This is a genomic window from Niveispirillum fermenti (genome assembly GCF_048066175.1).
Lineage (GTDB): Bacteria > Pseudomonadota > Alphaproteobacteria > Azospirillales > Azospirillaceae > Niveispirillum > Niveispirillum fermenti.
In genome coordinates, this window is the sequence record NZ_JBLTXA010000006.1 from 113,322 (window position 1) to 225,388 (window position 112,067).

General features: G+C 67.2%; 107 protein-coding genes, 2 tRNA genes and 1 riboswitch (1 of these 110 only partly in view). Of the genes, 60 read left to right on the forward strand and 49 right to left on the reverse strand.

Translation table 11 applies throughout. The features are described 5' to 3' along the window. The 4 genes from ACM9LZ_RS08310 to ACM9LZ_RS08325 form a co-directional block, all read right to left on the reverse strand. Nucleotides 1-453, reverse strand: the beginning of a protein-coding gene (locus ACM9LZ_RS08310) for an ABC transporter permease (protein WP_416618920.1). The gene continues 1,251 nt to the left of window position 1, outside the view; only the first 453 of its 1,704 coding nucleotides appear in the window; the start codon lies at nt 451-453; its stop codon lies off the left edge, out of view. Between the two features lie 244 nt (nt 454-697). Further along, nucleotides 698-2,050, reverse strand: a complete 1,353-nt coding sequence (locus ACM9LZ_RS08315; protein WP_416618921.1) for an amidohydrolase — start codon at nt 2,048-2,050, stop codon at nt 698-700. A gap of 109 nt (nt 2,051-2,159) precedes the next feature. Next, nucleotides 2,160-3,584, reverse strand: coding sequence for a homospermidine synthase (locus tag ACM9LZ_RS08320; protein ID WP_416618922.1), 1,425 nt, complete (start codon nt 3,582-3,584; stop codon nt 2,160-2,162). A gap of 152 nt (nt 3,585-3,736) precedes the next feature. Next, complete coding sequence (locus tag ACM9LZ_RS08325; RefSeq protein WP_416618923.1) at nt 3,737-5,050, reverse strand: type III PLP-dependent enzyme; 1,314 nt, start codon at nt 5,048-5,050, stop codon at nt 3,737-3,739. Nucleotides 5,051-5,514: 464 nt separating this feature from the next. Here ACM9LZ_RS08325 and ACM9LZ_RS08330 point away from each other — a divergent pair, with 464 nt between their 5' ends. The 4 genes from ACM9LZ_RS08330 to ACM9LZ_RS08345 all read left to right on the forward strand — a co-directional run bounded on the left by ACM9LZ_RS08330 (nt 5,515) and on the right by ACM9LZ_RS08345 (nt 9,314). Then, complete coding sequence (locus tag ACM9LZ_RS08330; protein WP_416618924.1) at nt 5,515-6,039, forward strand: hypothetical protein; 525 nt, start codon at nt 5,515-5,517, stop codon at nt 6,037-6,039. A gap of 52 nt (nt 6,040-6,091) precedes the next feature. Beyond that, entirely contained in the window at nt 6,092-6,511 is a 420-nt protein-coding gene (gene arfB / locus ACM9LZ_RS08335) for an alternative ribosome rescue aminoacyl-tRNA hydrolase ArfB (protein ID WP_416618925.1), read from the forward strand. 150 nt (nt 6,512-6,661) lie between these two features. Beyond that, nucleotides 6,662-8,083, forward strand: a complete 1,422-nt coding sequence (locus ACM9LZ_RS08340) for a pentapeptide repeat-containing protein (RefSeq protein WP_416618926.1) — start codon at nt 6,662-6,664, stop codon at nt 8,081-8,083. A gap of 31 nt (nt 8,084-8,114) precedes the next feature. Next, a complete protein-coding gene (locus ACM9LZ_RS08345; RefSeq protein WP_416618927.1) occupies nt 8,115-9,314 on the forward strand; it encodes a BaiN/RdsA family NAD(P)/FAD-dependent oxidoreductase in 1,200 nt (399 codons plus the stop codon). Between the two features lie 109 nt (nt 9,315-9,423). Here the strand turns inward: ACM9LZ_RS08345 and ACM9LZ_RS08350 are convergent, their stop codons facing one another. The 4 genes from ACM9LZ_RS08350 to def (ACM9LZ_RS08365) form a co-directional block, all read right to left on the reverse strand. After that, entirely contained in the window at nt 9,424-10,485 is a 1,062-nt protein-coding gene (locus ACM9LZ_RS08350) for a COX15/CtaA family protein (RefSeq protein ID WP_416618928.1), read from the reverse strand. Nucleotides 10,486-10,548: 63 nt separating this feature from the next. Beyond that, nucleotides 10,549-11,169, reverse strand: a complete 621-nt coding sequence (locus tag ACM9LZ_RS08355; protein ID WP_416618929.1) for a thiamine phosphate synthase — start codon at nt 11,167-11,169, stop codon at nt 10,549-10,551. Between the two features lie 28 nt (nt 11,170-11,197). After that, the gene (fmt, locus tag ACM9LZ_RS08360; protein WP_416619058.1) at nt 11,198-12,118 is read right to left on the reverse strand and encodes a methionyl-tRNA formyltransferase; all 921 of its coding nucleotides are present in this window, start codon (nt 12,116-12,118) and stop codon (nt 11,198-11,200) included. A 78-nt stretch (nt 12,119-12,196) separates the two neighbouring features. Continuing rightward, complete coding sequence (gene def, locus ACM9LZ_RS08365; protein WP_416618930.1) at nt 12,197-12,703, reverse strand: peptide deformylase; 507 nt, start codon at nt 12,701-12,703, stop codon at nt 12,197-12,199. A gap of 179 nt (nt 12,704-12,882) precedes the next feature. Next, nucleotides 12,883-12,987: riboswitch (TPP riboswitch) on the forward strand. On the opposite strand from def (ACM9LZ_RS08365), the gene thiO reads away from it, so the two are divergent. The 3 genes from thiO (at nt 12,980) to thiG (ending at nt 15,159) form a co-directional block, all read left to right on the forward strand. Next, a complete protein-coding gene (thiO, locus tag ACM9LZ_RS08370; protein WP_416618931.1) occupies nt 12,980-14,143 on the forward strand; it encodes a glycine oxidase ThiO in 1,164 nt (387 codons plus the stop codon). It overlaps the preceding riboswitch by 8 nt. Nucleotides 14,144-14,180: 37 nt before the next feature. Then, on the forward strand, nt 14,181-14,381 hold the full coding sequence (gene thiS / locus ACM9LZ_RS08375; protein ID WP_416618932.1) for a sulfur carrier protein ThiS: 201 nt from the start codon (nt 14,181-14,183) through the stop codon (nt 14,379-14,381). Nucleotide 14,382: 1 nt separating this feature from the next. Next, a complete protein-coding gene (thiG, locus tag ACM9LZ_RS08380) occupies nt 14,383-15,159 on the forward strand; it encodes a thiazole synthase (RefSeq protein WP_416618933.1) in 777 nt (258 codons plus the stop codon). Nucleotides 15,160-15,392: 233 nt separating this feature from the next. Here thiG and rpsU read toward each other — a convergent pair whose 3' ends face one another. Continuing rightward, complete coding sequence (gene rpsU, locus ACM9LZ_RS08385; RefSeq protein WP_012567245.1) at nt 15,393-15,596, reverse strand: 30S ribosomal protein S21; 204 nt, start codon at nt 15,594-15,596, stop codon at nt 15,393-15,395. A 307-nt stretch (nt 15,597-15,903) separates the two neighbouring features. Here rpsU and def (ACM9LZ_RS08390) point away from each other — a divergent pair, with 307 nt between their 5' ends. Next, nucleotides 15,904-16,464: a peptide deformylase gene (gene def, locus ACM9LZ_RS08390; RefSeq protein ID WP_416618934.1), complete on the forward strand. Its 561-nt coding sequence runs from the start codon at nt 15,904-15,906 to the stop codon at nt 16,462-16,464. Between the two features lie 39 nt (nt 16,465-16,503). After that, a complete protein-coding gene (locus ACM9LZ_RS08395) occupies nt 16,504-17,325 on the forward strand; it encodes a COQ9 family protein (RefSeq protein ID WP_416618935.1) in 822 nt (273 codons plus the stop codon). A gap of 27 nt (nt 17,326-17,352) precedes the next feature. Here the strand turns inward: ACM9LZ_RS08395 and ACM9LZ_RS08400 are convergent, their stop codons facing one another. The 6 genes from ACM9LZ_RS08400 to ACM9LZ_RS08425 form a co-directional block, all read right to left on the reverse strand. Continuing rightward, on the reverse strand, nt 17,353-17,709 hold the full coding sequence (locus tag ACM9LZ_RS08400; RefSeq protein WP_416618936.1) for a hypothetical protein: 357 nt from the start codon (nt 17,707-17,709) through the stop codon (nt 17,353-17,355). A gap of 21 nt (nt 17,710-17,730) precedes the next feature. Beyond that, a complete protein-coding gene (locus tag ACM9LZ_RS08405) occupies nt 17,731-17,976 on the reverse strand; it encodes a hypothetical protein (RefSeq protein ID WP_416618937.1) in 246 nt (81 codons plus the stop codon). A 228-nt stretch (nt 17,977-18,204) separates the two neighbouring features. Beyond that, a complete protein-coding gene (locus tag ACM9LZ_RS08410; RefSeq protein ID WP_416618938.1) occupies nt 18,205-20,400 on the reverse strand; it encodes a winged helix-turn-helix domain-containing protein in 2,196 nt (731 codons plus the stop codon). A 488-nt stretch (nt 20,401-20,888) separates the two neighbouring features. Further along, nucleotides 20,889-20,964 (reverse strand) — tRNA-Ile (locus ACM9LZ_RS08415). A gap of 101 nt (nt 20,965-21,065) precedes the next feature. Beyond that, nucleotides 21,066-21,602: a hypothetical protein gene (locus ACM9LZ_RS08420; RefSeq protein ID WP_416618939.1), complete on the reverse strand. Its 537-nt coding sequence runs from the start codon at nt 21,600-21,602 to the stop codon at nt 21,066-21,068. A gap of 6 nt (nt 21,603-21,608) precedes the next feature. Further along, complete coding sequence (locus ACM9LZ_RS08425; RefSeq protein ID WP_416618940.1) at nt 21,609-22,178, reverse strand: hypothetical protein; 570 nt, start codon at nt 22,176-22,178, stop codon at nt 21,609-21,611. A 331-nt stretch (nt 22,179-22,509) separates the two neighbouring features. Here ACM9LZ_RS08425 and thrC point away from each other — a divergent pair, with 331 nt between their 5' ends. Genes thrC through ACM9LZ_RS08440 form a run of 3 tightly spaced genes read left to right on the forward strand, consistent with a single transcriptional unit; the run spans nt 22,510 to nt 25,885 of the window. Next, the gene (gene thrC / locus ACM9LZ_RS08430; RefSeq protein ID WP_416618941.1) at nt 22,510-23,919 is read left to right on the forward strand and encodes a threonine synthase; all 1,410 of its coding nucleotides are present in this window, start codon (nt 22,510-22,512) and stop codon (nt 23,917-23,919) included. A 17-nt stretch (nt 23,920-23,936) separates the two neighbouring features. Then, nucleotides 23,937-25,226, forward strand: coding sequence for a M16 family metallopeptidase (locus ACM9LZ_RS08435; RefSeq protein ID WP_416618942.1), 1,290 nt, complete (start codon nt 23,937-23,939; stop codon nt 25,224-25,226). Between the two features lie 56 nt (nt 25,227-25,282). After that, complete coding sequence (locus tag ACM9LZ_RS08440) at nt 25,283-25,885, forward strand: GNAT family N-acetyltransferase (protein WP_416618943.1); 603 nt, start codon at nt 25,283-25,285, stop codon at nt 25,883-25,885. Nucleotides 25,886-26,121: 236 nt separating this feature from the next. Here ACM9LZ_RS08440 and ACM9LZ_RS08445 read toward each other — a convergent pair whose 3' ends face one another. Both ACM9LZ_RS08445 and ACM9LZ_RS08450 read right to left on the reverse strand, forming a co-directional pair. Further along, the gene (locus ACM9LZ_RS08445; RefSeq protein WP_416618944.1) at nt 26,122-26,493 is read right to left on the reverse strand and encodes an HNH endonuclease signature motif containing protein; all 372 of its coding nucleotides are present in this window, start codon (nt 26,491-26,493) and stop codon (nt 26,122-26,124) included. Nucleotides 26,494-26,567: 74 nt separating this feature from the next. After that, entirely contained in the window at nt 26,568-27,350 is a 783-nt protein-coding gene (locus ACM9LZ_RS08450; RefSeq protein ID WP_416618945.1) for a superoxide dismutase, read from the reverse strand. Between the two features lie 108 nt (nt 27,351-27,458). Between ACM9LZ_RS08450 and ACM9LZ_RS08455 the strand changes: the two genes are divergently transcribed. From ACM9LZ_RS08455 to htpG, 3 genes are all read left to right on the forward strand, one after another. Continuing rightward, nucleotides 27,459-28,016 carry a pseudouridine synthase gene (locus ACM9LZ_RS08455; RefSeq protein WP_416618946.1) on the forward strand — a complete coding sequence of 186 codons (558 nt, stop codon included), beginning with the start codon at nt 27,459-27,461 and terminating at the stop codon, nt 28,014-28,016. Nucleotides 28,017-28,045: 29 nt separating this feature from the next. Continuing rightward, complete coding sequence (locus ACM9LZ_RS08460; RefSeq protein WP_416618947.1) at nt 28,046-28,813, forward strand: GntR family transcriptional regulator; 768 nt, start codon at nt 28,046-28,048, stop codon at nt 28,811-28,813. Between the two features lie 150 nt (nt 28,814-28,963). Next, the gene (gene htpG / locus ACM9LZ_RS08465) at nt 28,964-30,841 is read left to right on the forward strand and encodes a molecular chaperone HtpG (RefSeq protein ID WP_416619059.1); all 1,878 of its coding nucleotides are present in this window, start codon (nt 28,964-28,966) and stop codon (nt 30,839-30,841) included. 341 nt (nt 30,842-31,182) lie between these two features. Here the strand turns inward: htpG and ACM9LZ_RS08470 are convergent, their stop codons facing one another. The 4 genes from ACM9LZ_RS08470 to ACM9LZ_RS08485 all read right to left on the reverse strand — a co-directional run bounded on the left by ACM9LZ_RS08470 (nt 31,183) and on the right by ACM9LZ_RS08485 (nt 37,717). Then, nucleotides 31,183-33,024, reverse strand: a complete 1,842-nt coding sequence (locus ACM9LZ_RS08470) for an ABCB family ABC transporter ATP-binding protein/permease (RefSeq protein WP_416618948.1) — start codon at nt 33,022-33,024, stop codon at nt 31,183-31,185. A gap of 115 nt (nt 33,025-33,139) precedes the next feature. Next, nucleotides 33,140-35,791 carry a DNA translocase FtsK gene (locus ACM9LZ_RS08475; RefSeq protein WP_416618949.1) on the reverse strand — a complete coding sequence of 884 codons (2,652 nt, stop codon included), beginning with the start codon at nt 35,789-35,791 and terminating at the stop codon, nt 33,140-33,142. 32 nt (nt 35,792-35,823) lie between these two features. After that, entirely contained in the window at nt 35,824-37,074 is a 1,251-nt protein-coding gene (locus ACM9LZ_RS08480; protein ID WP_416618950.1) for an aminotransferase class I/II-fold pyridoxal phosphate-dependent enzyme, read from the reverse strand. A gap of 304 nt (nt 37,075-37,378) precedes the next feature. Beyond that, nucleotides 37,379-37,717: a P-II family nitrogen regulator gene (locus tag ACM9LZ_RS08485; protein ID WP_416618951.1), complete on the reverse strand. Its 339-nt coding sequence runs from the start codon at nt 37,715-37,717 to the stop codon at nt 37,379-37,381. A 296-nt stretch (nt 37,718-38,013) separates the two neighbouring features. On the opposite strand from ACM9LZ_RS08485, the gene ACM9LZ_RS08490 reads away from it, so the two are divergent. Continuing rightward, a complete protein-coding gene (locus ACM9LZ_RS08490; RefSeq protein ID WP_416618952.1) occupies nt 38,014-39,252 on the forward strand; it encodes a UbiH/UbiF/VisC/COQ6 family ubiquinone biosynthesis hydroxylase in 1,239 nt (412 codons plus the stop codon). Between the two features lie 630 nt (nt 39,253-39,882). Beyond that, nucleotides 39,883-41,256, forward strand: coding sequence for a M23 family metallopeptidase (locus tag ACM9LZ_RS08495; RefSeq protein WP_416618953.1), 1,374 nt, complete (start codon nt 39,883-39,885; stop codon nt 41,254-41,256). Between the two features lie 343 nt (nt 41,257-41,599). Here ACM9LZ_RS08495 and ACM9LZ_RS08500 read toward each other — a convergent pair whose 3' ends face one another. Then, nucleotides 41,600-42,538: an alpha/beta fold hydrolase gene (locus ACM9LZ_RS08500; RefSeq protein ID WP_416618954.1), complete on the reverse strand. Its 939-nt coding sequence runs from the start codon at nt 42,536-42,538 to the stop codon at nt 41,600-41,602. 209 nt (nt 42,539-42,747) lie between these two features. On the opposite strand from ACM9LZ_RS08500, the gene cmk reads away from it, so the two are divergent. Beyond that, entirely contained in the window at nt 42,748-43,413 is a 666-nt protein-coding gene (cmk, locus tag ACM9LZ_RS08505) for a (d)CMP kinase (RefSeq protein WP_416618955.1), read from the forward strand. A 452-nt stretch (nt 43,414-43,865) separates the two neighbouring features. Further along, nucleotides 43,866-45,560: a 30S ribosomal protein S1 gene (gene rpsA / locus ACM9LZ_RS08510; RefSeq protein WP_416619060.1), complete on the forward strand. Its 1,695-nt coding sequence runs from the start codon at nt 43,866-43,868 to the stop codon at nt 45,558-45,560. Nucleotides 45,561-45,826: 266 nt separating this feature from the next. Here rpsA and ACM9LZ_RS08515 read toward each other — a convergent pair whose 3' ends face one another. Beyond that, nucleotides 45,827-47,647, reverse strand: coding sequence for a DUF885 domain-containing protein (locus ACM9LZ_RS08515; protein ID WP_416618956.1), 1,821 nt, complete (start codon nt 47,645-47,647; stop codon nt 45,827-45,829). Nucleotides 47,648-47,870: 223 nt separating this feature from the next. Here ACM9LZ_RS08515 and ACM9LZ_RS08520 point away from each other — a divergent pair, with 223 nt between their 5' ends. The 3 genes from ACM9LZ_RS08520 to ACM9LZ_RS08530 all read left to right on the forward strand — a co-directional run bounded on the left by ACM9LZ_RS08520 (nt 47,871) and on the right by ACM9LZ_RS08530 (nt 52,908). Next, nucleotides 47,871-49,988, forward strand: a complete 2,118-nt coding sequence (locus tag ACM9LZ_RS08520) for a winged helix-turn-helix domain-containing protein (protein WP_416618957.1) — start codon at nt 47,871-47,873, stop codon at nt 49,986-49,988. Nucleotides 49,989-50,197: 209 nt separating this feature from the next. Next, nucleotides 50,198-50,656 carry a (2Fe-2S)-binding protein gene (locus tag ACM9LZ_RS08525; RefSeq protein ID WP_416618958.1) on the forward strand — a complete coding sequence of 153 codons (459 nt, stop codon included), beginning with the start codon at nt 50,198-50,200 and terminating at the stop codon, nt 50,654-50,656. Nucleotides 50,657-50,691: 35 nt separating this feature from the next. Then, the gene (locus ACM9LZ_RS08530; RefSeq protein WP_416618959.1) at nt 50,692-52,908 is read left to right on the forward strand and encodes a xanthine dehydrogenase family protein molybdopterin-binding subunit; all 2,217 of its coding nucleotides are present in this window, start codon (nt 50,692-50,694) and stop codon (nt 52,906-52,908) included. Nucleotides 52,909-52,965: 57 nt separating this feature from the next. Here ACM9LZ_RS08530 and ACM9LZ_RS08535 read toward each other — a convergent pair whose 3' ends face one another. Further along, complete coding sequence (locus ACM9LZ_RS08535; RefSeq protein WP_416618960.1) at nt 52,966-53,241, reverse strand: usg protein; 276 nt, start codon at nt 53,239-53,241, stop codon at nt 52,966-52,968. Nucleotides 53,242-53,479: 238 nt separating this feature from the next. Between ACM9LZ_RS08535 and ACM9LZ_RS08540 the strand changes: the two genes are divergently transcribed. The 4 genes from ACM9LZ_RS08540 (at nt 53,480) to truA (ending at nt 56,262) form a co-directional block, all read left to right on the forward strand. Next, the gene (locus tag ACM9LZ_RS08540; protein WP_416618961.1) at nt 53,480-54,259 is read left to right on the forward strand and encodes a double zinc ribbon domain-containing protein; all 780 of its coding nucleotides are present in this window, start codon (nt 53,480-53,482) and stop codon (nt 54,257-54,259) included. Between the two features lie 119 nt (nt 54,260-54,378). Beyond that, nucleotides 54,379-54,648, forward strand: coding sequence for a glutaredoxin 3 (grxC, locus tag ACM9LZ_RS08545; protein ID WP_416618962.1), 270 nt, complete (start codon nt 54,379-54,381; stop codon nt 54,646-54,648). Nucleotides 54,649-54,652: 4 nt separating this feature from the next. Further along, nucleotides 54,653-55,486, forward strand: coding sequence for a carbon-nitrogen hydrolase family protein (locus ACM9LZ_RS08550; RefSeq protein WP_416618963.1), 834 nt, complete (start codon nt 54,653-54,655; stop codon nt 55,484-55,486). A 5-nt stretch (nt 55,487-55,491) separates the two neighbouring features. Continuing rightward, on the forward strand, nt 55,492-56,262 hold the full coding sequence (gene truA, locus ACM9LZ_RS08555; RefSeq protein WP_416618964.1) for a tRNA pseudouridine(38-40) synthase TruA: 771 nt from the start codon (nt 55,492-55,494) through the stop codon (nt 56,260-56,262). Here truA and ddpX read toward each other — a convergent pair. Then, complete coding sequence (gene ddpX, locus ACM9LZ_RS08560; protein ID WP_416618965.1) at nt 56,255-56,806, reverse strand: D-alanyl-D-alanine dipeptidase; 552 nt, start codon at nt 56,804-56,806, stop codon at nt 56,255-56,257. The genes truA and ddpX overlap by 8 nt on opposite strands. A 68-nt stretch (nt 56,807-56,874) precedes the next feature. Here ddpX and tsaB point away from each other — a divergent pair, with 68 nt between their 5' ends. After that, nucleotides 56,875-57,567: a tRNA (adenosine(37)-N6)-threonylcarbamoyltransferase complex dimerization subunit type 1 TsaB gene (gene tsaB / locus ACM9LZ_RS08565; RefSeq protein ID WP_416618966.1), complete on the forward strand. Its 693-nt coding sequence runs from the start codon at nt 56,875-56,877 to the stop codon at nt 57,565-57,567. Between the two features lie 5 nt (nt 57,568-57,572). After that, nucleotides 57,573-58,067 (forward strand): GNAT family N-acetyltransferase, encoded by a 495-nt coding sequence (locus ACM9LZ_RS08570; RefSeq protein ID WP_416618967.1) that lies wholly within the window; start codon nt 57,573-57,575, stop codon nt 58,065-58,067. A gap of 4 nt (nt 58,068-58,071) precedes the next feature. On the opposite strand, the gene ACM9LZ_RS08575 is transcribed toward ACM9LZ_RS08570, so the two are convergent. Next, nucleotides 58,072-58,320 (reverse strand): sulfurtransferase TusA family protein, encoded by a 249-nt coding sequence (locus ACM9LZ_RS08575; protein WP_416618968.1) that lies wholly within the window; start codon nt 58,318-58,320, stop codon nt 58,072-58,074. Nucleotides 58,321-58,417: 97 nt separating this feature from the next. On the opposite strand from ACM9LZ_RS08575, the gene ACM9LZ_RS08580 reads away from it, so the two are divergent. From ACM9LZ_RS08580 to ACM9LZ_RS08590, 3 genes are all read left to right on the forward strand, one after another. Continuing rightward, complete coding sequence (locus ACM9LZ_RS08580; RefSeq protein ID WP_416618969.1) at nt 58,418-58,837, forward strand: Ros/MucR family transcriptional regulator; 420 nt, start codon at nt 58,418-58,420, stop codon at nt 58,835-58,837. A 322-nt stretch (nt 58,838-59,159) separates the two neighbouring features. After that, nucleotides 59,160-59,978, forward strand: coding sequence for a GNAT family N-acetyltransferase (locus ACM9LZ_RS08585; protein WP_416618970.1), 819 nt, complete (start codon nt 59,160-59,162; stop codon nt 59,976-59,978). Nucleotides 59,979-60,009: 31 nt separating this feature from the next. Further along, entirely contained in the window at nt 60,010-60,804 is a 795-nt protein-coding gene (locus ACM9LZ_RS08590) for a lysophospholipid acyltransferase family protein (RefSeq protein ID WP_416618971.1), read from the forward strand. A 126-nt stretch (nt 60,805-60,930) separates the two neighbouring features. Here the strand turns inward: ACM9LZ_RS08590 and ACM9LZ_RS08595 are convergent, their stop codons facing one another. Next, complete coding sequence (locus tag ACM9LZ_RS08595) at nt 60,931-61,554, reverse strand: Smr/MutS family protein (protein WP_416618972.1); 624 nt, start codon at nt 61,552-61,554, stop codon at nt 60,931-60,933. Nucleotides 61,555-61,753: 199 nt separating this feature from the next. Next, nucleotides 61,754-62,212: an Rrf2 family transcriptional regulator gene (locus ACM9LZ_RS08600; protein WP_416618973.1), complete on the reverse strand. Its 459-nt coding sequence runs from the start codon at nt 62,210-62,212 to the stop codon at nt 61,754-61,756. A gap of 103 nt (nt 62,213-62,315) precedes the next feature. Between ACM9LZ_RS08600 and ACM9LZ_RS08605 the strand changes: the two genes are divergently transcribed. Then, entirely contained in the window at nt 62,316-63,212 is an 897-nt protein-coding gene (locus ACM9LZ_RS08605) for an NAD(P)/FAD-dependent oxidoreductase (RefSeq protein WP_416618974.1), read from the forward strand. On the opposite strand, the gene ACM9LZ_RS08610 is transcribed toward ACM9LZ_RS08605, so the two are convergent. Together ACM9LZ_RS08610 and ahcY are read right to left on the reverse strand one after the other, a co-directional pair. Continuing rightward, nucleotides 63,213-65,651, reverse strand: coding sequence for a PAS domain-containing sensor histidine kinase (locus ACM9LZ_RS08610; RefSeq protein ID WP_416618975.1), 2,439 nt, complete (start codon nt 65,649-65,651; stop codon nt 63,213-63,215). Nucleotides 65,652-65,771: 120 nt separating this feature from the next. Beyond that, nucleotides 65,772-67,067 (reverse strand): adenosylhomocysteinase, encoded by a 1,296-nt coding sequence (gene ahcY / locus ACM9LZ_RS08615; protein WP_416618976.1) that lies wholly within the window; start codon nt 67,065-67,067, stop codon nt 65,772-65,774. 290 nt (nt 67,068-67,357) lie between these two features. On the opposite strand from ahcY, the gene ACM9LZ_RS08620 reads away from it, so the two are divergent. Then, complete coding sequence (locus tag ACM9LZ_RS08620; protein WP_416618977.1) at nt 67,358-67,519, forward strand: hypothetical protein; 162 nt, start codon at nt 67,358-67,360, stop codon at nt 67,517-67,519. A gap of 23 nt (nt 67,520-67,542) precedes the next feature. Here the strand turns inward: ACM9LZ_RS08620 and ACM9LZ_RS08625 are convergent, their stop codons facing one another. The 4 genes from ACM9LZ_RS08625 to pip all read right to left on the reverse strand — a co-directional run bounded on the left by ACM9LZ_RS08625 (nt 67,543) and on the right by pip (nt 74,628). Then, entirely contained in the window at nt 67,543-70,413 is a 2,871-nt protein-coding gene (locus ACM9LZ_RS08625) for an ATP-dependent DNA helicase (protein WP_416618978.1), read from the reverse strand. A 102-nt stretch (nt 70,414-70,515) separates the two neighbouring features. Then, entirely contained in the window at nt 70,516-71,388 is an 873-nt protein-coding gene (locus ACM9LZ_RS08630) for an SGNH/GDSL hydrolase family protein (protein WP_416618979.1), read from the reverse strand. Between the two features lie 142 nt (nt 71,389-71,530). Then, entirely contained in the window at nt 71,531-73,219 is a 1,689-nt protein-coding gene (locus ACM9LZ_RS08635) for a methyl-accepting chemotaxis protein (protein ID WP_416618980.1), read from the reverse strand. Nucleotides 73,220-73,677: 458 nt separating this feature from the next. Then, nucleotides 73,678-74,628, reverse strand: a complete 951-nt coding sequence (pip, locus tag ACM9LZ_RS08640; protein ID WP_416618981.1) for a prolyl aminopeptidase — start codon at nt 74,626-74,628, stop codon at nt 73,678-73,680. A gap of 99 nt (nt 74,629-74,727) precedes the next feature. Between pip and ACM9LZ_RS08645 the strand changes: the two genes are divergently transcribed. From ACM9LZ_RS08645 to ACM9LZ_RS08660, 4 genes are all read left to right on the forward strand, one after another. After that, a complete protein-coding gene (locus ACM9LZ_RS08645; RefSeq protein ID WP_416618982.1) occupies nt 74,728-75,147 on the forward strand; it encodes a group III truncated hemoglobin in 420 nt (139 codons plus the stop codon). A gap of 98 nt (nt 75,148-75,245) precedes the next feature. After that, nucleotides 75,246-75,704 (forward strand): hypothetical protein, encoded by a 459-nt coding sequence (locus ACM9LZ_RS08650; protein ID WP_416618983.1) that lies wholly within the window; start codon nt 75,246-75,248, stop codon nt 75,702-75,704. Between the two features lie 105 nt (nt 75,705-75,809). Beyond that, nucleotides 75,810-75,971, forward strand: coding sequence for a hypothetical protein (locus ACM9LZ_RS08655; RefSeq protein WP_416618984.1), 162 nt, complete (start codon nt 75,810-75,812; stop codon nt 75,969-75,971). Between the two features lie 180 nt (nt 75,972-76,151). Then, nucleotides 76,152-77,408: an MFS transporter gene (locus tag ACM9LZ_RS08660; RefSeq protein WP_416618985.1), complete on the forward strand. Its 1,257-nt coding sequence runs from the start codon at nt 76,152-76,154 to the stop codon at nt 77,406-77,408. Nucleotides 77,409-77,425: 17 nt separating this feature from the next. Here the strand turns inward: ACM9LZ_RS08660 and ACM9LZ_RS08665 are convergent, their stop codons facing one another. Then, a complete protein-coding gene (locus ACM9LZ_RS08665) occupies nt 77,426-78,427 on the reverse strand; it encodes a sensor histidine kinase (RefSeq protein ID WP_416618986.1) in 1,002 nt (333 codons plus the stop codon). 152 nt (nt 78,428-78,579) lie between these two features. On the opposite strand from ACM9LZ_RS08665, the gene addA reads away from it, so the two are divergent. Beyond that, nucleotides 78,580-82,131 (forward strand): double-strand break repair helicase AddA, encoded by a 3,552-nt coding sequence (addA, locus tag ACM9LZ_RS08670; RefSeq protein WP_416618987.1) that lies wholly within the window; start codon nt 78,580-78,582, stop codon nt 82,129-82,131. A 16-nt stretch (nt 82,132-82,147) separates the two neighbouring features. Here addA and ACM9LZ_RS08675 read toward each other — a convergent pair whose 3' ends face one another. The 3 genes from ACM9LZ_RS08675 to pspF all read right to left on the reverse strand — a co-directional run bounded on the left by ACM9LZ_RS08675 (nt 82,148) and on the right by pspF (nt 84,648). After that, nucleotides 82,148-82,984 carry a DUF2306 domain-containing protein gene (locus ACM9LZ_RS08675; RefSeq protein ID WP_416618988.1) on the reverse strand — a complete coding sequence of 279 codons (837 nt, stop codon included), beginning with the start codon at nt 82,982-82,984 and terminating at the stop codon, nt 82,148-82,150. 120 nt (nt 82,985-83,104) lie between these two features. Beyond that, nucleotides 83,105-83,497 carry a DUF1801 domain-containing protein gene (locus ACM9LZ_RS08680; RefSeq protein WP_416618989.1) on the reverse strand — a complete coding sequence of 131 codons (393 nt, stop codon included), beginning with the start codon at nt 83,495-83,497 and terminating at the stop codon, nt 83,105-83,107. Continuing rightward, nucleotides 83,497-84,648, reverse strand: a complete 1,152-nt coding sequence (gene pspF, locus ACM9LZ_RS08685) for a phage shock protein operon transcriptional activator (protein WP_416618990.1) — start codon at nt 84,646-84,648, stop codon at nt 83,497-83,499. The genes ACM9LZ_RS08680 and pspF overlap by 1 nt, the downstream gene beginning before the upstream one ends. Before the next feature lie 250 nt (nt 84,649-84,898). Here pspF and ACM9LZ_RS08690 point away from each other — a divergent pair, with 250 nt between their 5' ends. From ACM9LZ_RS08690 to ACM9LZ_RS08745, 12 genes are all read left to right on the forward strand, one after another. Beyond that, nucleotides 84,899-85,099, forward strand: a complete 201-nt coding sequence (locus ACM9LZ_RS08690; RefSeq protein WP_416618991.1) for a hypothetical protein — start codon at nt 84,899-84,901, stop codon at nt 85,097-85,099. A gap of 13 nt (nt 85,100-85,112) precedes the next feature. Continuing rightward, nucleotides 85,113-85,790: a phage shock protein PspA gene (gene pspA, locus ACM9LZ_RS08695; RefSeq protein ID WP_416618992.1), complete on the forward strand. Its 678-nt coding sequence runs from the start codon at nt 85,113-85,115 to the stop codon at nt 85,788-85,790. An 81-nt stretch (nt 85,791-85,871) separates the two neighbouring features. Beyond that, nucleotides 85,872-86,099, forward strand: coding sequence for an envelope stress response membrane protein PspB (gene pspB / locus ACM9LZ_RS08700; RefSeq protein WP_416618993.1), 228 nt, complete (start codon nt 85,872-85,874; stop codon nt 86,097-86,099). Continuing rightward, nucleotides 86,096-86,731 (forward strand): envelope stress response membrane protein PspC, encoded by a 636-nt coding sequence (pspC, locus tag ACM9LZ_RS08705; RefSeq protein WP_416618994.1) that lies wholly within the window; start codon nt 86,096-86,098, stop codon nt 86,729-86,731. The genes pspB and pspC overlap by 4 nt, the downstream gene beginning before the upstream one ends. 54 nt (nt 86,732-86,785) lie before the next feature. Then, nucleotides 86,786-87,028 carry a hypothetical protein gene (locus tag ACM9LZ_RS08710; protein ID WP_416618995.1) on the forward strand — a complete coding sequence of 81 codons (243 nt, stop codon included), beginning with the start codon at nt 86,786-86,788 and terminating at the stop codon, nt 87,026-87,028. Nucleotides 87,029-87,061: 33 nt separating this feature from the next. Next, on the forward strand, nt 87,062-87,283 hold the full coding sequence (locus tag ACM9LZ_RS08715) for an envelope stress response membrane protein PspB (protein WP_416618996.1): 222 nt from the start codon (nt 87,062-87,064) through the stop codon (nt 87,281-87,283). 381 nt (nt 87,284-87,664) lie between these two features. Beyond that, nucleotides 87,665-88,360 (forward strand): transglutaminase-like cysteine peptidase, encoded by a 696-nt coding sequence (locus tag ACM9LZ_RS08720; RefSeq protein ID WP_416618997.1) that lies wholly within the window; start codon nt 87,665-87,667, stop codon nt 88,358-88,360. Nucleotides 88,361-88,952: 592 nt separating this feature from the next. Next, on the forward strand, nt 88,953-89,450 hold the full coding sequence (locus tag ACM9LZ_RS08725; RefSeq protein WP_416618998.1) for a RidA family protein: 498 nt from the start codon (nt 88,953-88,955) through the stop codon (nt 89,448-89,450). 351 nt (nt 89,451-89,801) lie between these two features. Continuing rightward, a complete protein-coding gene (locus ACM9LZ_RS08730; RefSeq protein WP_416618999.1) occupies nt 89,802-92,252 on the forward strand; it encodes a TonB-dependent receptor plug domain-containing protein in 2,451 nt (816 codons plus the stop codon). 93 nt (nt 92,253-92,345) lie between these two features. Continuing rightward, nucleotides 92,346-93,941 (forward strand): flavin monoamine oxidase family protein, encoded by a 1,596-nt coding sequence (locus tag ACM9LZ_RS08735; protein WP_416619000.1) that lies wholly within the window; start codon nt 92,346-92,348, stop codon nt 93,939-93,941. A gap of 20 nt (nt 93,942-93,961) precedes the next feature. Further along, complete coding sequence (locus ACM9LZ_RS08740) at nt 93,962-94,384, forward strand: c-type cytochrome (RefSeq protein WP_416619001.1); 423 nt, start codon at nt 93,962-93,964, stop codon at nt 94,382-94,384. After that, a complete protein-coding gene (locus tag ACM9LZ_RS08745) occupies nt 94,377-94,949 on the forward strand; it encodes a GNAT family N-acetyltransferase (RefSeq protein ID WP_416619002.1) in 573 nt (190 codons plus the stop codon). Before ACM9LZ_RS08740 ends, ACM9LZ_RS08745 begins: the two co-directional genes overlap by 8 nt. A 94-nt stretch (nt 94,950-95,043) precedes the next feature. Here ACM9LZ_RS08745 and ACM9LZ_RS08750 read toward each other — a convergent pair whose 3' ends face one another. The 7 genes from ACM9LZ_RS08750 to hisB form a co-directional block, all read right to left on the reverse strand. Then, complete coding sequence (locus ACM9LZ_RS08750) at nt 95,044-95,400, reverse strand: histidine triad nucleotide-binding protein (RefSeq protein WP_416619003.1); 357 nt, start codon at nt 95,398-95,400, stop codon at nt 95,044-95,046. 38 nt (nt 95,401-95,438) lie between these two features. Then, on the reverse strand, nt 95,439-95,765 hold the full coding sequence (locus ACM9LZ_RS08755; RefSeq protein ID WP_416619004.1) for a phosphoribosyl-ATP diphosphatase: 327 nt from the start codon (nt 95,763-95,765) through the stop codon (nt 95,439-95,441). Nucleotides 95,766-95,833: 68 nt separating this feature from the next. After that, nucleotides 95,834-96,607: an imidazole glycerol phosphate synthase subunit HisF gene (gene hisF / locus ACM9LZ_RS08760; protein WP_416619005.1), complete on the reverse strand. Its 774-nt coding sequence runs from the start codon at nt 96,605-96,607 to the stop codon at nt 95,834-95,836. Beyond that, nucleotides 96,607-97,341, reverse strand: a complete 735-nt coding sequence (hisA, locus tag ACM9LZ_RS08765; RefSeq protein ID WP_416619006.1) for a 1-(5-phosphoribosyl)-5-[(5-phosphoribosylamino)methylideneamino]imidazole-4-carboxamide isomerase — start codon at nt 97,339-97,341, stop codon at nt 96,607-96,609. Before hisA ends, hisF begins: the two co-directional genes overlap by 1 nt. Continuing rightward, nucleotides 97,338-97,940 carry a GNAT family N-acetyltransferase gene (locus ACM9LZ_RS08770; RefSeq protein WP_416619007.1) on the reverse strand — a complete coding sequence of 201 codons (603 nt, stop codon included), beginning with the start codon at nt 97,938-97,940 and terminating at the stop codon, nt 97,338-97,340. Before ACM9LZ_RS08770 ends, hisA begins: the two co-directional genes overlap by 4 nt. Beyond that, complete coding sequence (hisH, locus tag ACM9LZ_RS08775; RefSeq protein ID WP_416619008.1) at nt 97,937-98,587, reverse strand: imidazole glycerol phosphate synthase subunit HisH; 651 nt, start codon at nt 98,585-98,587, stop codon at nt 97,937-97,939. Before hisH ends, ACM9LZ_RS08770 begins: the two co-directional genes overlap by 4 nt. Nucleotides 98,588-98,643: 56 nt before the next feature. Further along, nucleotides 98,644-99,276 (reverse strand): imidazoleglycerol-phosphate dehydratase HisB, encoded by a 633-nt coding sequence (gene hisB / locus ACM9LZ_RS08780; RefSeq protein WP_416619009.1) that lies wholly within the window; start codon nt 99,274-99,276, stop codon nt 98,644-98,646. A 142-nt stretch (nt 99,277-99,418) separates the two neighbouring features. Here hisB and ACM9LZ_RS08785 point away from each other — a divergent pair, with 142 nt between their 5' ends. The 4 genes from ACM9LZ_RS08785 (at nt 99,419) to maoP (ending at nt 103,321) form a co-directional block, all read left to right on the forward strand. After that, nucleotides 99,419-100,819: a hypothetical protein gene (locus ACM9LZ_RS08785; RefSeq protein WP_416619010.1), complete on the forward strand. Its 1,401-nt coding sequence runs from the start codon at nt 99,419-99,421 to the stop codon at nt 100,817-100,819. Between the two features lie 76 nt (nt 100,820-100,895). Beyond that, nucleotides 100,896-101,456, forward strand: coding sequence for an ATP-dependent protease subunit HslV (hslV, locus tag ACM9LZ_RS08790; protein WP_416619011.1), 561 nt, complete (start codon nt 100,896-100,898; stop codon nt 101,454-101,456). After that, nucleotides 101,456-102,784: an ATP-dependent protease ATPase subunit HslU gene (hslU, locus tag ACM9LZ_RS08795; RefSeq protein ID WP_416619012.1), complete on the forward strand. Its 1,329-nt coding sequence runs from the start codon at nt 101,456-101,458 to the stop codon at nt 102,782-102,784. The genes hslV and hslU overlap by 1 nt, the downstream gene beginning before the upstream one ends. Before the next feature lie 186 nt (nt 102,785-102,970). Beyond that, entirely contained in the window at nt 102,971-103,321 is a 351-nt protein-coding gene (maoP, locus tag ACM9LZ_RS08800) for a DUF413 domain-containing protein (protein ID WP_416619013.1), read from the forward strand. Between the two features lie 210 nt (nt 103,322-103,531). On the opposite strand, the gene ACM9LZ_RS08805 is transcribed toward maoP, so the two are convergent. Further along, nucleotides 103,532-103,605: transfer RNA gene (locus ACM9LZ_RS08805), tRNA-Gly, on the reverse strand. A gap of 73 nt (nt 103,606-103,678) precedes the next feature. Next, entirely contained in the window at nt 103,679-104,344 is a 666-nt protein-coding gene (locus ACM9LZ_RS08810; RefSeq protein WP_416619014.1) for a GNAT family N-acetyltransferase, read from the reverse strand. A 401-nt stretch (nt 104,345-104,745) separates the two neighbouring features. On the opposite strand from ACM9LZ_RS08810, the gene apaG reads away from it, so the two are divergent. The 4 genes from apaG to ACM9LZ_RS08830 all read left to right on the forward strand — a co-directional run bounded on the left by apaG (nt 104,746) and on the right by ACM9LZ_RS08830 (nt 108,551). Beyond that, on the forward strand, nt 104,746-105,138 hold the full coding sequence (gene apaG, locus ACM9LZ_RS08815; protein WP_416619015.1) for a Co2+/Mg2+ efflux protein ApaG: 393 nt from the start codon (nt 104,746-104,748) through the stop codon (nt 105,136-105,138). A 255-nt stretch (nt 105,139-105,393) separates the two neighbouring features. After that, a complete protein-coding gene (folE, locus tag ACM9LZ_RS08820; RefSeq protein WP_416619061.1) occupies nt 105,394-105,984 on the forward strand; it encodes a GTP cyclohydrolase I FolE in 591 nt (196 codons plus the stop codon). A gap of 474 nt (nt 105,985-106,458) precedes the next feature. Next, a complete protein-coding gene (locus tag ACM9LZ_RS08825) occupies nt 106,459-107,442 on the forward strand; it encodes a glycoside hydrolase family 43 protein (RefSeq protein WP_416619016.1) in 984 nt (327 codons plus the stop codon). 140 nt (nt 107,443-107,582) lie between these two features. Further along, the gene (locus ACM9LZ_RS08830) at nt 107,583-108,551 is read left to right on the forward strand and encodes an alpha/beta hydrolase (protein WP_416619017.1); all 969 of its coding nucleotides are present in this window, start codon (nt 107,583-107,585) and stop codon (nt 108,549-108,551) included. A gap of 17 nt (nt 108,552-108,568) precedes the next feature. Here ACM9LZ_RS08830 and ACM9LZ_RS08835 read toward each other — a convergent pair whose 3' ends face one another. Continuing rightward, a complete protein-coding gene (locus tag ACM9LZ_RS08835; protein WP_416619018.1) occupies nt 108,569-109,156 on the reverse strand; it encodes a class I SAM-dependent methyltransferase in 588 nt (195 codons plus the stop codon). Between the two features lie 63 nt (nt 109,157-109,219). Then, nucleotides 109,220-110,347, reverse strand: a complete 1,128-nt coding sequence (locus ACM9LZ_RS08840) for a hypothetical protein (protein WP_416619019.1) — start codon at nt 110,345-110,347, stop codon at nt 109,220-109,222. Nucleotides 110,348-110,601: 254 nt separating this feature from the next. Here ACM9LZ_RS08840 and ACM9LZ_RS08845 point away from each other — a divergent pair, with 254 nt between their 5' ends. Together ACM9LZ_RS08845 and rpsO are read left to right on the forward strand one after the other, a co-directional pair. Next, nucleotides 110,602-111,093, forward strand: a complete 492-nt coding sequence (locus ACM9LZ_RS08845; RefSeq protein ID WP_416619020.1) for a DUF1178 family protein — start codon at nt 110,602-110,604, stop codon at nt 111,091-111,093. A 367-nt stretch (nt 111,094-111,460) separates the two neighbouring features. Next, the gene (rpsO, locus tag ACM9LZ_RS08850; protein WP_102112206.1) at nt 111,461-111,730 is read left to right on the forward strand and encodes a 30S ribosomal protein S15; all 270 of its coding nucleotides are present in this window, start codon (nt 111,461-111,463) and stop codon (nt 111,728-111,730) included. Nucleotides 111,731-112,067 lie beyond the last annotated feature (337 nt).

Here is a 112,067-nt window from a genome sequence, read left to right on the forward strand (position 1 = left end):
GTAATCGGCGCGGCGCCAGCCGAACATCTCGCGCAGGCCCGTCTGCACGGGTCCCACGAACTGCAAAAGGTCGGTATAGGTATAGGCCATGACATAGGCGGGCACAGCCATGGGCAGCAGCAGCGCCCATTCCAGCCAGCGCTGGCCCGGAAAGCGGCACATGGTGACCAGCCAGGCCGTGCCCACGCCGATCACGCTCACCCCCAACGCAACCCCGCCGGCCAGCATCAGCGTGTTGGCGATGTAGGTGCCCAGCACGGTGGAGGCCAGATGGCTCCACACCCCGTTGCTGGACACGAAGACGCGGCTGCCCACGATCAGCAACGGCAGCGCCACGAACAGCGCGATCAGCAGTACCGACAGCGTCCAGCCGCCGGGCACGAACCGGAACCAGGCGGGGCGCAGACGCGCTGCAGCGGAAACGGGGGGGGCGGAAAGGACGTGATCGCTCATGCCGGGCACTTTCCCACCCATGCGAACGGTTCGCAATGACGAAGACGCCGCAGGCCCGCCATCGGTGCCATGTGCGGGGCGCGGAAGCGGGTGGGATGGCGGGGCACCACACCTGCCACGTACCCGAGCCCACGGACGTGGGCGCCGGCGATTGAAGGGCCATGATTGATTGGCCAAAGGTCAATCAGTCAGGCCGGCGGTATCAAGCCCGGTGATGGGCCGCGATCTGCCGGACTACAGGGTATCAGTGGCTGTCCAGCCAGGCCACGGTCAGGGATGCCAGCGCCTCGGCCCCCAGTGCCAGACTGGATTCGTCCATATGGAACAGGGGGGAATGGTTGGACGGCGCCTTGTCCAGCGGCACGGCCGGCGCCGTGGACCCGACCCAGAAATAAAAGCCGGGTATCTTCTGCTGGAAGAAGGAGAAATCCTCCGCACCACCGGCCTTGGGCCGGATGGAGAGCTTGTCCTTGCCGGCCACCTGTTCCAGCACGGGGGCGGCCCATGCCGACAGGGCCTCGTCATTGTCGGTGACCGGATACCCGATCTCGATTTCCACCTCGGCCGTGGCGCCGGCGCTTTCGGCGATGCCGTTGGCGATGCGCCTGATCTCCGCATGGACCTGGGCCTGCATCGCAGCATCGAAGGTGCGGATGGTGCCCACCATCTCCACCTGATCGGGGATGATGTTGTTGCGAACGCCGCCATGGATGGAACCGACGCTGACGATGACCGGCTCCTTCACCAGTTCCACCCGCCGGCTGACGATGGTCTGCAGGGCCGTGACGATCTGCGAGGCGGTGACGATGGGATCCACCCCCGCCCAGGGATAGGCACCATGGCTCTGCCGTCCCTTCACAAGGATGCGGAACCGGTCGGACGCGGCCATGGCGGGGCCGGGACGATAGCTGATCTCCCCCGCGTGCCCGCCGGAAAACAGGTGCAGGCCGAAGATGGCCTGCGGCTTGGGGTCGGTGGACAGGACCCCTTCGCGGATCATCAGTTCGGCCCCGCCCTCCTCGCCCGCCGGGGCGCCTTCCTCGGCCGGCTGGAAGATGAATTTCACAGTGCCCCGCAACTGGCCGCGCCGCTTGGCCAGCAACTCGGCCACGCCCATCAGGATGGCGGTGTGCCCGTCATGCCCGCAGGCATGCATGACGCCCACCTCCTGCCCGTTATAGGTGGTGCGCACCTTGGACGCGAAGGGCAGGTCGACCTGCTCGGTGACCGGCAGGGCGTCCATGTCGGCGCGAAGGGCCACGACGGGACCGGGTTCCGCCCCCTTGAGGACCCCGACGACGCCGGTATGGGCCACGCCGGTCTGTACCTCCATCCCCAGCTTGCGCAGATGGTCGGCCACCAGCGCCGCCGTGCGGACCTCCCGGTTGCCCAGTTCGGGATGCTGGTGGATGTCGCGCCGCCAGGCGACGATCCGGGGCTCCAGCGCCTTCACGTCGGACCGGATATAGGCGGGGATGGCGGCCGGGGCGGCTGCGGAAACGGCGGGCGCCGCCTCCTGCGCGCCGGCCACACCGCCCGACAGGGACAGGCAGAATGCCGCCGCCATGACGACCCAGGCCACCCGGTTACGCTTCATGACCCCATACCCCCATCATAAAGCCGTCACCCGGTGTGACAGGTGGCCGGGTCGGCAACAGGCAGGCGGGTGGGGGACGGGCACGCGCCACCCCCCGCCCGCCCCAGGCTTACAGCACGCGGATATTCTTGAACTGCCACGGGTCGGACGTATCGACATCCTCCGGGAACAGCTTGTTCCGCCCTTCCAGGGGGGTCCAGTCGGTATAGGCGCCGACGACGGGCCCCAGATAGGGCGTGCAGATATCCAGGCAGCGCTGGAAATCCATGTCCTCGGCCTCCACGATGCCGCGGTCGGGATTCTCGATGGCCCAGATCATGCCGGCCAGGGCCGCCACGGTCACCTGCAGGCTGGTGGCGCTGTTGAATTCCACCAACTGGCGCGCCTCCGCGCAGGAAAGCTGGGAACCGTACCAGTAGGCCCCCTTCTCATGCCCGGCCAGCAGCACGCCCAGTTCATCCACCCCCTCGATGATCTCGTTCATCAGCAGGCGCTGCGTTTCCTGCTGCACATAGTTCTTGCCGGCGAATTCGTGGATCGATTTCACCGCATCGTCGCAGGGATGGTAGGCGTAGTGCGTGGTCGGACGGTAGACGGCATTGCCGTCCGCGTCCTTCACACTCAGGAAATCGGGGATCGACAGCGATTCGCTGTGCGTGATCAGGAAGCCGTGGAAGGGGCCTTCCATGGGGGTCCAGGTGCGCACGCGCTGGGTCACGCCCGGACGGTTCAGGATGATGCCGGCTTGGCAGCCGAAATCATGGCGGATGCCGTCGGGCGGGAAGGTGGCCTCATGCGTGCCCCAGCCCATTTCGGCCGGCTGGCAGCCTTCGGAGATGAAACCGTCGATCGACCAGGTATTGACGAACTCCCCCCGCTTCTTGGGGATGGAGGAGACCTGGGTATCGCGCTCGGCGATGTGAATGACCTTGACGCCCAGTTCCTGCGCCAGGGCGGCCCAGCCGGCGCGGTCGGACGGGGCCGCCGCGTCGCGGCCCGTATCCTCCGCGATGTTCAGCAGCGCCTGCTTCACGAAATGCGAGACCAGGCCCGGATTGGCGCCATGGGTCAGCACGGCCGTGGGGGCATCCCGGCCCAGTTTCGCCCGCAGGGCCAGCGCCTGCTCGCGCAGGGCATAGTTGGACCGCAGCGAGGGCGGGACGCTGGCATCGGTATAGCCGCCGGGCCAGGGCTCGATACAGGTGTCCAGATAAAGCGCGCCCTTTTCGGCGCACAGTTCGACCAGCGCCATCGACGACACGTCGACGGACAGGTTCAGCAGGAAATCGCCCTTGGCGAGCAGGGGTTCCAGCACGGCCCGGTAATTATCCCGGGTCAGCGGCTCCTTGACGAACTTGATGCCGTAATAGTCAGCCTCACCGTGTCCGCGCTCGTCCGCCGTAACGATGGTGATGTTCTGAGGTTTGATGTCGACATGCCTCAGAATCAGCGGCAGCACACCTTGGCCGATGCTGCCGAAACCTACCATCACAAGACGCCCGGGAAGGGCACAATGCTTCTGATATTGGGTCATTTTCGCTTTTGCTCCGGGGCTATTACCCGCCTATGGGTGCCTCATGGACGTGGGGTTGACTGGGGCTCAATGATGAACGCAGACAACAGGAAAGCATGGCCCCGTCCACCGGAAGGGACCATGCAGGGTTAATGCGGTCCGGACAGAGTGACCTAAGCCGCCATTCCTGGCAACTCCCGCGCGGGGTCCGATGATTGATCCGGTACCTGGGCGTGTCCCGGCGTGGCCAGAAGCGGGCCGTCGCGGACCTCCACCAGACGGGCCTGGTCGAAGCCGTTGAAGGCCGTGCGCAGCGTGGCGCCATAGGCACCCAACTGCCCGATCTCGATCCAGTCGCCCTCCCGCACGTCGGCCGGCAGCAGGAACGGACCCTTCATGTGGTCCGCACTGTCGCAGGTCGGGCCCCAGAAGCTGAACGGGGCCAGCGGGGCCGTGGAGGCCCTCATCAGCCGGCAGGGGAAGCGGAAACCGGGCACGCCGGCATCCGACAGGCTGCCATAGACGCCGTCATTCACGAACAGCTCGTCCGTGCCGCGGCGGCGCTCCACCTGCACCACGATGGAACCGCCCGCCGCCACCAGGGCACGCCCCGGCTCGCACCAGATGCGGGCGTGGGCCGGCAGGCGCAGGGCCGCCAGGCCCGTGGCGATGGCGTCCATGTAGTCCCGCAGGTCGGGCGGGTCCATGTCCGGATAAGCGACGGGGAAGCCGCCCCCCACATCCAGCACATCGATGACGACACCGGCGGCATCGATCACCCGCCCGGCCAGGGCCAGGGCCCGGCCATAGGCGGCGGGTTCCATCATCTGGCTGCCGACATGGAAGCACAGGCCGACGCGGGCCGCCACGGCACGGGCCCGGCGCAGCAGGGTGACGGCATCGTCGAACGCCGCGCCGAACTTGCCCGACAGGTCATAGGCGGCCTTGCCCTTGGGCATGGCCAGCCGCACGAACAGGCCGAGGTCGGCCGCATTGTCCGTGACGGCCAGGATCTTTTCCAACTCCTCCACGCTGTCCAGCGAGAAGTCGCGCACGCCATGGTCGCGATAAGCGCTGGCAATGGCGGCACGGTTCTTCACCGGATGCATGTAATGGATATGCGCATCGTCGAACATCTGCCGCACCACGCGGATCTCGGCCGGGGAGGCACAGTCGAAATGCCGGATGCCGCCCTGGTAGAGCGCGCGCAGGAAGGCCGGGTCCGGATTGCACTTGACGGCATAAAGCACGTCTCCCACCCCGCCCGTGGCCCGGCCAAACAGGTCAAGGAAACGGCCGGCCGTAGCGCGCAGCGTGTCGGGACGAATGCAATGCATCGGCTCCGCCGGGGCCAGACGCGCCACCATCTGACCGACATCGGGCAGACAAGAGCCCGCCAGACGGTGGCCGGCCGGACGGGGGCCGGGGTTGCGGGCAAGGCCGCGGCGCAAGGGTGCGACGGCAGAACGGAAACGGATATGGGCCATGGCGACGATCCCCCGGGGGCGGAAACCCCATGCCGCCATATGGCACCCGTTCGCGCGGGCGCGGCATCATGGCGGAATTGAAATGATGGCGGCGGGCGGCGAAGCAGCCCGGCCGGTTTCAGATGCGGGAAGGTTCCTGGCGCCGCGTCGTGATTGCCGGGCCGATATCCTGCGGGATGCAGGGGGCCGCAAAGCGTCAACGGACGAGGGAGCCAGGGTCGCGCTTACGCGAACATGGCCTTTTCAGGCATAACGGCGTTCATGTCGACTTCCCTCTCGGGGTACCGGCCCACTGTCGACCGGTGCTGCCAAAAAGGACGCCTGACGTCGTTGCGTAAACACCAGGGGCATCGCCGGGGACCGGCGGTGGCGCCACAAGGGCCAGGGGCACGTGCGGGTGCGTCTATCCCTGCTTATCCATGCAATGCGCCATCGTTGCAAGGGTTTGTTCGGACAGGATGTGCATGGCTGGCCTGTACCCGGCGGCAGCCGGCACCGTTTCCCGCCCCCCCTGCCTGCCCCTGTGCGGGGCGGGCAGGGGGACCCATATGATGATCATGCGCCCGATCGCTCCCCTTCTGCCGGTCCTTGCGGCCTTGCTGGTCCTGTCCCCCGCGGGGGCGCAGGAAAACCCGCTGCTGACCCCGCCGCCCGGCCTGACGGGCGCGCCGCGCCCATCCGACCCGGCCGCCGCCGAACAGGGACGCCTGCAATCCGACCTGCTGCGCCCGCCAGCGGGCCTGGACGCCCGCCCCGACCCCGATCCGATGTACGACCGGGAGATGCGCGAACGCCGGCTGGATGCGGAACGCATGCTGCGTGCCCAGCAGGAACCGCAGCCCCCCGCCGTCACCGTGGACGGGCCGGCCCCGCCACGCAACGACCCGCCGGCCACGCGCATCACCCATGGCCGCGCAGCGGACAAGCCGACGCCGGTGCAGTCCTCCCCCGTTCCCGGCCGCAAGCCGCTGCCGCCGTCCGGGCCTTGACGGCGGGCCGGCTTTGCTGTTGTTGGCATCCAGCCCCAACGGAACCGGACCCATGATCCCCATCACCCCCCATATCGCCATCGACGAGGACGAGCTGCAGGAAAGCTTCCTGCGGGCCGGGGGGCCGGGGGGGCAGAATGTCAACAAGGTGGAAACGGCGGTGCAACTGCGCTTCGACGTCGCCAATTCCCCTTCCCTGCCCGACTGGCTGAAACAGCGGGTGCGCGGCGTGGCGGGGCGCAAGCTGACGGCCGACGGCGTGCTGGTCCTGGTCGCCCAGGCCCATCGCAGCCAGGAGCGCAACCGGGAGGATGCGAAGGCGCGGCTGGTGGAAATCCTGGCCAAGGCCGCCGAGCGCCAGGCACCGCGCCGGCCCACACGGCCCACCCTGGCATCCAAGACCCGCCGGCTGGAGGCGAAATCAACCCGCAGCGGGGTGAAGAAGATGCGCGGACGGGTGGACCCGGACTGACACCCTCGTGCCGCCGGCACATCCGTGGTCCCACCAGACCGGGACATCCGTGGCCCCGGCAGAATGGTGCTTTGCGGCACGGGGATGCCTGGCTTAATGTGGTAACCCGACCGGGTTGGTCCCGGTCGGGCTGTGCAGGTCCCGCCGTTCATGACGAAATTCACCCGTTCGGGCAGCGAGCGCCCGGTCGATCTTTCCCGTGTGGCGATCCAGAAATCGCCCTCGCTGCTGGATGAGCGGCTGGGCGTCTACCGCAGCAAGATCGCGCAGACCGACCTGGATGTGATGCTGAAACAGCATCAGGCCTTCGTGGAGCAACGCATCACCGGGGTGCGGGCGCATTTCAAGCTGTGCGAACTGTCCAGCCTGGACCTGTCGGGGGCGGTGCTGGCATCGGCCGATTTCACGGGCGCCAAGCTGCACAACACGCTGCTGCGCGGGGCGGACCTGCGCATGACCAACTTCTACGCGGCCGACCTGTCGGAAGCGGACCTGATGCATGCCGATCTGACGGCGGCCGACATGCGCGGGGCCATCCTGCGCGGGGCGGTGATGATCAGCTGCAACCTGACCTCTGCCGATTTCCGCAACGGCACCCTGGCGCTGGCCCGCAATGGCGAACTGGTCTCCGTCCACAACAGCGCGGAAGCGGACCTGTCCAAGGCCGTAATCATGCGCGCCACCCTGTCCAAGGCGCGCCTGTCGGACAGCTTCGTCATGCAGACCGACCTGCGTGACGCCGACCTGCGCGGGTCCATCCTGTGCAAGGCCAACCTGTCGGACAGCAACCTGACGGGCTGCGACCTCACCTCCTGCGACCTGACGGAGGCCAACCTGGAAGGCGCGAACCTGGAGGGCGCGATCCTGACGGGGGCCGTGCTGCGCCATGCCAACCTGAAAAGCGCCAACCTGATCGGCGCCATCCTGGACGGGGTCGACCTGTCGCTGGCCAATATCGAGGATGCCAGGACCGTCGAGCAGTTGGACGACATGGAAGGGGGCCTGGCGGAATTGCTGAAGGCCCATGTCAAATGGATCGAGACGGGCGGCAACCAGGGCCGGCAACTGGACCTGTCGGGCAAGGACCTGACGGGGGCCGATCTGTCGCGCATGACGCTGTCGGCCGGCATCTTCCGCGGCACGGTGCTGCGCAATGCCAACCTGTCGCGCTCGGCCCTGCTGATGGCGGATCTGTCGTCGGCGGACCTGCGGGGGGCGAACCTGCGCAATTCCAACATCCGCGGCGCCCGCATGATCCGGTCGATGATGGTGGGAGCCGACCTGACGGGGGTGCTGGCCGCCCCCATCAACATCCAGGGCTATGACTGGCAGACCAACATGGAGCGGGCCCGCCTGGGCAAGGCCGTCCTGGTGGGGGCCGACCTGACGGGCGCCATCCTGTCGGGGGCCGACCTGCGGCAGGCCCAGGTGCGCAATGTCAGCATCAAGGGCGCCGACCTGACCGACGCCAACCTGACGAATGCCGACCTGCGCGGCGTCGATTTCAGCAAATGCAAGCTGGCCAACGCCAAGGGGCTGCCCGAACCGGACGATCTGCAGGGCCGGGATTGATCGCGGCCGCGTTCCCTGCTACCGACCGGGCATGGGAACGCATTACGACATCATCATCGCCGGGGGCGGGGCCGCCGGCCTCTATGCCGCCATCTTCGCCGGCCGCCGCGGCCGGCGCGTGCTGGTCATCGACCATGCGGAAAAGGTGGGCAAGAAGATCCTGATCTCCGGCGGCGGGCGCTGCAACTTCACCAACCTGGATGCGCGGCCCGACCGTTACCTGTCGGCCAACCCGCATTTCTGCATTTCCGCGCTGAAGCGGCACACCCAGCATGATTTCATCGCCCTGGTCGACCGGCACGCCATCAAATGGCACGAAAAGAAGCTGGGCCAGCTTTTCTGCGACGAGAGCGCGCGCGACATCGTCGCCATGCTGCTGGCCGAATGCGCCGATGCCGGGGTGGATATCCGCACCGCCTGCCGCATCGCCGACGTGGCGTCCAACACCCCCGGCTTCACGCTGGACACCAGCCACGGCGCCTTCACGTCCGACAGTTTCATCCTGGCCACGGGCGGCCCGTCGATCCCGAAGATGGGGGCCAGCGACTTCGCCTTCCGGCTGGCCCGCGCCTGGGGTCTGCCGGTGGTGGAACCACGCCCGGCGCTGGTGCCGCTGACCTTCGCGCCGCCGGATCTGAAGAAGCTGGACGGCCTGTCGGGCGTGCCGCTGGAAGCCACCGTCGCCTGCGGCGGCGGCCGGTTCCGCGAGGCGCTGCTGATCACCCATCGCGGGCTGTCCGGCCCGTCGATCCTGCAGATATCCTCCTACTGGCGTGAAGGGCGGCCGGTGGTCATCGACCTGTCGCCGGATCTGGCGCTGGCCGACCATCTGAAGGGGCTGAAACGGTCGCGCCCGAAGGCAGAGCTGAAGACGGTGCTGGGCGATCTGCTGCCCCGCCGCTTTGCCGAGCGGCTGTTCGAAGTGGGGTTGCTGGGCACGGCCCCCCTGACCAGCCGCCCCCTGGCCGACCTGAAGGATGCCGATCTGGCCGGCGTGGCGGCGGCCCTGCATGGCTGGACCGTCCATCCCGACGGGACGGAGGGATATCGCACGGCAGAGGTGACGCTGGGCGGCATCGATACTGGCGCGCTTTCCTCCAAGACCATGGAGGCGAAGAATATCCCCGGCCTGTTCGTGATCGGGGAGGCGGTGGATGTCACCGGCTGGCTGGGCGGGTATAATTTCCAATGGGCCTGGTCCTCCGGCCACGCGGCCGGCATGGCGGCCTGAAAAGCGGACCGTCAGTCACTTTTTCAGGCCCTTCGGCCGCCGGCGCCAACAGGCCAACGGCTCATGCGCGCATGGGCGCGCGACGGCAGCCGCCGCCCTGTACCGACGGTCAGACATGTCGATCGTCGGCATGACGCCGCAGCGTGTGCAGCGAGCGGATCAGCAGCGTGATGACGATCAGCGCCCCACCCTGATGCGCCGCGCCCAGCGCGACGGGCACGGCGTGCAGCAGCGTCGTGATCCCCAGCACCACCTGCCCACCGATGCCCAGCATCAGCCACAGGGCGGCGCGCTTGGCCACGGCCGGCACATCCGTGCGCTGACCGATGCGCCAGCAATAGGCGACGGTGACGCCGGCCGTCAGGATGGCCAGCCAGCGATGGATGAACTGCACCATGGCCGTATTCTCGAAGATATTCAGCCAGACAGGCCGCAGGTTCCAGATTTCCGGCGGGGCGAAGGCATCGTTCATCAGGGGCCAGCTGTTGTAGGCGAGGCCGGCATCCAGCCCCGCCACGAAGGCCCCCCAGATGACCGTCACGGCCACCAGCGCCAGCGACACCCGCCCCAGCCGGACCAGCCCCGCCCTTTCCGGATGCCGGCGGGCCTGGGGGTGGCGCAGGTCAAGCCCGGCCTGGACCAGCAATGCATAGAGGAACAGCGCCATGCCCAGATGCAGGGCCAGCCGGTAATGGCTGACATCGGTGCGCTCCGACAGGCCCGATTGCACCATGAACCAGCCGATGAAACCCTGCAGCCCACCCAGCAGGAACAGGCCCACAAGGCGGGGCAGCATCTGCCGCGTCACCATGCCCTTCACGGCGAACCAGACCAGCGGCACGGCGAAGACGACCCCGATCAGCCGCCCCCACAGCCGATGGAACCATTCCCAGAAGAATATCTGCTTGAATTCATCCAGGCTCATGCCCCGCTTCAGAACCTGATATTCGGGGATTTGCTTGTACTTTTCGAACTCGGCCAGCCATTGCGCCTCGTTCAGGGGCGGGATGGTGCCCGTGATGGGCTTCCATTCGGTGATCGACAGGCCACTTTCCGTCAGGCGCGTGATGGCGCCGATGATGGCCATGGCGAAGACCATGCCGGCGCAGAACAGCAGCCAGTTGGCAACGGCGCGATGGCCGGGGACAGAAGGGGTCTGGGCGACGGACATGGGGCGGGCCGTTCGATCGGTGGGAAAACGATGCCGTGATATGGGCGCGACAGGGGCCGATGGTCAAATGCCGGCCTTGCGGCCCCGCGTCGCAGCCAGGGCTGTGACCAGTGCCGCCATACCGGCCGGATCGCGCATCGGGCCGCCCATGACGGCTGCCCCCGCCGCACCCGCCGCCAGGCAATCCGGCAGGTTCCCCGCCGTCACCCCGCCCAGCGCCAGGGTGGGCAGGGGCAGCCCGGCCAGCACCCCCGCCCCCAGGGCGGGACCGTATCCGGGTTTCGACGCGCTGGGGAAGATGGGGCTCAGCGTGGCGTAATCCGCGCCGGCCCGCGCCGCGGCCGCCACCGCCGCCCGGCCGTGGCAGGAGGCGCCGATCAGCGCGCCCGGCCCCAGGCGCCGGCGCACGGCCGCGATGTCGGCACCGTCGGGCAGATGCACCCCGTCGCACAGCAGGCCCAGCGCCGGGTCGCCATGGACGGTCAGCACGCCGCCCACGGGCGCCAGCAAGGGTCGCAGCACCGCCAGCAGCCCGGCCTGTCCATCGGCCGGCAGGTCCTTTTCACGCAGGCTGACCCAGCGGCAGCCGGCGGCGACGCAGGCCGCGACAATGTCGGGCAGGCCGCCCGCGGCCTGCGCCCGGTCGGTGATCAGCAGCAGCGGTGGGAACGGCAGCAGCGGCACGGCGTCATCTCCCCTTCCCCGCCCCCTGTCAGGCGGTCAGCCTGTCCCCGATCCGGTGGGGAAAGCCGCGCAGGAAGGCAGCGCCATCCACAGGCCCCTTGCCGGGCCGCTGTACCCGGAGCAGACGCAACGCGCCATCGCCGCAGGCCACTGTCGGCCCGGCATCGATCAGGGTCCCCGGCGGGGCGTCGCCCGCCACCGGTTCGGCCGCCAGCACCTTCAGCTTCTCTCCGCCGGCAAGATCGATCCAGCAGCCGGGCCAGGGGGTCAGGCCACGGACCTGCCGATCCAGTTCCACGGCCGGACGGGACAGGTCCAGGCGCCCTTCCTCCTTGGCCAGCTTGGCGGCATAGGTCACGCCCTCTTCCGGCTGCGGCACGGGGGTCAGCGAACCGTCTGCAATACCGGGCAGGGCCGCCACCATCAGCCGGGCACCCATGGCGGCCAGGGCGTCATGCAGTGTGGCGGCGTTCATGCCCGCCGTGATGGGCAGGCTGTCCTTCATCAGCATGGCGCCCGTGTCCAGGCCGGCATCCATCTGCATGATGGTCACGCCCGTTTCGGCATCGCCGGCCAGGATGGCACGCTGAATGGGGGCCGCCCCGCGCCAGCGCGGCAGCAGGCTGGCATGGACATTGACGCAGCCCAGGCGCGGTGCGTCCAGCACGGGTTGCGGCAGGATCAGGCCATAGGCGGCCACGATGGCGCAATCCAGGTCCAGGGCGGCGAAGGCCGCCTGCTCCTCCGGCTTGCGCAGGCTCTTGGGGGTGCGCACGGGGATGCCCAGCGCATCGGCCCGGCGATGCACGGGCGTGGCCTGCACCTGCTGGCCGCGGCCCGCGGGGCGGGGCGGCTGGCTGTAGACACAGACCAGTTCATGCCCGCCCTGGACCAGGGCATCCAGGATGCCCACGGAAAAGTCGGGCGTACCCATGAAGGCAAGACGCAGCGGCACGGGGAAAAGCCTCTCTTTCGGCCGGGATCAGGGAAACCGGGGCGTACCCCGGCATCATCCTTATTTGCGGGCTTACTTGCGCGACTTGTTGTATTTGCGCAGCAGCATGTTGCGCTTCAGCGACGACAGATGGTCGATGAACAGCACGCCGTTCAGGTGGTCGATCTCATGCTGGATGCAGGTGGCCAGCAGGCCGTCGGCATCCATCTCCCGCACCTCGCCCCCGCGATCGACATAACGCACCCGGATCATGCTGGGCCGTGTCACATCGGCATAGATTTCCGGGATGGACAGGCAGCCTTCCTGCGTCACGGTCACCTCGTCGGAGGTCCAGAGCAGTTCGGGGTTGACCATGGCCAGCGGCTGGGGCGTCTCGGTGCGGTGATCGGTCACGTCCACGACGATCAGCCGTTCCAGCAGACCGATCTGCGGCGCGGCCAGACCGATGCCGGGGGCCTTGTACATGGTTTCCAGCATGTCATCCATCAGGGCCGCGACGCGCCCGTCGACATTGTCCAGCGGCTTGCACGTGGCCTTCAGGCGGCTGTCGGGAATGGTCAGGATGGGCAGAAGCGACATGGGCGGCGTGTCCGGGTCCGGCGGGATTGACGGGGCGGGAGGCGACGCTGCTTGCACAAGGGTCCCTCTATTGCGGCAGATATGCCGCATGGGGCCGATGGTCAAGCGCGAACCGGACGGGTCGGGTCTGCCGGGCACCAGCCCCTTGCATTCCAACCGGGACAGGCCCATGACATAGGACATGGACCCTGGGGTGCCGCCATCCTGCCGGACGGCGGCTGAGATCACACCCATCGAACCTGATCCGGGTCATGCCGGCGAAGGGAGAAGGCGAGAATGACCATTATCCAATCCAAGGACGGGCAATCCAAGGACCGGCCCCGCGTGGCCATCATCGGCGGCGGCATCATCGGCATGGCGATCGGCTGGCGGCTGGCCGGGGCCGGGGCGTCGGTCGATATCTTCGAACGCGACCGGGCCGGCCAGGGCGCCACGCGCGCCGCCGCCGGCATGCTGGCCGCCGGGGTGGAGACGGAGCCGGGCGAACAGCCGCTGTTGCCGCTGTGCCTGGAAAGCCAGGCGCGCTGGCCCGGCTTCGCGCGGGAACTGGAGGCGGTCACGGGCCTGCCCGCCGGCCTGCGCAGCGAAGGCACGCTGGTGGTGGCCAGCACCCGCGACGAGGTGGAACTGCTGCGCTCCAACTACGCCTTCCAGCGCGGGCTGGGACTGGAACTGTCCTGGCTGACGGGGGCGGAAGCCAAGGAGAAGGAACCCTTCCTCAACCCGCGCACGGCCGCCGGCGTGTTCAGCCCGCGGGACGGGCAGGTGGACAACCGCCTGGCCGCCGCCGCGCTGCGCGCCGCCCTGGCCGCGACCGGGGCGCGCCTGCATGAGGGGACGGCGGTCACCGGCCTGGATGTGTCGGCCGGCCGCGTGACGGGCGTGGTGCTGGGGGACAGGGTGGCCGGCGCCGATATCGTCGTGCTGGCGGCCGGCGCCTGGTCGCGCCTGCTGCCGGGGCAGCCCGTCCCGCCGCCCGTCCGCCCCGTGAAGGGCCAGATGATGTCGCTGGCGATGGACCCTGCCCGGCCGCTTTTGACTCATGTCGTCTGGGCCCCCAAATGCTATCTGGTGCCGCGCCGTGACGGCACGCTGATCATCGGCGCCACGACGGAGGAAAAGGGATTCGACAGCCAGATGACCGCCGGCGGCGTGCTGGCCCTGCTGGATGCCGCCTGGCGAGCCCTGCCGGGGGTGGAGGAACTGCCCGTGCGCGAGATGTGGACGGGCTTGCGCCCCGGCAGCCGCGACGACGCCCCCATCCTGGGGCCCGCGCCGGGGCTGGAGGGGCTGGTGCTGGCCACCGGTCATCACCGCAACGGCATCCTGCTGGCCCCCGTCACGGCCGATGCCATCACCGACCTGATCCTGACGGGACGGGTCGACACGCATATCAGGCCCTTCGGGGCCGAACGTTTCGCCGCGGCGCAGGCGGCATAGGATTGGCCGCCACCCGGGCGGCTAAGGAAAGGTTGGCATGATCATCATCAATGGCAGGGAACAGGTGCCCGACGATTACGCCCTGACCGCGGTCATGGCCGCGGACGGCATCGATCCGGCGGCGCGCGGCATCGCCGTCGCCGTCAACGACATGGTGGTGCCGCGCGGCCGCTGGGCCGATACGAACCTGTCCCCCGGCGACCGGGTGGAAATCGTCAAGGTGCTGCAGGGTGGTTGAGATGGCTATCACCGATCCGCTGAAGATTGCGGGCAAGAATTTCGCGTCGCGCCTGTTCCTGGGCTCTGCCGGCTATCCAAACCAGCAGGTTTTCCTGGACAGCCTGGCGGCGTCCGGTGCGGAAATCCTGACCGTGTCGGTGCGCCGCGCCGACCTGACGGGCTATGGCGAGGGGCTTTTGGACCTGGTGGCCGGCAAGGTGTGGCTGCTGCCCAACACGGCCGGCTGTTCCACCGTGAAGGATGCCGTGCTGACCGCGCAACTGGCGCGCGAGGCGATGGACACCAGTTGGATCAAGCTGGAACTGATCGGCGACCGGGAAACGCTCTATCCCGACGTGGAACAGTTGCTGCGCGCCGCGGACGAGCTGGTGCGCGACGGATTCACCGTCCTGCCCTATTGCACCGACGATCCCATCGTCTGCCGGCGGCTGGCCGATGTCGGCTGTGCCGCCGTCATGCCGCTGGGCGCCCCCATCGGCACGGGGCTTGGCATCCTCAACCCCTACAATATCGAGACGATCTGCCGGAACAGCATCGTGCCCGTGGTCCTGGACGCGGGCATCGGCACGGCCAGCGACGCGGCACTGGCCATGGAGCTGGGTTGCGATGCCGTACTGCTGAACACGGCCGTGTCGAAAAGCATCGACCCCGTGAAGATGGCTGCCGCCATGCGGGCCGGGGTGGAAGGCGGGCGGCTGGCACGCCTGGCCGGCCGTATCCCCAAGCGGCTGCGGGCGGAGGCATCCAGCCCGGAACTGGGGCTGATCGGCACCTGATGGGAACGAACCGGCGGGATACCGGATCCCGCTGGTCGAGGGCGCGGCCCGTGCCCCCCCTACCGCCATAAACCTGTGTCCACGGGACGGCGGGCATAGGCCCCCACCCCCGCAAACACGAAATCCCCGGCACGAAAGATCAAAAGCCGCCCGCGGACAATCCGGGGGCGGCGTTCAATCCCGTTACCGGGGCCGTACTGGCGCCTGTCCGATGGACAGGGAGGGGGGAGGGCTTAGTAGCCCTCGCGCTCCAGACGCTTGCGCAGCAGCTTGCGGGCGCGGCGGATGGCCTCGGCCTTCTCGCGGGCGCGCTTCTCGGACGGCTTCTCGTAATTGCGGCGCAGCTTCATTTCGCGGAAGATGCCCTCACGCTGCATCTTCTTCTTCAGCGCGCGCAGGGCCTGATCGACGTTGTTATCACGAACCAGAACTTGCACGGGACATCCACTCCAATGGTGCGCTGACCGGGCGAACCGGCGCCACGCGATAAGGGTTGAGAACAAAGAAACGGCAACGCGAGACCCTTGCAGGTCGCGCCATCGCCCGATCCAGTCGCCGGGGTTATACACAGGTGCGGGGGGCTTGTGAAGGCCCGCATCATCATCAACCGCCGATTCATGCGGAATGGCGGGCATGCGGGCCGCTATGGACGGGTTTTCCTTGCCTTGCATCGCCGGGGCCGGGGTCGCAGAATGCCGTACCACCCCGAATCGTCCCTTCACATCCGCGCAGGAGGTGCCCGTCATGGCCGTTCTTCCCATCGTCCGCATGGGCAATCCCGTGCTGCGCCGGGTTGCCGACCCGCTACCTGTCCCGGCGGCGGGCGGTTTCGGGGATGATATCCGGCAGTTGGCGGATGATATGGTGGAGACGATGTTAGACGCGCCGGGCATCGGGCTGGCCGCACCGCAGGTCGATGTCGCCCGCCGCATCATCGTTTTCCGCGTGCCGCCGGAACGGGCCACCGATACGGCCGGCGACCGGCCCATGGGGCCGCAAGTCCTGGTCAATCCGGTCTTCGTTCCCCTATCGGCGGAGCGGGTACCGGGCTGGGAAGGGTGCCTGTCCATTCCGGGCCTGCGCGGCGTCGTGCCGCGCTATCGGCATATCCGCTACCGGGGCTATGATCTGGACGGCAATCTGGTGGAACGCGAGGCCGCGGGCACCCATGCCCGGGTGATCCAGCATGAGCTGGACCATCTGGACGCCGTCCTCTATCTGGACCGCATGGAATCCCTGGCCACGCTGACCTATATGGAAGAACAGAGGTTCTTCGGGCCGGACGTGCTGGCGGCGGCACGCTGACAGCCCATGGAACCGGCCGCTCTATTGAGGAACGATGCCATGACCGATGCCTGCGAAACATCCCTGCCGGACCCGGCCGCCGATACCGCCACGGCCGGAATGACGGATGCCGTCACAGCCGGCACGGCTGGCGCCGAGGGCAGCGGCGGGCCGGCGCCCGGGGAAAGCGATGCCTTCGCCGATGCCCAGGCGGCCCTGGCCGCGCGGCGGGATGGCATCCTGCTGGCCATGCTGCCCGACGTGGCCTTCGACGGCTGGAACCGCACCGTCATGCGCCGCGGCGCGGAAAGCGCCGGTTTCCACCCGCAGGAGGCCGACGCCGCCTTTCCCGGCGGCCCCGTCGAGGCGGCCTGCTGGCTGAGCGACTGGGCCGACCGGCAGATGCATGCTGCCCTGGCCCGCACCGACCTGACGGCCCTGAAGCTGCGCGAACGGGTGGCCCTGGCCGTGCGCAGCCGGCTGGAGGCGCTGGCCCCCTATCGGGAGGCCGTGCGCCGGTCCAGCAGCCTGCTGGCCATGCCGCTGAACGCGGCGCGCGGGCCACAGCTTCTGTACGCCACGGTCGATGCCGTCTGGCGTGGCATCGGGGATGCATCGACCGACTATAATTTCTATACCAAGCGCCTGTTGCTGTCCGGCGTCGTGGCGGCCACCACCCTTTACTGGCTGGACGACCAGTCGGAAGGGATGGCCGACACCTGGTCCTTCCTGGATCGCCGCATCAGCGATGTCCTGGCCTTGGGCAAGGGCATCGGCCGCATGACGGGCGGGGCGGACAGGGCGGCCACGATCCTTCAGCATGTCCCCTCGCGGGCCCGTTTCATGCGCCGCCTGCGCGAGGCGGCGGCCGGGGCCGGCTGACGACGGGGCCAATTGACGGAACCGGGATCAGGCGGCCGCGACGATGGGCCGGGCCGCTTCGATCTGGCTGTTCAGCAGATCGCGCATGGCGCGCCCGTGGTCGGTCAACTGGACCACACGCAGGCGCGCATCCTGGGTCCAGGGCCGGCGTTCGACCAGCGGACCCGGTGCGCCCTCCCCATTGTCCCAATCGCGTGACAATTCATCGATGGCGCGGCTGATGGCGCACGGCGCCTCCCCCATGAGATAGGCCAGTTCGGCCTGGCTGATGCCCTCATTTTCGCAAATGGTCAGCAAGGTGGTGGCCGTGCGCAGCGACATGCGCGGATTGATCTTCATCAGGGCCTGGGCGATCGACAGCGCCGTGCTGGGATAGCGTTGCATGATGCTTCTCCCTCCCCGGCGTCAGGCAACACTGGCATAGGGCCGCAGGCGGCCCGTGCGCGTGGCCGGCGGCTGCGGTGCCGAACTGCCGTTGGCGGCCGTCCTGGTGCGCAGCTCACGCAGATCCAGGCGGCTGTCGGGATAATGGCGCTGAACCTCTTCCAGCAATTGCATCAGGCGCTTCTGGTGTTCCCCGGCTTCCATGAAGCTGGTGGTCTGGAGTTCGATGGTGATGCATGCCTTGAGGCGGAGTTTTCCGTCCTTCATTTCCTGCTCCTGTTCAAGGCCCCCTTCACCGGCCGACATGGCCGGAACAGCAGGGTGCCCGCAGAGGCCGCAACCATTGCAGCGACGCATCGATCAGGCCATGACGGAAAGCTGATCATTGCATGATCGAACGCCGATCATTTCCGAATGGAAATCAGAGCACCACTCTAATTAATTGATATTTAATAGAAAACTCACATCCCTCAGGAAACCCGTGCCGCCGCCCCGTCAGTCCGCATCATCCGGCGTGATCAGGGCGAGGCCGGCTTCCTGGTCGATGATGCTGGCCATCAGAACGGACCCTTTTGCGCAATCAGCGGAAATCTGGCCCTGCAATTCCGTCCGGTTCAGGATGCCCAGCCGCCGCTCCCAGCCCGTCAGCCGATCGATGGCGATGACCTCGGCACTGAACCGGGTGACGCGGGCGGCATAGATCGTATCGGGGCAGACGGCGAGATTGCGGCGACGGAGCGTGAAGGGCAGGTCCAGCGTCCCGGCATCCGACCCATCCAGCATCCGCCAGTTCAACCGGGTGGTGCCGGTATCCCCCGTCAGCAGCATGGTCCGGTCCTGTGACAGGTCGATGAAGTCGTGACGCATATCCGTCTTCCGGGACAGGCCGCGATCGGGTTCCAGGGACCAGACGGCCCACCCCTCGGTGTCCAGCACGGGCAGGCCGATGCTGCCATCCGGCAGCCAGACGGGGGTGCCCTTCTGGCGGCCATCCTGGGTCAGGCGCGTCGTCTGTCCGCTTGCCGGTTCCACCTGGTAAAGGTCGTGCGACGGGCCGTCTTCCGCCACAAACAGCAACCTGGCGCCATCCGGCGACCAGCGCAGACCGGTCAGGATGGCCGCCCGCAGATCCGTCAGGGGACGGGGCTCCCCGTCCTCCACCGCCAGCCAGACCTGCGGCGGCCCCAGCCGGTCACTGACAAAGGCCATGGCCTTGCCATCCGGGGAAAGCTGGGGCTCGTACTCGTTGGCGGTGGAGCCCAGCAGTACATGCTGGTTGCCCGACGAACCGAATTCCACGATGTCGGAATGGCCGCGATAGGTTTCGACCAGCATGGTTCCGCGGGCCCGGTCCACCGATATCAGGCCCAGCCGGCCGATGGACGGCATGATCTGCTGCCAGCGTCCCGTGCTGATATCCACATGCCACAATCCACGCCGCCGCCGGGAAGCGTTTGTCAGGTAAAATCCCTGGCCATCGGCCGCCCAGCCGAAATGCGAAATGCCAGGGTCGAGCGGCAGTCGCCGCAGCGCGCGCCCCGTCCGGGCGTCGCTAACCATCAGCGCCGCCTGGCCGCCCGACAGGGCCCGGACGAAGGCGAGCCGGCCGCCATCGGGCGAATAGGCCGGCATCCAATCATCCGCGCCTGCGTCTGCCGGAACCGGCACGGGCGACGGCGTGCCGCCATCCAGGGGTATGGAGATCAGGCGTGACCGGCCCGGATCCCCTTCCGTCAGCGCCGTCAGCACCAGTGCCTTGCCATCGGGCCGCCATGCCAGATGCGGCATGTGATCGCCCAGACAGGGGGATACCAGCCTTTCCTTTCCCGCCGGGACACTGATGACGTAAAGCCGGCAGTTCCAGTCGGGACCGACGCGCACAAAGGCCAGCCGGTCGCCGCGCGGCGACCAGACGGGATAACGGTCGCTGTCCTCCGTCTGGGTCAGGATGGTGGCCCGCCCGCCCGGGGCCGCACTGCGCAGCATGAGATCCATGTCGCCGAAGGAATTGCGGTGGGCATAGGCCGCCATCTTTCCATCCGGTGAAAGGGCGGGATAGAGGTTCAATCCCGGTTCCAGCGTCAGGGCATGGATGTCGAAGGCGGGCAATGTCGCAAAGCCACCCTCCTTGCGATGATAGAGCAGCCCCAGCACCGCCAGCGCCACGAGCAGCAACAGCGCCACCAACAGCAGCAGGCGGGTCGCCAAACCCCGCGGCGCAAGGGTCGCGGCTTCCTCTTGCCCGGTCACGGGCCGGGCTGGCGGCACGGCGGCGGGCGGGGACGCGGGCGTCACCTCCGCCCCCCGCGCATCCTCCCCCGGCTCTGCGGAAATGGCCGGCCCGGAGGCAGATGGCATCACATCGATAACGAGGCTGTAGCCGATCTTCGGTATCGTCTCCACCCGCACGCACGCCGCCCCCACTTCCCGCAGGGCGCGGCGCAATTGGAAGATGGAGCGGTTCAGGCTGTCTTCGGCCACGAAGACACCGCCCCAGCATTGTTCCAGCAGTTCATCGCGCGTGACGGAACGCCCCTGGTGGCGGGCAAGCAAAAGCAGCACCTGCATCACACGGGGCTGCAGGCGGCACTGACGGGCGGCAATGGCGATACGGTTCAATGACGGAGAAATCGTGACATCGCCGATGGTCACGTCCTGGCCGCGGCCAGGTTCCGTGTCCGGCCGATTCATTTCCATTTCCCCTGCAACATGCGCTGCCCGTCGTCATATCCTTCGCCCGCCGGCCCTTCACGGCCGGTCGAAACGCCAAATCTACCTGAAATGATGACCGTGCAGCCAGCGATTTGCAGAACGCGGGGGTTGTATTTCCATCATTTCACGCCAAAAACCCTCGGAGACCTCCAATAAATCACTTAATAATTTTATTATAATGCCAACAATCTCCTTATAGGCGGGAGAAAGTCAGAGGAGCTGGCCCCGCCCGCTTCCTGCGCACGGCCTGGACCGCGTTGCGTGAGATTTTCGGGTCCTTATACCGCTCGTGCGGCGTCGCCAAGCCAACCAATGTTGGCGCCGGCGATCGATGGCGGTGATCAGAACCAATTGGTTCTGATCACCGCAAAATAGTATTAGCTGTCCGCCAACGCCCTTTGCACTTACAGCTCACTTGACAAGGCTGTTAGCGTCGCCAACGTGGCGACGCTAAACCCTTGATAAATTGGTGGGCCCGGAGGGACTTGAACCCCCAACCAGACCGTTATGAGCGGCCGGCTCTAACCATTGAGCTACAGGCCCGCAGAAGGCGGAGCCGCACAATGCCCCAAAGGGCTGCTTCCTGGCAATACGGGATTTATGGGCTGGCTTTTCCCTTACGGGCGGCGGGGGCTCCCGCAATGTCAGACCATGGCCGGGTCGCCATTGCGGTTGGCGACGGGGGGCGGAGCGGGGAAGATGGAGATGATGGCATAGCCCTGTTCGGCACCGTACCGCTTCTCGACCTTGGCGCGCGCCGCATGCTCGTCGGGCGCCCACACCCGGAAGCGGCGATGACCCTGCCAGGTCGGGCCGTTGCGGGTGCTGGCACCGACGATGGGGGCCTCCACGGTGACATGCCAGCCGCTGTCGGCCGCCCCGCGCCGTTCATCCAGCACGAAGGTGCGGTTGGCGGGATGGGCCAGCCGTTCCAGTTCGCCATCCACCTGCCCGATTTCTTCCAGCAGCAGGTCGGCGGTGCGCTGCTGGTTGCGCACCTCCCGGCCCAGGGTCAGGCTTTCCCGGCCGGCCGTGCGCAGGCGTTCAACCTGCTGCTGCTTCTTGGTCACCAGGGTGCTGACACGGCGGCGGGTGTTGCGCACGCGGCGCATGGCCTGTTCCAGGGCAAGCGCAAAGGCCGTGGCGACGATCAGCACCACCAGCAGGATCGGCCCGGTCATCGTCCGTCAGCCCGCCGCCGCTTCGGCAGCGGCCGGCGGGGCCGAGGTGCTTTCCAGCGTGATGTTCAGCAGGCTGTAGCCCAGCGGCATGGGGAACAGCCGCTGGGCCTCGCGCTTGGCATCGCCCAGGTTGTCGGCCCAGATCTCCACCACCTGCGGGTTGGCCCATTCCATGTCGAGCATCGGGTGGCGCTTGCGGTCGGTCAGGGCCTGCTGCACCTGGCGGTTGACCATCCAGGCGCGGAACTTGGCCAGTGTCTGGCCTTCCGGGCCGATGATGCGCACGGGCGAGTTGGCTTCCCGCCTGGCATCCACCAGGGCCTTTTCCTGCAGAAAGCGGCGGCGGCGCAGGTCCGTCAGTTCGGCCTGCAACTGCGTCACCCGTGCCTTGCGGTCGCTGCGGCGCAGGTCGAACTTTGCCTCCAGCAGGGAACGGCGGGGCAATATCTCCTCGATCCGTTTCAGGTCGAGGCCGGACTGGAGCGAGCTTTCGACATAGCGCCCCATGAGATAGGTGAAGAGATAGGCGCCAAGGCCCATCACCATCCCCATCATGAAGGCCTGTGTCCAATCCATCGCGCCGCCACCCCGCTTACCTGATCCCCCGGCAATCCGGGCAGCCACCGGAATTGCAACCCTTGGGACCAAAACCTGTGACCGAACATTTGATAGCATTTAAGATAAACCTTTGCGGCCGATAAGGAAACCCGGCTTGAAGTACCACCTAAGCCCAGGCGGGCCGGTGATTTTCCGGGGTCGCCCTACCGCTTTTGGTGGTACACCCCGCCATCGGGGCAGGCATGAGCCCAGGGCACGCCAGCGGCCTGCCGGTCCCCTTGCGGGGGCGGCTGGTGCTGGCTAGGGTACGCGCCTTGTTTTGCAGCCGCTTTCCGGGTCGAGGTATCAGGTGTCCTATATCAGCACGCGCGGCCAGGCGCCCGCCCTGGCGTTCGACGATGTTCTGCTGGCCGGCCTTGCCCGGGATGGCGGCCTTTACGTCCCCGCCGCCTGGCCCCGGCTGACCCCCGATGACCTGCGGCGGTTCCGTGGCCTTTCCTATGCCGAGCTGGCGGTTGAGGTCATGCTGCCGTTCCTGGGTGGCACCATCGGCCGCGATGATTTCGCCCGGCTGGTCACCGATGCCTATGGCAGCTTCGCCCATCAGGCCGTGGTGCCGCTGGTCCAGCTTGATGCCCGCACCTGGATGATGGAGCTGTTCCACGGCCCCACGCTGGCCTTCAAGGATGTGGCGCTGCAACTGCTGGGCCGGCTGTTCGACCATGTGCTGGCCGCCAGGGACAGCCGTGTCACCATCGTGGGGGCCACCAGCGGCGACACGGGCTCCGCCGCGATCGAGGCCTGCCGCGACCGCGACCGCGTGGATATCGTCATCCTGCATCCCAGGGGCCGCACGTCGGAGGTGCAGCGCCGGCAGATGACCAGCGTGCTGTCATCCAACGTCCACAATGTCGCCCTGGAAGGCACGTTCGACGATTGCCAGGACGCCGTGAAGGCCATGTTCAACGACGCGGCCTATCGCGATGCGCTGAACCTGTCGGCCGTGAATTCCATCAACTGGGCCCGCATCATGGCCCAGATCGTCTATTATGTGGCGGCGGCCGTGGCCTTGGGCGCCCCCGACCGGGAGGTGGCCTTCGCCGTGCCGACCGGCAATTTCGGCAATGTCTATGCCGCCTATGCGGCGCGCCAGATGGGTGTGCCCGTGGCGAAGCTGATCGTCGGCACGAACGAGAACGATATCCTGGCCCGGTTCTTCGCGTCCGGCGAGATGAAGGCCGACGGCGTGGTGCCGACCCTGTCGCCCTCCATGGACATCCAGGTCTCTTCGAATTTCGAGCGGCTGCTGTTCGACCTGATGGACCGTGACGGTGCGGCGGTGGCCACCTGCATGGCCGGTTTCCGGGAAACGGGACGGTTCGAGGTCAGCCAGGGCCAGTTGGCACGGGTGCGCGACCTGTTCGCCGGCCATCGCTGCGATACGGCCGGCACGCTGGCGGTCATGCAGGATGCCTATGCGCGGTCGGGCTATCTGGTCGACCCGCACAGCGCGGTGGGCGTGGCCGCGGCGCATGCCGCCGGCCTGGACCCGTCGGTGCCCGTCATCGTCATGGGCACGGCACACCCGGCCAAGTTCCCCGACGCGGTGGAAAAGGCGACGGGCCTGCGCCCCCCCCTGCCCCGGCATCTGGCCGATCTTTATGATCGACCCGAACGCATGGATATCCTTGCCAACGATATCCAGATATTGAAGGAGTATGTGCGTGCCCGCTCCCGCGTGGCGCGTATCAACGCCTGAACGGAACAGAGAAGACTTTGTCGAGCACCAGCGCCTTCCCCGCCGCCCCCGGCACCCGTGTCACCACCCTTCCCAACGGGCTGCGCGTCGCCACCGACGCCATGCCCCATGTCGAGACCGTGACGGTCGGCGTCTGGATCGGCGTCGGCAGCCGGCATGAGCCGCTGGCCGCCAACGGCGTGGCGCATCTGGTGGAACATATGCTGTTCAAGGGCACGCCGACGCGCGACGCCTTCGCCATTTCGGCGGAGATCGAGAATGTCGGCGGCCATCTGAACGCCTATACCAGCCGCGAGCAGACCTGCTACTACGCCAAGGTCCTGAAGGAGGATCTGGGCCTGGCGCTGTCGATCCTGTCGGACATGGTGCAGCATCCCCTGTTCGACGAGGGCGAACTGGAAAAGGAGCGCCAGGTCATCTTGCAGGAGATCGGCCAGGCGGAAGACACGCCCGACGACATCGTCTATGACCATTTCCTGGCCACGGCCTTTCCACGGCAGCGGCTGGGACGCCCCGTGCTGGGCACGGCCGACGTGGTGGAAAGCCTGCCCCGTGCCGCCATGGTCGATTACGTGGCCGGCCGCTACGTCCCCGCCAATATCGTCGTGGCCGCGGCCGGCAATCTCCGGCACGAGGATCTGGTGGAACAGGTGGCCCGCCTGTTCACCGACCTGCCCGATGGCAGCAGCCCCGTGGCGGAGACCGGCCTTTATCAGGGCGGGGAGTTCCGGGAGGAGCGGGACCTGGAGCAGGTGCATGTCCTGCTGGGCTTCGACGGCGTGTCGAACAACAGCGCCGACCTGCACACCGTCATGCTGCTGTCCACCCTGCTGGGCGGGGGCATGTCGTCCCGGCTGTTTCAGGAAGTGCGGGAGAAGCGCGGGCTGGTCTATTCCGTCCACAGCTTCAACTGGTCGATGAGCGACAGCGGCGTCTTCGGCATCTATGCCGGCACCGGCCCCGACCGCACGGCCGAACTGGTGCCCGTCATCTGCGACGAGGTGCGCAGGCTGGCCCGCACCCTGACGGCCGAGGAACTGGCCCGCGCCCGGGCACAGTTGAAGGCCAGCCAGTTGATGGGCCTGGAAAGCACGACGAACCGGGCCGAACAGCTTGGCTCCCAGCTTCTGGTCTATGGCCGGGCCATCCCGCCGGCCGAAACGGTGGCCCGGCTGGAAGCCGTCGACCTGGACGCCGTGGCGGCCTGCGCCGACCGCATCTTCGCCAGCAAGCCGACCCTGGCGGCCCTGGGGCCGCTGGAAGGGCTGGAAAGCCTGGAGCAGGTGACGGGCCGGCTGGCAGCCTGATATCCATCGGGGCCGGGGCTGGAACAACGGGACAAGAGGGGGAGGGGCAGCACAGAATGATCCGCTTGATCCCCGACGGGCTGTTGAGCCCCCCGCCCCTGCGCGTCGACGGCGCATCCGTCTTCATCCGCCCCGGCCAGCCGCGCGACTGGAAGCAATGGGCCGACCTGCGCGAAGCCAGCCGCGAATTCCTGGTCCCGTGGGAGCCGACCTGGCCCCCCGACGCCCTGACCAGAGAGGCGTTCGCCCGCCGTCTGCGCCGTCAGGCCGGGGAATGGCGGGAAGACGAGGCCTATAGTTTCCTGACCTTTGAGCAGGGCAGCGAGCAGGTGGTGGGCGGCATCGGCCTGACCAATGTCCGGCGCGGCGTCGCCCAGATGGCCAGCATGGGCTATTGGGTGGGGCGTCCCTTCGCCCGGCGTGGTTTCACGTCGGAAGCGGTGCGCCTGCTGCTGTCCTTCGCCTTCGGCCAGTTGGGTCTGCACCGGGTGGAGGCCGCCTGCCTGCCCACCAACCAGCCCAGCAGCGGCGTGCTGGAAAAGGTGGGCTTCACGCGCGAGGGCTATGCCCGCGCCTATCTGCGCATCAATGACAAATGGGCCGACCATGTGCTGTATGCCATCCTGCGGGATGACTGGGCGGCCGGGCGCGGGCAATAGGGCGTCATATACCCAAATACCCAGAGAATCCCCGAAATCTCTTGTTTAAACCTCTGAAAATAAAGGAAAACATGAGGTCGCTACCGGAATTTTCTGAGGGGAGCGGTATACCAAGTCCCGGTGATCGCAACCGATCACCGGGATCAGGCATCAGACAAAGCAGGCGCCCGCATCATACCGTTCATACCGTCAGCATGAATAGATTGACCTTGGGTCAATCATTTTGACCGCCAGCATCAGTCGCGGTACTTGCGCCCCGCCTTCGCATGGTCCTTCGCCCGGAAGGTGACGGCCGTGAATTCCGGCGGCTTGCGGGCGACCCAGGCGATGAAGGAGGCGATGTCGGGATGGGCCCGCAGCGCTTCCAGCGTGGTGTAGCCGCGGGCCAGTTCCTTTTCCGACAGTTCGGCATGGATCTTCCGGTGACAGACACGGTGCAGGGGCACCGTCTCCCGGCCGCCCTGGCTGCGCGGAACGAGATGATGTTCCTCCACGCTGGGCCCCGCGACCATCGGCCGGCCACACAGGCCGCAGGCACCCAGCATCCTGCCGGCCGCAGGGCGGGCCGGCAGGCAGGCATCAGGCGGCAGGGGCTTCAGCCGGTCCATCGATATCCCTGGCAATGGGTCACCCCGGCGATGCCGGATGATGGCCATTGGCCGTCATCCGGCATCGCACGGCATCAGATGCGCTCACCATTGCGCACACGGGCCAGACGGTCATTGACGGCGTGCCAGTTCACCAGGTTCCACCAGGCCGTCAGATAGTCGGCGCGGCGGTTCTGGTATTTCAGATAATAGGCATGTTCCCAGACGTCATTGCCCATTACCACGCCCTGGCCTTGCATCAGGGGCGTGTCCTGGTTGGGCTGCGCCTTGATGGCCAGCTTGCCGTCGGCCCCCACCGTCACGAACACCCAGCCGGACCCGAACTGTTTGGCGCCGGCATCGTTGAAGGCCTTCTTGAAGGCGTCGAAGCCGCCAAAACTGTCATCAATGGCTGTGGCGATATCGCCCTCGGGCGCACCACCGGCATTGGGCGCCATGATCGACCAGAACATGGCGTGGTTGGCATGGCCGCCGCCATTATTGCGCACGGCATTGCGAATGGCTTCGGGCAGGCGGGGCAATTCGGCCAACAGTTCGGCCAGGGTCAGGCGCTGCAACTGCCCATGGTCGGCCAGGGCATTGTTCAGGTTGGTGACATAGGCCTGATGATGCTTGCCATGGTGCAATTCCATGGTCTGCGCATCGATATGCGGTTCCAGCGCCGCGGTGGCATAGGGCAGGGATGGCAAGGTATAGGGCGCCTGCGTCGTCGCCTGGGCGGCCGCCGGGCGCAGATGGAACCCGCCCGCAGCGGCAATGGCGGCCCCGGCAGCGCCGGCCGCCAGGAAAAGCCGGCGGTCCAGTGCGTGGGCCTGGGCCTGCGTGGCGCCCTTGCGGACATTTGCATGCATGGTCATTTGTGCATTTCCTTTCAATCCAGCTTCTTGCCGATGGCGCCGGGGGAATGCCATCGCCTATAAAACGTCAACAGCCAGCCACTGCCATCGGTTCATATTGTCATTCCCATGTCCCGTGTCATCCTTCTGAACAAACCTTTCGATGTGCTGTGCCAGTTCACGGACGAAGGTACGGGCGCCCGTACCCTGGCCGAATGCGTGGACGTGCCCGGCGTCTATCCGGCCGGGCGGCTGGACCGCGACAGCGAGGGGCTGGTGGTTCTGACCGATGATGGCGGCCTGATCGCCCGCATCAGCCAGCCGCGGCACAAATGGCCCAAGACCTATTGCGTGCAGGTGGAAGGCGAACCGACGGCGCAAGTCCTGGACGCGCTGCGCCACGGCATCACGCTGAAGGACGGCCCGACCCTACCGGCCACCGTGCGGCCCATCGCCGAGCCTTCGTGGCTGTGGCCCCGCACGCCGCCGGTCCGCTTCCGGAAATCCATACCGACAAGCTGGCTGGAGATCGTGCTGCGCGAAGGCCGCAACCGCCAGGTGCGCCGCATGACGGCAGCCGTCGGGTTCCCCACGCTGCGCCTTGTCCGCCATGCCGTGGGGGACTGGACCCTGGATGGTCTGGCCCCCGGGCAATGGCGTGAAACCGTGTTTCCCAAAGGGCGCTGACAGGCTTTCACACGCCGCTTTATCCCTGTATGCTGATCTGGAGATTTCCCTTCGATCCCCATGAACATCAGCACCGGTCAGTGAATGTGAAGCAGAACCCCGTTGTTTCCAATTCGGCAACACCCCTTTATCAAAAAGTGAAGGAGCATGTGGCATCCCTGATCGGCAGCGGCGCTCTGTCCCCCGGCGACCGTGTGCCGTCCGAACATGAACTGGTGGCGCGGTTCCAGGTATCCAGGATGACGGCCAATCGCGCACTGCGGGAACTGACGGCCGAGGGCTGGGTGATCCGTGTGCCGGGCCTTGGCAGCTTCGTCGCTCCGGCCCGGCAAACGGCGACCATGCTGGAAATCCCCGACATGGTCGAAACGGCGCTGGGCCGCGGAGCCCGGCACCGGGTGGAGACCATCACCAGCGCGACGAAGCCGGCTTCGTCCGCCATCGCCCTGGCATTTGGCATGCGGGCGGGCATCAGCCTGTTCCACGGCCGCTGGCGGCACTTGGCCGACCGGCTTCCCCTGCAGGTGGAGGACCGCTGGACATTGCCGCATCTGGCCCCGGACCGGCCGGCCCCCGGCACGCCGGAACCCGTGGCCCCTTATGAGCAGATGGATCACAGCCTGCGCGCCGCCCTGCCCCCGCCCGACATTGCCGGCCTGCTGGCCCTGCCACCGCAAAGCCCCTGCCTGCATCTGACCCGCCGGACCCGGCTGGGCGGCCAGGTGTCCACGGTGGCGGAATTCTGGATGCCCGGCGACCAGATCATCCTGACAGGCATTTCCCGCCCGAAGGCATGATGACACGCTGCATTGCCGGTTCCGTCCCCCGCCCCCCGGCGACCATCGCCGGCCGGTGGGCCGGACCGCTTGCGCAACCTGCCGCCTTGCCCCATATCCAGGATCGGCTTCAGGCCAGACTAGATGACGACAAGCAAAATGGTGAGAGAGATGAGCGAGGAACGGCTCAGTTTCCAGGCCGAGGTCAGCCGCCTGCTGGATATCGTGGCGCACAGCCTCTACTCGGAGAAGGAAGTCTTCCTGCGGGAACTGATCTCCAACGCATCGGATGCCTGCGACCGGCTGCGCTATGCCGCGCTGACCGACGGTTCGCTGCTGGGCGATGATCCGGATTTCAAGATCCGCCTGGTCGCCGACAAGGAAGCCGGGACGCTGACCTTGAGCGACAACGGCATCGGCATGAGCCGCGACGATCTGGTGGAGAATCTGGGGACCATCGCGCGGTCGGGGACCTCGGCCTTCGTGAAGAACCTGTCGGGCGATGCCAAGAAGGATGTCAGCCTGATCGGCCAGTTCGGCGTCGGCTTCTATTCCGCCTTCATGGTCGCGGAAAAGGTCGAGGTGTTCAGCCGCAAGGCCGGGGAGGCCCAGGGCTGGCGCTGGGTCAGCGACGGCCAGGGCAGCTTCACGGTGGCGGAGGCGCAGGAGGCGCCGGCCCGCGGCACCCGCATCGTCATGCACATGCGCGAGGCGGAAAAGGAGTTCCTGGAGGAACACCGGCTGCGCCAGGTCATCAAGACCTATTCCGACCATATCGCCGTGCCCATCCTGCTGGGCGCCGATGCCACCGACAGCGTGAATGCGGCCAACGCGCTGTGGACGCGGCCGCGGTCGGAGATCACGGCGGAGCAGTACAAGGAATTCTACCACCATGTCGGCCACGGCTTCGACGAGCCCTGGCTGACCCTGCACTGGCGGGCCGAGGGCGTCATCGAATATACGGGCCTGCTGTTCGTGCCGCAGCAGCGGCCGTTCGACCTGTTCGATCCGCGCCGTGCCCATCATGTGAAGCTTTATGTGCGCCGTATCTTCATCACGGATGAGGCGGAAGGGCTGGTCCCGCCCTATCTGCGCTTCCTGAAGGGTGTGGTCGACAGCGAAGACCTGCCGCTGAATGTCAGCCGGGAGATGCTGCAGAACAACCCGGTGCTGGCCAAGCTGAAGGCCGGGATCGTGAAGCGCGTGCTGGGCGACCTGAACAAGAAGGCCGCCGATCCCGAGCAGGCGGCCGATTACGCCCGTTTCTGGGACGCTTTCGGCGCCGTGCTGAAAGAGGGGCTTTACGAGGATTACGCCCATCGCGACGATCTGCTGAAGCTTCTGCGCTTCCGCACCACGGAGAGCAAGGGCGAGCTGGTCAGCCTCGCCACCTACATTTCCCGCATGAAGGAAGGCCAGGACGCCATCTATTACATCACGGGCGATGAGAAATCGGCCGTGGAGAAAAGCCCGCAGGTGGAGGGCTTCCGCGCCAGGGGCGTGGAGGTGCTGCTGCTGACCGACCCGGTGGACGAGTTCTGGGTGGGGTCGGTGCGCGAGACGGACGGCAAGCCCTTCAAGTCCGTGACGCGCGGCGGGGCCGACCTGTCCAAGATCAAGGGCGAGGATAAGCCGGAAGAAGAGAAGAAGGACAAGGCATCCGATGGCGACCTGTCCTCCCTGACCGCCCTGCTGAAGCTGACCCTGGGCGAGGAGGTGAAGGATGTCCGCCGGTCGGAACGGTTGACCGACAGCGCCGTCTGCCTTGTCGCCGATGATGGCGACATGGATATTCACCTTCAGCGCCTGCTGAAACAGCATGGGCAGTTGGGCGCCGATGACGCCACCAGGCGCGTGCTGGAGGTCAATCCCGGCCACCCGCTGATCCGCCGGCTGGCGGAAAAGGCCGGGCAGGAAGGGGCAGCGGAAGCGCTGGAGGATGCAGCCTGGCTGCTGCTGGACCAGGCCCGGATCCTGGAGGGCGAGCCCCTGCCCGACCCGCTTGCCTTCAGCCGCCGCATGGCCGCCTTCGTGGAACGGGGGCTCTGACGCTCATACCAAGTTGCGGTGAGTTGAACTCATCGCAACTTGGTCCGGCGGCGACTGCCACAGCACCGCTCGTGCGGCGTCGCCCGCGCCAACGAATGTTGGCGCCGGCAATTGAGGGCGGTGACCAGAACCAATAGGTTCTGGTCACCGCAAAATAGTATAAGCAGATTTTCCGAACGCCGCCCACAGATGGGCGGGCTCGGAAAATCTGCAAACCATGGAGTCGGCAGGTTCCTCCAGGCTGGGCCATGTATGGCCCGATCTGGAGTAACCTGCTTAGCGACCGCCGGCGGTCACCCTGCCCGTGGAAACCGCCGGCCGTTCCTTCCCCATCCTTCCCGTCAGGGGCCTGCCAGCGTGGCTTCCTGCTGGCGGGCCCAAAGGGCGGCATAGGCGCCGCCCCGGGCCAGAAGGACTGCGTGGCTGCCGCGTTCCACGATACGGCCGGCATCCATCACGATGATCTCGTCGGCATCCACGACCGTGGACAGGCGGTGGGCGATGACCAGGGTGGTGCGCCCCCGCGCTGCATCGCGCAGGGCCGCCTGGATTTCCCGTTCCGTATGGGTGTCCAGCGCGGATGTCGCCTCGTCCAGGATCAGGATGGGCGGGTTCTTCAGCAAGGTGCGGGCGATGGCCACGCGCTGCTTTTCCCCGCCCGACAGTTTCAGGCCGCGCTCGCCCACCATCGTATCCCAGCCGTCGGGCAGGCCGCGGATGAAGGTGGCGATCTGCGCCGCCTCCGCCACCCGGTCCAGTTCGGCCTGATCGGCGCCGGGCCAGCCATAGGCGATGTTGTAGCGGATCGTGTCATTGAACAGCACGGTGTCCTGGGGGACGATGCCGATGGCCGCGCGCAGGCTTTCCTGCGTCACGGCCCGCACATCCTGCCCGTCGATCAGGATGCGCCCCTGCGTCGTGTCATAGAACCGGTAGAGCAGGCGCGACAGCGTGGATTTTCCGGCCCCCGTCGGTCCCACCACGGCCACGGTATGGCCCGCCGGCACCGTGAAATCCAGCCCCTGCAGGATCGGCCGGCGGGGATCATAGGCAAAGCGCACGCCGTCGAACCGGACCTCGCCGCCCGCACAGACCAGGGGCCTGGCATCCGGCGCGTCCTGCACCTCCTGGTTGACGGACAGAAGCTCGAACATCCGCTCCATCTCGTTCAGCGCCTCCTTGACGCCGCGATAGACGAAGCCGAACACGTTCAGCGGCTGGTAGAGCTGCAGGAGATAGGTGTTCACCAGAACGAAATCACCGATGGTCAGTTGGCCGCTCACAATGCCCTCGGCCGCCATCCACATCACGGTCACCACGCCCACCGCGATGATCACCCCCTGGCCGACATTCAGCAGCGACAGCGAGGACTGGGTGCGCACGGCCGCATTCTCATAGACGCGCAGCGCCGTGTCGTACCGCTCGGCCTCGAACCGCTCATTGCCGAAATATTTCACCGTTTCATAGTTCAGCAGCGTGTCGATGGCCTTGGCGCTGGCGCGGCTGTCGGCATCCAGCATGTCGCGGCGGATGCGGGTGCGCCAGTTGGTGACGGCGATCGTGTACCAGATATAGCCGGCCACCGTGACGAAGGTCACGGCGGCGAAGCGGAAATCGAACAATTTCCACAGGATGCCCGTGACCAGCAGGATTTCCAGCAGGGTGGGCAGCACGTTGAACAGCGCCGTGCCCAGCAGGCTGTCGATGGCCTTTGTCCCGCGCTCCACGATGCGCGACAACCCGCCGGTCTGGCGTTCCAGGTGGAAGCGCAGCGACAGCGCATGCAGGTGCCGGAACACGTTCAGCGCGGCGTGGCGCATGGCCCGCTGGCTGACCCGTTCAAACACCGCATCACGCAGTTCCCCGAAGGCCAGCGACAGGACACGCGCCAGGCCATAGGCCAGGATGAAGCCGACGGGCAGCACGATATAGGGATTGGTGGCCAGGTCCCCCGTGGCCGTCAGCGCGTCGACCGCCCCCTTGTACCAGATGGGGATGCTGACATTGGCGGCCTTGGCCGCGGCCAGGAACAACAGCGCCGTGACGACGCGGATCTTGATGCCCGCCTGTCCGGCGGGCCAGAGATAGGGCAGCAACTGCCGGATCACCTGCCCGTCGGACAGGCGCTGGCGGGCGGGCTGGGCCGGGTCTTGGGTGCCGGAGGGACGGTCGTGGCGGCGCATGCGGATCGGGGGCAATCTTCGGTGGCGGGGCCGACAGGATATGGCCGCCCCACCCGCCAAGGACAGGGCGGCCCGTCACATGGCTGCCATCCGGGCACGGACCTGCGCGGGACCGTCAGTTCACCCGCTCGCGGTCGTCGGGGTCGCGGGCCAGCACCTCGCGCTTGCCCGCATGGTTGGCCTTGCTGACCACCCCTTCCTTCTCCATCCGCTCGATCAGGCGGGCGGCGGAATTGTAGCCGATGCGCAGATGGCGCTGGATGAAGCTGGTGGACGCCTTGCCTTCCCGCGTCACCACGGCCACGGCCTGGTCATACAGGTCGTCGCCGGAGGAATCACCGCGCCCGCCGCCACTGCCGCCTTCATCGCCCGCGGCGGCGGGGTCGAACTCCTCATCCTCCTCCGTCACGGCATCGACATAGGCCGGCTCGCCCTGCGCCTTCAGGAACTTCACGATCTGCTCCACCTCCTCATCCCGCACGAAGGGGCCATGGACGCGGGTGATGCGGCCGCCACCGGCCATGTGGAGCATGTCGCCCTGGCCCAGCAGGTTTTCCGCCCCCTGTTCGCCCAGGATGGTGCGGCTGTCGATCTTGCTGGTGACCTGGAAGCTGATGCGGGTGGGGAAGTTGGCCTTGATCGTGCCCGTGATCACATCGACCGAGGGCCGCTGGGTGGCCATGATCAGATGGATGCCGGCGGCACGCGCCATCTGGGCCAGCCGCTGGATGGCCGCCTCGATATCCTTGCCGGCGACCAGCATCAGGTCGGCCATCTCGTCGACGATGACGACGATATAGGGCAGTTCCGTCAATTCGATGGGCTGCTCCTCGTAGATCGGCTTGCCCGTATCGGGATCGAAGCCGGTCTGGACGCGCCGCGTCAGCACCTCCGAATTCTGTCGCGCCTCGCGCAGGCGGGCGTTGTAGCCGTCGATATTGCGCACGCCCAGCTTGGACATGTTGCGATACCGGTCCTCCATCTCCCGCACGGCCCATTTCAGGGCCACGACGGCCTTTTTCGGGTCGGTCACGACGGGGGCCAGAAGATGCGGAATGCCTTCATAGACGGACAGTTCCAGCATCTTCGGATCGACCATGATGAAGCGGCACTTGTCCGGCGGCAGCCGGTACAGCAGCGACAGGATCATGGTGTTGATGGCCACCGACTTGCCCGAACCCGTGGTGCCGGCCACCAGCAGGTGCGGCATGCGGGCCAGATCGGCGATGACGGGACCGCCGCCGATATCCTTGCCCAGCACCAGGGCCAGCTTCTGCTGGCTCTTCTCATAGGCGTCGGCCATCAGCAGTTCGCGCATGAACACGGTCTCGCGCTTCTGGTTCGGCATCTCGATGCCGATGACATTGCGGCCGGGCACCACGGCCACGCGCACCGACATCGCGCTCATCGACCGGGCGATATCGTCGGCCAGGCCGATGACGCGGGAGGATTTCAGCCCCGGTGCCGGTTCAAGCTCGTAAAGGGTGACGACGGGGCCGGGGCTGACCTTCACGATCTGGCCGCGCACACCGAAATCCTCCAGCACGCGCTCCAGCATCTCCGCATTGGCCTGCAGGGCCGCCGCGTCCATGGCCGGACCGGCGCCGTGAGGGGGGAGCTGCAGGATGTCGACGGGGGGCAATTCATAGTCGCCGCGCGCCTCCGGTTCCAGCAACAGGGCGGCCTGGCGAGACTTTTCCACCTTGCGCGCCACTTCGGGGATCGGCTTGGGCGCCGGGCCGACGACGGGGGCCGGCCGGCGCCTTTCCTCCGTGGGGGAAGTTTGCGGGGGCGGGGCGGCGGCCGGGCCGTCACCCGCCGGCGCGGCAGATGGCATGGCGGGGTCGTCCCCCAGGCTGGGTGCAACACGGCCGGCGGGCCCTTCCCCCACGGCCGGGGTGCGGCGGAACCGCGACAGCAGGCTTCCGGCCTTCGCCCGGATGGCCGCGGCACGGGCGGCGATGGAGGCACCGGCCACCGGCACTGCCGCCGGCACGGCGGGGGCGGTTTCCCCCGCGGGCGCCGACCAGCGGCCACCCCGGTGACCACCGGCGGGGTCGGCATGCGGTGCGGCAGCGGCAGCCGGCCCCGATGAACCACGCGCCGCCCGCAACCGGCCACGGGCCCAGGCCGCGAACGCCGACACCTGCCACAATTTCACATCCAGCGCCCACAGCCCCAGCAGCAGGGCCGGCAGCAGCAGGGCCAGGCCGACCAGCGGGCCCGATACGCTGCCCGTCAGCGCCTCGGCCAGCCGCAGCAGCGGCCCGACCAGCAGGGCACCGGCAAGCCCGCCCCAGGCCAGATTGCCGGCCGACAGACAGACCAGGGCCATCGCCATCAGCAGCACGGCGCCCAGCGCCAGCGGCACGCGCAGGGCGAAATTGCGGGCGGGATTGTGCCGGAACAGCCGCCCGCCCCAGCCCAGCAGGAAAAGCGGCAGCAGATAGGCGGCATAGCCCAGGCTCTGCAACAGCAGGTCGGCAACATAGGCGCCGGAATGGCCCATGGCATTATGGGTGGGTATCTCCTCCCCCGGCACGGCCGTGCTCCAGGAAGGGTCCCGGCTGTCATAGGTCAGGAAGGCCAGCAACAGCAGCAGGCCGGCGCCGGCCACCAGCAGCCCCGCGCCCTCCGTCAGGCGGCGCAGCAGAAAGGCCAGCGCCCCGTCGGGCAACAGCCGCGACCGGCGCGGCGCACCGGACACGTTCCCGCGCGGCGCGGCGCGGCCGGAAGACGGGGTGTGGGGGCTGGTGCGGCTGGACATGGGCTCTTTTCTCGCCGGACAAAAGGGCAATATCAGGACAGGATGCGGGCCAGCCGCTCGATCGACCGGGCCACATCCTGCGTATCGTGGACCAGGGCGACGCGGATATACCGGTCGCCGGGATTGTAGCCGTCGGCATGCGGCTGCGTCAGATAGGCGCCGGGCAGCACGCGGATGGCACCCTCGCGCCACAGCCGGCAGGCCGCCTCCTCCCCCGTGCCGCAGACATCGCCGACATCCAGCCACAGGAAGAACCCGGCATCGGGCCGGTAATAGCCCAGCCGTCCGTCCAGAACGGCTTCCGCCGCATCCACATTGGCGCGGTAGAGGTCGCGGTTGACGGCGACATGCGCATCATCGGCCCACAGGGCGGCGGCGGCATCCAGGACCGGCAGCGGCATGCCGGCCAGCGAATAGGCCCGCAGCCGCGTGAAGGCGGCGATCAGGCCGGGGTCACCGGCCATGAAACCGGAGCGCAGGCCCGCAGCACTGGACCGCTTGGACAGCGAATGGAAGACCAGCAGGTTGGACAGGGGCTGTTCCCCGCCCAGCGCCAGGGCCGCATCCATGCCGCCGGCCGGCGGCGCATCGTGCCACAGTTCGCCATAGCATTCATCGACCGCCAGGGTGAAACCGTGGCGGCGGGCCAGCAGCAGGGCGCGTTTCAGATAATCCAGGCTGGCCACGGCACCCTGCGGGTTGGCCGGGGTGCAGAGATAGAACAGCGCCGTGCGCGCCCAGACATCGGGCGGCACGCTGTCCAGATCGGGCAGGAACCCGGTCTGCGGCGTGCCATCCAGCAGCACCGGTTCCGCCCCCGCCATGACGGCGGCCCCCTGATAGACGGCGTAGAAGGGGTTGGGGATCAGCACCACGGGCCGCCCGCCGGCCTTGTGCGCCGGCACGACCAGTTGCGCCAGTTGATAAAGCGCCTCCCGCGTGCCGCAGACGGGCAGGATCATGCGGTCTGCATCGATGAAGCCGGGCGGCAGGTCGAAACGCCGGGCCAGCCAGCCGGCGACGGCGGTGCGAAAGCCGGGCGTGCCCGCCGTCGGCGGGTATTTGGCCCAGGCCGCCGGGGCCGCGGCCGCCAGCGTGCGGGTCAGCAGGGATGGCGGCTCGTTCTGCGGCTCCCCGATGGTCAGGATCGTGGGTTCCACATTGGACAGCGGCCGCACGCCGGCCAGCAGCGCATGCAGCCGCGGAAACGGATATTCGCACAGATCCGCCAGACGGTCGTTGCGGCAGGGCGCCTGGATCGCGGGAAGGGCGGCGTCAAGCATGGGGGGCCTTGGGGACATGGGGGCTGGCGTGGCAATCCGCGCCGCCCGGTCGGTCCCGTCCGGCGCCATGGCCGGAAGTGTAGCCGCCGCCCCCGCAGCGCACAAGCCGGCCGTCCGAAGGCCTGTGCCCGGCAGAATCAATTTGTTAACAACGGCTTGTGGATAAAATCTGAGAAAAGCGTTGAAAACTTCCGTAAGTGGTTGATCGGAATCGCGGATTTCATGTGAACGAATCAAGAAAACCCGTCCGCGGCCATGGCCGCGGACGGGTTTTCCAGAAGCGTGTCGAAAGGGTTGCGCCCTGTTACAGGGCGTCGCCGTTCTGTTCACCGGTGCGGATGCGCACGGTCTGCACAACATCCAGCACGAAAATCTTGCCATCGCCGATACGGCCGGTATTGGCGGCCTTCTGCACAGCGTCCACGACACTGTCCACCAGTTCATCGGTGACGGCCACCTCCACCTTCACCTTGGGCAGGAAACTGACGGAATATTCGGCACCGCGGTAGATCTCGGTCTGGCCCTTCTGGCGACCGAAACCCTTCACCTCCGAGACGGTCAGGCCCTGGATGCCAAGTCCCGTCAGGGCCTCGCGCACCTCGTCCAGCTTGAACGGCTTAATGATGGCCACGACGAGCTTCATTGCGCACTCCCTTCCTTTGCATGGAACGAACAGATACGACCTTAAGGATCCCGACGCCGGACCAAAGCGGGCACGGCGCTTCGCCACTTTATCTTACAAGAACCGTGCCGCGGACCTTTTCCAGGGACTTGGACGCGAAAAAGGGGGGGTACCCCCACGATTACGGCGCGCACATGGGCAATGTATGCCTATTTTTTGGGCTGTTGCTGCGACGCCGCGCCGTCTGGACAGACAGGGGCGCATGTCCCAAGCTGCAAACCGCCCATTTGATCCGCATTATCCGGGGAAAACGCATCATGTCCGTGCAGAACAGCGACCATCAGGCCGATGTCATCATCATCGGCGGCGGCCTGTCGGGGCTGACACTGGCCTGTGCGCTGGGAACGGCCGGGGTGGCGACCCTGGTCATCGACCGGGAACCGCTGGACGGAACCCTGCTGCCGGATTTCGACGGCCGGACCACGGCCATTGCCTACGGATCGGCCACAGTGCTGATGGGCGCGGGCATCTGGGACCATCTGGACAGCAATGTCGGGCCCATGCTGGACATCCGTGTCACCGACCAGTCCTCTCCCCTATTCCTGCATTATGACCATCAGGAAATCGGGGACCGGCCTTTCGGCTGGATCATCGAGAACCGGGTGCTGCGCCATGCGCTCCATCGCCGTCTGGCGGAACTGCCCGCCGTGACGCACCTGGCCCCGTCCGTCGTGACATCCCTGGTGCGTGATGCCGCCGGTGTGGTGGTCGGCCTGGAAGACGGGCGCACCATCACCGGCCGTCTGGTGGTGGGCGCCGATGGCAAGAAGAGCTTCTGCCGCGAGCATGCCGGTATCCGGCAGATCGCCTGGTCGTACAAGCAGCATGCCATCGTCTGCACCATCCGGCATGACGGGGCGCATGGCGGCGTGGCGGTGGAACAGTTCCTGCCGGCCGGGCCGTTCGCCATGCTGCCGCTGGCCGGCGGACATCATACCAGCATCGTCTGGACCGAGCGGTCCAGCCTGGTCGATTTCTATATGAACCTGCCGGAAGACCGTTTCCGGCAGGAGCTGCAGCTTCGTGTCGGCGACTGGCTGGGACGGGTGGAGCCGGTGGCCGGCCGCTGGTCCTATCCGCTGGGCCTGTCGCATGCCGAACGCTATATCGACACCCGTCTGGCCCTGGTCAGCGAAAGCGCCCATGGCATGCATCCCATTGCCGGCCAGGGGCTGAATGTCGGCATCCGCGATCTGGCCGCCCTGGCCGAGGTGGTGGTGGATGCCATCCGGGTCGGGCTGGACCCCGGTGCGGCCAATGTGCTGGAACGCTATCAGCGCTGGCGGCGGGCCGACACGGTCAGCCTGCTGGCCACCACCGACCTGCTGGTGCGGTTGTTCAGCAATGATGTGGCCCCCGTCGTGCATGCACGGCGCCTGGGCATGGCGGCCGTAAACGGCCTGCCCCCCCTGAAGCCCATGAAGAAGTTCTTCATGCGCCACGCCATGGGCGTCGTCGGCGAACTGCCCCGGCTGGTGCGGGGCGAGGCCCTCTGATCCGCCGCCGGTCTTCTTCTCCGGCCCCTGTCCCCTCGGCCATTGCGGCCTCGGGGTGTCTGCTGCGCGGGGGTGATGCAAGCGCGGGCATCGGGTGGTTGCCCGGTGGGCATCCGGCAGAAATGGCCGCCGATCCCGGCTAGTCCGAATCGGGGAGGCGACATCTGCATAATGACAGGGAACGGACGCTGGCCATCCGGACAGGATGGGGCGGCCTTCTTCCGCTTTCCCCACCAGGGGAGCAACCCGTCAGCCGGGTGCTCCGGAAATGGCGGATTCCAAAGCGGTAATCCCCACGATTCGACCTGTACTGGAAAATGCCGGGAAACATGAAGCCCCGATTCAGGGTATGGAACAGCAAGCGTTCGGATTTTCCAGCGATTTTTTTTGCTTTTGAGGCTTCTTTTCGCTCGCATTCACGTGCCGTTATAAGGATTATCCCCTCGACTTCGATGCTGGAAGCACGGGTCCGCTGCACGAAACGCATTCGTCTCGACGAATCTTGCGATTGACTGTGGCGGGCTGGTCACTTCCAGGCAACATCCGCCGGGCCTTCGGGCCGGGCATCCAGACAGGCTGGTCCTGCCAGATAGGCTGGTCCTGAGGGAACGCGAGGATGGAGGGGCGTCGGTGCTGAGGCGTTTTGCGATTTTTGCCATCGGATTGGCCGCCATCGGCGGCGTCACCGTCGCGACGCTTCGTGACAGTACCAGTCTGTCCTCTACAACACCGCCCGCCGCGGAAGGTTCCGCCCTCGCCTCTCTGGACGCTATGCAGGGCGCCGCCATCACCCCCGATGCCTGGGGCGACATGGAAAAGGCTGCCGATCCGGTGGAACGCCGTCTGGTCAATCTGGGCCGTGGCGATACGCTGATGCAGGTCCTGCTGGATGCCGACGTGCCCCAGCCGCATGCACACGAAGCCATCAACGCCCTGCGCGCCGTCTATGATCCGCGCCGCATCCGGTCCGGCCAGGCCGTGGAAGTGAGATTCGATCGCACCGACGGCGAAAGCCGCTTCGTCGGCTTTGAATTCCAGCCCGTCGTGGAACGGTCGGTTTCCGTCAGCTATGACGGTGTGCGCTATCAGGCGGCGGAAACGGCGAAGAAGCTGACCCGCCGCGCCGTGGCGGCACAGGGGGAAATCCGCTCCTCGTTGTTCGAATCGGGCAACCGGGCCGGCGTGCCCATGGCCGTCCTGGCCCAGATGATCCGCAACTATTCCTATGATGTCGACTTCCAGCGCGACATCCAGCCCGGCGACCGGTTCGAGATCATGTATGAACGGGTCGTCACGGAAGATGGGGAGCCCACGTCGGGCACCGGCAACATCCTTTATGCCTCGCTGACCCTGTCCGGCAAGGAACAGGCCATCTACCGGTACGAGGACGACCAGGGCATCGCCGAATATTTCAATGCCCAGGGCTCTTCGGTGCGCAAGGCGCTGCTGCGCACGCCCGTGGACGGCGCCCGCTTGTCCTCCGGCTTCGGCATGCGCCGTCACCCCGTGCTGGGCTATAGCCGCATGCATAAGGGTGTGGACTTCGCCGCCCCGACCGGCACCCCCATCTTCGCCGCCGGTGCCGGCGTGGTGGAAGAGGTGGGGCCCAAGGGGGCCTATGGCAACTATATCCGCATCCGGCACAATAACGAGATTTCGACGGCCTATGCCCACATGTCGCGCTTCGGTAGCGGCATGCGCCGCGGCGCGCGCGTCGGCCAGGGCGACGTGATCGGCTATGTCGGCACGACGGGCCGTTCCACCGGACCGCACCTGCATTACGAAATCGTCCGCAACGGCCAGCAGGTCAACCCGCTGTCCGTGGCCATGCCCACGGGCCGCAACCTGACGGGCCGGGAGCTTGACCGTTTCAAGGGCGTGGTCGCCAACCTGCGCGAGCGGTTCGAGGCCGGCGGCGATACCGATGGTGTTGCCATGGTCTCAGCCCCGGCCGTTATCACCAAGCCGTCCAAGGCAAGCTGCGACCCCAAGCTCGGCTGCTGATCCAAGCCGGCCATACGGCCTGCCTTCAGTCGATATTCGACAGGCGGGCACCCAAGTCAACGGCGCGTTCCGGTCGCGCCACGTCCCATCCAGGACCCCAAAGCAAAGAGCCCCGGTGGATTTCACCGGGGCTCTTTGCTTTGGGGTTCGCATCTTTGGGGTTCGCATCGACGCCGGCATGGATGGGTTTTTGCCGATGCCGTCAGGTTGCCGCAGGCCCATCATCCCGCGCCCTTGGCCATACCCTTGGCCTGAAGCGCCGAGGGCGGGTGCTAGATGCGCGGGGCCGACGGTGGAGCCAGTGCGATGCGCCCCACCATCGGCCCTGCCCCATCGCCGCCTGTCATTCCGCCAGGAAGGCGCGCACGGGCACCAGGGTCGTGACCGGGTCCTCTTCCTGCGGCATATGGCCCAGACCGGGGAAACTGACCAGCCGCGCCTGCGGCAAGGCCGCCAGGAATTTCGGCGGATCACTGGCGAACGGCACCAGCCAGTCCTTTTCCCCCCAGACCAGCAGGGTGGGCGCCTGGATGGACCGCAACTGTTCCTCCGGCTCATGCAGGATATAGTTGGACAGGCGCTGTACCTGGGCCTTGCGCACGCCGGGCGCCAGCCAGGACTGGTGATAATTGTCCAGCATCACGGCCGTCAGCCGCCCCCGGTCCCCGTAAAGCGGCCCGATCACGGCTTCCACCGTCTCACGCTTCAGCGTATAGGGCAGCATCTTCATCTGGCTGGGCAGTTCCGGCTTCCGGTCATAACCGAAGCCTGGCCGCGGGAAGCCGCCGGGCGCGATCAGCACCAGCTTTTCCACCTGTTCGGGGTGTGCGGCGGCGAAGTGCCAGGCAATCTGCCCGCCCAGCGAATTGCCGATCAGGGTGGCCCGGGTCACGCCCAGCGCATCCAGCAAGGCCTTCAACTGTTCGGCATCACGCTCCGGCGAATAGACACCCGACGGGTCCGGCCCCGTCAGGCCGTGCCCGGCCAGATCATAGCGGATGACATGGTGATCCTGCACAAGGTCGGTGGCCCAACCGTCCCAGCTTTGCAGCATGGAGGCGTTGCCATGGATCAGGACCAGCACGGGCGCGTCCGATGCCCCCTCACGCCGGACATGGAAGCGAACCCCCATGACCTCGACATAATCATCGATACTGCGCGCGAACCGCGCCTCCACATCTGCGCGCGGCAGATCCGGCGTGTAGGCCCACCAGGCGAAGCCGCCGATGCCAACCGCCGCCAGAACCAGGAGCACCAGCAGGATTTTCCCCAACAGGCGCATCTCCATCCCCTCCCTTATGTTTATGGCCGTTGCCGGCATGTTTATGGCCGTGCCGGCTGCTTCAGCATGGGCAAAGGCCCCTGCCCCGGCAAGTCAAATGAAATCCGAATCGAATTTCAAGTCACCCCTCGGGCTTGACGGGCGGACAAGCCTGGCGCATCCCTGCCCCCACCCCGGATGCCGATCCCGCCAGCAATGGACATATGACCATGACACGTCCTCTCCCCATTGTCGCCATCGACGGCCCGGCAGCGTCCGGCAAGGGCACATTGGCCCGCCGCGTCGCCGATGCCCTGGGTTTCGCCCTGCTGGACACGGGCGCGCTCTACCGCGCCGTGGCCCTGTCCATGATCCGGTCTGGGGCCGATCTGGACGACCCCGCCGCCGCCGCCGCCGCCGCCCGCGCCCTGACAGCCGACGATATTGCCCGGCTGACCGCCGACCCCGCCCTGCGCCAGGACGATACGGCGGCCGGCGCCTCCCGCGTGTCGGCCGTGACGGGTGTCCGGCTGGCCTTGCTGGAATTCCAGCGCGCCTTCGCGGCCTGCCCGCCGGGCGGGGCCGCAGGCGCCGTGCTGGACGGGCGCGACATCGGCACCGTCATCTGTCCCGACGCGCCCGTGAAACTGTTCGTGACGGCGAGCGTGGAGGTCAGGGCCCGCCGCCGCTTCGATGAATTGCGCGGCCGCGGGGAGACCCCGTCCTTCCCCGACGTGCTGGCCGACATGCAGGCCCGCGACGCCCGCGACTCCAACCGGGCCATCGCCCCCCTGGTCCCGGCCCGCGACGCCGTGGTGCTGGACAATTCCGACAAGGATGTCCGGCAATCGTTCGAGGAGGCGATGCAGGTCATCAGGGCGCGACTTCCCGCCTGACACCCCCCGCCTGACACCCATGCGTCCGGAGCGGCCGCCCGCGCGCGCTCCCCGCGACTCATTCGGTTGCGGGGAGCGCGCATCGCGGCTATATAGGCCGCCTGTCCCGAAGGACATGAAGGATCGTGACGCGAGCGGCGACCCCCGGGCCCAGGGCCCGAGCGTGTCGATGCCCGCGTTTTTGCTTGAAAAACGTCCTCGCCGGCGCTCGCCGCCGGTGCCGCCATGGCCTTCATCGGTTCCCCGCCCGGCATTCCGCCGGCGGTGAGGCCGGTATCTTCGGGACCGGGACCTGTCCGGGCAACCGGCCCGGGGCCCGCGCGCATCCAAGCCGCCGGACATGGTGTCCGGTGCGGCGGTGGCAAAGCCTTATCGGCCGGCTCGGGCGTGCCGGTTCGGGGGCGGCGTCATCGTTTGGTTCAACCCGAAACAGTCTGCCCATTGGAGTTCAAATGGCACAGGTTTCCGCCGCGAAGGAAAGCTTCGCCGCTCTGCTTGAAGAATCGTTCGGCTCTTCCGACAGCCTGGAAGGCACCGTCGTCAAGGGTCGCATCCTCAGCATCGACAACGACATGGTGCTGATCGATGTCGGCCTGAAGTCCGAGGGCCGCGTCGCCCTGAAGGAATTCGCCGTCCCGGGCCAGCCGGTGGAACTGAAGGCCGGTGACACGGTCGAAGTCTACCTGGAGCGTATGGAAGACAAGAACGGCGAAGCCGTCCTGTCGCGTGAAAAGGCCAAGCGCGAGGAAGCCTGGACCCTGCTGGAAAAGTCCTTCACGGACCAGTCCCGCGTCACCGGCATCATCTTCGGCCGCGTCAAGGGTGGCTTCACCGTCGATCTGAACGGCGCCGTGGCCTTCCTGCCGGGCAGCCAGGTCGATATCCGTCCGGTGCGCGACATCGCCCCGCTGATGGGCACGCCGCAGCCGTTCCAGATCCTGAAGATGGACCGCTCGCGCGGCAACATCGTCGTTTCCCGCCGCGCCGTGCTGGAAGAAAGCCGTGCGGAAGCCCGCTCCGAGCTGGTCGCCTCCCTCAAGGAAGGCCAGGTTCTGCAGGGCGTGGTCAAGAACATCACCGATTACGGTGCGTTCGTTGACCTGGGTGGCGTTGACGGCCTGCTGCACGTCACCGACATCGCCTGGCGCCGCATCAACCACCCGTCCGAAGCCCTGCAGATCGGCCAGACCGTCACGGTCCAGGTCATCCGCTTCAACCCGGAGACCCAGCGCATCAGCCTCGGCATGAAGCAGCTGGAAGCCGATCCGTGGGAGGGCGTGGAAGCCAAGTACCCGCCGCAGGCCAAGTTCAAGGGCCGCGTCACCAACATCACCGACTACGGCGCCTTCGTGGAGCTGGAGCCGGGTATCGAGGGTCTGGTCCACGTCTCCGAGATGAGCTGGACCAAGAAGAACGTCCATCCGGGCAAGATCGTTTCCACCTCGCAGGAAGTGGAAGTGATGGTCCTGGACGTCGATCCGGTGAAGCGCCGTATCTCGCTGGGTCTGAAGCAGACCATGCAGAACCCCTGGGAAGCCTTCGTCGAGAAGTTCCCGGGCGGCACCGAGCTGGAAGGCGAGGTCAAGAACATCACCGAATTCGGTCTGTTCGTTGGTCTGCCGGGCGACATCGACGGCATGGTCCACCTGTCCGATCTGGACTGGAACACCCCGGGCGAGCAGGCGATCCAGGAATACAAGAAGGGCGATCAGGTCAAGGTCAAGGTCCTGGACGTTGACGTTGAGAAGGAGCGCATCTCGCTCGGCATCAAGCAGCTTGCTTCCGATCCGTTCGAGAGCGCCGCTGCCGGCATCAAGAAGGGCGAGGTCGTCACCTGCACCGTGACCCAGATCACCGAAGGCGGGATCGAGGTCGAGGTGGGTGAAGGCTTCACCGGCTTCATCCGCAAGTCCGACCTGTCGCGCGAGCGTTCCGAGCAGCGCCCCGACCGCTTCGCCGTTGGCGAAAAGGTCGATGCCAAGGTCACCCAGGTCGATCGCGGTTCCCGCAAGATCGGCCTGTCGATCAAGGCCAAGGAAGTCGAGGAAGAGAAGACCGCCATGGCCGAGTACGGCTCGTCCGACAGCGGCGCTTCCCTGGGCGACATCCTGGGTGCGGCCCTGAAGCGCAGGCAGCAGAACGACTGATCCGGCAACGGATCAGCCCTCTGCCAGGGTTGAGAGTAGCGAAGGCCGCCGGGGTGACCCGGCGGCCTTTTGCTTGTGCGGCTCGGCTGCCGCATTTCCTGCAATCCTGTGCGGGAGACAGGGATTGGGCCGCGCCGTCCGCCTGGATATCGTCCAGTCCCGGGGGTTGCCGGCGGCCAGGCCAACCGGTCTCCGCGAAGGTCGCAGCCGACACGGTGGAGCTTTTGCCCTGTCCCGCGCCGACCGACTGCCCCCTCTCCTTATCCTTAACCCCTCACCTGCTTCACCCAGGCATCCACCTGCCCTTCCAGCACGGTCAGGGGCAGGCCGCCGGACCCCAGCACGACATCGTGGAAACCCTTGATGTCGAACCTGTCCCCCAGGGCCGCCCGGGCCTTTTCCCGCAATTCCAGGATCTTCAACTGGCCCAGCTTGTAGGCGCAGGCCTGGCCGGGCATGACGATGTAGCGGTCGATCTCGATCGTCACGGCCGCCTCGTTCATGCCCGTGGTGTCGCGCATGTAGGTGATGGCTTCTTCACGGGTCCAGCGCTTGGCATGCAGGCCGGTATCGACCACCAGCCGCACGGCCCGGAACAGTTCGGCGCGCAGCCGGCCCAGATCGCCATGGGGATCGTCCTCGTACATGCCCATTTCCTTGGCCAGAAGCTCGGCATAGAGCGCCCAGCCCTCCGCATAGGCCGTAAAGGGATAGACCTTGCGGAAGGTCGGCACGTCCTGGATGTTCTGGGCCAGGGCCAGTTGGAAATGATGGCCTGGCACGGCCTCGTGATAGACCAGGGTGGGCAGGCCGAACTTGGCCTCCCGCGATTTTTCCCCCAGGTTGATATAGAAGATGCCGGGGCGCGAACCGTCCAGCGCGGGGGGATTGTAATAGCCGCCGGGGGCCGTCGCCTCCGCATAATCGGGCACGGCCTGGATATCCAGCGGCTGCGGCGGCAATGTGCGGAACCAGTCGCCCGATTTGGCCAGGATCGTATCACTCATCCGTTTCAGATCAGCCAGTTCCTGGGCGCGGCCTTCGGGGCCGGGCGGGTAATGCTGGGCCGGGTCCTGTTCAAGCTGCGCGACGCGCTCTGCCACCGTGCCGTCCGGGTGCCCCAGCCCCTGCAACAGCGCATCCATCTCCCCCGTTATGCGTGCCACCTCCGACAAGCCGATCTGGTGGATCGTTTCGGGATCGATATCGACTGTGGTGTTGGCACGCAAAGCGGCGCGATAGAACCGTTCCCCATCGGGCAGGCGCCAGACGCCGGCATCGGCCGTGGCCTTGGGCCTGATTTCCTGCCGCAACAGTGCGGCCAGATCGCGATAGGCGGGATAGACATCCTGTTCCACCGCCGCCGTTGCGGCGGCCAACAGGCGCTGGCGATCCGCATCGCCGACACCGGCCTTTTCAAGGCGCGCAGCGAAGGTGGCGACAAGCGGGTTTTCCGCCACGGGCCCGGCCGTGAAGCCGTCCAGCACGACCAGCGCCTTGTCGACCACGAAATCGGGCGGCACGACGCCGGCCCGCGCCTGTTCCCTGACCGCATCGGCCAGTTGCGTGAATTTCGGCCGTACCGCCTGCAGGCGGCTGACATAGCGTTCGGCCGACTTCACATCCTTCACGACATGGGCATTCGTCAGGAACTGCGGCAGCCTGACGGGAACGGAGAAAAGCTGGTCCACCGGATAGAGCCCGGCCGCCGCCGTGACCCATGGAAAATCCAGCAAGTCGAGCTGGGTGCGGTAGAATTCCAGCATCACCTGCTGCGACACCGCCTTCTGGCCCGTCAGGCCCGTGAAACCCTCGATCTCCTTGATATAGGCCGTCAGGTCCCGGCGGGTGCGTGCCAGATCATCCGGGCTGATCCGGTCCAGCTTGCCGGAATGGAAGTCCAGCAGCGTGCCATCGACAAAGCCCAACTGCGTCAGCAGTTCCGGACTGTCCATGATTTGGGCAAGCGTCTGACGCTCCACCGTCGGATGAATGGGCAGCGGGCCCCACAACCCCCAGGCCACCGCCACGGCAGCCAGACCGACGACACCCCCGACGGTGCCCAACAGAACGCGCTTCAATTTCATCGTGATGTTCCCCACATTCTTGCTTGCCGGCCGATGGTCCGATCACCGGTCGCGGAATGACCAGCCTACAATGGCCGGGCCGCCGCGACCAGGGGGCCAAGCCCCGGCACCGGGCCATTGCGCCCGCCCCGGCCGGAACCAGCGCCGCCTTGCCATTTGCCAATCGGGGCCAATCGCGGCACTCTGCGCGCCGGCGGAAGAACGATAAGGGGACGGCAGGCGCATGGGCGTGGCGATGGGCACCATCGATCTGGCCGTGGAGCCGGATTTCCATCTGGGCCCCTGGCTGGTCCGCCCGTCGCTGGGGCTGGCGCTACGCGACGGTGCGGAGGTGCGGCTGGAACCGCGCGTACTTCAAACCCTGATCGTGCTGGTCCGGGCCGGGGGGCGCACCGTGTCGCGGGCCGAACTGATGCGTACCGCCTGGGGGCTGGAGGTCAGTGACGACGCCATCGGCCGCTGCATCGGCCGGCTGCGGGCCGTGCTGACCGTGGATGGCGTGATCACCTTCGAAACCATCCCCAAGATCGGTTATCGGCTGATTATTCCGGATACAGAACAAGATATCGTTGCGGAATCGAAACAAGTAGACAGCCCCGCAACGGCACCCGATGGGCCAGCGGCCACGGCACCCCGCCGGCCAGGCCTGCTGCTGGGCGCCGCCATCCTGGCCCTGGCGGGGGTGGCCGGACTGTGGCTGGCGTTGGGGGGGCCGGCGGCGGCGCCGACAGCCACGGTCCTGCCCCTGACCAGCGATCCGGGGCAGGAGATGCATCCCGCCATCAGCCCCGGCGGCGGACAGATCGTCTATGCCGCCGATCGGGCCGGGCAAGGCTTCGACCTCTGGCTGCAGTCGCTGTCCGGCGGCACGCCCGTGCGCCTGACGGACGACCGGGCGCATGACCTGTTCCCCGCCTGGTCACCCGATGGCGGCCGCATCGCCTTCATCCGCAGCGAGGCGGGCAAGCCGTGCCGCATCCTGGTCCGGCCCGTGCCGTCCGGTCCGGAACGCCCGGTGGGCGCCTGCACCACCTATCGCGAAACCCAGCCCGTCTGGCTGGACGCAGACCATCTGGCCTTCAGCGAGCGGGCCGCCAGGGGCGAGCCGGCCCGCATATGGTCCCTGGCCCTGTCGGGCGAGCGGGCCGGCACGCTTGTCCCCCTGACCGACCCGCCGGCCGGCCAGGCGGGTGACAGCGACCCCGCCATATCCCCCGATGGCCGGCGGCTGGCCTTCATGCGCCATCTGGGCGTCGGCGTCAGCGAGGTGCATGTGCGCGATCTGGCCACGGGCCGCGAAACCCGCGTGACACAGGATGGGCGGAAGCTGCACGGGGTGGTCTGGTCGGGTGACGGGCGCTGGCTTTATGTCTCGTCCAGCCGCACGGGCGATTTCGGCCTTTGGCGTTTCGACCCGGACGGGCGGCAGCCGCCGCAGCGCATCGCCCCCGGCCTGAATCTGCTGGGCCGGGTGGCGGCCGGCGGCGACCGGGTGGCGGCAGAGGTGCGGACCAACCGTTCCGCCCTGCTGCGGCTGGAGCCCGATGGCGGCACCAGCCCGGCCATCCCGCCCAGCACGCGCCTGGACTGGGACCCCGATGTGTCCCCTGACGGGGCCATCGCCTTCGCCTCCGACCGGACGGGCATGTTCGAGATCTGGGTGGCCGACCCCGGCGCGGCACCCGTCCCCGTGACGCAGTTCGGGGGCGCCTATACCCAGTCGCCCCGCTGGGCGCCCGACGGGCGGCGGCTGGCCCTGATTTCCACGGTGGACGGCAATCCCGGCCTGTTCATCCTGGAAAGGGCCAGCGGCCGGCTGACCCGCGTCGCCGCCGAACCGGGGGTGGAGGACCGGGCCCCCGCCTGGTCCCGGGATGGGAGACGGCTCTATTTCGCGTCCAACCGGCAGGGTGACTGGCGCATCTGGCTGAGCCGCCCGCCCTACAGGGAGGCCATGCCCATCACCGGGCCCGGCTGGCGCGCCGCCAAGGAGAGCGCGGACGGCAAATGGCTCTATCTGGCCCATGCGACGCAGCGCGGCCTGTGGCGTCAGCCCGCCGATGGCGGCCCGGCCGAGAAGATCAGCGAGGTGCTGGACCCCTATGACGTGGAGAATTGGGTAACCGGCCCGGCCGGCGTGCATCTGGTGGAACGGGTGCCGCAGCAGGGTGCCCGCATCCTGCTGCTGCCGGCCGATGGTGGGGAGCCGCGGATCGTGGCGCCGCTGCCCGACGCGCTTTACAAATCCTCCCTGGCGATCGACCCCGAGGGGCGGCTGGTGGCCGGGGAACATCAGGGCACCATGGTCGATATCGTCGATATCCGCATCGCCGCCCCCTGATCCCTTCCACCGGCCCACCCCTCACCGGCCGAACATCGTCACCGGCGGGCCCGATCCGCCGGTTGACCGGGCCATCGGCAGAATATCGGGGTTCCGCCGGCCAACCGTCGGGCCATCCCGCTTTCCCCCCGCCGCCATCCGCCCCACCCTGTGCCGCGACCGACGAGCCGGACAGCCGGCAGCACAGGGTGACAGGACGGAAGGGCGGAATGCGTTACGAGATCGAGGTGAATGGCCAGCCCCGCATTGTGGATGTCCCGGAGGACATGCCGCTTCTGTGGGTGCTGCGCGACATGCTGGGCCTGACGGGCACCAAGTTCGGCTGCGGCATCGCCCAATGCGGCGCCTGTACCGTGCAGCTTGACGGGTTTCCCGTGCGAAGCTGCCAGTTCCCCATGGAGCAGTTCGACGGCCAGAAGGTGACGACCGTGGAAGGCCTGTCGCCCGATCGGTCGCATCCGCTGCAAAAGGCCTGGATCGAGGGGCAGGTGCCGCAATGCGGCTATTGCCAGTCGGGCATGCTGATGGCCGCCGAGGCGCTGCTGCGCGAGAAGCCCCAGCCCAGCGACGCCGATATCGACGATGCCATCACCAACCTGTGCCGCTGCGGCACCTATCCCCGCATCCGTCGCGCCATCCGCGTGGCCGCCGGCATGCCCCCGGCCTGATCCGGCCCGCAACCTTTTCCAAGGGAGACGCCATCATGGCCATCGCACTTTCCCGCCGCAGCCTGCTGCGCGCCACGGGCGCCGGACTGACCCTGACCCTGCTGCCGGGCGGCGCGCTTGCCGTCGCGCCCCCCGGCGGTGCCCTGACACCTGCCGCCCCCGGTGGGGGCTCCACGGTCAATGACTGGCTGCATGTCGCCAGTGACGGTTCCATCACCATCTTCTCCAACGCGCAGGAAATGGGCCAGGGCGGTTTCAGCGGCGTGGCCCAGATGCTGGCAGAGGAATTGTGCGTGCCCTGGGACCGGGTGACCGTGAAGACGGCGCCGCTGAAGGTGGGCATGGGCATGGGGTCGGGCCGGGCGCACTGGACCGGCGGCAGTTCATCCATCCGTACCCAATGGGACCGGCTGCGCCGCGCCGGGGCCGCCGCCCGGCAGATGCTGGTGGCGGCCGGGGCCGCCCACCTGGACGTGCCGGCCGCGGAATGCCGGGCCATGGAGGGCGGCGTGCATCATGCGCCCAGCGGGCGCCACGTGGATTATGCCGTCATCGCCGATGCGGCCGCGCGTCAGCCCGTGCCGGAAGCGCCCGAGCCGCTGCCCCGGTCGCAATGGCGGCTGATCGGCCGGCCGCTGCCACGTAAGGATATCCCGGCAAAGGTGGATGGCAGTGCCGTCTTCGCCACCGATGTCCAGGTGCCGGGCCTGCTGTCCGCTACGCTGATGCAGAGCCCCGTTTTCGGCGGCCGGCTGGTTTCCGTCGATCCGGCCCCGGCGCTGCGTATACCCGGCGTGCGCCATGTCGTGCCGGTCATGGGGGTGGAGATCACCATCCCCGGCCTGCCCCAGCCCATGGTGATGGCCGATGCCGTGGCCGTCGTGGCCAGCCATTGGTGGGCCGCCCGCCAGGGGCTTCTGGCCCTGTCGCCGGTCTGGGACAATCAGGGCAAGGACGATCTGGACACCGACGGCATGCATGCCGCCATCATGGCCCGGCTGAATGGTCCGGGCATCGTCCGTGTGGCCGAGGGCCAGGACGAGGCGGAACAGCGCAGCCTGCACGAGGCCGGCATGGCCCGCGCCACCCGCCGGTTCAGTGGGGATTACCGTGTCCCCGCCCTGGCGCATGCGCAGATGGAGCCGCTGTCGGCCGTGGTCCATATCACGTCCGACGCGGCGGAAGCCTGGACGGGCAGCCAAGCCCCCTCCTCCGTCCGGCGCATCGTGGCCGGGGCCGCCGGCCTGACGCTGGAACAGGTCACGACGCATACGCTGGTGTCGGGCGGCGGATTCGGCCGGCGCTTCATCGATGATTACGTCGCCTATGCCGCCATCCTGTCGCGGTCGGTCCGCGCTCCGGTGAAACTGGTCTATACGCGGGAAGAGGATATGGCCCAGGGCCGCTACCGCACGGCCACGGCCTGCCGCATCACGGCGGGGCTGGGCCCGGACGGCTTGCCCACCGCCGTCCATACGCATTGCGTTCCGGCCGGCGGCGATGTCCTGCTGTCCATGGCCAGGCCGGGCCATGCCGGACAACCGGACCACCAGCCCAGCTATTACCTGCCCGCTTCCCTGGCTGCCGTGACGCAGGCGGACCTGCCCGTCCCCTTCGGTCCCTGGCGGGCACCGGGCAGCACACAATGCGCCTTCTTCTTCGAAACCTTCGTCGATGAACTGGCCGAACAGGCGGGACAGGACCCGCTGGCCTATCGCCGCCGGCTGCTGGCCGACAACCCCCGCGCGCTGCGCGTGCTGGACGCGGCGGCCGCGGCGGCCGGCTGGGGCCGTGCCCTGCCGGCGGGCCGGGGACTGGGGCTGGCCATCTGGAACAGTTTCGAAGCGATCGCCGCCCAGGTGGTGGAGGTGGAGGTATCCGACCGGCGGCTGCGGGTCACCAGGGTCTGGTGTGCCTTCGATTGCGGCACGGCCGTCAATCCCGACAGCGTGCGGGCCCAGGGGGAGGGATCGATTCTGATGGCCCTGTCCGCGACATTGGCAGAGAAGGTGGAACTGGCCAAAGGAGCCGTGACCAGCCTGAATTTCGACCAGTACCCCCTGCTGCGCCTGGAACAGATGCCGGAAATTGAGATCATCCTGCTGGAAAGTCCCGACGCCCCCGTCGGCGGGGCCGGGGAACCCATGACCCCGCCATTGCCCCCCGCCCTGGCCAACGCGCTGTTCGCCGTGACGGGAAGGCGCATCCGGTCGCTGCCGCTGACCGATCACGGCTTCATCACCGACCTTTAGGCCAGGCACCCGCCGGCTGGAGAGCCGGGTACTGCCCCCCGCCGGCTGGAGAGCCGGCTACTGCAAGCTCATCAGCGCATCGACATGGCGCATCCGGCCGGGGCAGACCAGGTCCAGATGCGCCACCCGCACCGAATGCAACCGGCCATCCAGGTTGGAAGACCAGAAATCCAGGAACCGGCGCAGAACCGGAAAGCGGGGCGCCAGATCCAGTTCCTGCCAGACATAGGTCTGCAGCAGGCCGGGATGGTCGGGCATGTGGTATAGTATTTCCGCCGTGGTCAGGCGGTAATCCTGCAATTGCCGGGACAGGCTGGACCGGGAAGCGACCATGGAACCTCCTTTCACCAATCCGGGTTTTCACCGTGCGGGATGGTCTTCCCATCCCACCCGGAAAAGTCTGCCAGCAAATCGCAATCTTGTGAATATTGTTTATATATCAAAGCACTAGTAGCATAACGCCGGGAGTGCTGCCAAACGGCCATTGCCGTCCGCGCCGGGCGGATGCTACCTTTGCTGTATGGATGAAACCATTTACACACGCATAGGAAGGTTTTACCCCTGGCTGCGCATGGTAACGCGGCGGGGGCTGGACCTGCTGCTGCCCCCGCGCTGCCTGTCCTGCGGGGTGGAGGTGGGGGAGCCCGGCGCGCTGTGCCCCGGCTGCTGGCAGGGGATCTCCTTCATCGCGGCCCCGCACTGTGCCCGCTGCGGCCTGCCGTTCGATTACGACCCCCTGGGCCAGGGGGGTGGCGGGCTGGTCTGCGGGGCCTGCATCGCACGGCCGCCGCCCTTTGACCGCTGCCGGTCCGTCTTCGCCTATGACGATGCCAGCCGCCGGCTGGTCCTGGGCTTCAAGCATGGGGACCGGACGGACTGCGCCACGGCCTTCGGCCAGTGGCTGGCGCGGGCGGGGGCCGGTTTGCTGACGGATGAGAGGGTGCTGGTCGCGCCCGTGCCGCTGCACCGCTGGCGCCTGCTGCGCCGCCGCTACAACCAGTCGGCGCTGCTGGCGACGGCCCTGGGCCGGCGGGCGGGGCGGGAGGTGATCCCCGACCTGCTGCTGCGCCGGCGGGCCACGCCCAGCCAGGGCGGGCTGACGGCCAAGGGCCGCGTGCGCAATGTCGCCGGGGCCTTCGGGCTGAACGACCGCTGGGCGGGCCGGGTCCGGGGCGCGCGCATCCTGCTGGTGGATGATGTGTTCACCACGGGGGCCACGGTGGGGGAGTGCGTGCGGGTGCTTAGGCGGGGTGGCGCGGCGGCCGTGGATGTGCTGACCCTGGCGCGCGTGGTGCGTCCCGTGGCGCTGGACGCCGTGGAGCCGGACGCCGTGGAGCCGGAGGACAACTGACAGCCCTCCCCCTTGCGGACGGGCGGGGGTGCATTGCAGCGACAATCCCTTTGCCCCGCGCCATTCCGCGTCCATATTGGAAGATAGCAGCCTTACCGAAGATCACCACAGGATCGGACATGCCCGCGCCCAAGGTCGAAATCTATACCAGCCCCTGGTGTGGCTATTGCACGCGCGCCAAGCGCCTGCTGGACGGCAAGGGCGTGGCGTATGAGGAGATCGACATCATGGCCGACCCCGGACGCCGGCCGGAAATGGTGGACCGCGCCGGCGGCCGCACCAGCGTGCCGCAGGTCTTCATCGACGGCCGGCATGTCGGCGGCTGCGACGATACCTATGCCCTGGAACGGGCGGGCAAGCTTGACCCGCTGCTGGGCATCGGGGCCTGACATCATGACGGATGCGCCTTCGCTGCTGCGCGCCGCCCTGGTGCAGGTCAATGCCGGTCCGGAAATCGCCCCCAACCTGGAACAGGCGGGCCTTTTCGTGCGCCAGGCCGTGGAACAGGGGGCGCGGCTTGTCTGCCTGCCGGAGAATGTCTCCATGATGGTGCAGGGGCGGCAGAATGTGCTGGCCCGCGTGAAGCCGGAGGCCGAGCATCCCGGCGTCCCCTTCTTCCGCGATCTGGCCCGCGAGACGGGTGCCTGGATCATGACGGGCACGCTGGGCTGCCTGCTGCCCGACGGCCGCGTGGCCAACCGCGCCTTTGTGATCTCCCCGCAGGGCGGGATCGAAGCGCGGTACGACAAGATCCACATGTTCGATGTGGATCTGGCCGATGGCGAAAGCTACCGCGAAAGCGCCACCTACCGCCCCGGCGAACAGGCCGTGGTGGCGGCTACGCCCTGGGGCGGGCTGGGCCTGACCATCTGCTATGATGTGCGCTTCCCCCATCTCTACCGGGCGCTGGCCAAGGCCGGGGCTTCCATCATCACGGTCCCGGCCGCCTTCACCGTGCCCACGGGTCGGGCGCACTGGCATGTGCTGCTGCGCGCCCGCGCGATCGAGACGGGATGCTTCATCCTGGCGCCGGCCCAGACCGGGATGCATGATGGCGGGCGCGGCACCTATGGCCATTCCGTCATCATCAGCCCCTGGGGCGAGGTCCTGGCCGATGGCGGGCAGGAGCCGGGCATCGTGCTGGCCGACCTGGACCTGTCCAAGGTAGCGGAGGCGCGGCGCATGGTGCCCAGCCTGATGCATGACCGGCCCTTCGCCGGACCCTGATCCCCATGTCGCGGCGCTGGAAAATCACCGTCGAGTTCGATGGCCGTCCCTTCCTGGGCTGGCAGCGGCAGGACCATGGCCCCTCCGTCCAGGCCTGCCTGGAAGAGGCGGTCCACCGCTTCGCCCAGGAGCGCGTGACGGTGCATGCCGCCGGCCGCACCGACAGCGGCGTGCATGCCACGGCCATGGTCGCCAGCTTCGATCTGGAAAAGGATGTCGGGGCCGAAAAGGTCCGCGACGCCCTGAACTACCATCTGAAGCCCAATCCCGTCGCGGTGCTGCGGGCCGAGGCGATGGAGGGCGACTTCCACGCTCGCTTTTCCTGTATCGGCCGGTCCTATCTCTATCGCATCGTCAACCGGCGGGCACCGCTGGCCCTGGATGCCGGGCGGGCCTGGCTGGTGTCGCACCCGCTGGATGCCGATGCCATGCATGCGGCCGCACAGCGACTGGTGGGCCAGCATGATTTCACCAGCTTCCGCGCCTCCCTGTGCCAGGCCGCCAGCCCCGTGAAGACGCTGGCTGAACTGTCCGTCGGCCGGGTGGGGGAGGAGGTGCGGATCGTGGCCCGCGCCCGGTCCTTCCTGCACCATCAGGTACGCAACATGGTGGGCACGCTTAAGATGGTGGGCGAGGGACGCTGGACCGCCGATGACGTGTCGTCGGCCCTGGCCGCCCGCAACCGGTCGGCCGCGGGCCAGACGGCCCCGGCCGATGGTCTTTACTTCACGCACGCCTTCTATCCGGGCGAACGGTTCGACGATCCCGTCACATGATCCTTGGTCCCAGGGCCCCATCCTCCACCAGGGGATAGGTTGCGGCATCGGGCAGTTGGTAATGCCACCATTCGTTCATGTAATGCTGCCAGCCGGCCGCCGCCATGATGCCCAGCAGCAGGGCGCGGTTGCGCTGGGCCGCCACGGGAATGCGCGTATCCGCGTGAAAGGCGATGGGGCGCATGTCATCGAAGCCGGTGCCCATCTCCAGCGGCACCCCGTCCGGTGCCGCCAGCGTCAGGTCCACCGCAACGCCGCGCCCATGGCTGGACCCGATGCGCGGATCAGCGATAAAGGTCGGATCGGGCAGCGCGTTCCACAGGGCCCATTGCGCCGCCGGCGGACGGTAGCCATCGAAGACGCGCAGCCGCAGCCCCTGCGCCGCCGCCAGACCGATGGCCCGCGACAGGGCCGCGGCAGCAGCCGGATGCAGCAGGCAGAGCGGCCGCGCGAAGATCGGCCTTCCCGTCAGATTGTCGGCCGTGGCATAGCGAAGATCGAGATCGACGTCGAAATCCGGCGGGGCGATGGGGACGAACCGCATGGGACGGGCCTTTGTCGTTCGGGGGCCGGACCTGGATAGCGGAACCGGATGCGGATGGATATGCGCCAATGATCACGCTTGGCCTGGATACGGCGACCAGCGCCTGCGCCGTCGCCCTGTGGGATGCGGCGACAGGCACCTGCCTGGCCGTGCGCGCCGAACAGATGCAGCGCGGCCTGGCCGAACGGCTGGTTCCCATGGTCGAGGAGGTGCTGGCCGCAGCCGGGATCGGCTTCGGCGCCATCGGCCGCATCGGGGTGACGGTCGGGCCGGGCACCTTCACGGGGCTGCGCGTCGGGCTGGCCGCCGCCCGCGGCTTCGCCCTGGCCGCCGGCTGTCCGCTGGTGGGAGTGACGACGCTGGAAGCCGCCGCCGCAGGGCTGGACCCCGCCACCCGCGCCGGTCACACGCTGCTGGCCGCCATCGAAAGCCGGCGCGACGACCTGTTCGTGCAGCCCTTCACGGCGGCACTGGTCCCGCTGGGCGAGCCGGCCGACGTGCTGCCCGCCGACCTGCCGGCCCACGCCGCCGCCACGCTGCCGCCGGGGCCGCTGCTGATCGTGGGGGATGCCGCGGCGCGCGCGGCCCAGGCGCTGGGGGTCTGGACGGGCCCCGTCGGCGTGCTGGAAACCACGGGTGCGGCAGAGGCGCTGGCCACCGCCCGCATTGCGGCAGCGGCGGGGCCGGCCGATATCGCACGGCGTGCGGCCGATCCGTTCTATCTGCGCCCGCCCGACGTCACCCTTCCCCGGCCGCGCTGACCGCCATGACGGGGGAACGGCAGACGGGGGAACGGGAAATCCTGCCGGCGGGGCCGGTACATGCGGGTGTGCTGGCCGCCCTGCATGCCCTGGCCTTCCGCGATCCCGCACCAAGCGGCCCCGCCTGGGACGAGGCCGCCTTCGCCAATCTGCTGGCCATGCCGGGCGTGGAAGGCTGGATTCTGACCGAAGGGGGGGCGCCGCGCGCCCTGGCACTGTGGCGAATGGTGCTGGACGAGGCGGAGTTGCTGACCATCGGCACCGACCCCGCCGCGCGTGGCCACGGGCTGGGCCGTGCCCTGCTGGCCCAAGGGTTGCACAGCCTGACGGCGCGCGGCGTGGCAAAGATTTTCCTGGAAGTCGCCGTCATCAATACAGCGGCCATCGCGCTCTATGCTTCGGCAGGTTTTATCGAGGCCGGCCGGCGGCGCGGCTATTACCAGCATGGCGGCCAATCAATTGACGCGCTGATCATGATGCTGGAACCGCCGCCGCCCTGAACGGTCAGGGCTTGCGCACCTTCAAACGCTGGATGCCGTCGGGGATTTCAGGATTCTCCGGTTGAAGATCGCCGACCAGATAGCCGTGTTCACGCAGGCTGGCCGGGACATTGCGGCTGGGCTCCCCAAAATTCATTCTCACTTCAAGCCCTTGACCGGGCAACAATCGTTCCACGACAAGTTTCGTTCTGACGAATGTCATTGGGCAGACAAGTGCCGTGATGTCGAGAAACTGATCTGGAATGTTTTCCACGTCGAACGATTCCTTTGCCTTCGTGCCAAATCGATATTGCAAGAGGGGGAAAGAGGACTTATATGACCATCGAGATTCTCGCCCGGAGCAATGATACATGACGAACGCATCATCCTCGCCCGAACTTTTGTCTCTGACGACGGAAATCGTCGCTGCTCATGTTTCCAACAATACAGTCACCATCAATGATCTTCCTGCGCTGATCGAACAGGTCTACCGCACTTTGTCCAATGTCGGCGCCGAGCCGGTGGTACAGAGCGAGAAGCCGCAGCCGGCCGTCGCCATCAAGAAGTCGGTGACCCCGGAATACATCGTCTGCCTGGAAGACGGCAAGAAGTTGAAGATGTTGAAGCGCCATCTGAAGACGGCCTACAACATGTCGCCGGAGGAATACCGGGAGCGCTGGGGCCTGCCGCCCGACTATCCGATGGTTGCACCCAACTATGCCAAGCAGCGTTCGCGCCTGGCCAAGCAGATCGGCCTTGGCACCCGCGCCCGCCGCGGCGAGGACGAGTAAGCACCAGACGCCCTTCGGGGGTGCATCGGTTCGGGGGCGGCCGCAGGGCCGCCCCCTTTCCATGTCGGCATGCGCCGTAGCCGGGGGGGCGGGGGCGGGCAACCCCTGTGATTTGCGCATGGCACCGGCGCGTACCTACCCGCAAACCCGCGAAGGTCTTTGAAATTTGCGGGGCGGGGCCATGAAACTTTCGTGATCGGGCCACCGATTGTGACACAGTGGGTTGACCGGTTGACGGCGCTTTGTGTTATGCCAATACACGAGGTTGGAGACCGGCCCGGTCCCGGCCGGATAACGCCAGCGACCCAGAATATGTGAGAGCATGGCTGACATCATTGCCACCGATGCCCTGATTTCCGGTGAATTGCGCGCCGGCAATCTGGAAGTCCGGCTCGCGGAAAGCGCGGCCGAGGTCACGGCCGCCCAGCGCCTGCGCTATCGCGTCTTCTATGAGGAGATGGAGGCACGGCCGACGGCGGAGATGGCTGCCCAGCGGCGCGACTTCGACATGTTCGACAGCATCTGCGACCATCTGCTGGTGATCGACCATAGCCTGGGCGGCGGTGCGGCCGGCGTGGTGGGCACCTACCGCCTGATCCGGCGGGCCACGGCGGCCCGCATGGGGTCGTTCTATTCCTCCGATGAATACGACATCTCCCGGATCGAGGAATATCCGGGCGAGGTGCTGGAACTGGGCCGCTCCTGCGTGGATTTGGCCTATCGCAGCCGCGGGACCATGCAGTTGCTGTGGCGGGGCATTGCCGCCTATGCCGCGCATTACGACATCAAGCTGATGTTCGGCTGCGCCAGCCTGCCCGGCACGGACCCCAAGGCGCTCGCCCTGCCGCTCTCCTATCTCTACTACCACCATCTGGCCCCGCCTGCCCTGCGCCCCGTGGCCCTGCCGCACCGCTATGTGGAAATGGCGATGATGGCGGAGCATGAGATCGACCCCCGCCGCGGCATCAATGAGGTGCCGCCCCTGATCAAGGGGTATCTGCGGCTGGGTGGCTTCGTGGGCGAAGGGGCCGTGGTAGACCATCAGTTCAACACGACCGATGTGTCGATCGTCGTGAAGACCGACCTGATCACCGACAAATACCTGCGCCATTATGAGCGCCGGGGCAGCGCGCTGCTGTAAGGCGGCGCGCCTTCGCGACGGGCGGTGGGGAATGGAGATCGGCTCGACGCTGTTGGGAATTTTCAGGCTGGCGGCCTATGCCACCGTGACCCTGTGCGGCATTCCCGTCCAGATTTTGCTGCTGCGCCTGTCGCCCCACCGGGCCGCGGCGGCCTTTCCGCGTTTCTACCATCGCATCTGCTGCCGCATCATGGGCCTGCAGGTGGAGGTGAAGGGCACGCCGGCCACCGACCGGCCGGTCCTGTTCATTGCCAACCATTCCTCCTATCTCGACATTCCCGTCCTGGGGTCCATCCTGCCGGCCAGTTTCATCGCCAAGGTGGATGTCGATGGCTGGCCCGTCTTCGGCCTGCTGGCCCGTCTGCAGCGCACCGTCTTTGTCGATCGCACGGCCCGGCACAAGGCGGATGAACAGCGCGACACGATCCAGGGCCGGCTGCTGGCCGGTGACCATCTGATCCTGTTTCCGGAAGGCACCAGCAGCGACGGCAACCGCACCCTGCCCTTCAAGACGGCGCTGTTCGCCGTCGCATCGACCCGCATCCAGGATCGGCCCCTGACCGTGCAGCCTGTCAGCGTCACAGCCACCCATCTGGACGGCATCCCGCTGGGCCATGCCTGGCGGCAGCTTTACGCCTGGTATGGCGACATGGAACTGCCCCCGCACCTGTGGCGCATGATGCGGGCCGGGCGCCTGCGCATCCTGGTGGAGTTCCACCCGCCGCAATCGCTGGACAGCGTCGGCAGCCGCAAGGCGCTGGCCGACATCTGCTGGAAATCGGTGGCCGCGGGCGTGGACCGGGCCGTCACGGGCCGGGCGGCCTGACCGTATATTTTCTGCCCCTCACGCCGACGCCGACATCCGTCGGCCTGGGCTTCATGCAGCACGTGCCGCGCGGGCGCTCAACGCGCCAATCAGGTTGCGATGAGTTCAACTCACCGCAACCTGGTATCAACCTTCGCGCCGGCGGCGCAGCAGCACGTAATAGGCCCCGCCCCCGCCATGCTGCGGCTGGGCCTGGTGGATGGACAGGACCAGCCGCCCGACATCACCTTCCCGCAGCCAGCGCGGGACCGACAGCCGCAGCACCCCTTCGCCGCGCGGCATCTGCCCCTTGCCCGTGATCACCAGCACGTTGCGGCGGCCGGCCGCATGGCTGCGCCGGATGAAGCCCAGAAGCGTGTCATGCGCCTCGCTCTGGGTCAGGCCGTGCAGGTCGATACGGCCGTCGATCCCCAGGCGGCCCCGGCGCAGCTTGTCGTCGGTGCGCTTGTCCACACCGGCCACGCGGCCCAACGGCGACGGGGCCAGGTTCACATCGACCCGCACCTTCTCCCGCACCGGCATGCCACGCAAAAGCTCGGCCAGCTTTTCCGCTGCCACCGTGCCGGGACGAGTGGGCGGGGACACGGGGGCCGCTGCCGCCGGCGGCGCGGATGATGGGGCCGGCACCGGGACGGGCTTCGGCTTGGGCGCGCTGCGCCGGCGCCCGGCCAGGGGCGTGGCATCGCGCATCACGGTGCGCCACAGATCCAGTTCGGCAGGCGTGGGCAGCTTTGGCTTGCGATCAGACATGACACCCCCTGGCGCCGCATCCATGCGCGTGATCACAGGCGGAAGGGCGGGGGGCGGGATGCAATCCGGGCGGCCTTGGTCTCTAAGGGATGAGGGAGAATATGGCGGGCGACCCCCGTATAGCGGGAGATAAGCCGCCATTCCCCCAACGGCAATGCCGATCCACCCAGCGCGCAGCCGGTATTCTCGACGCGCAGGCTCAGGCTGGCCGGTCCGGCGGCAACCGCCCCCCCACCATGCGCCATTTCTCATCGAACTGCCGGGCGATTTCGCCCAGCGTGACCTGGCCCAGCCGCGCCAGAAGGGTGGTCCGTGCCTCTGCCAGGGCCGCGCCCATCGTCTCGTTGACGGCCTGCTCCACCAGGCAGGCCGGATTGTCCGCCGAGGGCCCGATGGCGAAAAGCTGCGGTTCGCCCAGCGCGCGATAGATATCCAGCAGCGTGATCGCCGACAGCGGCCGGGCCAGCGCCCAGCCGCCGCCATGCCCCTTTTCCGACGTCACCAGCCCCTGATCGCGCAGCCCGGCCATGGTCCGCCGGACCACGACGGGATTGGTGTTCAGCATGCTGGCCAGGATGTCGGAGGTCGCGGCCCCGTCCAGCCGATCCATATGGATCAGCGCATGCAGCATGCGGGAAAGGCGGCTGTCGGTTCGCATGCCCCGTTCTAACCCTTTCCTTCTTTCGTAACAAGAGTAGTTGCAAAATAAGGGGGGTGCAGCCATCATGTAACTTATGAAGATTCAAGATATGGGGATATCCATGCTCTACGACGTGATCGTCATCGGCGGCAGCTTCGCGGGCCAGTCGGCGGCCATGCAACTGGTCCGGGCCCGGCGCCGGGTGGCGCTGGTGGATGCCGGCCGGCCGCGCAACCGGTTTGCGGCCACGGCCCACGGGTTTCTGGGCCAGGATGGCGTGCCGCCCGCCCGTATCATGGCCCAGGCCCGCGCCCAATTGACGGCCTATCCCACCCTGGATTGGGTCGACGGATCGGCGGAGATCGCGACGGGCGGCCGGGGCCGGTTCACGGTCGCGCTGGGGGACGGACGGACCCTGACGGGCCGGCGCCTGATCCTGGCCACCGGCGTGCGCGATGAATTGCCTTCCCTGCCCGGCCTGGCCGAGCGCTGGGGCCACAGCGTGCTGCATTGTCCCTATTGCCACGGGTACGAGATCGGCGGCCGGCCGATGGGCGTGCTGGCCACACAGCCCGGCGCCGACATGAAGGCGCTGCTGATCGCCGACTGGGGCCCGTCGGTGTTGTTCACGCAGGAGGCGATGCTGGTGGCGCCCGATATGACAGCGCGGCTGGCCGCCCGGGGGGTGACGCTGGTGGAGGAACCGGTGGTCGAGCTGCTGGGTGCCGCCCCCGCACTGGAGGCCGCCCGCCTGCGCGACGGCAGCACCGTGCCGGTATCCGCGCTGTTCGTGGGGCCGCGGACCCATATGGCCAGCCCCCTGGCGTCACAGTTGGGCTGCACCTTCACCGAGGGTCACAGCGGCCCCTATCTGACCGTCGATGATTGGGGGGCGACCAGCGTCCCCGGGGTCTATGCCGCGGGCGACGCCATCATGGCCATGCACAATGCCACCCTGGCGGCGGCTTCCGGTGTACGGGCCGGGGCGGGCACGCACCAGTCGATGCTGATGGATTGATCAGGCCGTCCGGCCGGCCTGCACGGCCGGCAGGCGGCAACGGATGATGGCACCGGACTGGCCGTCGCTGCTGATCTCCACGCTGCCGCCATGCAGTTCGATGAAGCTTTTCACCAGCGACAGGCCCAGGCCGGCACCGGCCGGGCCACCCTGGCCGGTCGTGCCCCGCTCGAACCGCTCGAAGACGCGCTGATGTTCATCGCTGGCGATGCCCACGCCCGTATCGGCGACGGACAGCACGATCTCCTCCCCCACCCTGGCGGCGGAAAGGGTGATGCGTCCGCCGGGGGGCGTGAACTTGATGGCGTTGCTGACCAGGTTGAACAGGGCCTGTTTCAACCGCTTCTCGTCCCCTTCCATGGCGCCGATCTGGTCGGGCATGTCGACGCGCAGGTCCAGGCTCTGCTTGCGGGCCCAGTCGCGGGTCAGGCCGGCGACGGAATGCAGAAGCTGGGCGATATCCACCCTGTCATGTTCCAGCACCATGAACCCGGCCTCGATCGTGGCCAGGTCCAGGATGTCGTTGACCAGCGACAGAAGCCGCCGGCTGGCCTCCAGAACGCCCTTGGCATATTCCTGCTGGCGGGCGTTCAGCGGTCCGAAATACTGGTTATGCAGTATCTCGGCAAAACCCATGATGGCGTTCAGCGGGGTGCGGAGCTGGTAGGACACGTTGGCGATGAACTCCGCCTTCAGCCGGTCGGCGGCCTCCAGCGCCTCGTTGCTGGCGCGCAGGGCCATTTCCACCCGGTCGCTGTCCGTCACGTCCAGACAGGAGAACAGCACGGCCCCGTCGGGCAGCGGCACCACGGCATAGCGCAGGACCGACCCGTCGGCACGGCGCAGGATGCCGGCATCGGCACGGCGCTGCAGCAGGTGGCCGACCAGCTTCTCCCGCTCGCGGTCCCAGTCGCCCCCTTCGTCCAGCAGCGGACGGACGATATCGACCAGCCGGGCCAGATGCGGTTCCCCCCGCGTCAGCCCGTCATTCAGGGACCAGACGCGCAGGAAGGCGGGGTTGTACAGCTTCAGCCTTCCGTCACCGCCGAACACGGCCACGCCCTCGGCCAGATTGTCCAGCGTCTCCTGCTGCACGGCCATCAGTGTGTTGTAGGAGGATTCCAGCGCCAGCGTATGGGTCACATCCTCGGCCACGAACATCAGCCCGCCGAACGGATGCGGCACCGACAATGACCGCAGCGTCCGCCCATCGGGCAGGTGCAGCAACTGCTCCATCGGTTCGATCAGCGAGGTGAACAGCGCCAGTTGCTGCTTCTTCCAGCGTGGGAAATCCGCTTCCTCCGTCAGCTTGCGCCGGGCGCGCAGATCCTCCAGCACCTCGCCATAGGTTGGTTCGTCGGCCAGCCAGCCCGTATCCATGTCCCACAGCCTCGCATAGGCATGGTTGTGGAACTTGATGCGCATGTCCGGGCCATAGATGGCGATGGCCGACCCCAACTGGTGCAGCACCTCGGCATGCGCGTCGATATGGCGGGCCAGTTCATCGCGCAGGGAACGTTCAATGGTCCGGTCGATGGCCAACCCGGCCAGACCGCCGGACGGCAGCGGCGTTTCCGTGAACTGGAACAGGCGGCGGTCGCCATCCACGACCAGGAACCGTTCCTCCTCCTGCGCCGCACCCGCCGCCAGGGCACGCTGCGCCAGGTCGCGCGGGCTGCCCAGCAGGCCGCCGGGCAGTTCCGCGCCCTGGGTCAGCACCTGGTCCGGCGTGCTGTCCAGAAGCCTTGCATAGGCCCGGTTGCACCAGTCGATCTCCAGCGCGGGCGTGCGCCGCCACAGCGGCAGCGGCAGGTCGGCCAGAAGCGCGCGCAGCCGTTCCAGCTCCACCGCCTGCGCCTGCGCCGTTTCCACCCGCCGGACCTGTTCCAGCCCTTCCGGGGTGATGTCACGCAGCCAGAGAAGATGCAGGAAGGCGCCGTCCGGCCCCTCCCCACGCCGGCCGCTGGCCTGGAAGAATCGCGATCCGTCGGCCAGCCGCACATTGATGCGGAATGGCTTGCCGCTGTCGGTCAGGTGGCGGAAGGACCCGTGCAAGGCGGCCGCGTCGCTGGGGGCCAGCGCCTGTTCGACATCATCCAGGCGCCGCACCTGTTCCACGCCCAGCAGGGCGGCGAAACCCGGTGCAACCGACAAATCCCCCGCAGCGCCCAGCGCCAGCCAGGGTTCCGGCACGCCATCGGCCAGTGCCGTCAGGCGGGCCATCTCGACCCTGGCCTCGATCAGGTCCAGTTCCCGGCCCCGCGCCCAGGTCAGCAGCCGGATCATCAGGGCCGCCACGGTCAGCAGCAGGGCCAGCGCCAGCAGGGCAAGCACGGGGGATTGCGCTTCCCACAGGGGGCGCAGCATCCAGCCGATTCCGGCCAACCCCACCAGGGCGGCACCGGCAACGGCGACAAGATGGACAACAGCCGGCTTCACGGGCGGCAGTTTAGAAGGGGGATTCCTTGAAAAGCAAGGCCCGGCCAGCCACCCAAAAGAAAACCCCCGCCGGTCGCTGCCGGCGGGGGTCTGTCACCTTGCCCGGAACGGGGATAAGGATCAATAACGGTAGTGATCCGGCTTGAACGGACCCTGGACCGGCACGGCGATGTAGTCGGCCTGGGCCTGGGACAGGACGGTCAGCTTGGCGCCGATCTTGTCCAGGTGCAGACGGGCCACCTTCTCATCCAGGTGCTTGGGCAGCACATAGACCTTGTTCTCGTACTTGGCATGGTTCTGCCACAGCTCGATCTGGGCCAGCACCTGGTTGGTGAAGCTGGCGGACATCACGAAGCTGGGGTGGCCGGTGGCGCAGCCCAGGTTGACCAGGCGGCCCTTGGCCAGCACGATCAGGCGCTTGCCGTCGGGGAACACCACCTCGTCGACCTGCGGCTTCACCTCGTCCCAGACATAGTTCGACAGGGCGGCGATCTGAATCTCGCTGTCGAAATGGCCGATGTTGCAGACGATGGCGCGGTCCTTCATGGCGCGCATATGGTCCAGCGTGATCACATCGACATTGCCGGTGCAGGTCACGAAGATGTCGCCGTGCGGGGCGGCGTCTTCCATGGTGACGACCTGATAGCCTTCCATGGCGGCCTGGAGCGCGTTGATCGGATCGATCTCCGTCACCAGCACGCGCGCACCCTGAGTGCGGAGCGAAGCGGCGGAGCCCTTGCCCACATCGCCATAGCCGGCGACGACGGCAACCTTGCCGGCGATCATCACGTCGGTGGCGCGCTTGATGCCGTCCACCAGCGATTCGCGGCAGCCATACAGGTTGTCGAACTTCGACTTGGTGACGCTGTCATTCACATTGATGGCGGGGACCTTCAGGGTGCCGGCCTTCACCATCTCGTACAGGCGATGCACGCCGGTCGTGGTCTCTTCCGACAGGCCCTTCACCTCGGCCAGCATTTCCGGATACTTGTCGTGCATGATCTGGGTGACGTCGCCGCCATCATCCAGGATCATGTTCGGCACCCAGCCGTCCGGCCCGTGCAGCGTCTGCTCGATGCACCACCAGAATTCCTCTTCCGTCTCACCCTTCCAGGCGAAGACGGGGATGCCGGCGGCGGCGATGGCGGCGGCGGCCTGATCCTGGGTGGAGAAGATGTTGCAGGACGACCAGCGGACGGTGGCGCCCAGCGCCGTCAGCGTCTCGATCAGCACGGCGGTCTGGATCGTCATGTGCAGGCAGCCGACGATGCGCGCACCGGCCAGCGGCTTGGACGCGCCATATTCGGCGCGCAGCGCCATCAGGCCGGGCATCTCGGTCTCGGCGATGGTGATTTCCTTGCGGCCCCAGCCGGCCAGCGAGATGTCGGCGACCTTGTAGTCGGTGAAGGCGGTCATGTTGGCTCCCTGTCGCGCGGCAGGCGCGGGTCGTGGGTTTGATAAACAGCACAAGCGGCGGTCCGATCCGGCCGCCGCGTCTGGTGCAGCATGTATCAGGCGGAGCGGTCGCAGGCAAGCATAAAGATATCTTTATGTGTGCATCTGTGCCCATGCCGGATCATGCTCCCGATCGCGTTCCCCCGCGACCTTTTGACGCCTGCCATGTGCAGGAGGCGGATTGCCACCCCGGACAGGCTGCCCGACTATCGTATGCGGCGGCGGGGGCTGAAGGCGGGGTGGGACAGGCAATGGAATCGGGTGATGACGATGCGGGCAATGGCCGGCCGGCGGTGACGACAGAGGGCCAGACGGACGAACAGCGCCGTCAGGCCAGGCAGGCCGAGCGTATCCGTGACCTGGAACGGCTGATGCGCGGGGCCGCCGCCTTTTCACGCCGCGGGACGGAATAGGGGGAGTTCCGGCGCGCCACGGATCAGCGCGCCGTATCATCCGGCGCCAGGAACCCCCTGGTCACCTTCACGGCTTCCGCCAGCCCGACCTTGCGCACCTCCACCCCCTCGGGGAAGGCACCCAGCAGGCGGGATGGCATCATCGGGTCCAGCAGCACGAACACGCCCTGGTCATCCGCGCGTCGCACCAGACGGCCGAAGGCCTGGCGCAGGCGCAGGCGGGTGATCATGTCGTCGAACCCTTTGCGCCCCGCCACCTTGTCGAAATAGTTGCGTCGCGCCTTGTGCAATATGTCGGGCCGGGGCCAGGGCACGCGGTCGAACACGATCAGGCGCAGGGAACGGCCCGGCACATCCACCCCGTCGCGTACCGCATCGGTACCCAGCAGGCAGGCATCCTCCTCGCCGCGGAAGATATCCACCAGGGTGGGCACATCCATGCCGTCCAGATGCTGGGCCAGAAGCGGGATGCCCGCTTCCTCCAGTGGTTCGGCGATGCGTTCATGCACGCCGCGCAGCCGCTGGATGGCCGTGAAAAGGCCCAGCCCGCCGCCGCCCGCCGCCAGGAACAGTTCGCGATAGGCCGAGGCCACCTGCCCCAGATCATCCTTGCGCACATCGTTCACGATCAGCACGCGGGTCTGACTGGCATAATCGAAGGGGCTGGGCACGGCGGCGCGCAACGCCGCCCCGCCCATATGCACCGTGCCGGTGCGCAGGTGTGCGGCCCGCCAGTCCTGCTCCACATCGCCCGTGCCATCGGTCAGCGTGGCGCTGGTCAGCACCAGCCCGTGGGCCGCCGTGCCCACCGTGTCGGCAAACGGGATGGTCGGATCGACCCAATGGCGATACATGCCCGTGTCGAAGTCGCGGCCGTCGATCCGCTCGATCCCGAACCAGTCCACGAACTTGCGCGGTGTCTCGTCCTTCAGGCTTTGCAGCATCAGCCGCCAGCCCGTCACCTCGTTCTGGGCGCGGCGTTTCAGGGCGCGTGCGATGCTGTCCATGCGGCGGCGCGTCTCGGCCTCAAGCTCGTCCGCCTCCTCCTCCAGCATCTCCTTCAGCCGGTCGGCCAGCTTCTCCAGCGGCATGGCCAGCTTCAACAGGGCGGCATCCAGATCCAGGGCCAGGTCAACCAGCCCTTCCGCCACGGGCCTGCACTCGGTCTCCAGGCTGTAGGGATTGTCCACGCCCGGGGCGCGGGCCAGCACCTGCGCCCGCACGCCGGCCAGGAACGCCTCCAGCGGGCCCTTCACCTCCCCGCCATGGATGCGCTGCGCCCAGGCCTCCCCCGGCAGGATCTGGGCCGCCTGCCTGATCTCCTGCAACTGTTCCAGCGCGACCTTGTCGCCCCCGACCAGATCCTCCACCCGCCGCTGCAGGCCGCGGGCCCGGCTGCGGCCCGACACCTCCGCGCCCAGCAGCCAGCGGCGCAGCTCCGCCGCCTCCGCCGCCGTCAGATGGCCGGCAAAAGCGCTGTCGGCAGCATCGAAGACGTGGTGCCCCTCGTCGAAGACATAGCGGGTGGGGATATAGGCATCGTCCCCGCCGCCCAGGGCCGCCTGCACCATGACCAGGGCATGGTTGGCCACCACGATGTCGGCCTTGCGCGCGCGGCGGACCGATTTCTCGATGAAGCAGCGGGTATAGTGGGAACAGGCATTGTAGACGCATTCCCCCCGGCGGTCGGCCAGGCCCAGCGTGCGGCCCTTGCCCAGCACATCGACCAGCCAGCCGGGGAAATCCCCGCCCGCCATGTCGCCGTCGCGCGTGGCCGCGGCCCAGCGTGCCATCAGCCCGATGGCGGTGGCATAGGCCGGCTGGGTATGGGCGATGTTGGCCGCTTCCTCCAGGTTCAGCAGGCACAGGTAGTTTTCCCGCCCCTTGCGGACCACGACGCGCCGTGCCTTCACCGACGGGTCGGGATGCAGCCGGTCCAGTTCCTTGTCGATCTGCTGCTGAAGCTGGCGGGTATAGGTGGAAATCCAGACGGGACCGTTGTTCTTCTCCGCCCACAGGGTGGCCGGGGCCAGATAGCCCAGCGTCTTGCCCACACCCGTGCCGGCCTCCGCCAGCACGATATTGGGCACGCCCTGCTCGTCACGCGGGGTAAACGCGGTGGAAACGGCGCTGGCATAGTCGGCCTGCTGCGGCCGGGGTTCCACCCCGTGTCCGCTGCCGACCAGTTCGGCCAGCCGCCAGCGCGCTTCCGCCGGTTCAACGGGCACATGGCCGGGCGGCGGCTCGGGCGCCTCGGCCTGCCATTCCTTCAGGTGGTTCCACACCATCGGCCCGCGACGGGCACGCCCGTCGCCCGGCCCGTGCGGCAGGCCCAGCGCGGCCATCACCGATGGCGTCCACGGCCAGCCGGCCTGTCCCATGAACCAGCCGATGCCGGCCGGGTCGGACCGTTCATGCGGCTGCCGCCCGCGCCCCGCCCCGTCTTCCGGCTGGTTGTTGCCGGCCAGTTCGGACAGAAGCGCGCGGGCGCTGTCGATCAGGGACAGGGCTTCGGCCTCCGGATCGCCGGGTGCAGGCAGGCCCAGCGCATCCGCCAGCCCCTTGGGCGTGGGCAGGCAGAACCGGGCCGGCCGGACAAAGGCATACAGTTCCAGCAGGTCGAACGGGTCGGCCATCCGGTCGGTCCGCAGCCGGCGGCCCACGGCACGGGCGTGCGCCAGGATCACGTTCTGGTGCCGCAGACGCCAGGCCGCCTCGTCATGGGGCAGCAGGTCAACCTCCCCGTCCGGCGTCACCCAGGTGACGCCACGGGCCCCCACCACGATGGCGGGCGCATCGGGCAGCAGCAGGCTCGGCGGTGCCGTGCGCAGGGCCCCGGCCGCATCGGGCACCGTGGCGGCACCCGGCCGGCGGAAGGGAACGATCTCGCTCATGGCGGCGGAGTATAGGCGAAGCCGGGCCGCTTGCATCAACAAAACAGGAACATCACCCCTTCACCCGGCCGCCGGCACCGGTCCGGGAGAGGCAGGAAGCGATCAGCGCGCCGGCACCTGGTCCAGCATCCGGTCCAGCGCCTGGGCCACGGCTTCCATGCCGGGCGGGGTCACATGATAGGCGACGGCCCCGGTCGGCGCGGGATAGCCCGTCATCCAGGGGTCGGCCGCGCAGGCATCGTGCCCCAGGGAAAGCTCCGACGCCTTCAGCAGCAGGGCGCCGGCATCGCTGGCCGCGGCCTCGGTGATGGCGGCCAGCCGGGCCGCCACGGCACGCGCGGCCTCGGCCTGTTCGCGCGTCAGCGGCGTGCCGTCGCACAGGTCGCGCGGCGGCAGCACGACGGGATAATCGACAAAGACCAACAGGGCATCGGGCGCCCGCGCCCGCACGGCGGCGGCCACATCGGCCATGGCCCGCGGCAGGGCATCGAAGGCGCCGGCCCCCGGATCAGCCGCCGGCCGGCACCGGCCGGTGGGATCACCCAGCCGCGCCGCCAGTTGGGCACAGGACAGGGACATGAGGTTGCCGATATAGCCCAGATCATTGCCGCCGATGGTCACAGTGACCAGCCTTGTGTCGGCATCCACCGCCTCGACCTGCGGCGGCAGTTCCCGCCACCCCGTCAGCACCGCCGCCGTGGTGGCGCCGGAACAGGTGACATCCACCAGCGAAAGCCCCCGGCGGGCCGCCAGCAGATGGGCGTAATTGCGCGAGGAACGGCCGCAACGGACCGGGGCATCGGGCACATAGGGCAGAAGACCGGGACCGGCCGCGAATGAACTGCCCATGGCGACATATTTGGCACCCGCCGGCAAGGCGGGGCGCCGCTGGGCGGAGGCATCGGTTGACAGGGCGGCCGCCAGGCAAAGGGCGAAAAGCCCCCCCAGCAGAACAGGAAGAAACGGCAGGCGCATGCAGGGATCCTGAACAGTGGAGACCGGACAGCCACGATATCGGGCTGTCCGGTCTCCGTCTTTCCACCATCCGGTATAATCAGTGTGACAAACACACCTCAAGCGATGCGAAGCCTACCACCCAAAGATTACCACTTTGCCATCAGGCCGCGCGGATACCGGTCAGGAACTGTTCCACCTGGCTTTTCAGCACATCGGCCTGTTCGCCGAGGTCGCGGGCCGCACCCAGGACCTGGGTGGCCGAAGCCCCCGTCTCTCCCGCCGCCTGCGTGACATGGGCGATGTTGCTGGACACTTCCCGCGTCCCGACCGCCGCCTGCTGCACATTGCGGCTGATTTCCAGCGTCGTGGCGTTCTGCTGTTCCACCGCGGCGGAGATGTTCGCCATCGCCTCGTTGATCTGGCCGATGGTGCCCGTGATGGATTGGATGGCCCCGACCGCCTGATCGGTGACGCTCTGCATGCCCTGGATCTGCTGGCCGATTTCCTCCGTCGCCTTGGCCGTCTGGTTGGCCAGGGACTTCACCTCGCTGGCCACGACGGCGAAGCCCTTGCCGGCTTCGCCGGCGCGTGCCGCCTCGATGGTCGCGTTCAAGGCCAGCAGGTTGGTCTGGCTGGCGATCTCGCTGATCAACTGCACCACCGTGCCGATCCGGTGCGCGGCCTCGGCCAGGGTCTGCACCGTCTCGTTGGTGCGGCCGGCCTGCTCGGTGGCCTGATCGGCGATCCGGGTCGAATGCACCACCTGGCGGGAGATTTCCTGGATGGAACTGGCCATCTCTTCCGCCGCGGAGGCCACGGTCTGGACATTGGCAGCCGTCTGATCGGCAGCACTGGCCGACGCCGTCGCCTGGGTCCGGGTCTGCTCGGCAATCGCCGTCATGCCCTGCGCCGTAGCGTCAAGCTGCCCCGTGGCGCTGGCCACACTGCCCAGGACGGAGGAAACGTCGCTGTCGAACCGGGCGATCAGTCCTTCGATGGCGGCGGCGCGGCGGGTCTTGGCCTCCTGCTCGCGGGCCTGCTCGCCGGCCAGTTCATCAGCCCGGACGGCGTTCTGCCGGAACACTTCCAGCGCGCGGGCCATGCCCCCGATCTCGTCCTTGCGATGCAGCCCGGCGATCCGGATCGACTTGTCGCCACCAGCCAGCAGGCCCATCTGGTCCGTCATGGCCTTGATGGGACGGGCAATGGCCCCGGCCAGGGCCAGCCCCGCAGCCACGGCGATCAGCAGGGAAGCCACGGCACCGGCCATTGTGGCAGTATTGGCCATGGCGAAGGCGTTCTCCAGCCCTTCGCGCCGGCTTTCCAGCAGGTCGCGCTCGATATCCTGGATGGCCTGCACGTCGGCGCGGATCTGATCCATCCGGTCCTTGCCGGTTCCGGCCGCCACATCGGCCAGGATGTCGTCACGCCGGGCCGGATCCTGGAAACCCGTGATCTGCGGTTCGGCCATGTCCCGGTTCCAGGCATCCGATGCCTGCTTCACCGCGCGCAGCCGTTCCCGCTGGGCCGGGTTGTCGGCCACCAGTTCCATGGCCTGGTTGTACCCCTGCTCGAACGCCCGCTGGCCCTCGTAATAGGGGTCCAGGAAGGCCTTGTCGCCCGTCAGCAGAAAGCCACGCAGGCCCGTTTCCTGATCGACCTTTGCCGTGGCCAGCAGCCGGACCGTGCGCATCACCTCATAGGTGTGGACGGTCTCTGCATTTCCGTTCTCGATGAAGAGCAACTGGGTGCGGTTGATGGTGCCGACGACCAGCGACGTCAGGACAAGCGCGCCGAAGGCAATCAGCAATTTGCGGACGATCGACAGGTTCCGCAGCTTCTCAATCATACTCGTCTCCTTCCTGCCACACAGGGGCCGGCTTGGGCGAAAAGGCAAGTTTCCCCGTTTCCAGAATGAATATCATTCATGGACGAGTATTAGCGCGATTTCGGGCGGATCTTTCTTGACGAAGAAAGATAAAAATTTAGATAATCACCACAGATCAGGGTTCGCTGACCTAAATCAATTCAACTTTCTCCTGTCTTCACCTGCCGATTTGCCTCGTCGGTATCATTTCTTTTGTCTAATTTAGAATTATACCGATGATGAAGGGCTTCAACCCGTCGAAGTGTCGGGCCAACTGTAACTTTCAGGGTAGGGCACACCCTACCCCGAAAGGCATAACACCAGTGAGGATGACAGATCTTTCACCGGTCAGGCCGATGCGGCGCAGGCGCGCAGAACCCCACGGCCCCGCAGACGGCGGTCAGGGATGCGGTGGCGATTTTGCGAAAGGAGGCCCCGGATCAGCGCAGCGTCTTGAAACGCTCCGTCGCCTGGACCAGCGCCGTGCGCACGCCGGGTTCCATCGCGCTGTGACCGGCGTCCGGCACGATGATGTAATCGGCTTCCGGCCAGGCGCGATGCAGTTCATCGGCCGTGCGGATGGGACAGACGATATCGTACCGGCCCTGAATGATGACCGCCGGCACATGGCGGATGTTGCGCACGTCGCGCAGCAGCCTGTCTTCCGGGTCCAGGCCGTTATTGCGGAAGAAATGCGCCTCGATCCGGGCCAGCCCCAGCGCGTGGTTGTCCTCCCCGGAGGCGGAAATAAGCTCCGGGCTGGGCATCAGGGTCGAACAGGCCCCCTCATACATGCTCCAGACCCGTGCGGCCGGCATGTGGACGGACCGGTCGGGATGGGTCAGCCGCTTCCAGTAGGCTTCAAGCAGGTCGCCGCGTTCCTCTTCGGGGATGTAGCTGTTGAAATGGTGCCACGCCTCAGGAAATATCTGCTTCATCCCGTAAAGGAACCAGTCGATCTCCGACCGGCGCATCAGGAAGATGCCGCGCAGGATCAGCCCGACCACCCGGTCCGGATGCGCCTGGGCATAGGCGATGGACAAGGTGGAGCCCCAGGAACCGCCGAACACCATCCAGCGGTCGATCCCCAGAAGCGCCCGCAGCAATTCCAGGTCCGCGACAAGATGCGGAATATCATTGTTGCGCAGGTCGCCCAGCGGCGTGGACCGGCCCGCCCCGCGCTGGTCCAGGATGATGATCCGGTAGAAGGCGGGATCGAAGAAACGGCGATGGGTGGGCGAGGCCCCGGCCCCCGGCCCGCCATGCAGGAACAGGACGGGAAGCCCGTTCGGGTTTCCGCACTGCTCCCAATACAGGGTATGGACGTCATCGACCTTCAGCCGGCCGGTCTGATAGGGATCAAGGGGGGAGAACAGGTCGCCGCGGGGCATGGATGCTTCCAATTTGTTTATTGCGACCGATTGTAGGCAAGCGGCCGGCGCAACGCAAACCGTCCGGGGTGGCAAAGCTGCGGAACCGGATCGGGGCGTATGATGTCCGCCATCATGGATACCGACCCCCGACCGCCCTATCCCCGCATCGACGATGGCAGCCTGGCCGCGCTGATCGTCGAATTCTATGCTGCCGCGCGGCTGGACCCGCTGCTGGGGCCCGTCTTCCAAGCCATGGTGGGGGAGGATGACGCCCATTGGGCCGCCCATCTGCGCCGCGTGCATGATTTCTGGTCATCGGTGACCATGGGCACCGGCCGCTATGGCGGCCGGCCGATGCAGGTCCATGCCGGCATCCCCGGATTGGCACCCGCCCATTTCGAACGCTGGCTGGACCTGTTCACGCAAACCGCGGACAGGCTGTTCATCCCCCCGGCCGCCGCCTTTCTGCGCGACAAGGCAGAGCGCATGGCCCAGGCCCTGCAGCAGGGCATCGCCATGGCGCGGGCGGCCGGCTGATACCGTTTCCCGGTTGGGTGTATACTCACCGGGAGCGGGTACAGGCCATCCCGTTGCGCTTCCACCGCCCCTTGCGCCCCGGCGCATCCGGTATCATCTTGGCACCCATGACCTGCCCGCCGCCCGCCCCGCACGAAAAGCCGCCGCCCCGCCCGCGCGGGCGGCTGGGGCTTTGGTCGGACCGGGTCAAGGCCGCCCTGCTGCTGGTCATGCTGGCCATGGCCGGGGGGCTGGCCGGCCTTGGCGGGTCGGGCACGGATGCGGAGCGGCTGCGTGAGGGGCTGTCGGCCGGCGGGCCCAGCCTCCGCCCCTCTCCGCTGCCCGACATGCCGGCGCTGGTCACGGCACCCGCACCGGACCGGCAATCGGCCGGCACGGATGGTGGTGGCGACGGTGATGCACCGCCCCGGGCGCTGGCCGCCGCGGAACAGGCGTTTCCGGCGCCCTGCATACGGCCCGTCATCCTGGCCCGGGCCGAGGTGCCGGTGCGCGCACCGGCCCGCGCGGGCCATGACACGCGCATGACGACGGGCCCGCCCCGGCGGCTTTCCCTCTGATCCGTTTTCACCTCCCCTGAAAAGATCTCCGGCACGCGGGTGGCCGGCCGTGCGTGATGCGCACCGGCCGCCGCTTTCGGCGTGCCCCGTTGGAAAGTCCGACCCATGAAGAAATCCCTGATCTTTTACGCCGTCGCCCTGGCCGCCGCCGGCGGCCTGATGACCGCCAGCCGCCAGTGGGGCGGCTTCATGCTGCTGGCAACCTTCATCTTCTGGTTCCTGCATTCCGTATTTGCCAGCACCGGCAACACAGGACGGGAGGTGTGACACCAGCCCCATGACCGGTGTCTGTGGAGGGGGCGGGCCGGCTGGCATGTCCCCTCAGGGCTTCACCCTTGCCGGCCTGATATCAAAGAGGTATCCGTGCCCCCATGGATGGGAATGGCCTGCCCGGAAGCGGGAGGCGGGATCAAGGGGAAGAAGCGGCACATGGGCACGACCCGGAGGATGTCCCGCCAGGACACGCGCACCTTGGGCCTGGCGGCCCTGGGGGGTGCCCTGGAATTCTACGACTTCATCATCTTCGTCTATTTCGCGACGGTCATCGGCCAGCTTTTCTTCCCGCCCGAACTGCCGGACTGGATGAAGCAGATCCAGACCTTCGGGGTGTTCGCGGCCGGGTATCTGGCCCGGCCGCTGGGCGGCATCATCATGGCGCATTTCGGCGACCGGCTGGGCCGCAAGCGCATGTTCACCCTGTCCATCCTGATGATGGCCATATCGACGCTGGGCATGGGCCTGCTGCCCACCTATGCCGATATCGGGCTGATGGCACCCGTGGCGCTGCTGTTCCTGCGCCTGTGCCAGGGGGCCGCCATCGGCGGGGAGGTGCCGGGGGCCTGGGTCTTCGTGTCCGAGCATGTGCCGCCCGACCGGGTGGGCCTGGCCTGCGGCTTCGTGACCTGCGGCCTGACCGTGGGCATCCTGCTGGGCTCCCTGGCCGCCACAGGCCTGAACCTGCTTTTCACGGAGGCGGAGATTCTGGAGCGGGCCTGGCGCCTGCCCTTCCTGCTGGGCGGGGTCTTCGGGCTGGTGGCCGTCTATCTGCGCCGCTGGCTGGAGGAGACACCCGTCTTCAAGGCGTTGCAGCAGCGCAAGGCCCTGTCCGACGAACTGCCGTTGCGCGTCGTGATCCGCGAGCATGGCCAGGGGGTGGCCATTTCGATGGCCCTCACGGGCCTGTTGTCGGCCGGCATCATCGTGCTGATCCTGATGACGCCGTCCATTCTGCAGAAATTCTACGGGTTCGACGCGGCGACGGCCCTGCAGGCCAACAGCCTGGCGACGCTGTTCCTGTCCTTCGGCTGCATCCTGGCGGGCTGGACGGTGGACCGGCTGGGGTCCGCCCGCTTCTTCACCCTATTCAGCCCGCTGCTGGGCATCATGGCCCTGGTCATGTTCCTGGTGCTGCGGACCGAGCCGTCCTGGCTTTATCCCCTCTCGGCGCTGGTCGGCCTGTCGGTCGGGGTGATCGGGGCCGTGCCGCACGCCATGGTGCGTGCCTTTCCGGCCTCCGTGCGCTTCAGCGGGCTTTCCGCCTCCTACAATCTGGCCTATGCCGTGTTCGGCGGCATGACGCCCATCGCCGTCACCATGATGCTGCAGGCCAGTGTGCTGGCCCCGGCCTATTACGTGCTGCTGTTCAGCGCGGTCGGCGTGGGGGTGGGGCTGTACCTGCGGAAAAGCCGCCGGTACGACGATTGATGTCATGGCCGGGGCCGTCAGGCCGCCGGCAGGGCCACATGGATGCGGGTGCCCGGACCCGCCATATCCCTTTGCGCCCACAGCCGCCCACCATGCCGGGCCGCCAGCAACGCGGCCAGATAGATCCCCAGGCCGAGCCCGCCGACACTGGCCGTCAGCGGGTCCCCCCCGCGCAGGAAGGGCTTTCCGATGCCGGCCAGCACTTCGGCCGGCAGTCCCGGTCCGTCATCCGCGACGGTCAGCAGGACGGAACCCTGATCGTTGCGCGCGCCTTCGATGCGCACATGGCTGCGGTCGGGTGTGTGGCTGACGGCATTGTCCAGCAGCGCGAACAGGATCTGCTGCAGGGCCAGCGGATCGGCGCGCACCAGCAGGTCCGCCGGCACCTGGTTCTCCACCGACGTGCAATGCTGCTGCGCCCGAACCCGCGCCTGGCCGGCCACGCGCGCTACCTCCTCCCGCAGGTTCAGGGGTTCGGGCGCCAGTGACTGCCCCGCTTCGGCCTCCGCGCAGGCGACGATGCCTTCCACCAGGTCCAGCAGATTGTAACCGGCCTGTGCGATCTCCGCCGCATAGTCGCGCACCTTGTCCGGCGGCATGGGCAGCGACGGGTCGCGCATCATGTCGGCAAAGCCGATGACGGCATTCAGCGGCGTGCGCAGCTCATGGCTGACGGACGAGAGGAACTGGCTCTTGGCGCGTTCCAGGGCCCGGCTTTCCAACCCGCTTTGCCGCAGCGCGTCGGCCGCCGCCTCGCGGGCGCGCAGCACCTCGGCACTGCGGTCGGCCAGATCACGCACCAGCCGGCGGACCAGCAGGAACAGGATCATGCCCGTCACGGCGACATAGAACAGCCCCTTGCCCGTCTGGAACGCGGTCAGCCCCGTCGTGTCCCCGAACATGGCTTCCGCCACGCGGTCGGAAAACACGATCCATGCGGTGGACAGCACGACGAAGACGAGCGCAACGCGGAACGCCGCGCGGTTGGGCGCCGAAGCCAGCCAGCGTAACGTGTCCATGGTGCCTCCCCGCGTCAGGGGCCCGATCCGTCCGGATCAAGCATAAGGCACAATGCTTTGTGGATGAAAGCCCCGTCGTTGCCCGCGATCCTGGGATAGTGCGCCGGCCAGGCCGCTGGACCGCGGCCCGGCCGGCCGGGTAATCTGCCGCCATGAACCAGCCGCCCCCCGCCGATATCCGCCCGCCCGACCCCAATGCCCTGCAACGGCGGGCCTCCGACCCGGAAAATTCCGTCTGGGTGGGGGCGTCGGCCGGCACGGGCAAGACCAAGGTGCTGACCGACCGGGTGCTGCGGCTGATGCTGGCCGGCACCGACCCGTCCCGCATCCTGTGCCTGACCTTCACCAAGGCGGCGGCGGCCGAAATGGCCAACCGCATCGCCGACCGCCTGTCCGTCTGGGCCGTGGCGGACGAGGACCGGCTGCATGCCAATCTGGTGGAACTGACCAACCGGCAGCCGACGCGGGCGGAGGTGGTGGCGGCCCGCCGCCTGTTCGCCCGCGTGCTGGACACGGCCGGGGGCATGAAGATCCAGACCATCCACGCCTTCTGCCAGTCGCTGCTGCGCCGCTTTCCGCTGGAGGCGGGCCTGGCGCCCAATTTCGAGGTCATGGACGACCGCACGGCAGAGGAGTTGCTGGCCGAGGCCAAGCAGGAGGTGCTGCTGGCCGGCCGTTTCGATCCCGAGGGGGCGCTGGCCGGGGCGGTGTCGTTGCTGACCGGTTCGGTATCGGAGGATGAATTCAACGACCTGCTCGCCGTCCTGACGGCCGAGCGCGGGCGGCTGAAGCGCATCCTGGACGAGGGGGGCGGACTGGCGGCCGCCATCGCGGCGCTGCGGGCCGGACTGGACGTGCCGGCGGGGGAAACGGATATGACCGTGCTGGCGCGGGCCTGCGCCGCCGGGGCCATGGACGAGCCGGGCCTGCGCCGGGCCTGTGCGGCACTGGCCACGGGCACCAAGACCGATGTCGAACGGGGGCTGGGCATCCAGCGCTGGCTGGATGGCGAGGCGTCCCAACGGGCGAGGGGTTGGGTTGACTACCAGCCGCTCTACCTGACGGCGGAGGGGGAACCCCGCAAGAGCCTGATGACCAAGAAGCCGTCGGAAGCCGATCCGATGGCGCTGGAGATCCTGCTGCGCGAGGCCGCCCGGCTGGTGGCGGTGGCGGAGGAGCGCCGCCGCGTCGCCGTGGCATCGCACACGGCGGCCCTGCTGTGCCTGGGCGAGGCGTTGCTGGACCGTTACCAGCGGCTGAAGGATGCGCGCGGCCTGCTGGATTTCGACGATCTGATCCTGTCGGCCTCCCGGCTTCTTCAGGGCGGGGCGGCGGCGGATGCCTGTGCCTGGGTGCTGTTCAAGCTGGATGGCGGCCTGGACCACGTGCTGATCGACGAGGCGCAGGACACCAACCCGGAGCAATGGGCCGTCGTCTCGGCCATCGTGGAGGAATTCTTCGCCGGCCTGGGCGCCCGCGACGACCGGGTGCGTACCCTGTTCGTGGTGGGGGATGACAAACAGTCGATCTTCAGCTTCCAGCGCGCCGATCCGGCCGAATTCGCCCGCATGCGCGACCATTTCGGCACCCGCGTCCGCCAGGCCGGGCGTATCTGGGACCCGGTGAACCTGACCACCAGCTTCCGGTCGGTGGGTGCCGTGCTGAAGGCCGTGGACAGGGTGTTCGCGGCCGGCACGGCGCGCGACGGCGTGGCGGCCGACGGGGTGGAGGTGCAGCACATCCCCTTCCGGCGCGGCATGGAAGGGCGGGTGGAGGTCTGGCCGCTGGTCAGCCCCGCCGACGCGGCCGACCCCGACCCCTGGTCGCTGCCCCTGACCCCCGAACAGGCCGACAAGCCCGTGGCGCGGCTGGCCCGGACCATGGCCGACCAGATCGCCCGCTGGCTGGCCGATGGCGAGATGCTGGTTTCCCGCGGGCGCCCCCTGCGTCCGGGCGACATCATGGTGCTGGTGCGCAGCCGCGACCAGTTCGTGGGCCATCTGGTGCGTGCGCTGAAGGACCGGGACGTGCCCGTGGCCGGCGTGGACCGCATGGTCCTGACGGAACAGATGGCCGTCATGGACCTGATGGCGCTGGCCCGCTTCCTGGTGCTGCCGGAAGACGACCTGAACCTGGCCGTTCTGCTGAAATCGCCCCTGGTCGGATTGACCGAGGACCAGCTTTTCCTGGCTGCGCACGGGCGGCCGGGCCGGCTGTGGGCGGCCCTGTCGCAGCGGGCGGGACAGGATGCGGCGCTGGCAGCAGCGCATGCCTATCTGCGCGACCTGCTGGCCGACACCGATTACCGCGCCCCTTATGAATTGTTCGCCGGCCTGCTGTCGCGCCCCTGCCCGGCCGACCCGGATGAGGGCGGATCGGGCCGGCGGGCCATCCTGGCCCGGCTGGGGGCGGAGGCGCAGGACCCGCTGGAGGAGTTCCTGACGGCCTGCCTGCTGTTCGAGCGCGAGCATGTCGCGTCCCTGCAGGGTTTCCTGCATTGGCTGGAGGCATCGCAGGCAGAGGTCAAGCGCGAACTGGATACCGGCGTCGGCGACGGGCCGGGCCAGGTGCGCATCATGACGGTCCACGGGTCCAAGGGCCTGCAGGCCCCCGTCGTCTTCCTGCCCGACACGATGCGCGAGCCGGACAAGAGCCCCAAGATATTGTGGCCCGAACGCCCCTTGCCAGGGGGGAACCCCCGCGATCAGGGGCACGATCCGGGGCCGGCCCTGCCGCTTTACGCCCCCCGGCGGGGGATGGAGGATGCGACGGCGGGGGCCCGCCGGGCCATCGCCAACCGGCGGCGTGACCAGGAATACCGGCGGCTGCTCTATGTCGCCCTGACACGGGCCGAAGACCGGCTGATCGTCTGCGGCTGGGAGCAATTGCGCAAGACGGGCGGGCCGGGGTCCTGGTACCGGCTGGTCGAAGGCGCGCTGGAGGGGCTGGCCGAGGTTCGGCCGTTCGATTTCACGGGCCTGTCACCCGCCGGATGGGCCGGGCCGGGCATGGTCCTGCATGAGACACAGACGGCCCCCGTGCCGCCCGCCCCGGCCACCACACCGGTGGAGACGGCGGGGATCGACCTGCCCGCCTGGGCACTGGCGACAGCGCCAAGGGACCCGACGCCGTCCCGGCCGCTGGCCCCGTCGCAGCCCGATGCGCCAGAACCGGCCCTGCGGTCCCCGCTGGGGGCGGATGACGGCCTGCGTTTCAAGCGCGGCAACCTGATCCACACGCTGTTGCAGGTCCTGCCGGAAACCGACCCCGCCCGCTGGGCCGACATGGCGGCGGCCTGGCTGGCACGGCCGGCCCACAGCCTGACGCCCGCCCAGCAGGGGGAAATCGCGACAGAGGCGTTGCGCGTGCTGACCGACCCGGCCTTCGCCCCGCTGTTCGCGCCGGGCAGCCGGGCCGAGGTGCCGCTGGTCGGGCTGGTGGGTGACCGCGCCCTGTCGGGCCGAATCGACCGGCTGTGCGTAACCGACGACGCCGTCTGGATCGTGGATTACAAGACCAACCGGCCGCCACCGCGCCTTGCCGCCGACGTGGCGGCGATCTACCTGCAGCAGATGGCCGCCTACCGGGCGGCCCTGTCGCGCATCTATCCGGGCCGGGCCGTGCGCTGCGTGCTGCTCTGGACCGACGGGCCTTTCGCCATGGAACTGCCCGACGGGCTTCTGGACCTGCACGCGCCGGGATAGGCACCGCGCGTCCAGGTCAAAGGCCCAGCGTCGCCAGGATGGGCGGACCCCAGTAGAACTTGGTGAAATAGTAGGTGCCGATGGTCAGCAGGGCCGCCGTCGCGGCCAGCCCGGCAGCGGCCAGCAGCCTGACCCCGCCCGGCACCATCAGGCCGCGGGCCCGGATGAAGACCTCCGCCACCATCAGGTTGGGCAGATAGAAGAAGAAGGCCATCACGATGTCGAAAGGCCCCGTGAAATCGTTGCTGTGCCCCAGCCGGCCCATCAGCATCAGCCAGATCCCGTAATCCATGCGGTAGAGCCAGGACCCGACGACCAGGGCGAACAGCCGGATGGCCCAGGCGCGGTGCCGGTCCAGCCGGCGGGTCCTTGCATGGCGGAAGGTTTCCACCGCGGCCAGCGTCACCAGCACGCCATAAAGGCCGAAGCCGACATCCATCGGCCATCCGCCGACCGTCCCCCTGACCAGGATGAATGCCAGACCGCCGATACCGGTGACGAAGGCCGCCAGCACATAGGCGCGGCCCGTCCAGCGGTGGAAGGCGGGAAAGCGCCGGCGGATGCCGGCCATCAACTGGACGGGACCGGCCAGCAGCAGCAGGGCCCCCGTCAGGAAATGGGCCCCCATCCCGATCAGGGCCAGCGGCGTTTCCGGTGCGTACAGACCCGGCAGGGTCTGGTTCCAGCGCTGCATGTCGCCATCCCCGATGGCCGCCACATAGAAGGCCAGCACATAGGCCCCGAACAGCGCGGCACTGGTCCAGGCAACCGCCACCAGCAGCCGGCCGGACAGGCCGAGCAGCAAGGTGCCGGCACCCCGCCTCAGCGGATCACCCGCGATCGACGACATCATCCCCCACCCCTCGCCCCCTTGATGAACGATCGTTTAACACGGATCTTTCAATTCACACAAGCGGTGCGCGGCGTGCCTCGTCATCCAGGGGAAGGCGCCGGCATGCCAGTGCTGTGCCCTTCATCCGCGGGCTACAGCGATCCAGCGGGTGACAAGATCGCCAAGGGCTGCCGAATGCGCTTCCAGGTGGGCCACCTCCCGGATCACCACCACCCCACGGTCGATGGCGGGCCATCGGGCCAGGCCGGCCGGGTCATCAAAATGGAAGCCCGTCAGATCCTTCGCCTTCGCCCCGCGGTGCAGGACGAGCCGGACGGCGCCATTGCGCTCCAGCCCCAGGGTCATCATGTGCATGCCATCCAGGGAAAAGCTGGGGGCGTTCCACTTGATGGTTTCCGTCAGGCCGGGGTGGCACGCCCGGATCAGGGCACGCAACCCCTGCGTAATGGTCAGCGCCCCCGCCGGCAGGTCCGCCAGATAGGCATCGACATGATCATAGGCCTTAGGTGGCATCAGGCTTCCTCCCCCTCATCCTCTTCCGCCTCTTCCGGCCCGCGGGACCCGTTGCGCTTTTCCAGCAGATTGTACTTGCGCAGATAGCCGCGGAACTGATGGTAGTTCAGGCCCAGGTCGGCGGCGGCGCGCTTCTGATGGAACTGGTTGCGTTCCATGGCGCTGCGCAGCAGGGCCTTCTCGAAATCGGCAACCAGCCCCTGGAAATCGCAGGGGCCCGCCGGCAGCGCGGGCGCGGCGGCCGCGGAGGGCGGGGCAACAGGCCCGGCACCGGGCGGCGGGGCCGGTGGTGGGACCCGTGCGGCCGGGGCCCCCGCAGGTGCCGGCGGCGCGGGCGCATCCTCGTAGATGGCCATCTGCTTGGGCCGCCAGGGGGACTGGAACGGATCGAAATGGATGTCGGTGATGGCCGATTCCGGGTCGGCGGCACGATAGACCGCACGCTCCACGACATTCTTCAACTCGCGCACATTGCCGGGCCAGTCATAGGCCAGCATCTGCTGCATCGCGTCGCTGCTGAAGCCCGCGAAGAAGGGGCGGCCCAGTTCACGCGCCATGGACACACCGAAATGTTCGGCCAGGATGGGGATATCCTCCGGCCGGGCGCGCATGGGCGGAATGGTGACCACATCGAAGGACAGGCGGTCCAACAGGTCGGCGCGGAACTTGCCCTGGTCGGCCAGGCGGGGCAGGTCGGCATTGGTCGCCCCCACCACGCGCACATCGATCTGGATCGTCGTGTTGCCGCCCACGCGCTCGAATTCCCCATATTCGATGACGCGCAGGATCTTCTCCTGCACCCGCAGCGTGGCCGTCGCGATCTCGTCCAGGAACAGCGTGCCGCCATCGGCCAGCTCGAACCGGCCGACATGCCGCTTGGCCGCCCCCGTGAAGGAACCGGCCTCGTGCCCGAACAGTTCCGTTTCCAGCAGCGTGTCGGACAGGGCGGCACAGTTCAGCTTCACAAAGGGCTTGTCCCAGCGCGTGGACAGGTAGTGCAGGCGGGCAGCCACCAGTTCCTTGCCGGTGCCGCGTTCCCCGATCACCAGGGTGGGCCGGTTCAGGGGGGCCGCCTGCGACACATGTTCCATCAGACCCAGGAAGGCGGGCGCCTGACCGATGAGCGACGGGGGATTGCTGGGGGGGGACATAAACTCTCTCGGCCGGTGTAAATCACGATCCGGGACGCGATCATAAGGCAAAGTGGGGGAATTGGCGAGGGAGTGGTGAAAATCACCAATCGATAGCCCATTTACCAGAAAGGTGCTTGTCGCCATAAGGACAGAAAATCAACAACTCATTGAAATTAAATGATTTTACTGACCCCTACAGCAGTTGGCACACCCCTTGCTTTTACTTCCACGACACCGGGGAACACCAAAGACCACAAGGAAGCCTGCGATGACCGACTTCACCTTTGACAACGGTATGGCCGATCAGCCGGCAACCAGCTACACCAAGCCCGCCGACGGGTTCTTCGCCCGTCACACGGGTGGCATGTTCCGGGATCTCTACGAGGATTTCCGGGCGGTGCCGGTGGAGGCCTGGATCATCCTTGCGGTCGCGACCGGTTTGAGCAACCTTTTCATTGCCCTTGCCTGAAGGAGACCCCGACATGGGCATTTTTTCCCGCCTCGGCGACATCGTCAATTCGAACATCAACGCCATCCTGGATCGTGCTGAGGACCCGGAAAAGCTGGTCCGCCTGATCATCCAGGAAATGGAGGACACCCTTGTCGAGGTGCGGTCCTCCGCCGTGAAGACGGTGGCGGAGAAGAAGGAGATCGAACGCCGCCTGACCGAGATCCGCCGCGAGTCGGAGGATTGGCAGCGCAAGGCCGAGTTCGCCCTTTCCAAGGACCGCGAGGATCTGGCCAAGGGTGCGCTGGTGGCCAAGGCCAAGCTGGCCGAAGCCGCCGAGCAGATGGCGACCGAACTGGGCCGCCTGGACAGCGCGCTGGCCAAGACCAACGAGGATATCGGTGCGCTGCAACAGAAGCTGGCCGATGCCAAGACCCGCGAAAAGGCCTTGATTGCGCGGCATAAAACCGCCACCAACCGCCTGAAGGTCCGCACCCAGCTCTATGACGACCGGATCACGGATGCGTTCTCCCGCTTCGAGCAGGTCGAGCGCAACCTGGATGTCCTGGAAGGCAAGTCCGAAGTGCTGGGCATGGGCCGGTCGAAGAGCCTGGACGAGGAGATCGCCGAACTGGAAGCCGAGTCCAAGGTGGAATCGGAACTGGCGGCGCTCAAGGCCAAGCTCGCGGCCAAGGATCAGCAGCAGGGGTAACCCTTGACCGGGGGTCCCCCGCGTGGGAATGCAGGGGGTCCCCCTTGAAGGAGGGCTGGGCCTTGGGAGAAGGGGGCAACTATGCCTGATGGAGTGTTTGTCGTCGCCATCATCTTCATGGTGATCGTGGCGCCCGTCTGGATCATCTTCCACTATGTCACCCGCTGGCGCATCGCCAAGACCCTGTCGTCGGACGATGAGCAGATGCTGGCTGACCTGTGGCACAGCGCCAACAAGATGGAAGACCGCATCCGGCAACTGGAGAAGATCCTGGATGCCGAGGCCCCGGGCTGGAGGACGAAGGCATGACCTGCAAGCGTCGTGACCCGGGGGTGCCGCCCCCCTTTCCCGGCCGTGACCAGATCCGGTCGCGCCGGGGCCGGGGGGGATCCGACTGGCAGCAGGAGTATTTCGGCAAACGTCCGGACCAGAGCTGGGCCGACTATTTCGGCCTGGGTCCCGGCAGCTTCCGCATGGGGCCCGACGGCCGGCGTGCCAGCCATGAGGGCTGGGCCGGCGAAATGGGAACGATGCGGGAAGGGGAGGACAACATGGGCAACACCGCCACCCCCTACAGGCTCTGGCGCAGCCGTACCGATTCGAAGATCGCCGGCGTATGCGGCGGCATCGCCGAATATGCCAATGTCGATGCCTGGATCGTCCGGGTCGGCTTCATCATCGGCTTCTTCTTCTTTACGCCCGTCGTGCTGTTCGGCTACCTGATCCTGTGGTGGCTGCTGAAGGAACGGCCGGCCGGCCTTTATGAAAGCCGGGAGGAAGAGGTGTTCTGGCATTCCGTCGCCACCAAACCCGATCAGACCTTGTCCAGCCTGCGGACCAAGTTCCGCGACCTGGATCGTGAGATCGGCAAGCTGGAAGGCTTCGTGGCATCGCGCGAATATGACCTGCACCGGCAATTCCGCGACCTGGAACGCAAGTAGCGGCGGGGGTCCCGGCCAGCACCCCCTTCCTCCCTCTTCGTCGGGTGAAATGCGATGACCCCTTTCATGATCCCCGTCCTGGCGCTGCTGATCCCCATCGTAGCCATCATCGCCCGTGGTGTCCGGCGCTGGCATGAGATCGATATCGAGACAGCGCAGGCCGATGTGGACCTGCGCCGCCGCTTCCGGATGCTGGATGATATCGATCGCCGGGTGGCCGGCATCGAGCGCTATGTCACCAGTCCGGAATTCCACCTGAACCGGCAGTTCCGCGACCTGGAACGCCCGTCCCCCTGAGGCCATCCTCCAGCCCCGCAGAGGCACGCGCCCATGTTCAATTCACCCTTTATCGTGCCGGTCGTGGCCCTGATGATCCCCATCGTGGCCATTGTCATGAAGTACCTGACCCAGATGCGCGCCATGCGCGTTGGCGGCCTGTCCGAGGGGGCCGCAGCCGAACTGTCGGACCGTGCATCCCGCCTGGAAGACCGGGTTCTGCAGCTTGAGAAGATCCTGGACGCCGAGGCGCCGGGCTGGCGCTCCCGGGCCTGACCGGTCCTCCCCCCAATCATAGCACCAAGGCAAAAGGGCCTTTCAGGCCGCCGGCAGGCGTCTTGAAAAGCCCTTTTCACGTCCACGGGATGCCCGTCGGGCACATTCTTTGTCACGATGGCAATTTTGCGGGTGGCAAATATCGATCCCGGTCCTAGATTGACAGGAAGAGGAAACGCCAATAGGGCCGACAACATGGCCGCAACCGTTCAGTTTTCAAGTCCGATGCAGGAATATTGCATCGCACAAACAACTTGCCGTCACCATGTCAAACGCCAGTTTGATGTGAAAAGCAGGCGCATTGCCCGCTTTGTTATGGTTACAATATTTTTAACTATTGTACTGAGCACGATATCACACTGGCGTGTGGCAGCCTTGTCCTTGCCGGTACCGGCAATCGGCTGGCGCCGCCGGCTGCCGCCGCTCATGGCGCTGGGCCTGCTGATGGGACTGGTTTTCTTCGCCAATGCGCCCGCGCTGGCGGTGGCTTGGGAAGGCCGGATGGACCCCCTGCCCCAGTACCGTACCTATTGCCAGACCTATGGCGCGCGCGATCCCGGCTGCCATATCAGCCTGGGCGGGCAGACCGACAGGCTGGCAGGACCGGACCGGATCGGCGGCGGTGGTCGCACAACGCTGGGCATGGCGGCGCTGGTTCATCGCCAGGTGGTCGGCGACCTGATCTACCGCACGGAAGCCGAGGATGTATGGCAGATACTGGGCAGTGTCGGCACGGGCATGGAAGGCGATTGCGACGATGTGGTGATGACCACCATCGCCCGGCTGGTGCGCCGCGGCTTTCCGCGGGCCGCCTTGCGCGCCACCATTGTGAAATTGCCCGGCGATGGCGGTCATCACCTGATCCTGGCCGTTCGCATGGGAAAGGCCGGCCCGAAAGCGGACCCGAAAGCCGACCCGAAAGCGGAAATGTACCTGGATGACCGGCATCGCCGGCCCATGCGGGCCGACCAGCTTGTCGCCCAGGGCTATCATTTCGTGGCACAGGAAGTGCCGGGGGAACAATATTGGCGCTGGGCCGCCCGGCAACCCTCGACCGATCTGCAAACAGCGGGTTGACGTTACGTAACCCGCATCCTATTTGTTCGATACACCCCGACCAAAGTCGAGAGGCTGCCGTCCTTTTCCAACGCTTTTGAGCTTATTTGCAAATTCCAGTAAAAAAACCTTCGCCTCCGATTAATTAGGAAGGCTTTTCTGATTGTTTATTGAGCAAATGTATAAAACCTTCGGCAGCCTGCCCTTGAATTGAGCATCTCGGCCTCGCCTGCCATCCTCCCCCTTCCTTGATTTCGCACATGCGGCAAGGTGGCACGCTTGTTGCTGTAATTCCGTTTCATATCAGTCGGGTCGGGCCCCTTTCCAGCCCCGGCCGGCTTGTCGGATATGAAGGATGATATGGCAAAGCATGCCGTGAGGGTTGCTGTCAGAAATGTCGTCAAGGTGGTCACGGCGCCACCGCATGTAACCGGTGCGGGTGGCAGGAAGGCAGAGATCGAGACTGCCGCGATGGCCCGCACCCAGCCGCAGCCGGAGCTTTTATCCGGTGTTTCCTGGGATGCCGGCCGTCGGGTGTGGCTGGTACGTCCCGCATCCGCTCCGGCCCGCGGCTAGGGGCCGCACCACCGGGGTGTCCAACAAAGGAGGAAGAATGTTGAAGCGGTTGGGTAGCCTTCTCATGCTCTGCGCGGCGTTGACGGCCTGCAAGGAAGAGGTGGGGGAGATCAAGCGCACGGATGTGCCGAATTTTCCCATCGCATCCTCGGTCCTGGTGCCGGCAGGGTCCGACCTTGTCTTCCTCAGCGGCACGGTGCCGCCCGTCGTCAACAAGGATGCGCCCCAGGGCAGTATCGAGGTGTATGGCGACACACAGACCCAGACCGTCAATGTGCTGACCCGCATTCAGGAGACGCTGAAGGCCCAGGGGCTGACCATGGGCGACGTGGTGCTGATGCATGTCTATCTGGTGGGGGACCCGGCCAAGGACGGGATGATGGATTTCGCCGGCATGATGGCCGGCTATACGCAGTTCTTCGGAACGGCGGAGCAGCCGAACAAGCCCGCCCGCTCCACGGTGCAGATCGCCGGCCTTGTCGTGCCGGGAATGCTGGTGGAGATCGAGGTGGTGGCCGCCAAGGCCGGGAAGTGATCGGAAAGGGCCGGTCCGGGGGCATGGGAAAGCCACCGGCCGGCCCTTATCGGTTCAGGCTGCGGCGCTTCAGGCACAACCCCCTGAAGCGCGGATCGCGGCGCAACGAAAGCCGGCACCCATCCGATACCGTCATCATCGGATCGGTGCGGTGCCGGGATCAACCGCTTCCGGCCCTTGGGTAGGGGACGGACGGCGGACCAGCGGGAAGGCACACGGGCACGATGACCGGAAAACCGGCGCGGACCCGCCCCGACCCTCATGGAGCCCCGGGCGAACCGGGGCCGCTTCGGGACGAGACGCAACCGAGAAGGAGGACCAAACAACCGAGTTGAACAGGGGACCTCTCAAATGCAGGTGAACAACACCAAGCCGGCCAGCCGCGCCATCGTGCGCAAGGCCGCACTCGGCATCCTATGCACGACCAGCCTGCTGCCGCTGACCGCATTGCCGGCCGTGGCCCAGTCATTGGAACTGGAAGAAATCATCGTCACCGGCACGCGCGTTGCCAACCGCACCGCCACGGAAAGCCTGGCACCCATCGATGTGCTGGGGGCGGGCGATCTGGAAAAGCAGGCCTTCACCGATACCAACGACATTCTGCGCACCCTGGTGCCGTCCTTCAATGTCAGCCGCAACGGCATTTCCGACGGTTCCACCTTCGTCCGTCCGCCGACCCTGCGCGGCCTGCCGCCCGACCAGACGCTGGTGCTGGTGAACGGCAAGCGCCGCCACCGCTCGGCCCTGGTCCAGCTTTCCGGCGGTGCGCTGGCGGCCGGCGCGCAGGCGCCCGACCTGTCGCAGATCCCCGCCATCGCCATCAAGCAGGTGGAAGTGCTGCGCGACGGTGCCGCCGCCCAGTACGGGTCGGATGCCATTGCCGGCGTGATGAATTTCCAGCTCAAGGATGCGTCGGAAGGGGGCAGCGCCCAGATCCAGTACGGCTCCACCTATGAGGGCGATGGCGACAATGTGAAGGCGGCCGCCAATGTCGGCCTGCCCCTGGGGCCAAGCGGCTTCTTCAACCTGTCCGCCGAATACAGCCAGAGCGACCCGACCGACCGCGGCGTGCAGGACCCGCGCGCGCCTGCCGGCATGAGCCGGCTGGCCATGAACTGGGGCGACCCCGATGCCGAGGCGACGCGCATCTTCGTGAATGCCGGCATCGATCTGACGGACACGCAGAGCATCTACCTGTTCGGCAATTACGGCGACAGCAGCGCCAATGGCAGCTTCTACTACCGTCCGCCCGACCCCACCCATGCCGTGAACGGCCCGATCCTGCCGGTTCCCGGCGACCCCAACGGCTTCTCCTTCGTCGAATGGTTCCCGGAGGGCTTCACACCCCGCTTCTTCGGCGATGTGAAGGACGCCTCCATCGTCGGCGGCTTCAAGCATGAGCTGGACAGCGGCCTGATCTACAATGTCAGCGGTTCCTTCGGGCGCAGCCAGATCGACTACCACCTGAAGAACACCGTCAACCCCTCCATGGGGCCGGACAGCCCGACGGAATTCTATGTCGGCCGCCTGGTCCAGGAGGAGCAGAACGTCAATATCGACCTGTCCTATCCCGTTGAGGTGGGCTGGGCCAGCCCGCTGAACGTGGCCGTGGGCACGGAATACCGGCGGGAGCTTTACGAGATTTCGCCGGGCGAGACGGCCTCCTACACGGTCGGGCCCTACGCCTCCTATACCGACCCGGCCACGGGCGCGCTGATGGGCATGCCCATCGGTTCCAACGGCTATCCGGGTTTCCGGCCGGAGGATAGCGGCGAGTTCAAGCGCGACAACATCGCCTTCTACATCGATACCGAAGCCGACGTGACGGACAGCTTCTCCATCGGGGCCGCCGCCCGGTACGAGGATTTCGATTATTTCGGTTCCACCTTCAACTGGAAGATCTCCAGCCGCCTGGAACTGACCGAGGAACTGGCCATCCGCGGGTCGGTGAATACCGGCTTCCGCGCGCCCACGCCGGGCCAGTCGCAGACCTCTTCGGTGCAGACCTACTTCCCGGCCGGCAGTTCCAGCCCCGTGGCGCGCGGCACCTATCCGGCCGGCAGCGTCGTGGCGCAATATTTCGGCGCCACCCCGCTGAAGGAGGAGGAAAGCACGAACTTCGCCGGCGGCTTCGTGGCCAACCTGGATTTCGTGCTGCTGACGGTCGATTACTACAACATCAAGGTGAAGGACCGCATCGCCCTGTCGGAGGAGAAGTTCCCGACCGCCGCCGACCGCGCGGCCCTGGCCGCCCTGGGCGTGCCGGGTGCCAACACGCTGGGCGCCGTCAACTACTTTACCAACGCCTTCGACACAAGGACGCAGGGCATCGATCTGGTGGCCAGCAGCACGGTGCCCGTTGGTGATGGCAAGGTCGATCTGACCGCGGCCCTCAACTACAACAAGACCAAGGTCACCGACCGCGACCCCACGGTCATCGGTGATGACCGCATGGCCGATCTGGAACGGCAATTGCCGCGCTACCGGGGCAATTTCACGGCCATCTATTCGCTGGATGCCTTCTCCATTCTGGGCCGCGCCAGCTATTACGGCAAGTTCACGGATACCGGCAATTACGGCAAGACCTTCGGGTCGGAATGGCTGTTCGACGCGGAGATGAGCTACACCTTCTACGACCAGCTCACGCTGACCGTCGGTGTGCAGAACCTGTTCGACAATTATCCCGACAAGGTGGACGCGCTGGCCGGCGGCGGTTACGCCGTGGGTCAGGTTTATCCCGACACCTCGCCCATGGGTTACAATGGCGGCGTCTATTACGTCCGTCTTGGCGTGACCTTCTAAGCTTCATGACCCGGTCCGGCCCGCAGGCACAGTGCTGCGGGCCGGATGCCGGGCGTCCGATGCTTCTTGCTTGAGGCCATGATGGTAGCAAAGATGAACATGCCGTCGCGCCAGCGCATGACGCGGCGTGATCTGCTGGCCATGATCGGCACGGCTGCCGGCGGTTCCGTCATGTACCAGGCGGCGACGTCGCTGGGATATGCGGCGGAATCCGGTTTCAAGGGCCCGCCCGGCCTGTCCGGCGCGCCCAAGGGCACGTCGGTCCTGATCCTGGGGGCCGGCGTGGCGGGGCTGGTCGCGGCCTATGAACTGGGCAGGGCCGGGTACAAGGTGCAGGTGCTGGAATATCGCGACCGGCCCGGCGGCCGGGCCTGGACGCTGCGCGGCGGCGATGAATATACCGAACTGGGCGGTTATACCCAGAAGGTCGGGTTCGACCAGGGGCATTACCTGAACCCCGGTCCCTGGCGCATTCCCTATCACCATCGCGCCGTCCTGCATTATTGCCACGAACTGGGCGTGACGCTGGAGCCCTTCTTCCAGGTCAACTACAACGCCTATGTCCATTCCCGGGATGCGTTCGGCGGCAAGCCGCAGCGTTATCGCCACGTCATGGCCGATTTCCATGGCCATGTCGCCGAACTGCTGGCCAAGCTGGGCCACAAGGGCGGCCTGGACGCGGAGGTCAGCCGGGAGGACAAGGAAAAACTGATCGAGGCGATGCAGGATTGGGGGGCGCTGGACGAGAACTACGCCTACAAGGCCAGCCCGCTGACCAGCAACCGCCGCGGTTTCGAGAAGGACCCCGGCGGCGGCCTGTCGGGCGAGCCCGTCCCATCCAAGCCCATCGATTTTTCCCAGCTTCTGCAATCGGGCCTGTGGCGGGCCATTGGCACGGGATCAGGTTACGAATTCCAGACCGCCCTGTTCCAGCCCGTGGGCGGCATGGACCAGATCCCCCGTGCCCTGGCCGCGCAGGTGAAGGACAAGATCACCTACAATGCCAAGGTGACGGAGATCGCTCAGGATGGCGGCGGCGTCACCGTGTCCCATGTCGATGCGCAGAAGGGCGGGGCCGTGCGCACGGACAGGGCCGACTGGTGCCTGTGTACCATTCCGCTGTCGATCCTGTCGCAGATCCCCAAGAATGTGTCGGCGGAAATGGACGCCGCCATCAATGCCGTCCCCTATGAGGCGGCCCTGAAGATCGGCCTGCAGTTCAAACGCCGGTTCTGGGAACAGGATGAGGAGATTTATGGCGGCATCACCTATACCGACCTGCCCATCTCCGTCATCGGCTATCCGAACAGCCTTTACGGCTCCAAGGGCAAGGGCGTGCTGCTGGGGGCCTATCCCTGGGGGCCCTTCGCCTACGAGTTTGCCGCCATGACGCCGGAGGAACGGGTGCGCAAGGCGGTGGAATATGGCGCCAAAATCCACCCGCAATATCCCAAGGAGTTCGACACCGGCGTGGCGGTGGCCTGGCACCGGGTGCCATGGACGCTGGGCTGCTTCGGCGTGTGGACCGAGCAGAGCCGGGCGGAGCATTACCAGAACCTGTGCCAGATCGATGGCCGCCTGCTGCTGGCCGGCGAACATGCCTCCTACCTGCCGGCCTGGCAGGAAGGGGCCATCGCCTCGTCGCTGGACGCCATCACGCGGCTGCACCAGCGCGTGATCGCCAAATGATCCATCAGGGAAACAAGACGATGTGTCATCGCATCCTTTCCGCCTTTGCCCTGTCGCTGGCCCTGCTGGGGCCTTCGGCCGGGTCCGTCCTGGCCCAGTCGACCGATGCCCAGACCAGCGATTTCGCCGATGCCCGCCGCTTCCCCTATCAGGATGGCGGGCAGCTTTATCGCGCCATCTGCCAGGGCTGCCACATGCCGGCCGGTCAGGGTGCCGTGGGTGCCGGGGCCTATCCCGCCCTGGCATCCAACCCCAACCTGGAGGCCGGCGCCTATCCCATCCACCTGATCGTCAACGGACAGAAGGCCATGCCGTCTTTCCACTACCTGTCGGACGAGCAGGTGGCAGCCATCGTGAACTATGTGCGCACCCATTTCGGAAATGATTACAAGGACGCCGTGACCCCGGCCGACGTTAAGGAGATGCGGCCGGCCCATGATTGACGCGGCGGCGCCAGGGCACACGCCCGTCCTGCGCCCGGCCGTGATGGCGGACCGGCCGGCGCTGGCGGCGCTGATGGAACGGTCGGTCCGCGGTCTCAGCCGCGACCATTATGCACCCGGCCAGATCGACGGGTCGTTGAAGACCATCTTCGGCATCGACGGTACCCTGATCGCAGACGGAACCTATTTCGTGGTCACCATGGGCGGTGCCTATGCTGCCTGCGGCGGCTGGAGCCGGCGGCGCACCCTGTTCGGCGGGGATCAGGCGGCGGGCCGTTCGCCCGACCGGCTGGACCCGGCCATCGATGCCGCCCGCATCCGGGCTTTCTTCGTCGATCCCGCCTTTGCCCGGCGGGGAATCGGCCGCCTGCTGATGCGGGCGTCCGAACAGGCAGCCCGGGCAGAAGGCTTCACCTGGCTGGAACTGATGGCCACGCTGCCGGGCGTGCCGCTCTATACGGCCATGGGCTTCACGGCCACCGGCAGGCATGAGGAGACATTGCCCGGCGGCGACACGATCGCCTTCGTCCCCATGCGCAAGCGGATCGGCAACGCGACCGGGTAGACCCGGCCCTTGTCCCGGGGCCGATTCTCCGACCACCGACCACACATGGTATTCTACCAGCTTACGATTGAGTGTCACTCGCCGGGATCTGGCATCAGGCCAGAAGCTTGCCCAGCGGCCGGCCGCCCACGATATGGATGTGGAAATGCGGCACTTCCTGATGGCTGTCGGGGCCGTGATTGGCCAGCAGGCGATAACCGCTGTCATCCAGCCCCGCCTGCCGGGCGATCAGCCCCGCAGCGCGCACGAAGCCGGCGATCTCCTCCACCGTGGCCTGGGCGCTGAAATCGGCAAAGCTGGTGAACGGCCCCTTGGGGATCACCAGGATATGGGTCGGGGCCTGGGGGTTGATATCGTGGAAGGCCAGGGCGTAGCGGTCCTCATAGACCTTCTTGCAGGGGATTTCGCCGCGCAGGATACGGGCGAAGATGTTGTTGCGATCATAGATCAAGGCACCGTTCCTTCCGCTTCATTGTCCGGCGCGTCCCGTCAGGCGGGCTTGCGGCTCTTCTTTTCTTCGATCCCGCTGGTGCCCTGGCGCGCTGCCAGGATGGCATAGACGTCGGCCGGGGCCACCCCGGCGTCGGCCCACAGCACCAGAAGATGGTAAAGCAGATCGGCCGATTCCGATGCCAGCTTTTCGGGGGTGCCAGCCATGGCCTCGATGACCGTCTCCACGGCCTCTTCCCCCACCTTCTGGGCGATCTTCGCCCGGCCGCGATGGAACAGCCGGGCCGTGTGCGACGCCTCCGGGTCCCCGCCCTTGCGGGACAGGATGGTGGCGTAGATGTCGTCCAGGATAGCCTGGGTGGTCATGGGGTCAACTCCCTGCTGGCCCGTGCGCGGTTGAGGGGACGGGCGGGATGGGCGGCCCGCCCCGCCCGTCAAAGCCGCACCGGTATCCCTGCCCTGGCCATGTGCTCCTTGGCCTGCGCGATGGTGTAGGTGCCGAAATGAAAGATGCTGGCGGCCAGCACGGCGGAGGCGTGGCCCGTCTTCACACCATCGACCAGATGGTCCAGGGTGCCCACGCCCCCCGATGCGATGACGGGAATGGTCACCGCATCGGCCACGGCGCGGGTCAGTTCCAGGTTGAACCCCTGCCTGGTCCCGTCACGGTCCATGGAGGTCAGCAGGATTTCCCCCGCCCCGTACCCGGCCATGCGCCGGGCCCATGCCACGGCATCGATCCCGGTGCGGTTGCGCCCGCCATGGGTGAAGACCTCCCAGCGCTGTTCGCCGTCGGGCCCGCGCTCCACCTCCTTGGCATCGATGGCGACCACGATGCATTGCGAGCCGAATTTCTGCGCGCCTTCACGCACGAATTCCGGCCGGTGGACGGCGGCGGTATTGATCGACACCTTGTCGGCCCCGGCCAGCAGCAGCCGGCGGATATCCTCCACCACCCGCACGCCGCCGCCCACCGTCAGCGGCATGAAGACCTGCTCGGCCGTGCGGCGGACCACGTCGTAGATCGTGTCGCGATTGTCGCTGCTGGCCGTGATGTCCAGGAAGGTCAACTCGTCGGCGCCCGCCGCGTCATAGAGCCGGGCCTGTTCCACCGGGTCGCCGGCATCGACCAGATCGACAAAGTTCACGCCCTTGACGACACGGCCGTCCTTCACGTCCAGACAGGGGATGATGCGGGCCTTCAGCATCAGGCGGCCTCACCGCGCAGCAGCGCCAGGGCCGCCTTGGGGTCGATGCGGCCGTCATAGAGCGCCCGGCCGGAGATCACACCGTCGATGCCGGTATGCTCCACATCCTTCAGGGCGCGCAGGTCGGCCAGCGATGACACGCCGCCCGATGCGATGACCGGGGTGGTCAGGTGGCTGGCCAGCACGGCCGTGCCGTCCACATTCACCCCACCCATGGCCCCGTCACGCTCGATATCGGTATAGATAATGGCCGAAACGCCGCAATCCTCGAACTTCAGGGCCAGGTCCAGGGCCTTGACCTCGCTGGTCTCCGCCCAGCCTTCGACGGCGACATGGCCGTCGCGGGCATCGATGCCGACCGCGATATGGCCGGGAAATTCCTTGCATGCCTGCTTCACCAGGGCCGGGTTCTTGACGGCGACGGTGCCCAGGATGACACGGGTGATGCCGCGTTCCAGCCAGAAGCCGATGGTCGCCATGTCGCGGATGCCGCCGCCCAGCTGGGTCGGCAGGGAAACGCGCGACAGGATGGCCTCCACGGCGGCCCCGTTCACGGGCTTGCCCGCGAAGGCGCCGTTCAGGTCGACCAGATGCAGCCATTCATAGCCCTGGGCCGCGAAGCTTTCGGCCTGGGCGGCGGGGTCGGGGTTGAAGATGGTCGCCTTCTCCATCTCCCCACGCAGCAGGCGGACGGCCTTGCCGTCCTTCAGGTCGATGGCGGGGTACAGGATCATGTCGCTTGCTCCGTCACGGCGGGGTCACCGGCCTTTTCGTCCGGCCGTTCCAGCACCTTGAAATAGAAATGGCCGGCGATGGTCCGGCCCTTGGCGCGGGCATAGTGCGGGTGCGTGCCCCAGCGCGTGAAGCCCATATGGTCGTAAAGGATGATGGCGGCGCGCTGCGTCTCGCGGACATCCAGGTTCAGGATGCCGAAGCCAAGGTCGGTGGCCGCATCGATCACCGCCTGGGTCAGCATGCGGGCCATGCCATGACCGCGCGCCCAGGGCGCCACGAAGCTGGTGGTCAGGTTGCAGGTGAAGGCCTGCGCCTCGTTGTTGCGCGTCGGCCGGACGAGTTGGGCCGAGCCGGCGATGATCCCGTCCAGCCGGCCCACGAACAAGATGCGCTCGGGCACGGCCATCACGCCGTTCCAGTACCGTTCCAGCACGTCGCGGTCGGGCGGGTTGACCCAGCCGAAGCCGCCACCATCGATGATCGCCGCCTCCGTGGCATCGCACAGGTCGTAAAGGTCGGAACGGCGCAGCTCCGCCACCTTCTCCACGGTCACCGTGCTGTCGGACCCGGCCAGCGGGTTGCGGTGTTGATCGTTCATGGCCGCCACCGCAGGAAATTGCCGATGATGGCCAGGCCGGCCGCCTGGCTTTTCTCCGGATGGAACTGCATGCCCGCCAGATTGTCGCGGCCGACGATGGCCGGAAATTCCCCGCCATAGTCGCAGGCGGCCAGCACCAGCGCGGGATCGCCAACCTTCATGGCATAGGAATGCACGAAATAGGCGTGCGTGCCCGCTGCCACACCGGCCAGCAGCGGATGGGACGGCGCCTTCACGATCAGTTCGTTCCAGCCCATATGCGGGATCTTCAGGGCGGGGTCGGCGGGGGTCAGCGCCTCCACCCGCGCATCCAGCCAGCCAAGGCCCGCATGCACCCCATGTTCCACCCCGACGCCGGCCATCAGTTGCATGCCGACGCAGATGCCCAGGAACGGGGCGCCCTGGCGGACCACCCGGTCGGTCAGGGCATCGACCATGCCCTCCACCCCTTCCAGGCCCGCCTTGCAATCGGCGAAGGCGCCGACACCGGGCAGCACCACCCGGCCGGCACCACGGACGACATCCGGGTCATTGGTGACCAGGATACGGGCATCCAGCCCGCCATCGGCGACCGCGCGTTCCAGCGCCTTGGCGGCGGAACGCAGGTTGCCGGAACCGTAATCGATCAGGGCGACGGTGTCGGTCATGGCGCAAGGGTCCGGTACAGGACGAAAACGAGGGGCGGCGGGCGGGCGTCTGCGGCTTACAACGACCCGCCCAGCACACCCTTTGTGGACGGCACGGCATCGGCCTTGCGCGGATCGATCTCGATCGCGGCGCGAAAGGCGCGGGCCAGGGCCTTGTAGCTGCTTTCCACGATATGGTGATTGTTCTCACCATACAGGTTTTCGACATGCAGGGTGGCCCCGGCCGCCTGGGCGAAGGCCTGGAACCATTCCTTGAACAGTTCGGTATCCATGTCGCCCAGCTTGTCGCGGGTGAAATGCACCTTCCAGACCAGATAGGGCCGGTTCGACAGGTCGATGGCCACGCGGGTCAGCGTCTCGTCCATCGGGATCAGCGCATCGCCATAGCGCTGGATGCCCTTGCGATCCCCCAGCGCCCTGGCCACGGCCTCGCCGATGGCGATGCCCGTATCCTCGGTCGTGTGGTGGAAATCGATATGCAGGTCCCCCACCGCCTCGACCTCCAGGTCGATCAGCGAATGGCGCGAAAGCTGCTCCAGCATATGGTCCAGAAAACCGATGCCGGTGGACACCTTGTACGTGCCGGTGCCGTCCAGATCGACGACGACACGGATGCGGGTCTCCTTCGTCGTGCGTTCCACAACGGCACGGCGCGGGGAGCGGGCGGGGGATGCGGGCTCGTTCGACATGGTACTGTTCGTATCAACCAAGCCGTTTCCTGTCCACCCGACCTGATTGCAAGGCAGGAACGGCGCAGGCGCGCGCGGGCTGGACGGGGCCCTGATTATAATTGTAAATTATCTCATCCGTTACGCTTTCCGATTGTGTCGCATGCGGCCCTTCACCGGTTCGATCATTGTCGTCCTTCTGCTGCTGACCGGATGCGTCGGGGAAGGGGGGCCGCCGGCCGGACGCCTGACCGACCGCCCCGCCGCCGCTTCCGGGGTTATGTCCGCCGGCCCCTCCGGGGCCATGTCCATCGATCTGACGCTGGGCCGGGTCGATATGGCCTTGCCGGCCGGCCATGTCGCCGGCTCGTTCAATTTCGGGCTGCTCTGCCAGCCGCCATACAATGACGTGCTGTGGGTCACCGAGACGCGGGTGCCGGGCGTGCTGAACGCGGCCGTGCGGGACGGGCTGTCATCCGCCGGACTGCGCATGGCACCGATGGCCACGCGGGTTCTGATGGCACGGGTCGTGGATGTGCGGCTGGACCTGTGCCGGCGGGTGGATTTCTGGTTCGGCCGCAGCGTCGGCATCACGGGCGACGCACGGGTGCGGGTGGAATGGGTGCTGACCAGCCCCACGACAGCCCCGCGCCATTGGGTCACGGAAGGAAAGGGGCAGGCCGATGCCCCGGCGCTCAACCGGCGGTACGATATCCTGCTGCGCCAGGCCATGATGGACGCGGCGGGCGCACTGGCAGCCCTGCCGGACTTCCGGCAGGCGACGGCAACGGCCCGCCCGCTGCCCTTCCCCATCACCGACATGGCAATGATGGCCGCGGCGGGCTCCCCTTCCCCCTCCGCCGTGCCGGGAACCGGCGGGGCGGAGGGGGAGCCGGCAGCAGGGGCGGCGCCAGATGCGGAAGCGGAGCCGGAGGGCGAGGCCGCGGACCCCGTTCCGCCGCCGGGATCGCCACGAGCCGCCGGGGCCGCGCTGGTGACCCATGTCGCCACGACCGGGATCATCGTCGATGCGGCGGGGCTGGTACTGCTGCCCGACACGGGTGGCCCACTGCCGGCACCCGTGCCGCTGGTCCTGGCCGATGGCAGGGTCGCGGCGGCGCGCGTGGCGGGCCGTGCGTTCGGGCTGCACCTTCTGGTCCTGCCCGCCGGGGACTGGCCGCACGCCCCGGCGCGGCGACAGCGGCCGGCGGTCAGCCGCGACCTGTACCGGCCGGGCCGCGACGGGGCCGCCGGCATGGTTGCCGCCCATACCGGCCCCGCGCGCAGCCGGGGAACGGGCATGCCGTCGCTGCTGCTGGATATCGACCCCGCCCTGGCACGCGACCCGCCGTGGCTGCTGGTGGATGGAGAGGGACGGCTGGCCGCCGTGCGGGCGGGGCTGGCGCTGCCGGGCGATCCCGTGCCCTATCTGGCCCCGGCCGGGGTGCTGGCCCGTTTCCGGGCGCTGCTGGAACCGGCGGATGATGGCGCGGGTCAGGACGCGGATCAGGGCGCGGATCAGGACGCGACTGCCGGAACGGATGATGGGGCACAGGGGATGTGACCCGGGGCCGGCTTGACTGACGGGACCGCCTGCCCACATAGCAAGGGACCTTGATCCCCCTTTTGGGCAGTATCCGATGAACGGCAATTCCAATCCCCATGATCCCATCCAGTGGCATGGCACCACCATCATCTCCGTCCGCAAGGGCGGACAGGTGGTCATCGCCGGCGACGGCCAGGTATCGATGGGGCAGACGGTGATGAAATCCAATGCCCGCAAGGTGCGGCGCCTGGCCGGGGGTTCGGTCATGGCCGGCTTCGCAGGCGCCACGGCCGACGCCTTCGCCCTGTTCGAACGGCTGGAGGCCAAGCTGGAGCAGCATCCGGGCCAGTTGACGCGGGCCGCCGTGGAAATGGCCAAGGACTGGCGCACCGACCGCTATCTGCGCCGGCTGGAAGCGCTGATGGCCGTGGCCGACAAGGATGTGTCGCTGGTCATCACCGGCAATGGCGACGTGCTGGAGCCAGAGGACGGCATCATCGGCATCGGGTCCGGCGGTTCCTATGCGCTGGCCGCGGCCCGTGCGCTGATCGATATCGACGGGCTGGATGCGGAGACCATCGCGCGCCGCGCCATGAAGGTCGCGGGCGATATCTGCGTCTATACCAACCATTCCGTCACGCTGGAGAAGATGTGATGACCAGTGCCGCCACCGCCTTCTCCCCCCGTGAGATCGTTTCGGAGCTCGACCGCTTCATCGTCGGCCAGAATGAGGCCAAGCGCGCCGTCGCCATCGCGCTGCGCAACCGCTGGCGCCGCCAGCAACTGACGGGACAGATGCGCGAGGAGGTCTATCCCAAGAACATCCTGATGATCGGCCCCACCGGCGTCGGCAAGACGGAGATCGCGCGCCGCCTGGCCAAGCTGGCCCAGGCCCCCTTCGTGAAGGTGGAGGCCACCAAGTTCACGGAAGTGGGCTATGTCGGCCGCGACGTGGAACAGATCATCCGCGACCTGGTGGAAGCCGCCATCGTCATGACCCGCACCCGGCTGCGCCAGGAAGTGGCGGCCAAGGCCGAACTGCATGCCGAGGAACGGGTGCTGACCGCCCTGGTGGGCGAAGGGGCCGGCGCCGACACGCGCGCCAAGTTCCGCAAGATGCTGCGCGAAGGCACGCTGAACGACAAGGAGATCGAGATCCAGGTGGCCGACAACGCCATCCCCGGCATGCCGGCCTTTGACGTGCCGGGCATGCCCGGAGCCCAGATGGGCATGGTCAATCTGGGCGACATTTTCGGCAAGGCGTTCGGCGGCGGCCGCACCAAGACCCGCAAGATGAGCGTGTCGGAAAGCTATGAATTCCTGATGGCGGAGGAAAGCGACAAGCTTCTCGACAATGAGAAGGTGGTGGCCGAGGCCATCCACGCCGTGGAGCAGAACGGCATCGTGTTCCTGGACGAGATCGACAAGATCTGCGCCCGCAGCGAACAGCGCGGCGGCGGCGATGTCAGCCGCGAAGGCGTGCAGCGCGACCTGCTGCCCCTGATCGAGGGCACGACGGTTTCCACCAAGCATGGCGCGGTGAAGACCGACCATATCCTGTTTATCGCGTCGGGCGCGTTCCATGTGTCCAAGCCCAGCGACCTGCTGCCGGAGCTGCAGGGCCGCCTGCCCATCCGCGTCAACCTGGCGGCCCTGACCCAGGCCGATTTCCGCCGCATCCTGACGGAACCGGAATGCAGCCTGATCAAGCAGTATATCGCCCTGCTGAAGACGGAGGAGGTGGAACTGGTCTTCACCGACGACGCCATCGACGAGCTGGCACGCCTGGCGGCCGAGATCAACCGCACCGTGGAGAATATCGGCGCGCGGCGCCTGCATACCGTGATGGAGCGGCTGCTGGAGGAAATCAGCTTCGCCGCCACGGAAAAGGGCGGGGAGATGATCACCGTCGATGCCGCCTATGTCCGCAGCCAACTGGACGGGCTGTCGCAGAACACGGACCTGTCCAAGTTCATCTTGTAGGCGGATCGCCGGGCCGTCACCGGTTCCCCATGGGTTGTGCCCGCCGGGAACCGGTTCGCCGCTGATCAGGGCCTTGCGGATCGGGTCCGCTGACCGGACTGACCAGATGCGCGCATGAGGCCACCCGGTTGCAACCATTTCCGCGTTCGGCCACAATGAGGGGGTGAAACAGCCTGGGAAACAGGAATGGATGCCCCCATACTCCCACCGCAGGGAGAGCTCACACCGCAGGAAGAGGCCCTGCTGCGCCGTTACCGCAGCTTCTATCAAGGATTGGTGTCCGGCGCGCGCCCGCCCACGACGGCGGCGCAGCGCCACTTCATCGCCGCCTGCCGCGGTCTGACCGTAGCGGAGACGCCGCATGAACGCGCCTTCATCAAGGCAAGGCAGTTGGCTGCGGCAGAAGACCTGAACATGCGCGCAGCCCAGGAAACGGCAGGACAGGACATCCCCAACGAGCCGGGAACCTATACCTACCCGTCCCACGTCTCCGACAAGTTCGACATTGAGTATTTCCCGCCCGAAAGCGCATTCTGAACCCGGTATGCGGATATTTCAGCCAGACAGGGAGGCAAGGCGCAGATCATCTGCGCAGGGAGGCAAGGCGCAGATCATCTGCCCGCGGACGTGCGGCATGACCAGCCTTCAACACATTTCCCGATAACCCGGCAAACCCATCCGTGAAACCGAACGGTTCCAGCCTGACAAGGCCGAAAAGGGCCGGCAATTTCCGATGGCTTTGATATTTGGAGCGGGTGAAGGGAATCGAACCCTCGTCGTAAGCTTGGGAAGCTTCTGCTCTACCATTGAGCTACACCCGCGCCGGGACCGTTCTTATATTGGGTTCCGGGTGCCGGATCAAGGGGCTAATCGTCCCTGTACGGCGATCCCGGTTCAGCGTGCCGCACGCCGCAGGCGACGTCGGGACACCGGCAGGTCCAGGGGGACCGGATTGGGCGAAACGGGGTCCGCTGCCGGCAGCGGCAGGGTGGTGATCTTGGCAGCGGGCCGGACCGCGGGAGAGGCCGTGCGCAGGGCGGGGGTGCGGGTGCGGGCCGGTGCGGCACGGCCGACCATGCCCGTGACGCCATCCAGCGCGCCGGGAACCAGTTCCAGCCCCTGGAAACGGGCCGGATCGACGGGACCCGGCAGGGACAGGCCGGCCACGACCGCGCGGGAAAAGCCGAAGCGCACGTAATAGGGCGCGTCACCCACCAGGATGACAATGCGATGACCCAGGGCACGGGCCTGTTCCAGGCTGTGCCGGATCAGCTTGCCACCCAGACCGTCGCTGCGCCGGTCGGGCGAGATGGCAATGGGGCCCAGCATCAGGGCATGCACCTTGCCCCCCAGCATGACGGGCCAATAGCGGATCGTGCCCAGCAGCACTTCCTGCCCGTCGGCGTCCGTCTCCGTCGCCACAAAGCACAAATCGGCCACGGGGGCGATGTTGCGGCGCAGGCGGTAAACGGTCTTCGTGTGGCGCTTGGGGCCGAAGGAGGTGTCGAGAAGCTGTTCGATGGCGGCGGCGTGAGCCGGCTGCTCAAGCGAGATGTTCATCCTGTTGGGGTATCCCGGCAAATCTGAAGGTGGGGGGACACTTGAAGAAGCGTCTGGCCGGGCCCCCACGCGCAATCGCGTCAGGTCCCGTGCGCAAGAACCGGCCGCCCCTGGGGGGGGACCGAGGTCTTTCGTCGTCGCAAGGGGGTGAAGCGCAACATCGCGCGGCTCATAAGCAGTTGAACACCATTCGCTATATGAGGCCATCGGCCCCGCGACGCAAGCGGCGTTTTTGTGACCGGCCGGATGGTGCGCAACGGGGGCGTGGCCCCCCTGCCGCGGGCGGCACCATTGCCGGGCGCCTGTGGCGGCCTATAATGAGGGATTGCGGCGTGCCTGCCGTCTGGCGCCATGACGAAAACCGGGATCAGGCCGGCGCATGGCAAATGGGAGTACGGGCCTTGTACAGTGACACGACACGCCAGATCCGGGTGACGGTGGAGCCCCGCTATCTGCCCGACCAGTCACAGCCCGACGAGAGTCATTATGTCTGGGCCTATCATATCCGCATCGAGAATCTGGGGCGGGAGACGGTACGCCTGCGCACGCGGCACTGGACGATCACCGATGCGTTGGGCCGTCAGCAGGAGGTGCGCGGCCCCGGCGTGGTCGGCGAGCAGCCGCTGCTGCGCCCAGGCGAGCATTTCGCCTATACCAGCGGCTGCCCGCTGACCACGCAATCGGGCTTCATGGTGGGCAGCTATGGCATGGAAACGACGGATGGCGAGATGTTCGATATCGCCATCCCGGCTTTTTCGCTGGATATTCCCCAACAGGAACGGATGCTGAACTGATATCCTCATCCCCATGCTTGAAAGATCGGCCGGGCAAGCCATCTGCTTCAGGGACCGGGATATCCGACCCTCCGAAGGGGGTAACCCGGCCGGCCGGATCGGGGGAGGAGCCGGCCAACGCCCGGATGGCCTGCCAAGACCAAGAACTGACGAGAGGAGTGCGTCCCCGTGCCCGTATCCAAGAGCAATGCCGACAAGGTCGTTCCCGGCCCCCGCCATGGTCGCCGCGCCGGTCCGGCCGCCACCAACCCCGCCCTGGCCCGCCCCAGCAAGGCGGAGGCGGAAGCCGCCGTCCGCACGCTGATCCGCTGGGCCGGTGACGATCCCGATCGTGAAGGTCTGGTGGGCACGCCCGACCGCGTCGTCCGTTCCTATCAGGAATTCTTCGCGGGGTATGAGGTCGATCCCGTCGATCTGCTGGCCCGGACGTTCGAGGAGACGGACGGCTATGACGAGATGGTGGTGCTGCGCAACATCCGGCTGGAAAGTTATTGCGAACACCATATGGTGCCCATCATCGGCAAGGTCCATATCGCCTATCTGCCGCGCAACCGCGTGGTCGGCATTTCCAAGCTGGCCCGGGTGGCGGAGGTCTATGCCAAGCGCCTGCAGATCCAGGAAAAGATGACCGCGCAGATCGCCAACACGATCGAGGAGGTGCTGGAACCCCTGGGCGTGGCCGTGGTGATCGAGGCGACGCACCAGTGCATGACGACGCGCGGCATCCACAAACCCGGTGTCACCATGGTGACCAGCCGCATGCTGGGCGCCTTCCGGGAGGATGAGAAGACCCGGCGGGAATTCCTGGCCATGATCGGCAACCCCGTCAGCGGGGCGGAAGGCTGATCGCGGCCTGGAGCCCACCTAGTACCAACGTGCGATGATGTAGAACTCATCGCACGTTGGTCCGGCGGCGACCGCCACAGCACCGCTCGTCCGGCGTCGCCAAGCCAATGAATGTTGGCGCCGGCGATCGAGGGCGGTGATCAGAACCAATAGGTTCTGATCACCGCAAAATAGTATATGTGAAGGAAAGGGGCGGTCCCGACCGGGCCGCCCTTTTTTCATTGCCTTGACGCCCATTTGCTTGACGCTGGTACCAGATAGCATCCCCTCACTCCGGGCAATGACGCAAATGAGCCGGAAGAAGCGGTGAGAACGAGAGGCATGGGCCGCCCCCGGCACAAGCCCGCCTTCCTGCCGGCCCTGTCAATTGACGGTTGTTTTCGCATTCTGTAATTTCAAGGAAAATTCCCGGGGAGGATCAGAACCATGACAATCAGCTTGGGCCCTTTACGTGCGTTTTTGTTAGCGCTAACAATGCCTTTGACTGCGTCGGGCGGGGCGGCGGCGGATGCGGTGCCTGGCGCCAACCCCATCATTCGGGAGAAGTTCACAGCGGACCCGGCGCCGCTGGTGGTAGGCGACCGGCTTTATCTTTATGTCGGGCATGACGAGGCGCAACCGGATGAGATGTTCAACATGCGCGAATGGCTGGTCTATTCCACCACCGACATGCGGCGCTGGACCGGCCATGGCCCCATCATGAATGTCGCCGACTTCAAATGGGCCAAGCAGGACGCCTGGGCGTCACAGACGATCGAGAAGAACGGGAAATTCTGGTTCTACGCCGCGGTCGAACATGACGACACGCATCCGGGCAAGGCCATCGCGGTCGCCGTGGCCGACAGCCCGACGGGTCCCTTTGTCGATGCCAGGGGATCGGCACTGGTCACCAGCGGCATGACGCCGAAGGGCACGCATAGTTGGGAGGATATCGACCCCACGGTCTTCACCGATGATGACGGCACGACCTGGATCGCCTGGGGCAACCGCCATTGCTACATCGCGCGCCTGAAACCCGACATGATCGGGATCGACGGCCCGATCACCGAGATCACGCCGCCGCATTTCGAGGAGGGGCCCTGGCTGCACAAGCGCGGGGACCTTTATTATCTGACCTATGCCTCCCTGGACCGGGCGACGCATACGGATGAGAAAGTGTCCTATGCCACGGCACCGTCGATCAGCGGCCCCTGGACCTATCGCGGGGAACTGACGGGATCGGCCCGGAACAGTTTCACGATCCATCCGGGCATCGTGCAGTTCAAGGGCGACTGGTACCTGTTCCTGCACAATGCCACGCTGACCATCGGCGATCTGGGCGGCGCCCTGGGCCGGCGCGCCGTCACCGTGGAGCATCTGCAATACAACGCCGACGGCACGATGAAGCCGGTGATCCAGACCGAAGCCGGCGTGACGGCACCACCGGCCCGCCAGGACACCACCCGGACACAAGATTGACATGGATGGAAGCCGCCGGACATGACGGCAGAGCCCGCATCCGTGGCTCGGGCCATGCGCCAAGCGCGCATGACGACGGTCGCCGCCCTGCCAGTTCCCGTAAAGCCTGGACCCACGAAACATCAACCGGAGGAAACACCATGGGGCGAAGCGCCTTCATCACAAACACCATGCCCCCGGCGGGGCGGATCATCCGGCACATGGCCGCTGTCGCGGCAGCCGCAGCCTGGGTCCTGACGGCCCCTGCACAGGCGCAGGACGACAGGACGACACCCATTGCGGTCCCGGCCCAACCGAACGCGATCACGCTGGGAACCGGCCCCCTGCCGGGATCCACGGTACCGGAAAGCTGGCACAGCCAGTATGGCAGCGTCTTCGCCCGCAATGTCACGGTCGCCACCCTCACCCCCTTTCTGCCGGACCCCGCAGAGGCCACCGGCGCTGCGGTCATCGTGGCGCCCGGCGGCGGCTTCCGCAGCCTGTCGATGAGCAACGAGGGCTGGGACGTCGCACAGGCCCTTGCCGACAAGGGTGTGGCCGCCTTCGTGCTGAAATACCGGCTGGTCCAGACACCGCGCGACATGGCGGCGTTCGAACAATCGATGCGGGAGATGTTCGCGGGCGCGGCCCGGCCGACCCGGCCGGCACCGGCAGAGATGGCGGCCGGCATCGCGCCGCAGATCGCCGACGCCAATGCCGCCTTCGCCCTGGTCCGCCGGCGGGCGACGGAATGGCGTGTCGATGCCGACCGTATCGGCATGATCGGCTTTTCCGCGGGCGCCATGCTGACCATGGCGACCATGCTGGCGGGACCGGAGGCGAAGCCCGCCTTCATCGCGAACATCTATGGTCCCCTGTCCCCCGTCGCGGTGCCGGCCGACGCACCGCCCCTGTTTGTGGCGCTGGCGGCCGACGATCCGCTGTTCGGCGATACCGGCTTCGGGCTGGTCGAAGGCTGGCGCGCGGCCGGGCGCCCGGTCGAATTCCATCTCTATGAACAGGGCGGGCACGGCTTCGGCATGTACAGCAAGGAAACGACCAGCACCGGCTGGTTCGAGGCCTTCACACGCTGGATCGGCATGCGCGGCTTTCTGAAGCCGCGGGGATGATCCTGCTGGTGGTGCCGTCACCCCGCCGGCAATGCCACCGGCTCCGGATCACCGTCCAGGTCCGGGGCCGGCCCCGATGGCTTCATCGCAGCCATTCTCTGCACGATGGCGGCCTTGGGGCTGGATACCTCCCCCTGTTCGAATGCCACGACCTGGAGGCCGTGATCCAGGGCGAAGCGCAGCAATTCCCCCTCGCGCAGCAGGAAGGCGGGGCTGGAGGGTCGACCGTGGCGCTGGTTGCCATTGGCAAAAGTCTCGTACAGCAGCAGGCCGCCGGGTTCCAGAGCCGCGACAAGGGCAGGCAGCAAGGGGCGGTGTAGATAATGGGTCACAACGATCACGTCAAAGCCCGACAGGGCGGGGGGCCAGCCATCCGGCCCCTCCAGATCGGCCTGCACAAGGGTCACCCTTTCCGGCCCCTTCAGGTCGGCGACACCGCGCAGGTCGATATCGACGCCCGTGACCGACAGGCCCCTGTCCAGGAAATGGCGCATGTGCCGCCCGCCGCCGCAGGCCACGTCCAGCATGCGCCCCCCCGGCCGCAGCAGCGGCGCGAAACGGACGATCCAGGGTGAAGGCGGGGCGAAGGGAAGGGCATGGCTCATGCGGCGGATGCTACTGCAAACCGGGCCCGATCTGAACCGCCCTGTCATCGCGCGCCTGGCGGTTCACGCCTCCGGTGAGGGCGGAATGGGGGGGCCCAGCATCTGACGGATTATCTTCAATATCTGCTCCCGGTTGGGCAAGGCGTCGAAACCGGCCACGATCTCGCCGCGACCGGGCGCGTGCAGGCGCATCACATACCGGGCCTGCACATTCTCCAGCCCCAGGCCACCGGCCAGGCCGGGCGCGCATTCAAGCGCTATGCCGGCATCACCCAGCGGGGCCAGCCACCCCGTTGCCTTGCCCGCTGCATCCTGTCGGCGCAGGAGAATGAACGGCCGGCGCTCCTCCCTGCCCTCCACCTCGATACAGGTGTCGCCCTCCTGGTCGGGCGGCCATGTCGAGATAAGTTCGCCAGAACCCAGCATGGTCCCCTCGATGATGGTGGACCCTATATCGAGAGCAACATTGGACGCTTCCGGCCCCTGTTGGGCGCTGGTGCAGGCCTTGGGCCGCGCTGCGTCCGCCAGGACAGGGGAGGGTTTGGTGCCAGGATCGACACGAAGGCCGGCCAGCGCCGCCTGGGTCACCTGTTCCACAGCGGCACGGTCGGGGCCGCTGACGCGCAGCTTCACGACCCAGCCGCCACCGCTGAGCGCCACCAGCGTACTGGCCCGCCCCACCTCCTCCTGCCATAGAAGCTGTCTCACCACGGGTGTGCCATCCCCTCCCGGCAAGGGCATAGCGGTGTCCGCGACCAGTCGCCGGCCGGGGGCGGACATGATGGCCGCCGCCTGGGTGCTGGTCATCACCGTCAGATCGGCATCGAAGGCGCTGGCCTTGTACACGAAGAAGGTCGCCCAGGTTCCCTGGCTGGGGATGCCATACTGCACCAGACCATCAATATCGCGCCCCGGGCTTTGCCGCCGTCCCGACACGTCCAGGCCCGCCACCTGACGCGGGACCAGGAACGGCGCATCACCATAGCGCAGGCCCGCCGCATCCGCCCGGTCGACCCAACCGAGTGCCGTTTCAGGCCCGGTGCGTGACGACGCGCCACCATCCCGGGACAGCGCAACCGTTTTGGTGGGCTTGGCCGGCTGGACGGGGTCGGCCATCCCGACAGGTTTGGTGGACTGGCAGGCGGCCAGCAGCAATGGCAGGGCCAGCAGCATGGGGACAGGGCGGATCATGGTACCTCCAACGGCAGAAGGGGGATGGTAGCCGCGCGCGTCATCAGATGATGGCAGACCGGAAACGGACAAACCCTTAATAAGACAAACCCTTAATAAAAGGGGGCATGTAGCGATTGTGCGCGCCTATCGTGCATTTCTACCTGTTTTCACACGCCAGACCAAGCAGACATGGCACCCCGCGCGGCAATGGGCTTGCCCGCGGGGCCGGGACGGGCCATGTATCTGTCATCACACGGACCATCAATCGCCCCATGATCCTGTTCGACCTGAAATGCAGCCAGGACCACCGGTTCGAAGGCTGGTTCCGCAACGGTGCCGCTTATGACGCCCAGGCGGCGGCACACGCCATCACCTGCCCGGTCTGCGGGGACGACAAGGTGATCAAGGCCCCCATGGCCCCGGCCATCGCCAGGGGCGGGCGGTCGCGCGACCGCGATCCGGCACCGCTGGCCGATACGCCCGTTCCGGACCAGCCCATGCCCCGTGTCGTGCCCCCTGCCGTACCCGATGCCGTCAGGGAAGCGCAGGGGGAAATCCTGCGCCACCTGCGTGAACTGCGCGCCCAGGTGGAGAAGAACGCCGATTATGTCGGCACGCAATTCGCCGAGGAGGCGCGCAAGATCCATTATGGCGAGGTGGAAGGCCGGGCCATCTATGGTGAGACCTCCAAGGAGCAGGCGGACGCCCTGCGGGAGGAGGGGGTCGCCTTCGCCAGTATCCCCTGGGTGCCGACCAGCAATTAGAACATGTTGCCGTTGACCGGGAACGCGGCTCTGGCTTGTCACCTCATCACGCGCCGGCGCTGCTTGCGGTCAGCCGAAAGCAGCGCAAAAGGGGTGGCCCCGCGCCATTTGAGCGGCAATTAAGGTCAGCCATGCCGCGCCGGCGGGCAAATACCGCCCGAAAGGCTTGACCGCGCGGCACGGATGGCGCATTCCTGCCCGACATATCGACGCCCGCCCGTGCGGGACCGTGCTGGACGACATCCCGGCCCGGCCCCGCGACGATCGTGGGCGCGTACCCGTTCCGGATGCCCGGAACCCGGTCGATAGGGCGCCCCTGCGGTGCCGGGTACGTTCATCCTCAACATCATCCAAGTGGAGACATGCGATGTCGATCACGGCTGAGCGCAAGACCGCGCTGATCGAAGAGTACAAGACCAAGGAAGGCGATACCGGTTCGCCGGAAGTGCAGGTTGCCATCCTGACCGAGCGCATCAACAACCTGACCGAACACCTGAAGACCCACGCGAAGGATTTCCATTCCCGCCGTGGCCTGCTGGTGATGGTCGGTCAGCGCCGCCGTCTGCTGGATTACGTGAAGGGCAAGGAAAAGGCTCGCTATGACAGCCTGATCCAGCGCCTGGGCCTGCGCCGCTGAGGCAGGGCCGGCCGGACCGGTTCGTTCCCCGACCCGCTTGCACGAAGGTGATGATTCACGTGAGCGTCCGCGCAACCGCCGCAACCACCTGCGAACAGGGCCGTCACCGCGGCCCGGGGCGGCGTGTTGGCGGCGATGGCGGCGCCGATGGTGGCAGGGTAAGGGGGATGACCCGTCAGGGTCCGCGAAGAGTATTAAGGTGAGGACGGCCAGCCGGGACCCCTTCCGGCTGGCCGTTTTCCCATGCGCACCCCACGCCGGGGAGCGCTCCCATGAAGTGCCGAAGGGGCAAGAAACAGGCGGGGCCGTCCGAACGGGCCCCGGCCCGGCGCCCAAT

Bases quoted from the DNA above. Each gene is read 5' to 3' on its own strand.
- ACM9LZ_RS08785 (WP_416619010.1), top strand. From the start codon at position 99,419: ATGCGGCCCTTCACCGGTTCGATCATTGTCGTCCTTCTGCTGCTGACC.
- ACM9LZ_RS08645 (WP_416618982.1), top strand. From the start codon at position 74,728: ATGATGTCCGCCATCATGGATACCGACCCCCGACCGCCCTATCCCCGC.
- ACM9LZ_RS08690 (WP_416618991.1), top strand. From the start codon at position 84,899: ATGACCGACTTCACCTTTGACAACGGTATGGCCGATCAGCCGGCAACC.
- ACM9LZ_RS08725 (WP_416618998.1), top strand. From the start codon at position 88,953: ATGTTGAAGCGGTTGGGTAGCCTTCTCATGCTCTGCGCGGCGTTGACG.
- ACM9LZ_RS08595 (WP_416618972.1), bottom strand. From the start codon at position 61,554: ATGTCTGATCGCAAGCCAAAGCTGCCCACGCCTGCCGAACTGGATCTG.
- ACM9LZ_RS08535 (WP_416618960.1), bottom strand. From the start codon at position 53,241: ATGGTCGCTTCCCGGTCCAGCCTGTCCCGGCAATTGCAGGATTACCGC.
- ACM9LZ_RS08810 (WP_416619014.1), bottom strand. From the start codon at position 104,344: ATGAACATCTCGCTTGAGCAGCCGGCTCACGCCGCCGCCATCGAACAG.
- pspC (WP_416618994.1), top strand. From the start codon at position 86,096: ATGACCTGCAAGCGTCGTGACCCGGGGGTGCCGCCCCCCTTTCCCGGC.
- ACM9LZ_RS08630 (WP_416618979.1), bottom strand. From the start codon at position 71,388: ATGCGCCTGCCGTTTCTTCCTGTTCTGCTGGGGGGGCTTTTCGCCCTT.
- ACM9LZ_RS08525 (WP_416618958.1), top strand. From the start codon at position 50,198: ATGCGTTACGAGATCGAGGTGAATGGCCAGCCCCGCATTGTGGATGTC.
- tsaB (WP_416618966.1), top strand. From the start codon at position 56,875: ATGATCACGCTTGGCCTGGATACGGCGACCAGCGCCTGCGCCGTCGCC.
- def (WP_416618930.1), bottom strand. From the start codon at position 12,703: ATGTCGCTTCTGCCCATCCTGACCATTCCCGACAGCCGCCTGAAGGCC.
- ACM9LZ_RS08490 (WP_416618952.1), top strand. From the start codon at position 38,014: ATGTCCGTGCAGAACAGCGACCATCAGGCCGATGTCATCATCATCGGC.
- thiG (WP_416618933.1), top strand. From the start codon at position 14,383: ATGGCTATCACCGATCCGCTGAAGATTGCGGGCAAGAATTTCGCGTCG.
- ACM9LZ_RS08340 (WP_416618926.1), top strand. From the start codon at position 6,662: ATGACGAAATTCACCCGTTCGGGCAGCGAGCGCCCGGTCGATCTTTCC.
- ACM9LZ_RS08655 (WP_416618984.1), top strand. From the start codon at position 75,810: ATGAAGAAATCCCTGATCTTTTACGCCGTCGCCCTGGCCGCCGCCGGC.
- ACM9LZ_RS08600 (WP_416618973.1), bottom strand. From the start codon at position 62,212: ATGCGAACCGACAGCCGCCTTTCCCGCATGCTGCATGCGCTGATCCAT.
- ACM9LZ_RS08730 (WP_416618999.1), top strand. From the start codon at position 89,802: ATGCAGGTGAACAACACCAAGCCGGCCAGCCGCGCCATCGTGCGCAAG.
- ACM9LZ_RS08485 (WP_416618951.1), bottom strand. From the start codon at position 37,717: ATGAAGCTCGTCGTGGCCATCATTAAGCCGTTCAAGCTGGACGAGGTG.
- ACM9LZ_RS08395 (WP_416618935.1), top strand. From the start codon at position 16,504: ATGACCGATGCCTGCGAAACATCCCTGCCGGACCCGGCCGCCGATACC.
- ACM9LZ_RS08520 (WP_416618957.1), top strand. From the start codon at position 47,871: ATGGGCGTGGCGATGGGCACCATCGATCTGGCCGTGGAGCCGGATTTC.
- ACM9LZ_RS08420 (WP_416618939.1), bottom strand. From the start codon at position 21,602: ATGACCGGGCCGATCCTGCTGGTGGTGCTGATCGTCGCCACGGCCTTT.
- ACM9LZ_RS08710 (WP_416618995.1), top strand. From the start codon at position 86,786: ATGACCCCTTTCATGATCCCCGTCCTGGCGCTGCTGATCCCCATCGTA.
- ahcY (WP_416618976.1), bottom strand. From the start codon at position 67,067: ATGACCGCCTTCACCGACTACAAGGTCGCCGACATCTCGCTGGCCGGC.
- ACM9LZ_RS08350 (WP_416618928.1), bottom strand. From the start codon at position 10,485: ATGTCCGTCGCCCAGACCCCTTCTGTCCCCGGCCATCGCGCCGTTGCC.
- hslV (WP_416619011.1), top strand. From the start codon at position 100,896: ATGAACGGCAATTCCAATCCCCATGATCCCATCCAGTGGCATGGCACC.
- maoP (WP_416619013.1), top strand. From the start codon at position 102,971: ATGGATGCCCCCATACTCCCACCGCAGGGAGAGCTCACACCGCAGGAA.
- ACM9LZ_RS08770 (WP_416619007.1), bottom strand. From the start codon at position 97,940: ATGAACGATCAACACCGCAACCCGCTGGCCGGGTCCGACAGCACGGTG.
- ACM9LZ_RS08590 (WP_416618971.1), top strand. From the start codon at position 60,010: ATGGAGATCGGCTCGACGCTGTTGGGAATTTTCAGGCTGGCGGCCTAT.
- ACM9LZ_RS08460 (WP_416618947.1), top strand. From the start codon at position 28,046: ATGCTGATCTGGAGATTTCCCTTCGATCCCCATGAACATCAGCACCGG.
- ACM9LZ_RS08450 (WP_416618945.1), bottom strand. From the start codon at position 27,350: ATGACCATGCATGCAAATGTCCGCAAGGGCGCCACGCAGGCCCAGGCC.
- ACM9LZ_RS08410 (WP_416618938.1), bottom strand. From the start codon at position 20,400: ATGAATCGGCCGGACACGGAACCTGGCCGCGGCCAGGACGTGACCATC.
- ACM9LZ_RS08475 (WP_416618949.1), bottom strand. From the start codon at position 35,791: ATGTCCAGCCGCACCAGCCCCCACACCCCGTCTTCCGGCCGCGCCGCG.
- ACM9LZ_RS08345 (WP_416618927.1), top strand. From the start codon at position 8,115: ATGGGAACGCATTACGACATCATCATCGCCGGGGGCGGGGCCGCCGGC.
- ACM9LZ_RS08845 (WP_416619020.1), top strand. From the start codon at position 110,602: ATGATCCTGTTCGACCTGAAATGCAGCCAGGACCACCGGTTCGAAGGC.
- ACM9LZ_RS08500 (WP_416618954.1), bottom strand. From the start codon at position 42,538: ATGCGCCTGTTGGGGAAAATCCTGCTGGTGCTCCTGGTTCTGGCGGCG.
- pspF (WP_416618990.1), bottom strand. From the start codon at position 84,648: ATGTCCCCCCCCAGCAATCCCCCGTCGCTCATCGGTCAGGCGCCCGCC.
- ACM9LZ_RS08680 (WP_416618989.1), bottom strand. From the start codon at position 83,497: ATGCCACCTAAGGCCTATGATCATGTCGATGCCTATCTGGCGGACCTG.
- hisA (WP_416619006.1), bottom strand. From the start codon at position 97,341: ATGATCCTGTACCCCGCCATCGACCTGAAGGACGGCAAGGCCGTCCGC.
- ACM9LZ_RS08540 (WP_416618961.1), top strand. From the start codon at position 53,480: ATGGTAACGCGGCGGGGGCTGGACCTGCTGCTGCCCCCGCGCTGCCTG.
- ACM9LZ_RS08755 (WP_416619004.1), bottom strand. From the start codon at position 95,765: ATGACCACCCAGGCTATCCTGGACGACATCTACGCCACCATCCTGTCC.
- ACM9LZ_RS08715 (WP_416618996.1), top strand. From the start codon at position 87,062: ATGTTCAATTCACCCTTTATCGTGCCGGTCGTGGCCCTGATGATCCCC.
- ACM9LZ_RS08400 (WP_416618936.1), bottom strand. From the start codon at position 17,709: ATGCAACGCTATCCCAGCACGGCGCTGTCGATCGCCCAGGCCCTGATG.
- ddpX (WP_416618965.1), bottom strand. From the start codon at position 56,806: ATGCGGTTCGTCCCCATCGCCCCGCCGGATTTCGACGTCGATCTCGAT.
- ACM9LZ_RS08665 (WP_416618986.1), bottom strand. From the start codon at position 78,427: ATGGACACGTTACGCTGGCTGGCTTCGGCGCCCAACCGCGCGGCGTTC.
- ACM9LZ_RS08315 (WP_416618921.1), bottom strand. From the start codon at position 2,050: ATGAAGCGTAACCGGGTGGCCTGGGTCGTCATGGCGGCGGCATTCTGC.
- hisB (WP_416619009.1), bottom strand. From the start codon at position 99,276: ATGTCGAACGAGCCCGCATCCCCCGCCCGCTCCCCGCGCCGTGCCGTT.
- addA (WP_416618987.1), top strand. From the start codon at position 78,580: ATGAACCAGCCGCCCCCCGCCGATATCCGCCCGCCCGACCCCAATGCC.
- ACM9LZ_RS08405 (WP_416618937.1), bottom strand. From the start codon at position 17,976: ATGAAGGACGGAAAACTCCGCCTCAAGGCATGCATCACCATCGAACTC.
- pspA (WP_416618992.1), top strand. From the start codon at position 85,113: ATGGGCATTTTTTCCCGCCTCGGCGACATCGTCAATTCGAACATCAAC.
- pspB (WP_416618993.1), top strand. From the start codon at position 85,872: ATGCCTGATGGAGTGTTTGTCGTCGCCATCATCTTCATGGTGATCGTG.
- rpsA (WP_416619060.1), top strand. From the start codon at position 43,866: ATGGCACAGGTTTCCGCCGCGAAGGAAAGCTTCGCCGCTCTGCTTGAA.
- pip (WP_416618981.1), bottom strand. From the start codon at position 74,628: ATGCCCCGCGGCGACCTGTTCTCCCCCCTTGATCCCTATCAGACCGGC.
- def (WP_416618934.1), top strand. From the start codon at position 15,904: ATGGCCGTTCTTCCCATCGTCCGCATGGGCAATCCCGTGCTGCGCCGG.
- ACM9LZ_RS08830 (WP_416619017.1), top strand. From the start codon at position 107,583: ATGGGGCGAAGCGCCTTCATCACAAACACCATGCCCCCGGCGGGGCGG.
- hslU (WP_416619012.1), top strand. From the start codon at position 101,456: ATGACCAGTGCCGCCACCGCCTTCTCCCCCCGTGAGATCGTTTCGGAG.
- ACM9LZ_RS08625 (WP_416618978.1), bottom strand. From the start codon at position 70,413: ATGAGCGAGATCGTTCCCTTCCGCCGGCCGGGTGCCGCCACGGTGCCC.
- ACM9LZ_RS08325 (WP_416618923.1), bottom strand. From the start codon at position 5,050: ATGGCCCATATCCGTTTCCGTTCTGCCGTCGCACCCTTGCGCCGCGGC.
- ACM9LZ_RS08480 (WP_416618950.1), bottom strand. From the start codon at position 37,074: ATGCTTGACGCCGCCCTTCCCGCGATCCAGGCGCCCTGCCGCAACGAC.
- thiO (WP_416618931.1), top strand. From the start codon at position 12,980: ATGACCATTATCCAATCCAAGGACGGGCAATCCAAGGACCGGCCCCGC.
- grxC (WP_416618962.1), top strand. From the start codon at position 54,379: ATGCCCGCGCCCAAGGTCGAAATCTATACCAGCCCCTGGTGTGGCTAT.
- ACM9LZ_RS08550 (WP_416618963.1), top strand. From the start codon at position 54,653: ATGACGGATGCGCCTTCGCTGCTGCGCGCCGCCCTGGTGCAGGTCAAT.
- ACM9LZ_RS08585 (WP_416618970.1), top strand. From the start codon at position 59,160: ATGGCTGACATCATTGCCACCGATGCCCTGATTTCCGGTGAATTGCGC.
- arfB (WP_416618925.1), top strand. From the start codon at position 6,092: ATGATCCCCATCACCCCCCATATCGCCATCGACGAGGACGAGCTGCAG.
- truA (WP_416618964.1), top strand. From the start codon at position 55,492: ATGTCGCGGCGCTGGAAAATCACCGTCGAGTTCGATGGCCGTCCCTTC.
- ACM9LZ_RS08580 (WP_416618969.1), top strand. From the start codon at position 58,418: ATGACGAACGCATCATCCTCGCCCGAACTTTTGTCTCTGACGACGGAA.
- ACM9LZ_RS08320 (WP_416618922.1), bottom strand. From the start codon at position 3,584: ATGACCCAATATCAGAAGCATTGTGCCCTTCCCGGGCGTCTTGTGATG.
- htpG (WP_416619059.1), top strand. From the start codon at position 28,964: ATGAGCGAGGAACGGCTCAGTTTCCAGGCCGAGGTCAGCCGCCTGCTG.
- ACM9LZ_RS08470 (WP_416618948.1), bottom strand. From the start codon at position 33,024: ATGCGCCGCCACGACCGTCCCTCCGGCACCCAAGACCCGGCCCAGCCC.
- ACM9LZ_RS08735 (WP_416619000.1), top strand. From the start codon at position 92,346: ATGAACATGCCGTCGCGCCAGCGCATGACGCGGCGTGATCTGCTGGCC.
- ACM9LZ_RS08740 (WP_416619001.1), top strand. From the start codon at position 93,962: ATGTGTCATCGCATCCTTTCCGCCTTTGCCCTGTCGCTGGCCCTGCTG.
- ACM9LZ_RS08825 (WP_416619016.1), top strand. From the start codon at position 106,459: ATGCCTTTGACTGCGTCGGGCGGGGCGGCGGCGGATGCGGTGCCTGGC.
- ACM9LZ_RS08675 (WP_416618988.1), bottom strand. From the start codon at position 82,984: ATGATGTCGTCGATCGCGGGTGATCCGCTGAGGCGGGGTGCCGGCACC.
- ACM9LZ_RS08330 (WP_416618924.1), top strand. From the start codon at position 5,515: ATGGCTGGCCTGTACCCGGCGGCAGCCGGCACCGTTTCCCGCCCCCCC.
- ACM9LZ_RS08835 (WP_416619018.1), bottom strand. From the start codon at position 109,156: ATGAGCCATGCCCTTCCCTTCGCCCCGCCTTCACCCTGGATCGTCCGT.
- cmk (WP_416618955.1), top strand. From the start codon at position 42,748: ATGACACGTCCTCTCCCCATTGTCGCCATCGACGGCCCGGCAGCGTCC.
- ACM9LZ_RS08620 (WP_416618977.1), top strand. From the start codon at position 67,358: ATGGAATCGGGTGATGACGATGCGGGCAATGGCCGGCCGGCGGTGACG.
- hisH (WP_416619008.1), bottom strand. From the start codon at position 98,587: ATGACCGACACCGTCGCCCTGATCGATTACGGTTCCGGCAACCTGCGT.
- hisF (WP_416619005.1), bottom strand. From the start codon at position 96,607: ATGCTGAAGGCCCGCATCATCCCCTGTCTGGACGTGAAGGACGGCCGT.
- rpsO (WP_102112206.1), top strand. From the start codon at position 111,461: ATGTCGATCACGGCTGAGCGCAAGACCGCGCTGATCGAAGAGTACAAG.
- ACM9LZ_RS08840 (WP_416619019.1), bottom strand. From the start codon at position 110,347: ATGATCCGCCCTGTCCCCATGCTGCTGGCCCTGCCATTGCTGCTGGCC.
- ACM9LZ_RS08745 (WP_416619002.1), top strand. From the start codon at position 94,377: ATGATTGACGCGGCGGCGCCAGGGCACACGCCCGTCCTGCGCCCGGCC.
- ACM9LZ_RS08605 (WP_416618974.1), top strand. From the start codon at position 62,316: ATGCTCTACGACGTGATCGTCATCGGCGGCAGCTTCGCGGGCCAGTCG.
- ACM9LZ_RS08635 (WP_416618980.1), bottom strand. From the start codon at position 73,219: ATGATTGAGAAGCTGCGGAACCTGTCGATCGTCCGCAAATTGCTGATT.
- ACM9LZ_RS08530 (WP_416618959.1), top strand. From the start codon at position 50,692: ATGGCCATCGCACTTTCCCGCCGCAGCCTGCTGCGCGCCACGGGCGCC.
- ACM9LZ_RS08455 (WP_416618946.1), top strand. From the start codon at position 27,459: ATGTCCCGTGTCATCCTTCTGAACAAACCTTTCGATGTGCTGTGCCAG.
- ACM9LZ_RS08425 (WP_416618940.1), bottom strand. From the start codon at position 22,178: ATGGATTGGACACAGGCCTTCATGATGGGGATGGTGATGGGCCTTGGC.
- thiS (WP_416618932.1), top strand. From the start codon at position 14,181: ATGATCATCATCAATGGCAGGGAACAGGTGCCCGACGATTACGCCCTG.
- ACM9LZ_RS08440 (WP_416618943.1), top strand. From the start codon at position 25,283: ATGATCCGCTTGATCCCCGACGGGCTGTTGAGCCCCCCGCCCCTGCGC.
- ACM9LZ_RS08660 (WP_416618985.1), top strand. From the start codon at position 76,152: ATGTCCCGCCAGGACACGCGCACCTTGGGCCTGGCGGCCCTGGGGGGT.
- ACM9LZ_RS08445 (WP_416618944.1), bottom strand. From the start codon at position 26,493: ATGGACCGGCTGAAGCCCCTGCCGCCTGATGCCTGCCTGCCGGCCCGC.
- ACM9LZ_RS08515 (WP_416618956.1), bottom strand. From the start codon at position 47,647: ATGAAATTGAAGCGCGTTCTGTTGGGCACCGTCGGGGGTGTCGTCGGT.
- ACM9LZ_RS08570 (WP_416618967.1), top strand. From the start codon at position 57,573: ATGACGGGGGAACGGCAGACGGGGGAACGGGAAATCCTGCCGGCGGGG.